This window comes from Clostridium estertheticum, from assembly GCF_018861295.1.
Classification (GTDB): Bacteria; Bacillota; Clostridia; order Clostridiales; family Clostridiaceae; genus Clostridium_AD; species Clostridium_AD estertheticum_D.
Genome location: NZ_JAHLDM010000012.1, coordinates 1 through 115,343 on the forward strand (window position 1 = coordinate 1; position 115,343 = coordinate 115,343).

Sequence of the window (115,343 nt, forward strand, 5' to 3'; positions counted from 1 at the left end):
CTGTTAAATTAGTATCTGACTTTTGCCTTGAGATATTTGCTGGGATTGGATACTTTGAGGACAATCCTTATGGACCACTTGAAAGAATGTATCGTGACTGTCGTGCTATGTGGTTAGAAGAAGGACCTAGAACAGTTCAAAGATTAACAATTTCTAGAAAACTTATTGCAAGCGGTGGTGTAATTTAGTGACATTGTTAACTCAATAATTAGTTAAGGGATTTTTGATCCCCTGGCGGATAGAGTTGTGAATTGAAAAGCTCAACTTGATGGGAGCCATTTGGGGTTGGATATTATTGATACCGACCACCGGAATGGCTTTTTATTTATAGAGGTGAAATAAAAAATAAGGGGGAAATGTTTAAATGAAACCATTAGAAGGTGTAAAAGTTGTAGATTTGACTACGTATTTAGCGGCGCCTACCACTGTTAGAGTGATGGGAGAGTGGGGAGCTAACTCAATTAAAGTTGAAGCTCCAAAGGGTGACCCAGCAAGAGAACAAGGATCAGTGTTTAATATGCCTTTTACTGATGATGAGAATTTAGCCTTTGATGTGTCAAATATGGATAAAAGATTTATTACCCTTAATCTAAAGACAGAACGTGGATTAGAGGTTATGTATAAGTTATTAAGTGAAGCAGATGTATTTGTTACTAATACAAGAACAAAATCATTAATTAAGCTTGGCTTGGATTATGATACCTTGAAAGAAAAATTTCCTAAACTTATTTTTGCTCAGTGTTTAGGTTATGGAGAAAAAGGACCTGCAAAGGATAAGCCGGGATTTGATGCTACTTGCTATATGGCAAGAGGAGGCGTTTTGGGTACAACCGTAGATAAAGGCGGTTCTCCAATGAATCCACCTAATGGATATGGGGATTTCCAGGTTTCATTGGCACTACTTGCGGGTATTTGCGGTGCTCTTTACAGAAGAGAAAAAATTGGAAAAGGTGATAAGGTAACGGTAAGTCTTCAACATGCTGCATCATTTATGTTAAGTGTTGCGATGATTTCTGCACAGTACGGAAATCAGTATCCAAAGAGCCGAAAAGAAGTTGTAAATCCATTTAACAACTGCTATCGTAGCAAGGATGGAAAATGGGTGGTAATATGTTGTCCAGAATACGACAGGGACTATGATAAGATTATGACTTTATTAAATATCAAAGATATGGTGGGAAACAGCAAATACACAAATTGTGCACAGTTAAATGCAGGCAAACTGAACCATGAAGTAATAGATAAGCTTGATGAAGCAATATCTAAAATAAACAGAGTTGATTTGGTGAAAATGCTCTCTGACAACGAGTTGCCATGTGAAGCAGCAAATGAGCCTTTGGATGTTTATGATGATGAACAAGTCTGGGCAAACAACATTTTAACCAAGGTGGATTATCCAACAGGTAAGAGAATGGTTCCTACTAATCCGATATTATTCGCTTCTAACCCAGAGCCTAGACTGGAAACCTGTAAATCTCAGGGGGCACATACAAAAGAAATTATGAAAGAAATTGGCTATAGTGATGAAGAGATTGAGGAATCCATTGATCAAGGAGCTGTATCTGGATTAAAATTATTAAAAAAATAAACTGTAAAGGTTTAAAATCATAAATTATACTTAAATTAAAATTTAAATATGGGGGAATTAATATGGCAAATATATTAACAGATGAACAAAAAGATCTAGTAGAAATGGTGAGAGATTTTGCTGCTAATGAAATAAAACCACATATTAAAGAACTTGATATCACTGGTGAATTTCCTTTGGAGCTTTTAAAAAAAGCTATCGATATGGGATTGCATACATTGGAGATACCAGAAAAAGATGGTGGTGCGGGGTTAGATTTTCAAACGACAGCGGCAGTGTTTGAGGAACTAGCTAAGGTCGATGCGGGTTATGCGATTACTCTTGTTACTAATTTTGTAGCATTAAGGGCAGTAAATGCTTCTGGAAATGAAATGCAAAAAAAATTATTCGCTGACATAATTATTCCAGGAGGATATGGATCATTTTGTTTGACAGAGCCAAGTGCAGGATCAGATGCAGGAGCACTTAAAACAACAGCTTCTAAAGATGGTGATGAGTATGTACTTAATGGAAGAAAATGTTTTGTTACTAATGGCGGGTTTTCTGACGTATTTGTAGTATTTGCTTCTACAAATAAGGATAAGCGTATAAAAGGAATATCAGCATTTATAGTTGAAAAAAGTCGCAAAGGAATTACTGTAGGTAAGCACGAAGATAAGATGGGACTGAGGTTATCAAATACATGTGATGTAGTATTCGATGATGTAAGGGTTCCAGCAGATCATTTAATTGGGAAAGAAGGAGAAGGTTTTAAAGTCGCTATGCATGCATTAAACGTTTCAAGAGCTTTTGTTGGTACTTTGGCTGTTGGTATTTGTCAAGCGGCTATTGATGAAAGTGTAAAATACGCTAAAGAGAGAATTCAATTTGGTAAACCTATTGCACAGTTTGAAGCAATTCAAATTATACTTGCTGATATGGAAATTCAAACTGAGGCAGCTCGTCAGTTAGTTCACCATTCAATGATTTTATTGGATGAAGGAAAAGATATACCGAGAGAAGGGGCAATTACCAAAACATTCTGTGGAGATACAGTAATGAAAGTAACAACTGATGCTGTTCAAATTTTTGGTGGATATGGCGTTTGTAAGGACTACCCAGTTGAAAAATTAATGAGAGATGCAAAGGTATTCCAAATTTTCGAAGGAACAAATCAAATTCAGAGGATAATAATTTCAAGAGAAATGATAAAATGATTTGTAAATATATACTTAATTTTAAATTAGATGGAGGGATTAGATTATGGACATTTTAGTTTGCATTAAACAAGTGCCAGATACTGCTGAGATAAAAATAGATCCAGTAACAAACACTCTTATCAGAGCGGGTGTTCCAAGTATTGTAAACCCATTTGATAAAAATGCTTTAGAAGCAGCAGTGCAACTTAAAGAAGCACACGGTGGTAGCGTTACGGTTATTAGCATGGGACCACCTCAAGCAAAGGTTGCTTTGAAGGAATGTTTATCAGTTGGAGCAGACAAAGCGGTATTAATAAGCGATAGATTATTTGGAGGATCAGATACGTTTGCAACAAGTTATATATTAGCATCAGCAATTAAGAAGCTTGGGAATTTTGATATGATATTATGTGGTAAGCAGGCTATTGATGGTGATACAGGACAAATAGGACCTGAAATAGCAGAACACCTTGGAATTACACAAGTAACTTTTGCTGCAAAGATAGAAGTTAAAGATGATACTGTAATTGTAAATAGAGAGCATGATGAGGGTTATGAAGTAATTGAAGCTAAGTTTCCAGTAGTATGCACGGTAGTAAAATCAATTAATGAACCAAGATATGCATCTATTAAAAGTAAAATGAAATCAAACAGAGCAGTAATAGATGAACTAACTGTTGCAGATTTGCCAGAACTTGATCAAACTAAAATAGGTCTTAAAGGCTCACCTACAAGGGTGAAAAAATCATTTACACCTCCAAGAAAAGAATCAGGTATAAGGATTCAAGAGGAAACTGGAAGAGAATCAGCTGTTAAGTTATATGAAATATTATTGGCAGCTAATCTTATTAAAAAGGTGGGCTAATGATGAATATTGAGGAATATAAAAATGTATGGGTATTTATTGAAACTGAACATGGTAAGGCGAAAAACGTGGGTTTAGAGCTTTTAAATCAAGGAAAGATTCTTGCAAAGGCTAATAATGAAAAAGTAATTGGAGTTGTTATTGGTAGGGATATGAATGATGTTGTTAAATCTGTAATTTCTTATGGGGCCGATGAGGTTATTGTGGTAGAAGGGGAAGAGTATAAAGACTATAGTACTGACGGATACACCAATGTAATGAATAAGTTAGTAAAAAAGTATAAACCTTCGGTAATTTTAATTGGAGCTACAATTAATGGAAGAGATTTAGGACCAAGACTTGCTTGTAGATTACAGACGGGATTAACAGCAGATTGTACAGGACTTGACATTGATGAAGCTTCTAGAGCTATAGCATGGACAAGACCAGCATTCGGTGGAAATCTTATGGCTACTATATTGTGTTCTGATACAAGACCTCAGATAGGAACTGTAAGACCAGGAGTTTTTAAAAAAATACAGCCAGATGAATCAAAATCAGTAAATGTAATAAAAGAAGAAATTCACACACCTGCAGATGAGATTAGAACAAAGCTTATAGACTTTATAAAAATTGCAGGTGAAGAAGGGGTTAAGCTTGAAGAAGCAGAAATAATTGTTTCAGGAGGAAGAGGCCTTGGAAAAGCTGAGAATTTTTCAATTGTTAAAGACCTTGCAGATGTATTAGGTGCTGCCGTGGGATCATCAAGAGCAGCAGTAGATGCAGGGTGGATATCTCCGCTTCAACAGGTAGGACAAACTGGAAAAACTGTTGGACCTAAGATTTATATTGCCTGTGGTATATCAGGGGCTGTTCAGCATTTAGCCGGCATGTCATCATCAGACATAATTATAGCAATAAATAAAGATCCCGATGCACCAATATTTAATATTGCTGATTATGCAATAGTAGGGGATTTATTTGAAGTTATTCCTGCACTTACTCAGCAAATAAGAGAATACCAGAACAGTTAGGTATAGATAGTGATTATTATAATTAAAAGGCCTAAATAAAAAATATTTTAGAAAACATAGTAAATTCGGAGCTGGTAAAGTATTTATAAAATTTAGAGGTTGGCAACTAAGTTGCTGGCTTCTTTTTTTAATTAAAATATGATCTCTTACCTTTAATCTAGAATGAATTTTGCTAATGCAAGAGGGATTTAAAGATTTAAAAACTGAGGCGATAGAATAGATGGAAAATTAATTCCAACTAGTGAGGTACTCTTAGATGGGTATAAGGATAAATTGAAACATATAACAATTATTTAATTTTCTTATTGATATAATAAACAACATCAAGCATAGTAACATTTTCTAGAACACATTACATTATCTAAATCTATTAAGAAAAATCTGACTATATTTCAAAATTATAAGAAAATGTGTAAACGTTTAGAGGTTTTCGCATATATTTATAGAATAGTATCATCAGCCTATTCTTTTAAATAACTTAATAAGGAGATAATGTAAATGGGAAATCATATAAAAGTAGACAAAACGATAAAGGATACATTAAAGAAATTAGAGTTAAGCGTAAGTGAATATGAGCATTATGATGGAAAAATAAATAAGGAACCTGTAGAAAATAAAACAGGGATTGCCGTATATGATTATAGAGATATATTAAAAACTATGGAAAATAATTTAAAACAATAATAAAAAAATGAAATATAAAATACATTAGTAACATAATTAATCATTGATGAATAGCATATAATAGTTGTTAATTTTACTATAAGTTAAAAAATATAATTGAAAGTAGGAGGGGTAGCAGGGATGAGTTTATTTGAGGACATAGGGAATAATGTTGTAGAAGATATTGAGTTTGTGGAAATCACAGACGAAGATAAAAATATTATAAGAAAAGCAAGGTTTATAATATTAGATACAGCAATTATATATAACGAGGAAGAGGACTTTTATTATACATTGGCTACATGCATTAATGAGAATAAAGAAATAGAAACTATAAGTATAGAGGGCTTTGGTATACAGGGAAATGTACTAGAGTTTAAGGGTGCATATATTGATTATGAGGAATATGAGCAAAATTCAAAAATAAATTACACTGGAAGAATATATTATTTGTAATCCACTATATTTTTTTGCCGTTTTTTAGGTATGATGCTTAAATAGGTACAATATTATACATTTGATAATATTGTTTTTTATGGTAAACTTTAAGTAAGTGAAAAATAGATACGAAATTTAACGATATACTTTTTTGCCACTTGCCACTTGCCACTTGTCATGTGGGTGGCACTTTTTTATAAGGAGATTAAATCATGAAAACCAAAGCAATTGTTTTAAAACAAATATCGCTGCTCCTCGTGGCGTTAATTGGAGCCATTTTTATAAATGGTTGCGATTTAACAACAAAGCAACAAGTGAAAAGCGTTATTAGCAATATTAAGGAATCTCCTGAAGTTATAGCTGTAAGAAAAACTCCTATTGAAAAGGGTGTAATACTAGGTGATCTTATTGATACTGGTATAAGGTCTACGGTTTGGGAAATATATGATCCGGCTGAAAATGGTAATAAATATGTTACTATTAGTGGAAATGTTTTCTATAACAAGAAACTTGTAGTCGTAAAAATTCAATATCAAATGTATGAAGATGGAGAAATTAAATTTAATGCCATGACTTATAATGATATTCCACAAGATGCTGCTAACACTGCTGCTATGTTTAGTTATCTTAAAAAAGAATATGAAGCCAAAGGCAAAATTGCAAAATAGTTTATAATAATGAAGATGCCACTTGCCATGTGGGTGGCACCTAAAGGTTTCTTTTTATTTAGTATAAATACTTTGTTCATTATTATTAAGTGCAGTATACCCCACAGTTATTGTGTTATTTGCATTCATTAAAATGTATATACTAGGAGTATCACTATTACCATACAAAATGGAGCCATAATTACCTTGTTCACCTGACATACTTGATGAATACCAATAAATTTTATTTTTAGCCTTATAAGTGATTTGTACGCCTGCAATATTTATAGTATTTTTATTATTGTTTTTGTCGATCCAAGTCCCACTTAAATTTGCTAAAACATTTGAATATGGACCATTGGTTTTCGAGAAGTTTAGAATATCTCCTTTTGATATATGATTTGGTCCATTTAGGTATTTAATAAGAGCTTTATCATCGTTAAGCCAAACTACTTCATATCCCTTATTTGAAAATGGCTTATACCCATTTGTTACCTTTATCTTATCATCTAACCTCATAAATATTTTATGTGCTGGTATATATATGATGCTAAACTCGGGATCAACTTTTGTCTCCCTTATTATGAATGAATTTTGGGCATGGCTAAAATTAGATTGAAATTGTATGTTACTTATACTTTTATAAATTCCAAAGGTGTTCATTATTATCAAAAGCAGTAAAACACCGAGATATGTCCATCTAACTTTTTCATTTTTAAAATATACTAATAGTGCTAATGCTAGTATAATGTAATTCAAGATATTGTACATATAATCATGCACTAGGTATAATCCCTTACTTTTAATTGCATACTCAAAAAATGCTCTTAGCAATATTAAAATAATTATAATAAATATTATTATAATTTGGTACTTTCTTAACTTTTTTAAAATACTTTTCATATTTTCATCTCTTTTCGTAAATTATATAACCATACTATAAAAAAACTATTTGTGATTATATGTTACATTATACACTTACCATAAATTTATACCAATGAAAAAAATTCAGATGCCACTTGCCATGTGGGTGGCACCTAAGATTGTCATCAATATCCTCAACTCCTTTTTATTTGTTAAGAAAATAAACTTGATCTAACATATTGCTATACACAAATAATAACAAAAAAATGTATTGTTTTTATCAAGTAATTATATTAGGTTTATGTGATTTATATTAAAAATTGTAATATGAGCAAAAATAGATTATAATGTACTAACATACAATTGATTATCATTATCATTACAAGTTTAAAGTTAATGGGTGCCACTTGCCACGTGGGTGGCACCAAAAGAAAATTAAGAAAGGTGGAACATTATGAGTGAAATTGCAAAAAGATTAAATCAATGTAGAAAGCCAACTGGTGAGATAGGTAAGGCAATAGCTGAAGACATGAATAGAGCACATTTTGAACTAACTAATTGGGGATTTGAGAAAATAAATATTAAAAAAAATGATGTTATATTAGATATAGGTTGCGGTGGTGGTAGAACAGTAAATAGAATGGCTTCAATAGCAACTGAGGGCAAAACATTTGGTATAGATTATTCAACCGATTGTGTAAAATGGTCTAAAGATTATAATGAAAAATTTATAAAAGATGGTAGCGTAGAAATTCTTCATGCAAGTGTAGAAAAAATTCCATTCGAAAATGATAAATTTGATGTTATATCCGCAGTAGAAACTATTTATTTCTGGCCTAATCTTGTTGAAAATTTTAAAGAGGTAAAAAGAGTTTTAAAACCATCAGGTAAACTTATTATAATATGTGAAATGTATTCTAGTGAAAGATTTAAAGAAAGAAATGATGAATTCGTTGCAATATCTGATATGGAAATACATACGCCTGAAGAATTAAAACTAATATTAGAAAAAGCAGGGTACAATAATATAAAAATAGATTTAATGGAAGATAAAAATTGGTTATGCTGTGTATGTGAAAAGTAGAGTCATTAATTAGGATATTAGAAAAGCGGGTGTGATAATTCACATCCGTTTTTCTATTGATTATAACTTAAAGGATAATGACAATTATACTTATAAATATGACAAATATTATTATAATAATGACAATTATAATTGACAAAACTTCAGATGTAGATTATAGTAGTAATATAAGTAAGGAGGATTTGTTATGGAATTAAGAAACAGAGTAAAAGAGCTAAGGGCAAGATATAACCTTAGCCAAGGAGAACTTGGAAAACTAGCAGATGCTTCAAGACAAACCATAAGTCTTATAGAAAGAGGAGATTATTCCCCATCTATATTTTTGGTTTTAAAAATAGCAAAAATATTAAAAGTTAGTGTTGAAGATATATTTTATTTAGAGGGGGTAGATGGAAATGAAGATAAAAAGGTATAAAAAGTTTATAATAGGAATGTTAATATCCGGGCTTATTGGTGGAATAATAGGTGGATTTTCTGAAAAAATATCAAAATTAAACTTATCTTTTGGTGGAAATATGAGCAACTTAATTTCCAAAGTTTTGTTTATAATAAGTATAAGTATTATAATATATTTAGTAATAAATATAATTTATATAAAATCAAACTATAGGAAAGTGGATTTAGACAATGTACCTAAAGTCATTAGTAGAAAGGTATCTAATGTTATTCTCCTTTGCACAGTACTATCAATAATAGGTTTAATAGGATATGCAGTAGTTATAAATAAGAGTTTTGATAAGGGTTCATTTTATTTAATTATAGTTCCTACAATTGTTCTAATTATAGCGGCGTTTGTACTAATAACCGCTATGAAATATTCTAATTATTTAAATCCAAATAGAAAAATGTATTTATATGAAAATGAAGCAGAAAAGAAACATTTTGATAAGTTAGATGATGGAGAAAAATGGGTGGTTTATAATTGTAGTTATACAACATTTAATAAAATGCAAAAGGTATATGCTACTATTCTTGTGCTAATTATGGTGTTATCGATGTTTATAAATGTACCAATTGTAGTATGTATAATGATTGGATTAATATGGATAATACAGAATTTAATATACTCGTTTGAAGCAAGGAAATATGAGTAGCTGAAAAATGGAAGTTTTATACAAAAACTGGACACCAACTTTTGAAAAACTAGAAATAAACTGTAGGTGGAGAGGTAATAATTAATTGATGCCACTTGCCGCGTGGGTGGCACCAATAAACTTGACATAAATTCAACTTCACTATATTATATGTATATACATATATAGTACTGGAGTTGAATTTATGTGTAGCCTAATTTCAGATGATAACAAATATTCGAAAAGTTGTACTTGTGGAAACTTAAGAAAAACCACACGTACAATAACTCAATTTTATGACAAAATGCTTCAACCAACTGGACTGCGGAGTACTCAATGTTTGTTACTTCTGGATATTTATTATAATCAAAATATTTCTGTTACGAATCTTAGCAATATTTTACTAATGGATCAAAGTACTGTAACAAGAAATGTTGAGTTACTTAGAAAGAGTGGTTATATTGATATTAAGAAAGAAGAGCAGGACTCTAGAAAAAAGTGCATAACAATAACTGATAAGGGATTAAAAACTCTTGATTTGTCTGTACCAATATTTGCGAGTGCACAAAGCACAATTGAAGATGGTATTGGTAAAGAAAGAATAAAAGAATTATTAAAAACATTAAAGGATATTGAAAAATTAGTGAAATGAATTTAGAGGGGATGAGCAAAATGGATCTTATAACTGTAAATGAAGAAAAATGTATTAAATGCGGACAATGTATTAAGGAATGCCCATCATTTGTTTTGAAAATGGGAGAAAAGGGCCCAGAAGAAGTAGCAAATACTAGTTGTATTGCTTGTGGGCATTGTGTTGCTGTATGCCCAACTGAAGCTATAGATAATAAAAAAACACCACTTGCAGAACAAATTGATGCAAAAGATTTTCCTAAATTAAATGCAGAGCAAGCTGAGCATTTTCTAAGGGCACGTCGTTCTATAAGAAGTTATAAGGACAAATCTGTATCAAGAGAAGAATTAACAAAATTAGTCAATATTGCAAGGCTCGCTCCTACTGGAAGCAATAGTCAAGGTATATCATTTGTTGTAGTTGAGGACAGGAAAATAGTTGAAAAAGCTGTTGAACTTACTATTCGAATGATTGAAAAATCTCCACTAAAAGATGGATTAAAAGGATTAATTAGATTATACAGGGAAGACGGAGTTGATGGAATTTTGCGTGGTGCTCCAAACTTAATTATGACTACTGCTGACAAAGGTTTTTCAAACGGTAGGGCTAATTCTATTTCTTCTTTGACTTATCTAGAATTATTCGCTCCTTCACTAGGACTTGGAACTTGCTGGGCAGGTTATTTTGAATACTGTGCAGGCATTAAGGGTTCACCAATGCTTAAATTATTTAATATACCAGAAGGAAAAACGATAACAGCTGCTGTTATGGTTGGATATCCTAAGTATACATATAAGAAGTTAGTGGATAGAAATCCACTAAAGGTAACTTATATCTAATATTATAAAAATCGAGTAGACAGTCTAATATAACTGTCTACTCGATTTTTTTATTTTCTTTAAAAAAGTTCCATTTGATCAATAACTACTGCTGATTCTTCTTCTAATTTAAATCTTGAAGCAACAATAGTTTCTATATATTCCTCGCCTTTGATATGCTCTGATTTTAAATACTTTAAACCACTTTTAAGTTTTGATGGTATTAAATCTAACACATATATATTGTCAAATCTATTTAAAACAGATTCACCACCTAGACCAGATAGACAAATAAGCTGCGTGTTGCTTTTTTTAGCTATGTCCATAAGTGGTTTTAATAAATGTTCTGCATTAGTTTGAGCAAAAGGGTTATCCATTATGATAACTTTTCCATCTTCATTTCTCGAAAATATATCTGTTTCATCTCGTCTCATGTAGGATAACAAGCTTGACAATATTACAAAAGCTGAAAGAAATCCTTCTCCACCTGAGTTTAGTGCAATCTCGTCCCAGCCTAACTGGATTTGTCTATCCTCTTCTATTTTGTATAGTTTAACCTCTATATTACTTATGGATACAACTTCATTGTAAAGATCACGGGTTGTAATACTCTTTGAAATTAAGTCTTCTATATTTTCATTGTTTTGAAGTCTTTCAAGGGCTTTTATTGTAAGAGTATCTAAAAAATCGTTAACTCTTAATCTATAAAGTTCAATGTTAGGTTCCCACTCGGGTAGCTTTATATTGAGCATCTTTACATATTTATCTCTTATTTTTATTGATGAGTTATTATCAATTTTCCCTATATTTGTATGTACATCAAGCACGTATTCATAAATGCTTTGAGCCACATTATCTTTTTCTCTTGTTATTAAATCAATATCTGCTTGAAGTTTTTCCATTAATGCACTATGAGCAGCCAGTGTTATGTTTAAATTTTCAATTACCATATCTGGCTTATCTATACTTGCTTCAATGATTTCTAAGGATTTTTTAAAGAAATCATCATTTGAAAATAGTGGTTTTCTTGATACTTTATTTATTTCAGTACTTAAATGGAGACTTTTTTTTGATTCTTCTTCAAGAGAATATCTATAATCACGTCTAAGTTCTCCGCTATACCTGTTAAGGTCTTGAACTTTAATATCTATTGTAAGCTCTTTAGTTATAATAAAATCTTTAAACTCCTCTAGATTAGATAAATTGCTTTTGAACTTTTCTATAGTATTTTCAGATAATGATTTTTCGTTTTTAGCTAATTCTAATTCGTGATTTTTCGTAAATGCCCTTTTACTAAAATCTATATCCAATATTTCTTCTTTTGGTTTGGGGGTTTCTTTATTAAAATCATCTTTTATCTTTAGCTTTAAAATTTCTATAGTTGTTTCAATTTTTGCAGAGGATACATTTAAAACATTTATGTTGTTGTTAATTTTATCTATGGTATCTTTAAGAATTTTTAATGATCCTTTTATTTCTTCTTCTTTAAATCGATCATAGACGACTTCTCTATACTCAATTTCATTTAAATCATATTCTTTTCCCTTAGCAATTAAATCGTCTTCTTTTGTTTTAAACCTTTCATTTGCACCCTGCAGGCTTTCTTCTAAAAGTTGAATATCTGTGGAAATTTCCTTAGTTAAGCTGTCATATCTAGCTTCTAAGTCTTCTATATCCTTTTGTAGAAGTACACCTTGATTATATTGATTGTACTTATTAAAATTCTCTTCAAGCTTTTTTAGTTTTCCAGATAGATCTCTAAATCCATCTAGAAAATTTGATAATGATTCTTCTAAAAGGGTTCTATTTTTTTCTTTATTTGTTTTATCAAGAGTAAGCTGATTTATATTTTCACAAAGGTCATCTAGTTTTTTCTTATCAGAAGTATATTTCGCATAACTTTTTATTAATGAATTAAAATCTTCTATTTCCCTTTTTAAATTTTGAATATCATTTTCTTCAAATCTTATTGTTTTGTCTGCTTTTCCTATAGTGTTATTTATATCAGTTATGGTATCGCAAATATTATTAAATGTGTTTTCCTTTGATATCAATAACTCTTCTTTTATAACTAAGTTTTTTTCTAAAAGCTCGTAGGTTTCTTTATCTAAAACAGAAAATTGAACTTCACTCTTATTTTTTTCATAAAACTCAATATCGCTTATTTTCTGAGTTAGAAGACTATTTAATGAAGTTATTTCACCTTGTTTTTTACTTAATAATTTTTTTAGTTCAACTTCATTTATAAGATTATTGTTAAAGGATACATAAAATGTTATATCATTTAAATTACATAAATTATTAACTTTTTCACTAGATTTATTGGTTAAGCTCTCCCTTTTTACTATAGGAATAGGATAAGAAGTAAATACACCTAGGTCCTGCTTTTGAAGTTTTATTAAATCCTCTGGCTCCATAATTAGGGAGTATGGCAGAAATGGATTATCTTCTATAAATTTTATGTTTTCTTTTTCACTATAATTATTCTTCTTAAGCCAATCCATACCGTATATTATGTTTATATCTCTTTTTCGAAGTTTTTCTTCCATGTCTTTTGGAATTTCTAGAGTTCTTCCTGCTCGTAGCTTTTTCTCTTCTTCTTGTAGCTTGTTTAATTTAATAATAAATCTATTTTCCTCTTCTTTTAGAAGTTTGATTTTAGAGTTAAACATATTTATTATATAATCTTTGTCAAAAAGTCTATTAGCATCTACATCTATGTATCTTATAATGTTTTTTCTGGTTTCGATTTCTTTAAGCAAGGTGCTTTTTTCTTTTTTCATATTGATTAGTTCAAAAGTTATAGTGCTTATCAATGTTGAAACATCATCTTTTTTTCTTTGTTTGGCATTAATTTCAATAGATTTAGCCTCATATATTTTCTTATTTTTAATAATGATTTCATTTTTTTCACTTAAACTTTCATTATATGATAAAGTTTCTTTAATTATAAAATCATTATTATAATACCCCATTAAGTTTCGTATAAAAGCTTTTTTATACCTATTATTGAAATTTTCTTCACTTACGGAATATGAATTTATGTTACTTTGGAAGCTGCCCATTGCTACACTTATTTGTTGAATAGATTTGTTAAGGTCGTCTATTTCTTTTTTAGCAGAAGATATATTTATTCTTGTAGCCTTTATATTTTTGTCACTTTCTTGTAAAACTTTTGAGGTTTCTTTTTGCCTTGTTTCATAATATTTCTTTAGAGTAAAACCTGTATTTTCTCTTTCAGGCTTCAGGTCCTTATTCTTTTCATTCGCAATATCAATTTGATTCTCATATCTTTGGACATCCTTTGATGCTTTAACATACTGCTCATATAACTTTGAGCACTCAAGCACTTGTTTCTTTTTTTTGAGAGTAGATATTTCCTCATTGGTATTTAAGGCTTCCTGTTTTGCTTTTTCACCATCTATAGTTACTTTTTTAGCTTTGCTTTCAAATTCATAAACCTGGGTGGATATTTTTTCATAGTTGATTTCTTTAATATAAAGTTCTATTTCTGAAATTTTAAACATGAGTTCCTGTTTGGTATTTTCCTCTAAACTTAAACTATCTTCTAAATATTTTATAAGATTAGCTATTTTATTTTTTAAACCTTCACTCTGAATTTTATGCTCAACGCATATTTCGGCTACATCGAGTATTCCTTTTGCACATAACCTAAACTCACCTATGGCATCTTTTTTCTGGATTTTAGCTTGATTATATCTATACTGATATATATACTTTTTAACTATTTCACTAAAATTCTTTATTTTGTCTTCATCTTTATTAATCTTATCTTCTACAACTTTAATAAACCATTTTTCCACAAGGCCCGAAACATTTTTTGATTCTTGAAAAAGTTCAGATAAACCTGATTCTCTCATGTTGATTTTTTTTATTATGCTTTCCCATTCTTTGTTATTTATCTTAAACTGTCTTAAATTATCAAAATAATTCTTAGTTTGCGCTGGGATAGTCATATCAAAGTAATTAAAATTTATGTCCTTATCTTTTTTTAGAGTTTCGAGTAAACCTTTAGTGTTACCAAAACTTTTAATTTTCTTAATGTTCTTTTCAATTTCAACTGCTGGAAAATTATTAATGTCATAATTGCTGCTGTTTCTATATTCATGTATAAATGTTATTATATCTAGGTCCTCTGTGGAGTCATCATCTGAGGATAAGGATCTTTTTCTAACCATCATACCAATAAGTACATAACCCACACCACCATCTAAAACCCACTCAGTTAAAATGTAGCTTGGAGAGCTTTTAGTAAAATAACTATTGAATTTTCTATCTTTTAGATCCCTATATCTTTTATTCACAAAAGGGGCCATCATAAGCTGGACCATTACAGACTTACCCCCACCGTTTCTTAAACTCAAAAGGGTACTCTCGCCACCGAGCTCAAATGTTTCATCATCTATTTTCATTGAATTGTTATTGTAACTAAAGTTTACAATTCTTAGTGCATTGATTTTACTCATTGATTTCACCTCCAAAAGCTGTAACTACTCGCTGGTAGTTATTTTTATTTAATATGTTCCAATCCATAAAATTATCTAGTTTTGAGGTTGTGGTTATCATGTCATCCACTGGCACATAATTTATAAGTCCTTGATTTTCTAAAAAATTTAGTATAGTATATATAAATCCTTCTTTAGTAGTTCTAGAAGTAGTTTGCCTATCCGAGCTTTTAAGCGCTTCAAAACGTTCTAGAATATTAGTATAGGCAATCCCTGTTTTAATTTGGGTTTCTTCTAAATCCTCTTTTTCTACGTTCTCTTTTAATCTATTACTTATTATGTTTAAAAGTTCTCCACCCTTTAAAAAATATTTGCATTTGCTTGTTTTACCTTGAGAACCATAAAACTCAACTAGTAGGGTAAGTATTACAAACTGTGATAGATAATAATCCTTATCATTACAATTAGATTTACAGAGTTCTTTTTTCAATTCACCCTTAGAGTAACCTAAAAAGTCATTATCTTCGCTAGGTATAAGATATATAACGCCACTGTACTTTTCAATCTTACAGTTACAGGTTTCTCCTTGCCTTTTCACTAAATTCATTATCTCTTCACTCTCGGAATACATTCTAAAAAGATCTTTTTCTTTTTCACCAGTTAGTTCTCCATTTTGAATCAAGTAATAAAATATTTTGTTGCTAGTATTAATATCTTCTATATTGTACATAATTATCTCTCACTACCTTTCCACTTTAAAAGAAACATTTGAGCATATAACAGTTTTAACTATGCCATTGTCACTAGGAAGCCCATAAAATTTAATTTTTTCTTCGCTTCGTAATACTTTAGAGATATAGATATTTTTAATATCACTAAGTTCTATAGTCTCCTCGACTAAGTTTAATATAGTCTCATTTAATTCGAATTCAAACTTTTCTTTTTCTGATATAGTTTCTTCTTTTTCTTTCTTAAGTTCTGATATATCAATATGGCTATACTTTAAAAGTTCAATTATTACTTCCCTAAATATTTCAACAGTAGGTATTAATAACTTTTTATTATTAGGATCCTCTTTAACCTTTTCTGATAGTTCTTTTAGAGATACTTCTCCTTTTTTGTTTGTTGATTGTAAAATTATTTTTAAGGAGCTTTTGTAGTTTAAAAGCTTTATTCTTGATTTTTCTCTTTTTTCCTTGATCCAGTGGCCTTCCTCAAAGGAGACTACTTCATCCTCTTCAAGTTCTTTTGCTTTTATAGGTTTTTGATACTGTAAACACTTATTAAGGTTATATATTTTATTAACAGGTGATCTATATAAAGGTCTAAAAATATAATCGATAGAATCTAATTTAGAACAATCATTACTAATCACATCATATATATCTGTCCCAATATTAAATCTCTTTATAAGAGACATTGAAGCCATTTCCTCTAGCTCCTTAGAATAAACGCTTTTAAAATCAAAATGAGTATTTAGTATCTTTTGTTGTTCTTCAATAGCCCGACCAAGATACTGACCGATTATTCCTAAAAAATTCAAATTTTCAAGTTCCTTGCCATTAAGTTTCTTAACATTTATGCCTTGCTCTTTGATTTCTTGTATTCTAAGATTAACCATAATTCTATATTCATTAAATTTCTTTCTTGTAGCAGTTAAAGAATCCATATTTCCTTCTAACAATTGCTTATATTCTTCTACAGAATAATTAAGTGCATTTTGCCTGATTTTCCTTACAGCATCATGCATTTTTTGAAGTTGTATTCGAAGAAGATTAAATATGTTTTTAACATCATCTACAGCCTTATCATAACTAGCTTTCTCTAGGTGAAGTTTAAAAATCATCTCATGTATGGTGAGCTTCATATTGCTTTCAATTTCTAAAGTAGATAAGAGGAGTGAATATCCATCATCTGTTAAATAATAAGAAGTCCTCTTTACCACATCATCAACATAAACTATCTTATTCGCAACAAAACTTATGTATATATCTGTGTATTCTCCTTCTTTAAAGTCAAAACCTTTAAAATACATTGCTTTACCTTCATCACACAATACTATATTTACTATGAATTCACCTAGGTCCTTACACTCCTCGTAACTTAGAGGTTTTTTGAAATACTTCATATTAACATCATCAATGAAACTACCTATATTATCCATAGTACAGAATTCATCTTTCAAAGACTCCTCCATTATGTAGAGCATAACAGCAAAAATTAAATTCATGTATTCATGGGTTTCCTCAAAACCATAATTTTTCCATGTGTTTTTAAACATACTATTTTTACAAAGCAGAACATATGAACCAACTTTCTTCATTCGTATATTAAAATCTTTAAGAAAATCTACCCGCATTTTTAGTTATCCTCCTATGTACTCTTTTATGAATACTTCTAGCCACTCTTTTAAAAATCGCTAATATTTAATATTTCCTGTGGAATATATTTATTTGACGTAAGTATACTCATTATTATAGCTCTATAAACATCATTGAATTCCATTGTAAATACATGTCCTATATTTCTATTTTGACCATCTTTTGTATTTGGTAAAATTATATTTCCATTAGAAAATTTATCTATCATAGACGCGTAACCTTTAATAAATGGTTTTATATTAAAAGCATCTTTGAAAATTTTATATAAACCCTCATAGATTATTATACCTTCATAATCCAAATCGCCAAGATATAAAATTTCATTCTTCTTATTTATAAGATAGGGCTCAGCACAAACGTCAAAATCTTCAAAGGTTCTATAAATATTTTTACCTCCACCATATATCAATGTAGATATTTCTTCACCAAAAATTACATTACTTCCTTTAATAAGATGTTTTCTCATGCTATAAAATGTATCTTTGTTTTCAAGTATTAATATTTTTTGTGGTGAGGTTTTGCTGTAAGAATAATAAGAAAGAGGCTCCGTAGTATCGTAAATGTTTAAAAATTCAATAGATAAGTTAAGATTTTTAAGTATCCTTTTTCCACCTTCGCGATTAAGAAACTTTTCTCTTTGCCAAATTTGAAAACTTCTTTCATTGGCTGATACTTGTGTATTAAGTAAATTTATTGACTCATTAAGGAATTTACTTAACGAAAGAATGAATTTCCTGTCCTCTTTATATCTAGCAATGTTTTTAATATAATAAGTTTTATCTAAGTGAATATTAATACCATATGATAATTCCTGGGTGTACTCAGATAGATCTTCTTTCTCATCTATTATTGAATATCTATTATATAAAGAGGGCTGCTTACCATTAAGCTTACTACTTTTAATAGGCATTATTACTTCATCACTTATTAAAGTTGTTACAACCTCTGTAAGCTTCATATAATCTATTATGTTAAGGTATTGTTGCAATTCATCAATATCTATTCTTTTCTTATTGAAATTCCTTAAATTCTTCATTATTTTCTCCTTATATAACCAAGTGTCGTTAATTTTAAGACTATATAAATTGGTTTATTTCTTAGTTTACATTTTACCATATTTATTATGTCTCCGAGAAAATTTTGCAATAAAGTCCACTAAAAATAATTAAATATTTGACAGAAATGTATAAAAAATATATGATTGTCTATAATTTATGCTAATAAAAAAATAGTTTTATAAAAAGATTGACAGAATAGTTATAATATAGTTATATTATAAGATAAAGATTTACAAAACTTTGAATTTTATGAATATTAACAAATAATTTAGTCTAGTATAAGATACTGCCATTATATATAAGGTGAGGTTAAATGTATATGAAAAAATTAAAAATAATAGTTGCAATAGATAAAAGTGAATTAATTAAAAGTAATAAAAGGATAATTGCTTGTGGTAAGAACTTCGGAAATATTTTGGGTTCATCTTTTGGTATTAAAAGCGTTGGCGTAAGAATAGGCAAATAATTAGCTTTGATATGACTTCTATAAAAAAATTTGATATAATAAGTCTACAATCCTTAAAATATTATTGTAAAGGAAGTGTAGACTTATTTTAGAGTTATTTTCCAATATATCTTCAATATATTCAATAAATGAAAAAGTTTTATTAATTTGTTGATAATCACAGTATATAGCTTTAAAAAGTAATATACTTGTACTAAACGAGGAGGTATTAAAATTGGAGATTGAAATCGGGAAACAAATTTTAACACCAGAAGTTTTAAAAAATCAATTAGATGTGATTAAAAGATCCCATGCGCGATCGGTAGAGTATGGGATTGAAAAAGGAACAATATTTCCTCAAAAAATACTAAAACTAGAAGGACTGAAAGATAACATTAATAAAAATAGAAAGCTTTTAAATGTAGCTTCTAGGTTTATGGTAACCTTATATGAATTTCTAAAGGGATCAGGTTTCTTTATAGTTTTACTTGATAATGAATGTTGCATTCTAAAAATAATAGGCGATGAAGATGTAGTAGAGGAAGCACTAGGTTTGAATATGGTAGTCGGTGCTTACATGTCAGAAAATAGCATAGGAACAACTGCAATGGGTATTGCTATAAAGGAACAAAATCCCATTCAAATTTCTGAAAAAGAACATTTTATTGCTGCATATCAAAGATGGACTTGTTCTGCAGCACCAATTCATGATGTAGATGGAACTATAATTGGATTACTTAATTTAACCGGTGGTAGAGAAAAAGTTCAAAAACATACATTGGGACTTATAGTTTCGGCTGTGAAATGCATTGAAAATCAAATAAATGTTGAATATATAAATAATAGACTGCTAGAAACCTATCAATATATGAATACAGTAGTAGATTCTATTTATTTGGGCATTTATGTTATAAATAAAGATGGAATTTTAAAAACCATTAATAAAGAAGCTTGTAGTATTTTACGCATTAAAGAAGAAGACATAATTGGTAAAAAAGTAGATACTATCCTGCCTGATTGGATAAATATATTTGAAAAGATTATAAAAGGAAATGTTTATAATAATATAGAGGTAACATTAAGCAATGAAACTACAAAAACTAGATACAATGTATCTGCAAATCCAATAGAAATTGATAACGAAGTTAAAGGCTTGGTTGTTGTGTTTACTGCAATAAAAAAGGTAATTAAATCTGCGAATAAATATAGTAGTGGTAGAGCAGTTTATAATTTTGAGGATATTGTTGGTGACAGCTATGAAATTAAAAAAGTAATAGAATATGCGAAGATAATAAGTTCTTCCCCATCTACTGTTCTTATTCAAGGTGAAAGCGGAACTGGGAAAGAACTTTTGGCTCAATCTATACATAATTACGGAGATAGAAGCAATAAAACATTTATAGCTATTAATTGCGGAGCTATTTCTAAAAATCTTATAGAAAGTGAACTGTTTGGTTATGAGGAGGGTTCTTTTACAGGAGCTAGAAGAGGAGGATGTGCAGGTAAGTTTGAACTTTCAAGTGGGGGCACACTTTTCTTAGATGAAATAGGTGAGATGCCGCTTGATATGCAAGTTAATCTTTTAAGAGTTCTGCAGGAAGGTTATATAACTAGAGTAGGAGGAGATAAAATAATTCCTGTGGATGTAAGAATTATAGCTGCAACATATAAAGATTTAAAAAAAGAAGTTGAAAAAGGAAGATTTAGAGAGGACTTATATTATAGGTTAAGTGTTATTCCAATAAAAATTCCATCACTTAGAGAAAGAAAAGGAGATTTACCGATTCTTATTGATCATCTTTTGAAGATAAAAGCTAATAAATTAAACAAGAAACTTACAATTATGAGCGCAGGTATATATGAAAAAATGCTAAATTATAATTGGCCAGGAAACATAAGAGAATTAGAAAATTGCATTGAAAATATAGTGAATTTGAATGGTGAAAGTACAACGGTCTTTGGCGATGATGAAAAAAATAAATCTATAAATAAGGACTATTCAAATAAAATATTAAGTGTAGAAAATGAAAAAATTTATACTTTAGCAGAACTTGAAAAGAATGAAATAATAAAAGCAATGGATCAAAATGAATGTAATATGACGAAAACAGCAAAAGATTTAGGAATAACTAGAGCAACTTTGTATTCTAAAATAAAAAAGTACAATATAACTAGGTAAAATTCAAATAAACATAACCATACGAAATAATGGACTGTATTAAAATTATACAATGTTTAAAATTCATACACTAAAATAAGGGGGATAGTATAAATAATATACAACACCACCTAAGTAAATTTGTTTATGCCAATGAAAACGTTATACACGTATAGTTGGCATGATTTTTGCTCTATATAAGTTTATAGTTGAGTAAAATATTTAAAGCAACTAAATTTTACGAATGAGGTGGTCTTATGAAAGTGGTAAATAATAAAGTACCGGAGAAGACAACTACCCAGAGGGTTACAAATGCGCAGGAATTAGATATAAGAATGGCTGAAGTTAGAGCAGCGCAAAAGGAGTATTCAACTTTCACACAAAAACAAGTAGATCAAATATTTAAAGCAGCATCTATAGCAGCAAATGACCAAAGAATTCCACTAGCCAAAATAGCTGTTGAAGAAACAGGAATGGGACTTGTAGAAGATAAAGTTATAAAAAATCATTTTGCTTCTGAATATATATATAATTGTTATAAAGATTCACAAACTGTAGGAGTTTTCGAAAATGATGAAGCCGGTGGTATATCTAAAATTTATGAACCAATTGGAGTACTAGCTGCAGTTGTACCAACTACAAATCCAACATCTACTGGAATATTCAAAGCTCTTATAGCTTTAAAAACCCGAAATGGAATCGTTTTCTCTCCACATCCAGGAGCTAAAAAATGTACCATTGCAGCAATTAAAGTAGTGAGAGATGCAGCAGTAGCAGCAGGTGCACCAAAAGATATAATTGCATGGGTAGATGAGCCTTCTATAGAACTTTCAGGGCTTGTTATGAAATCAGCAGATTTAATACTTGCAACAGGTGGTCCAGGAATGGTTCAAGCTGCTTATTCATCAGGAAAACCAGCTGTTGGCGTTGGTTCAGGAAATACACCAGCAATTATTGATGACACAGCTGATATTAAAATGGCTGTAAGTTCAATTTTACTTTCTAAGAATTTTGATTATGGAACAATATGCGCTTCTGAGCAGACTGTAATCGTTATGGAGAGTATTTATGATGAAGTTAGAAAAGAATTTATTAAAAGAGGAGCTTATTTCCTTACACCAGACGAAACAGAAAAAATAAGAAAAGTAATATTAGTTGATGGTAGATTAAATCCGAAGCAGGTAGGTAGATCAGCTTCAACAATAGCGGCCCTTGGAGGAATTAAACTTCCTGAAGAGACAAAAGTTCTTATAGGTGAAATTGAATCCGTAGAACTTGAAGAAGAATTTTCACATGAAAAATTATCTACAGTACTTGGTATGTATAAGGTTAAAACTTTTGAAGAAGCACTAGCTAAAGCGGAAAGACTTGTTGTACTTGGAGGATATGGTCACAGCAGCGTATTATGGACTCATAGAACTAAGTCTAAAGATAGAATAGCCAAGTTTAGTTCGCTTATGAGAACAGGAAGAATTATGATTAACATGCCATCCTCTCAAGGTGGAATAGGTGATATATTCAACTTTAAGACTACTCCTTCATTAACACTTGGTTGTGGATCATGGGGCGGGAATTCTGTTTCAGAAAACGTTGGAATTAAACAGCTATTGAATATTAAGAATTTAGCGCAGAGGAGAGAAAATATGCTTTGGTTTAAAGTTCCATCAAGAGTTTATTTTAAATATGGTTGCATTGAGAAAGCGATTCAAGAATTAAAGGTATTGGGTAAAAAGAAAGTATTTATAGTGACTGACCAGATTCTTGTTGATCTTGGAATTGTGCATAGAGCTACAAGAGTTTTAACAGAGCTTGGAATAGAGTTTAAGGTGTTCTCAGATGTGTTACCAGATCCAACCCTAGCTACAGCAAGAGCAGGTGTTGAACAATTAAACGGATTTAAACCAGATACAATTATGTCAATTGGTGGAGGATCACCAATTGATGCAGCTAAAATCATGTGGGTATTATATGAACACCCAGAAGTAAAATTCGAAGATTTAGCTATGAGATTTATGGACATTAGAAAAAGAGTTTATACATTCCCTGTCATGGGCTCAAAATGTTATATGGTTGCAGTGCCAACTACAGCAGGTACTGGTTCAGAAGTCACTCCATTTGCAGTAATTACTGATGAAAAAACAGGAGCTAAATATCCTTTAGCTGATTATGAATTACTTCCCAATATGGCTATAATAGATGCAGAGCTTATGACAAATATGCCAAGAGGATTAACTGCAGCTTCAGGTATAGATGCTTTAACTCATGGGTTAGAATCTTATGTATCAGTTATGGCTTCACCATTTACAGATGGATTAGCACTAGAAGCTATAAAAGAAATATTTAAGAATTTACCACTCGCATATAATGAAGGTCAAACAAACATAAAAGCAAGAGAAGGAATGGCTCATGCTTCAGCAATGGCTGGTATGGCATTTGGTAATGCATTCCTAGGAGTTTGTCATTCAATGGCACATAAATTAGGATCAAAACATCATGTGCCACACGGCGTTGCTAATGCATTATTAATTAATGAAGTTATAAAATATAATGCTGTAGATAACCCAAGAAAACAAGGTACTTTCCCACAATATGAATATCCGAATGCTAAGAGAAAATATGCAATGGTTTCAGAAGCACTAAACTTAGGTGGAAAAACAGATGACGAAAAGGTAGACTTACTAATTAAAGCTATCCAAGCATTAAAAGATCAAGTTAATATTCCGAAGTCAATAAGTGCAGCAGGGGTTAAAAAGGAAGACTTTTATGAAACACTCGATGAAATGTGTGAACTAGCATTTGATGATCAGTGTACAGGTGCTAATCCAAGATACCCATTAATCAAAGAAATTAAGGCAATGTATATTAAAGTATTTGAATAAAATATTAATCAATAAAAGAAAGGTTTAAAGTAGATATTTAAGAGTTATATCACATGAAAAGATAACAGTGTACCTGAGAGGATGGCGTATATGCATGAATGTTTATATAAAAAATATGTCAAATGAGCAAATGAAAGACAAATTCATGGAAGTCAAAATTGAAAACCTTATAAGGCTTGATGCTGAAAAACAACTTGAAAAACAACTTAAAAGGATTAAAACAAGGCCGAAAGTTGCAAAAGTTCCATTATAGGAGCTTATAATATATATAATACTGTATTACATTCATTTTTCTTTTAAAAATAATAGCAGCCAATTTATAGGAAAAACTATAAATTGGCTGCTTAATTTATAGTTTCTCTTAATGATTACTTTGTTATAATAGTCAGTGATTGTTACTTATGAATATTTTTACTGTTCTATTAATTGAAAATATTTTAAATTTATATATAGAAGTTACAGTAAAAATAGTATAATTATTTATATTAGCTAAGGAAGGATGAGTTTGAAATGAATTTAATTTTAAAAAAATACAGTGGTATATTATTTTTTATGTTTGTTTATGGGGTACTATGTTTTTTTATGGTAATTAATGATCATAGTTTTTTATATCTTATGTTGGTTTGGAATATCTTGCTTGCTACGTTGCCATTGTTTTTCATTGAGTTTTCACTATTTCAAAATAAAAAAAACAAGCGCATAGTAGCAATTATTTTTGGAATACTTTGGCTTATATTTTTCCCGAATTCGGTGTATATGATTACTGATTTTATCCATATATCCAGCGATAAGTTAGTGTGGTTTGAAGCATCTGCTCAGTATTCAATTAATAATGGAATCATGTATAGTAATGATATAATGCATTGGGTGAAACTATTTGTTATTGGAATAGGAGTTGTCTATGGACTACTAATTGGAATGGAATCACTTAATATATTTTATCGCTTTTTAAACCAAAAGAGAGCAAAACTAATAAGTTTTTTTATAGTTGCGGGAGTATCGTTAATCAGTGGAGTTGGAGTTTATATTGGTAGGTTTTTGAGGTTTAACAGCTGGGATTTACTTAGGCCATTGTCAGTAATAAGAGGATTATTCGCTAATATCAATAAATTTGCTATTGAGTTTATGGGAGCTTTTGCTGGATTTATTTTAATTATGTTTCTATTTTATGTCTTGTTTCGTAAGGTTATTGCAGGAAATTCTGAAGCAGAATAGGTTAAATTATAATTGAAAAATATCACAAAAATAACCATACTATCAAATTTAGATGGTTATTTTTTTGCGATTTTATAAGGAGTAGGAAAGAAACACTTTGATAGTGTATAATTAAGTAAATTCTCAGTAAGGTGGTATAAATGCCAAGAACTTTTTTTAGAAAGATTTTAAATTTGTCTAATAAATCTGAATATAATAATTATAAAAAGATTGCAGATGAAATAAACAGTGTAAAATTCGATTCACTAAGTAATGAGAAACTTTTATATAAATCAAATGAACTTAGAAAAAAGGTTTCACAAGGAGTTTCTGGTGATGAAACAATTATAGAAGCATTCGTACTTGTAAAAGAAGATTATTAGGGTATTTAAAAAAATTTAAAGGTAGAACATCTACTCTTAATCTCCGCTACAATAAAAACAATTAAAGGTATTATAACTTCAAAAGGGAAGGCATAATATTGCCATATATTATAAGTGAAAAATGCCATTTCCATGGTACTTTTGTAAATAAAAAAAGAGATGTTTAACATTAAAAGAGCTATAGGTGTTACAATAAATTTGTAATCATCAAACCCAAAAACTTTTGAAATTCCGTTGCAAACTGCAAAAGTACATATACTTACTTTAACAAATATACAAACTAAAAATACAATAATTACTGTAAGTTCAAGTCTTTGAAGAAAACCAAGGCTAATAAGACTTACTGCCATGCTAGAGCCGAAATATACACTAGAGCCGGATTCACTGCCTAGTACTAAAATGTTTCTTAAAACTGTTAAAATTATAAGTCCTCCTCCTACGAATAAGCCTACCATAAATGTTTTTTTGTAATTTTTGATTTTTGATATATTCGAAAATACCATTGTAAAAATTACAACTTCACCAAATGGAAAGGAAAAACTCGAGAAAGCACCATTTAGAAGTGGTGATAAACCATTATCTAGTATTGGCTTTAATCTGTTAATATCCATTTGTGGAATTGATAATACAGGCACAATTAAAACTATTAAAATTACAATAAAACTGAAGAATTCAGCCCAGCGGCCTAAGACTTCAATACCTGCATTTAGACTCGATATAAGTAATATAGTAAAAAAAATCATTGGTATTACTACAGGTGTATTAGCGAACACTAAAACATTAGTAAATTCTGATATAATTCTAATAATTAAGAGCCCAGTATGAAAGGCAAACCAAATCATTAGTATGTTCATTATTTTCCCTAGAAACTTTCCCATAACGATTGGGAGTATATCAAATAAATCTTTTCCTGGATATAAAGATAAAATTCTAGAAAAGATAAGAAATAGTATAATCGACCATAAAACAGCAATAATTATTGCAAGCCAGGCATCCTTGTTTGCAGGATTTCCAGAGCCCACTAAAAGAGAATTCCCAAGTAGAAAAAGTATTATCAATATAATGCCTTGTCTTTCTGAAATAGCTTCATTTTTCATTTATTCCTCCTAAAGTGTTTCCTTTAAATAAAAATATATATATATTAATTTTCCCAATAAATAAGTATTTAGTCATATCAATTAATCTATACATAATTACGAGATAAGAATAATAACAACTTCCGTTTATGAGCGAAAAACGACATTTAACACAAAACATGTTGTATTACTGGTTTTTATAGGGTAATGTGTAAATAAAGTACTCTGGAAGAAAAATTAGAAGTAAATAGTTAATATTAATCTCTGATATTTTAAAATTTAAGCAAAGGTGTCATTAAGCATTATAAGGAAAAACATTCAAATAAAAAATAGGAGGCACTCAAATATGGAAAATGATACGCCAGAAAGAATTCAACCAGATTACAAAGCGCAAGCAACGAGACAGTTAAGTGGTAATTGGGGAATAGCTATTGGATTCACTCTAATATATGCTTTTATACCAATTATACTAATCTCACTAATAACAGTAATCACAGTAATAAATTTAACAATTCATATTAACATACAGTCAGTATCATGTGTTGTTACTATACTAGTATCTCCATTAGCGCTAAGTTCAGTTATATTTTATAGCAGACTTAGCAAAAAAAAGAAAGTAAGTGTAGGAACTATATTTAGTGGATTTAAATATCTTATAGCATCGTCAGTAATATATTTAGTACTTAATGGACTTATGATAATTAATGGATTAGTTGCAATATATTCTTCAAGAGATGGAATCTTTCTTTCGTTGGTTATGGCAATAGTTACTTGTTTCATAACTTTATACTACAGGATGTCATACTACATTATAGCAGTGGAAGATAATATCAGTGTAACTAAAGCACTAGCTAAAAGTAAAAAAAACATGTATGGTCATAAAATGGAATTATTCCTTTTGGAGTTAAGCTATATAGGATGGGTGTTTATGTCATTAGTAACTTTAGGAATAGCTTTATTGTGGATAGTACCTTATATGGAATTAACATTAGCTAACTTCTTTTTAAATAATTATCAGCCCGAGGCTGAACAGTTGTATTAACTTTCACTGTAGTATTTATGTTAAGTTGATGTGCTAAAACCCATATACATAAATGAATGTGGCTCTTGAATATGTTATGTTCAAAAAGCAGTAAAGAATTAATAAGTCTAAATCCTTAAATAATATTTTTAAGTGATTTAGACTTATTATGTTGAAAAATTTATTCTACTTCTAACAATAATGATAAAAATGATTTTATGTTGGATTCCATTGCAGAAGGTTATAACTTAAATTGTGAGATTGCTGATTCTAAGACATCCACGAGAGTTTTCATATTTTCTGCAGTATTACTAAACTCATTCATGGTTGCTGTTATTTCTTCTGTTGTTGCGGAAACTTCCTCTGTACTTGCACAAGACTCTTCGCTTACCGCAGCAATACTTTGCATTTTATCAACTATGTCATCCTTTTGAATGTTAGTTTCTGCTATAGAAGAAGAAATTTCATCTGCTCCGACTTTAAGATTTCTTATAGACTCGGAAATCTTATTGAATATGGTTTTAGTCTCTATTACTGCATTTGTCTGCTTCTCTACTACATCTTTAGAATCTTCCATTGTTAAAACTGCTTGTACTGATTTTTCTTTAACCTTTAAAATCAATTCTTGAATTTGCTTTGTGGCAACCGCAGACTGCTCTGCTAGTTTCCTTATTTCATCTGCGACCACTGAGAAACCTTTGCCAGCCTCTCCTGCCCTAGCTGCTTCTATAGCAGCATTTAAAGCTAAAAGATTAGTTTGTGATGCAATACTATTTATAGTTTCAGTTATAGCTCCAATATTTTCACTTACTGTATTCATTTCTTCAATAACAACTGTAACCTTTTGCGCTGAGGCATTTGCTTCTTCGGTTTTCTCTATAAGCATATTCACCACATTTAAGCCATTTTCACTTAAATCGTCAGTCTTTTTAGATACCGTATCTATCTTAATAGTTAATGTTTTTATATTGTCAATACTATTACCTAGTTTTCGAACAGAGTCTGCGCCATTCGCAATATCTTGAGCTTGATCTGAGCTGCCATTTGCAACTTGATCGATAGTTAAGGATACTTCCTCTACTGCCACTGCAGTTTCACTAGACATCTTATTTATTTCTTCAGATGCTGTTGAAATAGTCTCAGCCGTATCTTTAACCTTCTTAATAAGATTACCTATATTATCAATCATAGTATTAAAATGGTTTCCTAATTCACCAAATTCATCTTTAGATTTTATATCTACGTGTACTGATAAATCACCATCAGAAGCCTTGCTAAATATATGCTCCAATTTATCTAGCTTTGCGGTTATGGACTTACTTAATATTATGGACACAAATATGGCTATTATACCTAATATTAAAATAATTAGAAGGGTAATATTTTTTAAAACATTTGTATCATTTAATAATTCAGTCGTAGGCATATAAGCTATAATTTTCCAGCCTGTTAATGCATTAGTTGTATAAACACAATAATTATTTACTCCTTTGTAAATAAAGTTTTCTACACCTTCTTTATTTACTTTAACATTATTCCAATAAGATAGAGTATTTACTTCATTCCCTCCGAGTAAACTTTTATCATGATTAGAAATCATTAAACCTTGCATGCTTGACACGGAAGTATATCCGTTATTACCTATTTTAATTGAAGACAAGCTATCTGATATAGTGGTTAAATTAATATCCGTGGAAATTACACCTACTATTATCCCATTATTCTCTACAGCTTTTGCAATTGAAAACATCATTAATCCACTATTAGCGTCTTTATAAGGTTCTGTAAAAATTACATTACCTTTATTTTCTACCGCCTTAGTATACCAAGGTCTAGCAGTTGGGTCATACCCTTTAGGCATTTTTTGAATAGGATAGATTAGAAAGTTTTTGTTAGAACTTGCAAAATACACATTAGTTAAGTCTTTTCTACTGTCCTTAACAGATTGCAATGCCCCTAAAGCATAAGGTTTAAATTCAGGGTGTTGTTGCAATGATTTTAAATCAATATTAGCGGCTAACATATCCACATATCCCTGTATTCCAACTAAATAGTTAGTAATTCCTCTGTTAACTTCAACCAATGTTTGCGCAGAAGTTAATTTAACCTTAGATTCTAAAATAGCATGAGATTTATTGTAAATAATTATTCCTAGTATGCTTATGGGCGCTAAACATAGTATGACTAAAACTACTAATAATCTAACCTTTAGGCTTCTTAAGTTAATTCGTTTTCTTTTAATATTTTTCATATGTATCCTCCTCTTTTATTATTCGACATATTTTCTTTTTAAAGTATATTTTACCACTAAAAGTTTCCAACATTCAAGATTTATTTGTTTTAATTTTGAAAAATATCCAGTAGTACCAAAATAGACAATGTTCTATAACACATTTATAATAAAATGATTTATAATTTACGCTTGTTCTCATTAATTATTGATAAAAAACGTGTCTTATAAAAATTTAGTGCTTTTGATTGTCCCATTTTTACTTGTGTATTTATAACTTCATAGTTGTCGAATAGCAATTCAACAATCCGCTTATCCAATAAATTTTCATTTGCTTGTTTTTTTATAACTGTATAAATTTCGTTTTTATCCATTCCTTTTCTATAAGGTCTATCTTCAGATATGGCTGTAAATATATCTGCAACAGCCATTATTCTAGAACCGGTACCAATTTCTTCACTAGTAAGATGAAATGGGTACCCACTCCCATCTAATTTTTCATGATGATAAGCTGCCCACTCAGCTATTCGTTGCAAACCACCAATTGAATTTAACGTCCTAAATGTATGATAAGTATGACACCTTATAATTGCAAATTCATCAACTGTTAATTTGCCTGGCTTTTCAAGAATACTGTTTGGTATTATTAATTTACCTATATCATGAAAATTCCCCGCTATCCTCATTGACTTTACATCTAATTCTGCAAGGCCAAACAATTCAGATAATTTTACTGCACATTCTGATACACCAGATGTGTGAGTAGCCGTAAATCTAGATTTAAAATCTATTAGATCACGATATAAATTTGATATTAATGATACATCTTCTAGTTCTATTTGCATGTTTTTAAACTGCCCGTTGATTAATAACAATGAATATAAATTAGGAGAAGTTAAATCTAACCAAAATTCCTCTCTTTTAGATAAATCAAGAAAATAAGTTACTATGTTCTTATGTATAACTGTACCTGATAATTTTTTTATTGTTGCTACTATATCGTTAACTTGGTGTAAGATATATTTATTCCTATTTATTAATCTCTCAACATAATCAGATAACAAGATGATTTGAGAAGAAAAAACTACTGGATTTTCTATACTATCATCCCAATCGTTCCAATTTCTATGATGGTTTCTTACTATCTTTGAAATTTTTCTTAACCATGGTATTTGTTCTAATAATAATTCCCCTCTTATAGTATGAATATTTTCATCTATTTCTTTAAAATTATGAATAGCTATTTTCTCTTCCACAGATACTGCGCCAATATCATGTAATAATGCAGCAGTAAAAATATCCACTGTAATTTCAGATCCTAAATTGGCTGTTTTTGATAATTCAAGTGCAATAAATGCTGTTCTATGTTGATGTTGTGCAACCAAGGGATTTGCTACATCTGCTACTTCTGATAAAGATAATAGCAAATTACCTAAGTTTACGGATAATTGACTCTTAATAAAATCATCTCCTTGATTTTGAAACTATTATAGTATCGTTGTCTCATTATTTATCATAAATTCATTAGTGTTCCAATTAATATTACAAGAAAAGCATAATTTGGTCAAATAGTTGTATCTTAAAATGCTGCAAGAGTTTAGTGATCCGTTGGAGGTAATAAGTGTATCTATCAAAGAAGTAGATTCTATTATTAAAATTTGATTAGTGTTTATATAGATAACACATGATATAATACTATTAATGTAAAATAAAATAATAATGCATTTATTAGATATTGATAAATTCAAATTAATGATATATAGGAGAATTAAGAGATGAAGGATACAAGAACTAGTGATAGAGTTTTTAATGTAATACAAGAAAAAATTATTAGTGGAGAATATAAACCAGGAATGAAAATTATGTCAGAACTTAAACTTGCTGAGGAATTACAAGTAAGCAGAGTTTCTGTTAGAGAAGCTATAGAAAAAATGTCTGCAGTTAATATTGTCAGCAAAAGGAGAGGGGGAGGTACTTTTGTTAATGATTTAAAGCCATCTGTTTATTTAAATAGTTTAATACCTATGATTACCCTAGGTCAAGATAACTATAATGACATATTGGAATTTAGATTAATCATAGAGTCAGAAGCATCAGGGCTTTGCGCTCAAAGATGTAGCGATGATTTAGTAAATGAAATCGAGGAATGTTATAACAATATGATTAAATATCAAGATGATTTTGAAAAATTTACTGAAGAAGATTTAAATTTTCATATGAAAATTGTGGAAGGAAGCAATAGTCCCTTGATTATAAAAGTAAACGAAATATTAAAGAATCTTTTAAGGGCCCATCAAAAGCTATTGTATAATAATTTAGGACCTTCTGGAGGACTTAGTGAACATAAACTCATATTAGAGGCTATAAAAAGTAGAGATTCAGAACTTGCAAAATTATTTGCAAAAAGACATATAGAACGAACAATAAGAGACATAAAAAAATAGATATTAATAAAAATCATTGTTAATATAATATTTGTCCTATAGAATAGACGATTAAAAATTGTCTATTCTATAGGGCATTTTTATTTTTAATAAACTGACAAATACATAAATATAATTATTTAATATAAAAAAGTCTTGACATAAAACCGTTTACTGATTAATATATAGACATAAGTTGTAGGACAACTACAAACGTATAAATCAAATAAAACGGTTAAATGAATTTTTTATATAGCAGTTAAAGGGTTACAACTAAATTTTGTGTCATACAACTACAAAATAAAATATGAGGTGATTATAAATGTTAAAGAGTCAAAAATTAAGAGAAATAGCACCAGAAATAGATTCATTAAGATTAGGTTCAGGTTGGTCCGTGGATGAACTTTCTAAACCGCAAATTATTGTAGAAAGTAGTTATGGTCAAAGTCATCCAGGAAGTGCGCATTTAGATATATTAGTTGAGGAAGTTTGTAGTGGAATTAATAACAAAGGTGGAAAACCGGCTAAATATTTTGTAACAGATATATGCGATGGAGAATCACAAGGACATGATGGAATAAATTATTCCCTTCCTTCTAGAGAAATTATGACAGATATGATAGAGATACATGTACAAGCAACACCTTTTGATGCAGGAGTATTTATTACAAGTTGTGATAAGGCAGTGCCAGCACATCTTATGGCTATTGCAAGACTCGATATGCCGGCAATTTTGGTACCAGGTGGAATCATGAATGCCGGTCCTGATATGCTTACTTTAGAACAAATAGGAACATATAGTGCGCAATATGAAAGAGGAGAAATAACAGAAGAAAAATTTACATATTACAAACATAATGCGTGTCCGAGTTGTGGTGCTTGTTCATTTATGGGTACTGCATCAACAATGCAAGTAATGTCAGAAGCATTAGGAATAGCAATGCCTGGAACTGCATTAGTGCCAGTTACATTAGAGCAATTAAAAATTAATGCAAAGGTCGCAGGAGAACATGTTCTTAAGCTAATAGACATGAACATAAAACCATCTCAAATAATGACTAAAAAAGCTTTTGAAAATGCTATCATGGTGCATGCAGCAATAGCAGGTTCAAGTAATGCTTTAATTCATATTCCAGCTATCGCACATGAACTTGGAATTGACATTGATCCTGAATTATTTGATGAAATTCATAAAAAAATTCCATTTATATTAAACATAAGACCAAGTGGATTTTATCCTGGATCATATTTTTGGTATGCAGGTGGCGTTCCAGCAATAATGGAAGAAATAAAGGAATTCCTACATTTAGATGTGATTACTGTAACTGGAAAAACTCTAGGTGAGAATTTAGATGACCTAAAGAAAAATGGTTATTATGAGAATTGTAATAAATACTTAGAGGCATTAGGTATAAGTAAAGAAGATATTATAAAAACTAAAGAAAATCCAATTCAAGCTCAGGGAGCAATTGCAATACTTAAAGGAAATCTAGCACCAGGTGGCGCAGTAGTAAAACATTCAGCTATATCTAAAAAGCTAATGAAGGTTACTTTAAAAGCTAGAGTTTTTAATTGTGAGGAAGATGCTATAAAAGCGGTATTAACAAAAGAGATTAAGCCTGGAGATGCAGTGTTTATAAGATATGAAGGTCCAAGAGGATCTGGAATGCCAGAAATGTTTTATACAACAGAAGCCATCGCATCTGATCCGCAGTTAGTTGAATCTATAGCTTTAATTACTGATGGTAGATTTTCAGGAGCAACTAGAGGACCAGCTATTGGTCATGTTTCACCTGAGGCAAGTGAAGGTGGACCTATCGCACTAGTCGAGGAAAATGATCTTATAAAAATTGATATAGTTGCCCGCGTGCTTAGCATTATAGGAGTAAAAGGACAAGAAAAAACTGAAAGTGAAATTCAAGAAATTTTAGAAATAAGGAAAAAAAGTTGGGTAAGACCAGCAAGAAAATATACAAAAGGAATACTCGGTATATATACTAAATGTGCAGTAGCTGCAATGAAGGGTGGATATATGGAATAGATTTATATTCATACCATATGTCATGAATATATAGGAGGCTTTATTATGGATGTAGTTACTTTTGGAGAGTCTATGGTTTTATTTGGCCCGGATTCCTCCGGCCCATTAAGATACGTTCAAAACTTTAATAAATCAATTGCAGGTGCAGAATCAAATGTTTCAATCGCACTTGCAAAATTAGGACATAAAGTTGGTTGGTTCTCGAAACTTGGAGATGACGAATTTGGAAGGTATATACAGTCTACAATTCGAGGTGAAGGTGTAGATGTATCAAGAGTGATTTTTGAACCTGGAAAAAATACAGGCATATTATTTAAAGAAAGGTTTATGCATTCTAATCCAAATGTTTATTACTATAGGAAAGGTTCAGCAGCTAGTAATTTGAAAGCAGAGGAATTAGATGAGTCGTATATTAAAGATGCAAAGATACTTCACATTACTGGAATTACACCTGCACTTTCTGAAAGCTGCAGAAAAACATTATTTAAAGCAATAGAAGTCGCAAAAGCAAATAAGGTACTAGTTTCTTTTGATCCTAATATTAGACTTAAATTATGGACAAAAGAAGAGGCAATACCAGTTATGCTTGAAATTGCTAAACAATCAGATATAATTTTTCCAGGTATAGATGAAGGAGAAATGCTCCTTGGATTTACAAAGCCTACTGATATTGCAGACAGTTTTATAAAGATGGGATGTAGCGTTGTAGCGGTTAAACTTGGAGAAGAGGGTTGTTACATAGCAGATAAAGATAGAGGTTTATATGTAAATGCATATAAACTGGAAAATCCTCAAGATACAGTAGGCGCAGGAGATGGGTTTGCTGCAGGGTTTCTTTCTGGAATGTTAAAGAAATTAGATCTTAAAGAATGTGGAGAATATGCAAATGGAGTTGGTGCTATGGCAGTCCTTGTAAAGGGTGATATGGAAGGGTATCCAAATTATGAACAACTAATGGCATTTATCGGGAAAAAGAAAACGATTGCGAGATAGGGATAAGTTTATAAGTTTTGGTTACTACAAAAATAAGAGGGGGATTTTATTATGCCGTTGTTAATTGTTGTTTTCGGAGTTGCGTTATTATTAGTTCTTATGATTGCTTTTAAATTAAATGGTTTCTTGTCATTAATTATTGTAGCATTATCAGTAGGTATTATGGAAGGTATGCCACTTCCAAGTGTTGTTCTTTCAATAACGAAGGGCGTTGGTGGTACACTCGGTTCTCTAGCACTAGTACTTGGTTTTGGTGCTATGCTTGGTAAGCTTATGGCAGATAGTGGTGGAGCTCAAAGAATAGCTCTTACACTAATTGATAAGTTTGGGAAAAAACATATACAATTAGCAGTTATATTAACTGGCTTTATTGTTGGTATTGCTTTATTTTATGAAATAGGGTTTGTACTTTTACTCCCACTTGTGTTTTCAATAGCGGCAGCTGCTGATATTCCACTTTTATACATAGGAGTTCCAATGGCCGCAGCATTATCAGCGACTCATGGATTTTTACCACCACATCCGGGACCTACAGCTATAGCTGCTATTTATAAAGCTGATTTAGGTAAAACTTTAATTTATGGTATTGTGTGTGCCGTGCCAGCAGTAATCTTTGCGGGTCCTGTACTTACAAAATTCTTAAAACATATGGAACATGATATACCAAAAGGTTTATATAATCCTAAGACGTTTACGGATAAAGAAATGCCTAGTTTTGGCATAAGTGTGTTTACAGCTTTAGTGCCAGTAATACTTATGGCAGTAAGAGCTATTGCTACTATTAATTTGCCAAAAACTTCACCTATTTTAAATTACACTAACTTTTTAGGGGATCCTGTAATAGCACTTCTTATATCAGTACTCTTAGCTATATTTACTTTTGGATTAAATAACGGTAAAAAGATGCCAGAAGTTATGAAAACTGTAACTGAATCAATAGCTGCAATATCTATGATTTTATTAATAATAGGTGGCGGTGGAGCATTTAAACAGGTCTTAGTAGATAGCGGAGTTGCAGATTATGTTGCTCAAATCATGAAAGGATCAACCATTTCACCATTAGTACTTGCATGGTCAATTGCAGCAATACTTAGAATAGCACTAGGATCTGCAACTGTAGCTGGACTTACAGCAGCAGGTATTGTTGGACCATTAGTTGTAGTAACAGGTGCTAGTCCTGAACTTATGGTACTCGCAACTGGAGCCGGAAGTTTAATATTCTCACATGTTAATGATCCTGGATTTTGGATGTTTAAAGAGTATTTCAATTTATCAATACCAGAAACGTTAAAATCTTGGTCAGTACTTGAAACCATAATATCTGTGGTCGGTTTAGTTATGGTTTTATTATTAAGTATGGTAGTGCATTAGAATTTAATAAGAATTTAATTAAGTAAATAACATAAATATCTAATAACTTGCTGAAAACACTGACTTGTAGGTAGTTAAATTTAAGTTAAAATGCTGTTAAATTTAATTAAATTTAACAATAAAATAAAATCTCTTAAATATACGATTTGAAATATTTGATAATATTGTTTTTTATGGTAAACTTTAATTTGGGTGTCACATTTTTAAAGTATTTAGATAATGGGAGGAGTAAAATTATGGCATATAAATTAAACAAAATAACAATAAGAACGAATAATTCCAAAGAAGGAATAAATAATATTGGCGATATTTGGAATGATATTACAAGTGGAAAACTACCTATTATTTTTGATAGTGAACATGTATTTCAACAGGGTATTTCTCCAGTTTCAAAATACAGTAATTATTCCAGTGATGAAAATGGAGATTATGATCTAACGATAATGGCTGTAACAGCGGATTTTTTTCAAAAGATGGAGGCAGAAGTAAGTAAAGGATTTTATAAAAAATACGATGAAAAAGATGAAAACGGAGAAATAAGTGTTTGTACGAGAAAGGCATGGGAAAAGGTATGGTCTGAGCAAAAATCGGGCGATATACATAGAACCTTTACAGCAGATTTTGAGAGCACTGTTCCAAGTGAATATACGAAAGATGGCAAAGTGCATTGCTATTTATATGTTGCAATTCAGTAAATGATCGCTTTATTATGGCAAAATTTAATAAGAATTTAATTAAGTAAATAAGATCAATATCTAATAATTTACTGAAATCACTGACTTGTAGGTAGTTAAATTTAAGTTAAAAATGATTTTAAATTTAATTAAATTTAACAATAAAATTTATTTATATAATCGGAGGTTTCAATAGACATGGATATAACATATAGCGCTCCATCAGCGATAGAATATATTTCTTTGAGATTAAAAACTGGAATGGGAACGAAAGATTTATCAAAAACAGAGATTGCATTGAAACATTCATTGTTTATTGTTTCTTTATGGGATAATGATAAGTTAATTGGTTTTGGAAGAATTGTGGGTGATCAAGGGATAACCTATGTTGTTTCTGATATTATGGTAGATCCTAATTATCAACGTAAAGGTCTAGGGAAAGTGATTATGAGAGAAATAGATTCCTATTTAAACAAAAACACAGATGAAAATGCATATGTATGTTTGATTGCTAATAAACCAGCAGATAAGCTATACTATCAATTTGATTTTGAGTATGTAGATCCGAAGTCCTGTGGCATGAAAAGAAAGTAGATTAAAGAGTAAGACGACTTTGTACATGAGCAAGATTAGCATCAACTATTTATCCAAAAAATAAAGTGAAAGTAACACAATATTAATTGAGTTACTTTCACTTTGTTGCTATACTAAGAATAATTTATAAAGCGTCAGTCATTGTATATGCTTCTATGTTTTGACTCTTTATTAAATCATAACTAATCCATCCATAACCATTAATTCCCCAATCTGTACCCCATGAATTTATTATTTTAACTGCTCTTTTAGTATCATCATAACCAATTACACATAATGCATGGCCACCTCTACTTGTACCATAAACTTTATTATAAATTGGATTGCTAGCATCCAATTTATCAAAATCTGGATATACTGATATACCGATAACTACAGGGTTACCATTTGCAAGTTGTGCCTTTATTGCACTATAATTACCATCTGGAAGCTCATTCCAGCTTTCTGCTTTATATTTAGCTGCATTAGCTTTTTGTTTAGCTGTAGGTGTAGTTTTCCATGCATATTCGTTTCCATCATAAGGCATATCAGCTAATGTAGTGCAGCCTTGTGTCTCTAAAATGTTAAATGCATCGGAAAAATTAGCCCCACCACCATCTGCTGAATTATCTGCATGTATTTGACTGTATATATATGATGGACTGAATATATTGGAAATTGTATTTAAAGACCATTTCCACTCTTGACCCTCTTGATAAGTCTTATCTGCATAACCTGTTGCCCATGTAACGCAGCTTCCTAAATTTCCTTGATTATCTACTTTAGGAAATTGACTTGTTAAGTCAACTTTCGCAGGTAATTGTATTTTACTATCTGAATCCTCTAACATTTTAATTCCTGGTATTTTTTCATGTAAGTGATTTAACCCTGTTGGATGCAAAATAGCCGCATATGAATTTTGAGTTTGAATTAAAGATCCTAAAACTACAAGTGAACATGCTAAGATTTTGATACTAATTTTGTTGAATTTCATTTTTATACCCCCAATTAATTGTTTTTTAGGACTTCCATATCAATCCTGATGATTAATCTCTATATTACTTAGACAATAGTAACTACTTCAAACTCCCACCCCCATTTCATATACAAAGTTTATATGCCTATTAGCTATTTAAACTTTTATATAATAAAAGTAATTATATACCATATTTTAACAGTCGTATATATAAATCTATAATTACTACGGTTTTTGAGCATTATGATTTAAACCTACTCATTTGTACATACATCAAGATTTTAAATACTCCTTATTCTCCATTGGAGCAACGCTAGTTGTTTTTAATGAGTTTTTTTGTTCTCTTAAGGAATGTAAAAGTACGTTTCATGCAATTTGTATTGTTTTTTTTTGCTAAAACCAGTACAATTTCAATAAATGGATAGGGGTGAAATAATGAATTATGCAGTTGCTTTGGGACTTATGGGCATAGGATTACTTATAGGCATAGAAGGTAATATTAGTCTGATACGAAGTGATATTAAACGTATAAATACAAATGTAAATAGGATTGTTGAACAAGTTGGAGTGCCTGATACAGTAACAGATGAATTAAAGAGTCTAATTTTAGAAGGCAAAAGGATTAAAGCAATCAAAAGATATAGAGAAGTTACTGGATTGGGATTAATTGAAGCTAAAGAATATGTCGATTTATTAAGTGAATTGAATTAAAATAGCTATATAAATATTACGGTGTATTAAGATAAAGCTTTCAAGGTATAAAAAAGTAAGGAGGTTTGTTCATGGAACAAATTATAATACTTGTTATATGTTCTATAGGCTTAGTTTTAGATGTTATTAATGATTTCCGTAATAAAAAAAATGATTAGTATATTTTCATGAGGTTAAGTCGTAACATTCGAAAACTGTGACGTAAAAAAAGCTGGCAAGGGTATAGTAAAAATAGTCTACACCATAATATTATTTATATTTTGTAAAGAAAGTGAGGTAAATAAAATGATACAATCTGTTGTACACATTGCGTTAGTAGTTAAAGACTATGACGAAGCTATTGAATTCTACACAAAGAAACTTCATTTTACATTAATAGAAGATACATACCAACAGGAACAAGATAAACGTTGGGTGGTAGTATCTCCGCCAAGTTCGTCAGGAACCACAATATTACTTGCAAGAGCTTCCAAACCAGAACAACTATCGTTTATTGGAAATCAGGCAGGCGGACGGGTTTTCCTATTCCTTGGAACAGATGATTTTTGGAGAGACTATAACGAAATGATAACAAAAGGTATAGAATTCGTTAGAGAACCTAAAGAACAATCATATGGTACAGTTGCAGTATTTAAAGATTTATACGGAAACTTATGGGATTTGGTTCAGTTTAAAGAAAACCATCCAATTGCTCAAAGAGTAAAATAAGTACAATTGAGTAGTAAAGCAAATGAGTGGGATGACTATTCAATTTAAGAGAGAGGATTGATATTATGATAAAACAATATTTCAATGTAAAAGAAATTATGGGTGGAGTATATCATATTAATGAACCAATTATTGGTTCTTCTACGGTTTGCTGTACGTTAATTGTTGGTAATGAGAAAGCACTATTAATTGATACAGGTTATGGTATAGGAAATTTAAAGCAAATAGTTGAATCTATCACTAATTTACCAATTATTTTTGTGAACAGTCATGGGCATATTGACCATGTAAATGGTAACTATCAGTTTGATAAAATTTATATTCATAAAGAAGATATTGCAGTAAAAAATAAATATGCAACAGCCGATGTAAAGAATTATCTTATTGAATATTTTAAACAACAGAATTTACAGTTTCCAGAAGGCTTTTCAAAAGAGGCATATGTAAATAGAAATGATAATTCAGTTATAATTCCAGTGGAAGAAGGACATGTGTTTGATTTGGGAGAGAGAGAACTTGAAGTAATGTATTTGCCAGGACATACCAATGGATCTATTGCACTTTTAGATAGAAAAAATAGAGTATTATTTAGTGGAGATACAATATCATCACATGTATTAATGCATCTTGAAGAGAGTACATCAATACATACTTATATTAAAAGTTTAGAAAAAGTGAATAAACTTGATTTTGATAATATTATTGCGTCCCATTTTACTAATCCCTATAACAAGGATATAATTAATAAATTAATTCACTGTGCTAGTCACATAGACATTTCTAAAAGCACAATTTACGCTAATCCAGCGAATCCAATGGAAGGTCTAATGTATGCTGAAGGTGGCGAACCTTTTGTGAGTCCTAATTTTGTTTCTATTGTGTACACAAAAGATAAGCTAATGGAGAGACTTTAATATTTATAAGTACTATTTTCCATTTCTTCAACAAACTCAATAAAGGGGGTATAGGTACAGCTCTTATAGAGCGGTTACAGGGGTGGGATTAATTGAAGCTAAAGAATATGTCACTTCATTATCTAAGGAGGATTTTATGAGCATAAAAATGATGCACCATGTCTGTATTCAAACAGAAAAATATGAAGAATCATTCCAATTTTACACTAAGGTTTTAGAATTTGAATTAGTTACAGAAACATCAGATTTCCATAAACGAGATTTTAATACGTGGTTAAGACTGGGAACATTTATGATTGAATTACAAACGGGTAAAAAGGGCGATAAATTAAAGAATTGGAGTTCATTAAATGAAGGAATAGTTCATATGTGTTTTTTAGTGGATAATGTTCAAGAAGAGTTTGATAGGATAAAAAATTTAGGCTATACAAATTTCAAGATTAAAAATGGAGACGAAATATATAAAATTGAGGATGGATATTTATTTAAAATTAAGGCACCGGAAGGTACTGAAATTGAAATAAGAGATACGCAGATATAAAAATCTATATTATTATGGGTAGGGTTTATTATGTCGTAACTTTCTTAGATTGCGTCATACTGGTAATTTACTGTTTAAAAGAGGAAGGCTAATTATTAAAAAAATTAATATTTATAATTGTTTTATCAACTTGAAGGAAGAAAGTATTATCAAAACAAAATTGAAGGACTAGCATATCCTAGACGATAAACTTTGAATAGATATTTTATACAACAATCGTATAAAAAAATGGACTAATATTAGGGGGCATTGATTTGATAAACAGGAGCGTTTTAATTAGAGTATGTATATATATTGCAATGACATTTATTATGATTTTTTTAGAACCAAAGGCTAGTAATGTTTTACTTGGTATTTTATATTTGTTATTTTATAGTGTAGCAACATTGGTATTAGTTAGTTGGAGAACATTTAATTGTATATGGGTATGTGATGAATGTAATGAAAGATTCAAAATTTCATTGTGGGATAGTATTAAAAGTTTTTCTATTTTTAGTATCAAAAACAAATTATATCATAGAAAAATATACTGCCATAAATGTAATAAAAAAACATGGTGTAGATGTATTTTTCAAGAGTAAATATTAAAATATATAATATTCTTTTGTTTCGTGGCAAGTAATCTCATATCTTTGATATGAGATTACTTGTTTTAAGTGTATATTGATATTCAGCAAGTAACACAATACATTTTTTTTATTTGTTTTCAAAATGATAATGAGAAACAATAAGCTTGTCCAATTCTTGACTGACTAAAATTGTTCTTTCATTCAAAGGTCCTTTTTCATTTATAAGTTTTATTAGTTCATCCCTTAATTCCTCCATAATTTACCTCTTTCTTAAAAATAAGTTTTTTTAAACGACATTTACCATGATATTACAACTTTTACACTTTAGCAATATAAAATATAAAAGTTGTAATATTGAGAATATTCAAAAAACAAAATAAAAGTAACACAATACCAATTGAGCTACTTTCACTTTGAGTTTATTTGATCTTTTTTTTAGGAGTTTTCTGGTTCTATATGAATCAATACATAGGACCCTCCAGGGAAAATGTCTTTTATTTCTTTTTCAACCGTATCAGATAGATTATGGGCATCAACTAGTGAGGTATTTTCCACAACATGCACGTTTACATTAATTTCTCGTGTAGGACCACTTTTCCTGGTTTTTAAACTATGATATTTAGTAATTTCTAGATGGGAGTCAAGTATGTTTAATATCTTTAAAATATCATCATCTGGAAGCTTAGAATCAACTAAATCATTTAAAGATTTTTTGATTAAGTCTATAGAGGTCTTAATTATTAGAATTGCAACAAATATAGCAGTAAGCGGGTCGATAATTGGTATATTTGTTATTTTTAATAATACAAGCCCAAGAAATACTCCAATAGAGGTGTATACATCTGTTAGAAGATGCATACCATCAGCCTCTAGGGCAATAGAATCCGTCTTTTTTGCTGTTTTTAATAAAATCATTGAAATAAAAAAGTTAACTACAGCGGCGAGTAGCATTACTAATATACCTGCACCTACATTATCCACAGTTCCGCCTATAAAAATTCTCTTTATAGCTTGATAGATAATGAGTGCAGCAGCAAGTAAAATTAATAAAGCCTCGACGAAACCAGATACATTTTCATATTTACCATGTCCAAAGGGATGACCATCGTCCTCAGCTTTTGATGCTACCTTAATGGAGAAAAAAGCAATAAGGCTTGCTAAAAGATCTATAGAAGAATGGATTGCTTCAGAAATAACACTGACGGAACCCATTAATATTCCAACTACTATTTTAAAAAATATTAACGCAGTATTAGAAAATATAGACAATGCTGCGGCTTTTTGTTTATCCATTTTTATTCAGTCCTTTCAAAATAATTTCAATGATAATGAAGAATGATATTATTCAATAGGAATATCTGTATCTATATCTTTTTCTTCTATTATAATGGGCAAAATTGGTGTTGAGCTTTCTAAGTAATCCGCATTTTCATTTTCGTGAATTTTATAAATATTATCTTCAGTATTAATTTCACTTTTTTTGTTTATAGATTGTGAATTGCTTTTAAAAGTTACTCGTTGAATAAAAAACATAAATTTTGAATTTTTATTTTTTGAATTGTTAATCAAACCTAAATTATTTGGTATTACTCTATTTTCATTCTTAATATTTATTGGGTTGCTTTTAGATGTTTTATTCATATTTTCATTAGAATATGGTTGTTGTAAAAGTTTTAAAATGACGAGAAATTTTGCCATAGTTAATTTATCGCAGATTGGAATTGCAGATTCTGTGCTCATATTATCCTTTAAACTCTTTTCTGTAGATAAGTTATTTAGGTATCTATTTTCTTGTTTGATATTTGCTGAGTTTTTTTTAGCTGTTTTATTAATATTAATAAAACAAGATGGTTGTTGTAACATGTTAAAAATAAAAAAATTCTTTATAAGCCTCAATTTGTCACGGTTATCGTCTGTTTTCATTCATAAATGCTCCTTTAATATAAAGTTTGGTATAAGAAATAAAATAGAGTAGCATAATTATTAGTTACTTTATTTCAGGTACTTAGACCTTATATATGATATGTTAAAAATAAAGGAGTGTTACATTATGCATACTTAATATATAAAGCAAGGTTTAATTTTTCCATAAAGATAGACCCCCTAATCATCATATTTTAATATTAACTACTTGAGTTAATATTATCCATGATGCTTAGGGGGCCTATTAGTCATTAACTTTTAATTATTTTAAATATCTTTTGGTTTTTTTAAAATTCCTAGTATTAAGCATGTTACTGTAGCTCCTATCAAAATCGATAGTAAATAAAGTAATGGACTTCCTTTAACTAAAGCAACTACAAATATACCGCCGTGTGGAACTGGCATTCCTATATTAAAAAACAATGAAAGTCCACCTGCCACGGCGGATCCTATTGCTGTTGCTGGAATTACTCTTGCTGGGTCTGCTGCTGCAAAAGGTATTGCTCCTTCTGTTACAAAACAAGCTCCCATTATATAACAACTAAGACCAGTTTCTCTTTCCTGCTTAGTAAATCTATTTTTAAAGAAAGAAGTAGCAAGTGCAATCCCTAGGGGTGCAGACATACCACCAGCCATTACAGCTGCATGTGGATAGTAATTTTTTGAAGCTATCATAGCAATTCCAAATGCAAACGCAGCCTTGTTTATTGGTCCGCCCATATCAATTGCCATCATTCCACCTAATATAACACCTAGTAGCACTTTGTTTCCTGTGCCCATTCCACCTAACCAATGTTGAAGTAAAAGGTTAATTTGAACAACTGGTCCATCTACACAAATGTACATTATAGCACCGGTAATAAAAATACCTAGAAGTGGATATATAAGCACTGGTTTTATGCTCTCAAGGGCTTCTGGCAATTTTGAAAAAGCTTTCTTAAGAAGTAGTACTACATAACCACCAAGAAATCCTGCAATAATTCCACCAAGAAATCCTGCATTACTTTGGTATGCTAAAAATCCACCTACCATTGCAGGAGCAAAACCTGGTCTGTCTGCAATGCTCATACCTATAAAACCAGCAAGTACTGGTACCATAAGTGCAAAAGCATTCTCGCTTCCAACTACTGAAAGCAGTTTAGATAAATATAACAAGTTTGGATTTGAACTCTTTTCGAATATAAATGATAAAGCTATTAATATTCCTCCACCAACAATGAAAGGAAGCATATTTGAAATACCACTCATAAGATGTTTATAAATCCCTGTTTTTTCGCTTCCAGTAGCAGATTTACTATCACCAGCATTATTATAAACAGGTGCTTCGCCATTTAGTGCTTGATTTATAAGTTCTTCTGGTTTTTTTATTCCTTGTACCACAGGAACTATAACTACTTTTTTGCCGTTAAACCTTGCCATTTCAACTTGTTTGTCAGCAGCTACTATTATACCCGTGGCCCTCTCTATTTCATCATCTGTTAATCTATTTTTAACTCCTGTAGCACCATTGGTTTCAACCTTTATGTCTACTCCCATTTCTTTAGCCTTATTCTTTAAAGCGTCTGCTGCCATATAAGTATGTGCTATACCTGTAGGACATGCGGTTACTGCTAAAACTAAACCTTTTGAACCTTTTACCTCTACTATTTCTTCTTCCTGGGCACTCTCTTCTTCTAATTTTTCCTCTTCTTGACTATCAATTAAACTTAAAACTTCTTCAGGTGTTTTAACAATGAGAAGTTTCTTTTTGAAATCTTCATTCATAAGAAGAGTAGATAACCTTGAAAGTGTTTCCAAATGTGTATTATTAGCACCCTCAGTTGCTGCAATCATGAAAAATATGTTTGCAGGAGCATCATCTAAGGAATCAAAATCAATTCCAGCTGTAGAACGTCCAAAAGCCAATGCTGGAGTTTTTACTGCCGCAACTTTTGCATGAGGTATAGCTATACCCTCACCAATTCCAGTTGAGAAGTCTGCTTCTCTTTTTAAAATTGCTTTCTTATATTCTTCCTTGTCATTTAACATTCCCGCACTATCAAGTTTATTTACTAATTCATCAATTACTTCGGCTTTACTATTAGACTTTAAATCTAGAATAATAGTATTTTTCTTTAAAAGTTCTGTTATTTTCATCTTTTTCCTCCTATAATAAATACAATCTTAGTTATGTTATATAAACAGGCAAATTAATGACTAGGTATTAGTCTAATTTATTTACAATTACCTGTGCCAAATAATGCTCAATATCTTCTTTTTTACATAAATCCTTTGAAAATGCTGTGGCACTTCCAGATGTAGCTCCCCATCTAAATGCTTCAATTAGATCTTTTGATTGAGAATACTTAGCTAAAAATCCTGCAATAACTGAATCTCCTGCACCAACTGAATTCTGTACTTTTCCTTTTGCTGGTGTTGCATGATAAACTCCACTTTCACAAATTAGAAGAGCTCCTCTTTCAGCCATAGATATAATTACATTCTGTGCTCCCATAACAATAAGTTTCTTTGCATATTTAATAATTTCATCTGTATCTGTAAGTTCTTTATTAAATATTTCACCTAGCTCATGATTATTAGGTTTTATTAAAAATGGCTTATTCTGAAGCGTTGCAACCAAAGCATCACCTGTAGTATCAACTACAACTTTTACGTTATTAGAAGCACACTTTTTTTGAAGTCTGGCATATATGTCCCTTGGAACAGACTTCTGAACATTTCCTGATAACACTAGATAGTCATTTGAAGTTAAACCTTCTACTATTTTAAATAGCTTATTTAAGTCCTCATCTTTTATAACTGGACCGGCTCCATTGATTTCCGTCTCTTCTTTCGAGTTGAGTTTAACGTTTATTCTTGTATCACCACTTATCTCAATAAAGTCAGTTTCAACACCTTGAGACTCCAATGAATCAATGATGAATTTTCCAGTAAAACCTCCAACAAAACCTAAAGCCTTAGTTTTTATTCCAAAATTATTTAAAACTCTTGATACATTTATCCCTTTTCCACCAGCAAATTTTTCTTCACTGTCAACTCTATTAATTGAGCCTGCTTTAAAATCATCTACGGTTATAACATAATCTATAGCCGGATTAAAAGTTACTGTGTATATCATATTTTAGTCACTACCTTTTATATTTATTTTTAACGTTCATATATACATGATAATATAAAATCAGTTCTTAAACAACACATATGTTCATATTCGCTCATGTTTTATTTACGTTTCATTAGAATTCGATCACATTCGGTCATGTTTTTTTGCTTTTTATTAGATTTCGACCATATTTTAACAAAAGGTGCAATTTACTTTTTCCATAACATCAGCAAGTTTTTATAGATCTATTATAAGTATAATTATTAATGCAATTCTAGAATGAATATGTAAAAAGAAAAAAACTGATAGAGAAAAGGTAAAGATTAATATTTTTAGAAAATATAATACATTAATATGATATAATTTACATATATAAAATTTGTTATAAATACTTTAAAGTTATATAATTAAGAAAGTCATTTTGTAAGAATTAGGAAGAGAAAATTACATGTAGGGGGAGAAAAATGAACAAGAAAATCGGGGTAGCCATAATGGCGCTTGTTGTAACTATGAGCGTTGGGTTTACTAGCGTATACGCAGATCCTGCGTCAGATAAGATAAAAATTCAGCAGATTCAAACTAAAAAAAATAATCTTGTAATTAAAGTAGAGATTACAGACAATCAAATTGAAGCAATTATATCTAAAATGAAAATTAATGAAAATAGTATAGCAAAAATACAAAAGGATATTAAACAAGACCAAATGAATATTTTAGATATAGAGGGTAATATCAAAGCAGAACAGATGCTTTTTAATAAAAGAATGCGAGCAATGTATATGGGTGGGTCATCAAGCCTTATAGAAGTTATCCTAGCTTCAAAGGGTATAGATGATTTTATATCCAGAGTAGAAAATATAAAAACGATAGCAAAATTTGATCAAAATGTTATTAGTGATTTAAAAACAAATGAGGCAGAAATTAATTTGAAAAAGGTAGCACTAGATACGAAAAGTACAAAGTTGCTATCTTTAAGAGTTGACAATAAAAAGAAATTAGCTACTTTAACAAAACAAAAAACAGATCAAATTTTATTGGTAACACAATTAAATGCTGAGGAAAATCAATATGGTTCACAAATGGTAACAGATCAAGCTGGTATAGCAAAAGAAGTAGCTCTAGAGAAAAAAACAAATGAGGCTATATTTTCTTCTAATCCAGTTTTAGCATACGCTTCAGATTTTCTTGGTATTCCTTATGTATGGGGGGGAACAAGTCCTAAAGGCTTCGACTGTTCAGGTTTTACACAATATGTATTTGGACATTTTGGAGTAAACTTGCCAAGGGTTTCAGAGGATCAACAAAATGTAGGAACACTTGTATCTAGAGCTGATCTTAGGCCAGGAGATTTGGTGTTTTTTGGAACTCCTGCTCATCATGTAGGAATATATATTGGGAATGGCAACATGATAAATGCACCTCATACAGGGGCTGTAATTAGAGTTCAAACACTTAATAGTGATTTTACTTATGGACGTAGAGTTACCCCGTAAAAGAGAGTGTTATGGTAAGTACTATAAGATCCGATATGCATAATTAAAGGATGGAATTAAACAGAATATTAATGGAGGGCAATCTTTATGATACGAGACTTAACAAAGGGCAGTCCAGCTAAAATTATTTTAGTTTTCACACTGCCGTTACTTATAGGTAATATTTTTCAGCAATTTTATAGCTTAGCAGATACTTTGATTGTGGGACGTACAATGGGAATTAATGCTCTAGCAACAGTAGGCTGTACAGGGAGCATTATGTTTCTTATACTTGGGTTTTCACAAGGATTAACTGCTGGATTTTCCATAATCACTGCTACGTGCTTTGGAGCTGGGGATAAACAGGGGGTAAGACATAGTTATGTGGCAAGTATTATACTAAGTTTATTGCTTACAATGGTGCTTACAATTGTAAGCGTAATATTTGCACGACCAATTTTAGAGATAATGCATACACCACCAGAAATAATAGAAGGTGCTTATAATTTTATAATTATAATTTTCTGGGGCATTATAGTGTCAATGTTATTTAACTTGTTTTCTAATGTTATGAGAGCTTTGGGAGACAGCCGAACACCCCTAATATTTTTAGTTATTGCTAGTGTTTTAAATATAATTTTAGATTTCGTATTTATTTTAAGCTTCAATATGGGAGTTGCAGGCGCTGCCTGGGCAACTACAATATCTCAAGGAATTTCTGCTATATTATGCTTTAGCTATATAATGAGAAAAATGCCTATTTTAAAACTACATAAAAGTGATTGGCATTTGACAAAAAAAATCATATGGGATCATTTGAAAATGGGAATGCCTATGGCATTCCAGAATTCTATTATAGCAATTGGTGCAATAACTATTCAACTTGCACTTAATAATTTAGGTGAAGTATCTGTAGCGGCATACACTGCAGCACAAAAAATTGATACACTAGCAATTCAACCTATGATGTCATTTGGTATTACAATGGCCACATTTGTAGCCCAAAATTATGGCGCAGGTAAAATAGACAGAATCCGTATTGGTATAAAGCAATGTAGTATCATATCAGTAGGTTTTAGTATTATTGTTGGTCTGTTCAATATTTTAGCTGGTCGTTTTATGATATTACTTTTTGTAGGGGATAATCAACCCAAAGTAGTATCTCTTGCACAAACCTATTTAAACATAAATGGATCAATGTACTTTGTGTTAGCGCTACTTTTTATTTACAGATATAGTCTTCAAGGATTAGGACAGAGTCTTGCTCCTACTTTAGCGGGAGTTATGGAACTAATTATGCGAATCTTTGCTGCTATTATTTTATCAAAATACTTAGGTTTTACAGGTGTCTCCATGGCAAGTCCTCTTGCATGGATTGGTTCTTGTATACCTTTAGGAATTGCTTACTATATAACTCATAAAAAATTGTATGGATTAAATAAGCCCATTTGTATAACCGAAGGATAATTTACATGTCTTTTTAATCCATAATTGTGAATATTAAAGGAGCAAAGAAAAATTTCTAAGTCCAAGATAACAATAGTATTATGGAGTCAGAAGTTAAAGTCAGGGTGATATTTCTACAGATTTTTTGCTACAAAACTTTCTGCTGAATTTTTGTCACCCTTGCCATCATAAATAGTCTGTACTGGATATGGGAACAATGGTCTAGTGATGCCTTGTAGCAATCCTTTTGCAGATCCGGAAGCGATAATTTTATCTGGTGCCTTTCCTTTCTCCACCCAATCGGTAATTGCTGTAAGCATATCAAATTGATCAGTGGAAGGACCACCATTAACATGAGCCATACTTGGAACTAAGAATAGTCTAGCAAATTCTTCAGTAGCTTTTAAGCCGCCGTTTTTATCTGTCAATTTGTCGTAATAACTTATAGTATCATATGCAGAAAATACAGGGTCAGCCATGCCATGATAAAGAATAATCTTACCATTATGTTTTTTGAATGTATCATAGTTTGTAGATAAAGAGTTCTGGTAAGATGCTGCTAACACAGTCTTTGATGGATCGGTATCAAAATTATAATCCAAAACCCATTTCAACTGATTAGCTGGATCATAATTAGCAGCTACAGGAGTAGTGAAAACACGGGCCATAGATTCTACACCTAAAGTAATATTACGAGGCAATACCTTGTCAGTGCCAAGAGTCCACTCTCTCCATGCAGCATCTGATATACCTGGATCCCAAGCCCAATTTGAATACAATGGTTTACCTTTACCATTTTTAGGCCCTTCAAACAGCTTCTTTAAAGCTTCAATTTGTTCGTCAGTTAACCCGTCTGAATTAGCAGTTTTTTTTGGAAGAGTTGACGGATCAAACTTTCTAGCAGCATTAATATCAAAAACTAAACCATCTACTACACCATCTGCATCATCAAACTGCTTAATAATAGTAGTAGACACCAATTTCATATCAGCATCTGTAAATGCAGTATTCAACATTGGGTTGCCATTTGAATCTTTTTTAGCAATTTCAGCAAATATTTGAATAGCCCACATTTCAGAAATAGCTGCATTTGTTAGATTTAACGCCGGTGCACCAACGACTATACCATCAAAATAATCGCCAAAACGCTGAGCAGCAACTAATCCCTGTCGTCCACCATTTGATCCACCAACAAAGTATGAATATTTTTCATGTCTTCCATAATATTCATTGATAATAAACTTGGCAGTAACGGTTACTTGATCAATGGCATTGTAAGCATAATCAAGTCTAGCCTGTTGATCATAACCAAATTCACAATTGATACCTTGATGACCAGCATCAGTGGCGACTGTTGCAAAGCCTCTAGCCAAAGCGGGCATAGTGCCTGTGTGCCTTAAGCCTACTGGAACTTTGATAACACCATCAGAGCCACCACCTCCCTCAAAAAAGAAACGTTCATTCCATTCTGTAGGAAGGCGTAATTCAAATCCAATATAATATTCTGCTGTGCCTGTAGAACCTTCACCAGTACGTTGGTTGATTTTTCCCTCTACTTTACAGTAATCTGGTAAGGATACTTCCACGCAATTAACGGTAACGTTGTCCCCACTTACTATTTTGGTACTAGTAATGATAGTATTCGTAGTAAATTTGAAACCCGCAACAGCTTTAGGTAAAACAACGGGACTAATCTTAACAGAATCACTGATTTCATACTTTTGATTTGCATATTCCATAATTAAGCTCCTTTCAAGCTATTATCAATATTCATCTTATTGTGTTAAGGTAAGCCAGTACATCTAATTAAGAAAGGGTGTGTTTTATTTATTATTGGTATTTATTATATGTTTTTTTGAGATGTTTTATCTGGGATTACTGTCCATCCAATGGAGTCCCAAAACTCTTCTAAGTCAAAAGTGCTACTTTCGGTAAATATAAAACCTGTATTAATTCCAACTTTTTTTAATTCGGATAATGAACGGGTTACCATCATTTTGCTTATTCGTCTGATTTCATATTCATTAGAAACAGTAATATTGTAGATAAAACCTCTTATTCCATCATGTCCACATAATAGAAAGCCGATTATCTTTCCTTCAAATGTGCACGCTACTGAACTAACTTTAGAATTTCTTTTTAAGTAGTTCATTAAAACTTCTTTTTTATAAAAATTTTTTGAAACTACAGAATTAGAATCTATGTTTCTTAATGAAAGGACGTGTTCTAAATCCGATTCTCCCATAGCTCTAATTATTATTTCAACTTCCATCTAACTCACCTCAGATTAGTCAATTTTATTTCTAATTGTGACTGTTGTCTTTTAAATTGTCTATATTTTCACCGATTTGTAAAAAGACCTCATTAAATATTTTTAGTTTCTCATAAGATATACCTTTAAGAATATCGTTAAATATGTCCTCTAAAAATGGAGTGACTTTTTTACAAGTACCTAACCCATCAGCTGTTATATGTATAGCAATGGAACGGCGGTCTTCTTTATTGGGATGCCTTTCAATAAAGTTTTTTCTTTCAAGTATATCAATTATTCTAGTTAAAGTAGACTGATCTTTACTCGAAACTTCAGCTAAATTTTTTTGGCTTATTTTGTTTTGTTTAGATAATTTAACTAATACTAACCACTGCTCAGTTGTGATATTAAACTTTTCAAGTTTGCTATTAAGATAATGTATTAGTTTCTTATTAATTTTGTTGGATAACATTCCAATATCTTGATCATAAGATTTAAACATATTTTATCATCTCCATGAAATATACTTGTTATATAAATAATTGGTACAACAAGTAATTATACACTTTGTAATTTTTTTTTCAATAAAAGAATATTTAACTTTTATATTCTCACTATACTTTAAATCAATTAGCTCCAAAATATTATCCTCATGGAATAGCTATAATGAACACACTTCAGACTTGATTTTACAAAATTGAAACTGTTTTACATAATAGTAAAAAACATATGGGTTAAGAATATAATTTAACACTCGATAGAATAAAGGAGAATGAAATTATATTACAACACAGTGCTATATAATCATGTAAAATTGAATATAAAAAAAGTTAGCAGGGGGAATTAAAAATGTTAAAGAAAATGAAAATATCGCAAAAACTATTTGCAACTAGTATAATAAGTGCTGTATTTCTACTTAGTGTTGGTGTCCTTGGTCTTAGGAGCATGAGCACTATTAATGACAATGGTAATTTTATTTACGAAAATAGTTTAATTAGGCTAGAGAAGATATATACGGTCCAAGGGAACAGCTACAAAGAAAAGATAGATTTAGAACATATGCTTAATGTTAAGTTTAAAAATGAAATGGGTCATATGAAAGATGACATGAGTAAAATGTTAATTGAAAATACTAAACTCTTTACTGAGTACGAGAAGATACCTTTTGCTAATGATAAGGAGAAGCAAAACTATAACAAATTGAAAGCTTCATTACCAGCATACTATGAGTCATTAAATAAGGTAGTAAGTTTAGCCGAAAGTGGTAACTATGCAGAAAGTACAAGAGTTTACAAAAATGAGTATGGTTTGCTTAGAACACCTGTAAAAGAGGGTTTATCAGCAATAATAAAAGAGAATACAACCTCAGCTGAAAATAAATGGAATATAAATAAGTCTGTATTTAGTAATTCTTTTAGATTGTTAAATGTGATAATGATAGTAGGGGTAATAATAAGTTTCGCATTAGGTATAATTTTGGCGATATGGCTCGTAAAGAGAATAAATGTTGTTGTGAAGTTTGCTGATAATCTAAAAGATGGAGATTTAACACAACAAATGAAGATTACTGGAGGTGATGAATTAGGAAAAATGTCTACTTCTTTAAATGAAGCTGGAGAAAATATAAAAATGTTAATTACACAAATAATGACGGATGCCTCGAGTATCAGTGCTACTAGTGAGGAACTATCTGCAACTACAGAAGAGATATCATCGAAGATGGAAATTGTTAAGGAATCTATAATGCTTATTTCAAGTGGGTCACAGCAACTAAGTGCTACTACAGAAGAAGTAAATGCGACAGCAGAAAATATTTCGGAAAATGCACTACAAGTAGCAAAAAAGGCAAGCGATGGGACTAAGTCGGCAAAGGAAATAGAGAAAAGAGCTACTGAAATTAAAGTAAGTGCAAATGAAAGTTATAAAATAGCTAATGAGGTATATGATATTAAGCAACAAAACATAATCAAAGCAATAGAGGAAGGTAATGTTGTCCAAGAAGTAAAGATAATGGCAGAGGCAATAGGAGATATTGCGGCTCAAACTAATCTTCTTGCCTTAAATGCAGCTATAGAAGCGGCTAGGGCTGGGGAACAAGGTAAAGGATTTGCAGTTGTAGCTGACGAAGTTAGAACGCTTGCAGAGCAATCAACCGAAACTGTTAAAAACATCCAAGAAGTAACAGAGCGGGTAGAAAAGGCTTTTCAAAATCTTTCGGGCAATGCAAATGAGGTACTTGAATATATTGAAACTCAAGTTAAACCAGATTATGAAATGTTAATAAATGTTGGTAAGCAGTATGGAGAAGATGCTTCTTTCTATAATGGGTTATCTACAGATATTATGACTTCAATGGATGATGTAACAGAAACCATTTCAGAAGTTAAAAATGCAATTGAAAACGTATCCTCAATTGCGGAAGAATCGTCAGCTAGTTCACAGGAAATACTAGGGAGTATAAGTGAAACTAATTCAGCAATTCACGAGGTTGCACAGGCTGCTCAGAGCCAAGCAGAACTTGCTGAAAAACTTAATGAAATGATTCAAAAATTTAAAATATAATCTAGATTGATATGTTTTTTCAGCCACTGTCTGAAAAATTGTAGTTGTTCTTTGGTGTGGAAATAGTGTTCGCCTTGCTCCATTACTTGTAACTCAAAATTGAAGCGTTTTGCAAATGCGGCTACCACATCAAATTCACATAAGTTATCTTCCGAGCCATAGAGAATTGAGGTTGGATTATTCCAAGCAACAATAGGATGTTCTTTCACGTAGCAGTAGTAATCCCAATAGAGTGTTTGTCCAATAGGTGTCGAAACTTCTTTTTCTGTTTTTAGTCTATTCTCACTTATGCTAAACCATGTCATCATATTATTTATGATACGTTCCATATTTACCACAGGAGAGAGAAACAAGCATTGTTTCAACTGCTCCTGTCTGTATGCTAATAGGCTAAAATATGCTCCCATACTACAAGCAAATAGACTTATATTATTTGATAATGATTTTGCATAATGCATAATGGTATTAAGGTCTCGAACACAGTTTTGGACCTTGCAAGAATAGTTTTCAGCCCTGCGCTCACCATGTTCAGGCAAATCGAAACTAAGCACTTGATAACCTAGTACTGTTACCTCTTCTGCAAATACAACAATCGCATCGTCCGCCTTATTTGACATATTACCATGCACCACTATGAATATTTTATCTGACTTGTCGCCCCATAAAATTGCAGGGATATTTTTTATTTTCAAATTTTGTTTTATCATTGTAATTTCTCCTCTATAAAATATATAAATAATTATATTATAATTAGCATAAATTAAGTAAATTTGCAATTTTTTAGAAATGAGTAATAGCATCAATATGAAAGTAACACAATTATTATTGTATTACTTTCAGAATATCAATACATTAAAACCCACAGTGAATTATGTAGGTTTACTTGTGCCGAAATAAAAGAAAATTATGACTTAACTCTATTGTTTGTCTTTATGATAACGCAGAGCTTTATGAACATCTGATTATATAAATAAAGGTAAATAATTCCCACTCCTATTATTAGGTATTCATGAGGAAATTTAGATTTTTCCACTGTATGGTTAATTTCAAGTCTAAAAGCATACGAACTGGCTTTTCGTAAATGCCAAGGTGAGGATACAATAACTGCTGTTCTCAAGCCTCTATCTTTCATAATTTTCTTTGAGTTTACTAAATTTTCATATGTACCCTTTGCAAGTTTTTCACGAATTATACTGCAATTAGGCACTCCTAATTCAATTAAGGTTTGTGCTATGACATCTGCCTCAATATAGTTATTAGCGACTGCCGCACCAGTGCAAATAATCACTTCAGCAATTCCTTCATGATATAGTTTTGCTGCTTTATTTATTCGCTCTCGCAGAATTGGTGACACGCTTCCATCTTTTTTTGCGGGATAACCAAGAACAATAATCACATCTTTTTTTTGCCCATTATTATAGGGTGCTTTCTTTAAACTGTTACAAAGAACAGCATACTCAATCATAAAGCATATTAATACTGCACATAGAATACATAATATTATCATTTATCATATCTCCTCTTATATGTGTCTATTACTATCATCTACCAGTATATAACCTATTCTTCGCATTTTTTAACAAATTCGTTATAATATATATATTTAACTATAACATAATTACTGCAAATTGAATATATTTACAATTATTTTAAATGAGTAATAGACCCAATCTGAAAGTAACTCAATTGGTATTGTGTTATTTTCATTAGTTGTGGAGATACTCATTCTCAATATATGTTTAGAGCAGATATTAATTATAATTATAATTTTAATGTTAATATAGAGGATATAGAAGAAGACACCTTAAAATATAAAGAAGACCATTTATACGAGTATTAGAGTAAAAATGTAGCCTATAGATTTCCTTACTGTCCACAGCCTCCAACTTTATTTGATGATGAAACTTACGAAGAATACAAAACCTCATTACATGTATTTGAAAGAAGGAAGAAATACATTGAAGGTGCACATCTCGCAAGTTTAATGCTTACTGAACAATTGAATACGCATAGTTTCTATGATTATATTAAAAGTAATAATAAACAGTATCCTGTATGTGCAAAAAATTCCATTCATCACCCATTGCCTCATGTTGACGCAGGAGTAAGGATGGTAGATTGTACTACAAATTTAACAAACTATGATAATAAACATATTTCAAAATTTGAAATTAATGTTATAATATAGCATAAAATAAATATGCAATAACTACTGAATATTAATAGGAGAGTGAAATTATGGATAAAAACGGTGAACAAGATAGAGAAGATAAACGCAAAATAGAAGAATATAAAAAAAATCCAATGTCTAATGTAGCGGATTCAATGAACCGTAAAATGGTTGGTGATTTAAGTCAGTTAACGAAAGGAGGTTGTCTTACAAGGATTATCACATCAGTTATAATTATTATAATAGTATATTTTCTCTCTCTCTATATAAATCATAATTAAGTAAATTATGTTGAATATCAACTAAAAAAGGTATAAAATACAATTAAAGAAAACCTTTTCTATAATATTGAATGCTAAAATTAATATAGTTGATTATGATATAAAAAAATTTATATTTATAGAAAACGTTTAAATATAACTTGAAAATGATAAAGTAATATAAAACTAGGGGGGAATATTAATGCCAATGCTAAATAATACAATTGAAATACTTAATTTTAAGTCTACTAAGATCCTGTTTGGAGATTTGTATGGACAAGAGGAAGAAATTATAGTTAAAGAGATGCTTAGGTATACTAGTTTAGTTAAAGGGGTTTTAGAAGGCGTAAAAAAATATGGGGCTGTAAACATAAACAGTTTATTAGCATGAGTGAGTTCATAATTGGGGTTGATTTAGGTGGAACTAACATTAAGGTTGCATTATTTAATTTGGATTTAAAATTGATCGTTGAAGTACGTAAGTCAACAGAAGCGCAAAATGGACCTGCATATGTTTTAAACAAAATCATACACATAGTTGAAGATATGATTGGAGATCTTAATATTACGGAGAAGTCAATCTATTGTATGGGAATGGGTATTCCAGGACTATTGGATCCATACGAGGGTAAATCATTTTTTTCACCAAACTTTCCAGGGTGGGAAAATATACATGTTGTTAACGAGATGAAAAAGAAATTCCACTTTCCTGTATTTATCGATAATGATGTTCGTGTAAATCTATATGGAGAGTGGCTATATGGTGCTGGATTGAATTCAAAGAATCTAATCCTTATTACATTAGGTACTGGTTTAGGATCAGGAATAGTTATGGATGGTAAAGTTATGTATGGAGAAACAGCTAGTGCAGGAGAAATCGGGCATATGAATATGTATAGAGAAGGACGTCCTTGCAAGTGTGGAAGTTCTGGGTGTTTAGGAAGATATGTTTCAGCAGTTGGAATGGTTAATACCTTTATTGAAAAATTAAATAAAGGAAGAAATAGTATAATAGAAGAGTGGGTTAATTATGATAATAGCAATATTGAGGCGCATATGATATCTAAGGCATATGATCTGCACGATAATTTGGCAATTGAAGTAATTCATGAAACTGGACGGATACTTGGTTTTGGCCTGGCAAATGTTATTAATTTATTTAATCCAGAGATTATTATTGTGGGTGGAGGTATGTCTTTAGCCGGGGATAGATTATTAAATACGGTACGTGAAACAATTAATGACCACGCATTAAAGATATCCAGCAATGCGTGCAGAGTTGTACAAGCTAAATTGGGTGATTGTGCTGGTATGATTGGAGCAGCTGCTTATGCTAGAGATAAGGTTAATAATAAAGAGTTAATTGTATAGCTTTAATTTCCTTTTCAAAAGTTGATACTACAGTATCTCTTAATGCTCTACAATGAGGACAAATTTCATTAGCCATTTTAACAACCTCAATTAATTTTATCAATATTATTTATTTAAAGAGTTCTTTATTTTCGGCAACAAATTTTTTACTTTAGATGACAAAAGGATATTTCAAACTAGACCTATTTACAACCGTCTATTTTTTTATAAAAACTCGTAATAATTGAATATCCAAGTATTAACGGGAAGACCCATATAAAGCTTTGATTACTAGTTATTAAAATACCAATTGGATATGATATATTTCGTACTAACTGATTACTACTATAGTATATGAAAACAGCAAGTGAAAAATACAATGAGGGAAGCCCCATTAATAAGAATTTAGGGACATTCATTATCCATGTTCCTTCTTTTTTTATTTCATGGATTAAATGTTCTAAACCAAGTAACAAACCTATTCCTCCATAAAAAATAATCATTAAAATATTTTGAAGATAAGGATGAGTATTATAGGTTTCTTGTGCATTTTTATTAATACCATCAAGAATGTGCTGTCCACTAAATACAATAAAAAGTATTATTAGGATTATAAAAAAATATTTTAACCAAGATTTCTCTTTCATAACATCCCTCCATATTTTAAAGTTGAATATTCCTATCTTTTGAGGATGATATGAATATTTACTTGATTATACTAATAATACCATAAATTTCAAAATAAAGTATAAAAACTTAATGTTAAAAGCTTACTTAAGGCTTACAGTTTCAGTTGATATAACCTTTATATCCGTAATAAAGGGTACAAGTTTTACCATGTCTTTTAATCCTTTTGTATTAACGATTATTACTCCAGTAATAGCAATTGCTTTATTGGGTTTTATCTCTTTATTTACAGTAATCACCATTTCCTTGCTTAAAATCCTATTTTTTAATTTTTCATTAACTAATGGTTGAACGGATTGTACAAAAATATTCTTATCGCTTTTATTAGTTAGGTTAATTGAATAATCAAGCTTATCTCCTCCTAATCCAATAGACGAATAGACGCTTACGAGTCTACTCTTTGTCTGGTTTTGAAGCGCCTTTGTCTGATTTTGAACCGTTATGATGTTAATAACTCCTACAAAGAGTACCAAAACACATAAGATAGAAGTTACTATTGTTAATTTTTTTGACATATCGAATCCCCCAAAAAGTTAAAATATTTTCTGCAAGTAAATCACAAGCTCCGTTCTGTTATTTACTTGCAGTTTTTCTAGTATTTTAGACACATAATTTTTCACAGTGCCTTCAGTAACAAATAAAGCTTCACTTATAGATTTGTTGCTTTTCCCATCAATTATATGTTTTGCCACGTCGAACTCACGGGGAGTTAATGTTTGTAGCAATTTCTCTTTTTCATCATTTTTCTTTTGGGCAGAATTTTCAATGGGTCTAGAGTTTAAAGCTTTAACAACTTTTTCAGTGACTTTAGGATTTAAAAAGATACTTCCTTCTAAAGCAGCTTTAATAGAATTTATTATTTCCTTTGAACCAGAATCTTTAAGAATGTACCCGTCAGCGCCATATTTTAGTCCCTGAAAAATATAATCGTCTTCGTCGAATGTAGTTAATATAATAACCTTTATGTTTGGGTGATTTTCTTTAACAAATTTTGTTGCCTCTATGCCATCCATAATGGGCATCCTTATGTCCATTAATATTACTTGGGGAGAAAGTTTTTTTAGTAGTTCAATTAATTGTTTGCCATTATAAGCTTCACCTATACAATTTATTTCTTCGTTCAAACTTAAAATTCTTTTTAAGCCTTCACGTACAATTTCTTGATCATCTACAATAACTAAATCAATCATCAATTTCACTTCCTATCTATAATTTAAAATACTTTTTATATCTACAATATATTTTCAGGGATTTTGCCTTCTATTGTAAAGCCAACTAGACCCTCAGACTTAAAGATGATTTCACCATTAAGCAAATGCACTCTTTCTTCCATACCCATAATACCATTAGAACGTATTATTTTTTTGCAACCTACACCATTATTTTCTATTTTGAAAATAATACTATTTGATGATTTACGAATATGAATACTAAAGGATGTAGCATTGCCATGTTTTATCCCGTTAGTAATTGCTTCTCTTAAGGTTTTATAAATACAAGTTTTAATTCCACTACTTACATTCTCTACGTTTTCATCAAAATCTAAATTAAACTCATATTTATCTGTTTGTTTAAATTTAAGGAAAATCTGATTAATATCCTTTCTTAGGCTAAGGGTACTATTTTCTTTAAGTACACTAACTGCTCCCCTTAAATTTTTCATGCAATCTTTAGAAAGAGAATAACAGTCTTGCATAGCTATTTTAGCCTTTTCTGGGTTTATAGTAGCAATATTTTCTGCATATTCTAAATTCATACTTAAGGCTACAAGTGAATGACCCATGGAATCGTGAAGCTCTTGGGCAATTCTAGTCCTTTCTTTTGTAATAGTGAGGTCCTCTATTTTTTTTGAATATTGTATTAATGTTAAATTAGTTTTCTCCAGCTCCTCATTAAGCTTTTCTTTTTTTACTTTTTCTATAATTATATTTTTAATTAAAAAACAAACTATAAGGTTTATAGCATAATTCCGCAATATGATTTCAAAATTATAAAACAAGATGTTTGAATATAATATTGCACTTAAAAAAACAAAGCTAACAAAATTAATAATAAATAAGCTTTTATAAATTTTTTTGATAGGTATAATCAGTTCTACAGTCAAAAGAGAACTGTATGTTACAGTATCAATTTTAGTTTTATAGGCAAGGTAACATATTATTAGATTGCTTAAAATATAAGAAATATATTTTACAAACTCATTAGAATTTATTCTAATATAATCATTTATAGCTAAAAAAACAATTAAGAATATAGTAATTATTTGAAAGTGACTTTGTAGTGTACTGTTAAAAATCGTTATGATAACAATAATTTGTAAAATTTTCAAGGCTAGAAATCTATTTTTTCCAGATAAAAGAAAATCCATAAGGCATACCTTCAATCATATTTTTCTTTATTATATCATAGTTCCGTATATCCATAGATAAACTCATGACTAAAGTACTATACCATATGATTACTTTAGTATATATTCAAAAGATCTTATAAAAAGTACAATATGAGCATAGTAAGAAATAGGGGGCAAAGAAATGCTTGAATTAATAAATTTAACAAAAAAATATGGTGAATTTACAGCAAATGATAATATTTCTTTTAAAGTAGAACAAGGTGAAATATTTGGGCTTTTGGGACCAAATGGAGCAGGAAAATCTACTATTGTTTCTATGATAAGTACAGTTAATCCACCTACAAGAGGTGACATAAGAGTTGATAACAAATCATTAAGAGAAAAACCTATGGAAATAAAAAAGATAATGGGAATAGTACCTCAGGATATAGCATTATACGAAGCCTTGAGTGCAAAAGATAATCTAGAGTTCTTTGGATGTTTATATGGTTTAAAAGGAAAAAAACTAAAAGACAGAACGTCTGAGGTGCTAGATATTATAGAACTAAAAGATAAAAAAGACCAAGCAGTTTCGGAATTTTCAGGAGGAATGAAGAGAAGAGTTAATATTGGTATTGCATTAATGAACAACCCAAAGCTTTTAATATTAGATGAACCAACAGTTGGAATAGATCCACAGTCTAGAAATCATATTCTTGAAACAATAAAAAGATTAAATGAAGAGAGAGGCATGACAGTAATTTATACTAGTCATTATATGGAAGAGGTTGAGTATCTTTGCAAAAGAGTTGCTATTGTAGATCATGGAAAGCTAATAGCGCTAGGAACTAAAGAGGAGTTAAAGGAAAAGCTTAAAGTTAAAGATACGTTAACAGTTACTTACAGCAAAGCGGATAAGGATTCTTTAGAAAAAGTTAAAAATATTGCTGGAACAGAAGAAGTTAGAATTAACAAAAATGAAATAGCTATGTTAGTAAATCAAAATGAAAAAAATATTATAGATATTGTTGAGGATATAAGAAATCTCGGAATAAAATTAACTGGTTTCAAATACGGCGAAGTAAACTTAGAAAGTATTTTTCTTAAGGCAACAGGAAAATCTTTAAGAGAATAATAAGGAAGGTGACAAATCTATGAATAAACTAGTCTGTTTGTTTTTACTAGACACTAAGCTGTTATTAAAATCTAAGGTATTTTATTTTAAATTGGTATTATTTCCAATTGTACTTGTGTTAATAATTGGATCGCTTAATAGTAGTCAAGTTACACTAAAAACATTTAATGTAGGATATTACAGCGATGATTCATCATTTCAAAGTTTAAACCTTTCCAATACTTTAAGGGATGATGTATTTAAAAGCAAGGATGTAAAGGAAGTAATAAATTTAAAATCGGTGAAAAGTTATGCGGAAGGTAAAAAATTAGTAAGTAATGGAACTTATGTAGCTTTAGTTTATGTGCCAAAAAATTTTACTAAAAACTATATAAATAATTCTAAGATAAACATTTCTGTTATAGGAGATAACAACAAATTAGATGATGTTTCAATAGTGAAAACCATTTTAAATAGTTTTGATAAAAATATTTCTATAAAGAGAGTTGAGCAAAATGAAGTTATAGAGGATATGGCTTTAAATAAATCAAATGTAAGGTCAGTAGATGTAAATAAGTTGATTAGTAATATACAAAATACAAGTGGTAATTCTTCTGAAATCTCAAAGATAGCTACAAGAAAGAATGCAAAACCTATAGATGTGATGCAATATATGATTATTGGAATGGTAGTAATGTTCTCTATTCTAACAGCCTTTGAATTAGCACATAGTATAGTTAATGATAAGTTAAATAACACCATGAATAGGATAAAATCCACACCTACAGCAAATTTCCAATATGTGTTTGGTAAAGTAATTGGAGTTGTATTTGCAATAATGGTTCAGATGATCACAGTAATTACAATAGGTGGAATTGTTTTTAGAGAGAGCTTCGGAAATATATTTTACATTTTATTAGTAACAGCAGTTTATGCTTTAACTATTGGACTGATTGTATTTTGTGCTGGGATAACAGCAAAAAATCATATGGAAATTTCAACTTTTGCTACACCCATTTTGTGGGGATTCAGTTTCCTTGGTGGAAGCCTTATAAGTAAAAGTAATTTTCCGAATAGCCTCCAAATGATCCAGAAAATAATACCAAATGGAAAAGCAATAAACTGTTATTTAGCAATTTGTGAAGGTAAGGGAATAGGAGATATTTATATGGATCTTGTAGAGCTTTTAGCAATAGCTGCAGTGTTTTTGATAATAGCTTTAATACTACTTAATAAAGGGAAAAACAACCTTTTAGTAAAAGATAATACGTCTAAAGGATAATTTTGAAGGGAGAGTAAACTATGCAGATACTAATTATGATAAAAAACCAACTAAAACTTCTTTTTAATAATAGAATGTCAATTTTCATCATGATTGCAGCACCATTATTACTTACTTGGTTATTTTCAATTTCAACTAGCAGTAGTAAAACAAATGTATATTTAGCGGATAATGATAAAAGTAAAGCCTCTAAGCAGTTAATAGCTATGATAGAAAAGCACGAAGATTTAAGTGTAACTATACTATCGGAAAAGGATATAAAAAATAAAATTGATAATGATGATATTAATAATGGCGCAGTAATAGACGCGGGATTTGAAAGAAGCTTAAAAAATGGCAAAGCATTAAACGATGTTAAACTTATTGAAAATTATGATAATCCTGATGGTCAAAATCTTTCTATCACTATTTTATCTGAAGAAAATGCTTTACAAAAAATTACTGCAGATTCAAAAAATGTTTCGAATGTTCTTAAGGTTAATAATGATGAAACATCAAAAAAACTTATTAACAAAGTAAACAGTGATAATAGTATATCAAGCTCTTATAAAGAGATAAACACAAGTCAAAAAACAGAAGATAAGACTACTGAAAGATTGATTGGGTTTTTAGTAATGTTTATATGGTTTGTTGTAGTTCAAGGTTTTAGAACTTTAATAGAAGAAAGAGAAAATAACACTTTTAATAGAATAAAAGGGATGCCAACAAGCTACTTGAAATATTTGACAAGCAAAATTATAGCTACTTATATATTAGGGCTTACAGTTATAACAGTAATACTTTTAGTAGGAAAATATGCTTTAAAGGCAAGTATAGTTAATAATATTTTTCCAGAGGCATCTATATTTGCAATATACCTGTTTGCTGTGGTTGGAATAGTAATGATATTTGTTCCTTTTGTAAAAAAACATCAGACATTTACTATATTGGGGTCAGTACTAATGGTAATAACCGGTATGCTTGGAGGAAGTTTTTTTTCTATGGATGAACTAACAGCCCCAAAAACACTTCAAATTATATCAAGATGCATGCCTGAAAATTGGGGGATAAAGGCACTAAAAGATGTGATTTTTAACAATTCACCTCTAAGTTTAGAAATAAACAGTATAGTAATATTACTTTCTATTGGCATATTAGGGCTATTAGTATCAACAATATTAACAAATATTAATATGAAAGCTGAAAAAAGCTTTTTAAAATAACAAAAATAGGAGTGATTAATATGAGTCTAAATTCGATAATGTGGGTAGCAGAAATGATTTTAGGAATAATATTAAATGTATTTATAGGAAAAATAGCAGTGTTTATATTTAAAAAGGATGGTACTGGGCCAAGAATAATTATAAGAGTTGCTGGAATAGTGTTATTCATTAATGGTTTATCAGCAATACTTAGTATACATTTATTGTAGAATAGCAAACACAAATATATTCAACAATAGATATTAAAGACTGCATTTTAGAATGTTTATGTAACTCAATTGGAATTTTATTATATTCAGAATATCAATACACACTTAATAAAGTAAACCCATATCTAATAATATGGGTTTACTTGTAATGACATATTCGAAGGTGGCGAATTAATCAATCGTCCCTACACTCATTTTGTTTATCAATATTATTGACCATATACTTTTGCGTCCAGGGACAATTCACTAAACATTTTAAGCAACCAGCACAGTGGTAAACATCAACTATAAAATCTCTATTCATATCTGGTTCCCATGTAGAACCATGGATAGCACTTGTAGGACATATATCCTTACATACAGTACATTCTCCACATTTAGGCATTATTATTGAACGATTTTCAATAGGTAACGGTGCGTTTGTCAAAATGGTACACATACACAACGCACTTCCGTATTCTTTGGTAACTAACAAGTTACTTTTTCCAATCCAGCCTAATCCAGCCAATATGGCAATCTTTTTATGTGGAAGTGGAGTGGTTTTAGTAGTTTCATCATAAAATCCATGTATTAGATTTTTTTCTGATTGTGCAAAGGCTTTGTATCCTTTTGTAATAATAAAATCAGCCGTCCATTCTGCAAGTTCATTAACAAGGTGTTCCTTTTCTCCGAACTCGGAATGATCTGCTATGTTTCTTTTTGATAGGCGAAAAATATAACCTTCGCTTAGAACTATTCCTATCAAAATAGCAACGCTGTAACCTCTATTTTCTTTTAGCGAGAGCATTGAGATATCAACTGTCTTGATAAATTTAACACCACGATGATTTAATGCAGAAATTAACTCATTCATTATATGCTCCTTCTAAATATAATGTTGTTTTAGGATTGAGCAAAGGCTATATTAACCATTAATTGTTATGCGATAGCCTTTGATATGCATAAAACTACAATGATAATCCAATTATTTACAAATTATCAATAATCAATATAGCATCTGCTTGCAATCTGCATTTCTTTAAATCAAGTCCGCTAGTGATTCGAATTGGTCCGCTGATTATCATCTGTTCAAAAGCAGTTTGAGATAAATTCATTTTTTCCCGCAGCAAAGAAGATACTTTAAGTCGAGATGGATAAGAGCTTTTTATATGCAATTCTATAGGAGTGTTGAAGTTAATATTGGCCCCTAGTATTTTATACTTTGGGAATCCAACTTCAGCTCCATTATTGCGTATTAACTCTGTATCCATAGCATATCTTTTGGCAAGTTCTCCATTGTTGCTATAGAACCCCTCTAACATTTCAGGGGCAATACTTTTAGGATTGATGCGAGAGTAGATAGTCATATTCCAAGTAGAATCGCAATCTGAACATTTATAGATTAACCATATATCTAAATACTTGCGTTGTGCATTTATTCGAAACAACCCGGAGCAAAGGTGCGCTGTCTTTTTGCCACACTTCTTACAATATTTAATTGCAGGTGGTGATGATAGATATTGTATATCCCAGGTTAACTTTTGCATGAAATTCCTCCTTCCTATTAGAAACTAATAGGAAAGATAACAGGTGGATTGTTACAAACTTTTTTCATCATAAGTCCTCCTAATTTAGTATATTTTCTACTAAAATTGTACCATTCGAGGATATAAAGCTAAACCTTAAAGACAGTTAATAAAAAAAAATGAGCCAATACAATAAGAAAACGGATAGAGGTCCCCGCTCCCCATTCCTTTTTATTGCTTAGTTAATTAGTAGTTTATAGGCTGAAAACATATTTGTCGAGAAAATGCGAATAATTATTCGATTTACTATTGACATTATGTACAGCGATCTTTATAATATGAAATGCGAATGATCATTCACAATTTATATTAAAAGGGAAATGATAATAATGATGAATTTAGTTTCCCAAAATTATCAATTTAAATTTCAATTATTAAGATTGTTGGGAGAAGCAACTCCAGAAGCAACTACTATTTTATTATTAAACATTTCCACTTTAAAAATTATCGTAAAGTGGAAATGTCAAATTATTAATGGGGGGGAATTTATATTATGAAAAATACTATCTTTTATTTCACTGGAACAGGAAATTCATTAAAAGTAGCTCAAGACTTAGCTATAAAATTAGGTGATTCAACTATTGTTTCGATTACTAGTTTTTTGAAAAAAAATGGAGAAATTCTAATTTCATCTGAGAGAATTGGAATTGTTTATCCAGTATATATGTGGGGGACTCCTAAAATAGTATCTAAATTTATAAAGGTAATTTCACATAAGAATAAAGATAAGTTCTTTTTTGCAGTAGCAACTAATGGAGGAAAAGTAGCTGGTTCCTTATTAGTATTGTCTAATAAACTATCATCAAGGGGATTTAAGCTTTCGTTAGGTTTTTCACTGAAACTGCCTTCAAATTTTACACCTAAACATAGTGCAGATTCTATTGAAGATCAGAAGTCTTTATTTATAGTTGCAGAAAAAAAATTAAGTGAAATTGCTTTATTAATAAAAAATAATGAGATTGCTAAAATAGAACGAGGTACATTTAAGGAGTGTCTTCTAAAGACAAGTATTTTTTATAGAATTATCTCACCATTTATTCCTAAACTGGATAAGATTTTTGTGGTTGATAAAAATTGTATTTCATGTGGGCTATGTGAAAAAATATGCCCAGTTCAAAATGTTATATTGAAAAATGGCAAACCTATCTGGGCACATAATTGTGAAATGTGCTTTAGGTGTTTAAGCTATTGTCCAAAAGATGCGATACAATTTGGCAAAGGTACTATAGGAAAAAAACGATATAAAAACCCTTTTATTAAGGTTAATGACTTATAAGAAAAGGCTACTAAGTGGATTCTATATCCATTATTTAGCCTTTCCTTAATTTGTAGTTAAGGAAATTAACCTAGCTTGTAGAATGACTAATTATCTTAGATGTTTTTAAGAATTGTTTCAATCCAACTAAAAATACGCTCATTTCCAATCAGTTTAGCTCCAACCTGGCAGTGAAATTCAGCTCCTTCTTCAGAGGTAAACATCATATAGTCTTTTTTACATAGAAGTTTTTCATACAAAGGTTTTGCTTGTCCTCCAAGTAATCCATCATTTTCGGCATCGAGAACCAGCGTAGGGCACTTGATTTTTTCTGCTATTCCTTTTAGATAGAATTTATCACCCTTTAATACCAATTCAGCTGGATTATCAGCTCCAAATACATACATTCCATGTGAAATAGCCCATCTCGATTTTGAATTAGTCTTCATTTCATCATACAAAGATTTATTAAGTTTATCAGGATTAGAATGTGCAAAGGTTACAAGTTCTTCTCTTGTGGTATCTGTACCATGTACATAACCTCCTAAAAAATCATATACTCCTCCATTTGCAATACAGGCTGCAATACGGTGTTCAAAAGCAGCAGCTCTTGGAGCAAGATAACCACCTAGGCTTTCTCCCCATAAAACAATCTTATCTGGGTCTGTTTCTGACCTTGAAATCAAATAGTCTACAACGGGGATAACTACTTTCTCATAATCGTGTCTGAAAAATAAGTTCTGTTTTCTAGCAACCTCACCCTGCCCTGGTCCCTCAATAGTTAAACAATTCATTCCATGTTCCAGTGCTGTCATGGCTAATCCATAGAATTCTTCCTTTGTACCATCAAAACCTGTCATAGCAATTAATACAGGTTTTGGCTCATTTGAATTTTCTAATCTGTAATAGTGACCTGGAAGTGTTGTACCCTCATATTGAATTTCTACTCTTTCAATAAATGGAGTATTAAGCTTCATAACATACGAAAAACATTCAAGACTTAACTCATATAGTTCACTCATTTTAGAATCGTTTGGATTTTCGTGCATATAGAATTCAGCTGTTCTGTAATAGTTAGAGGCTCTAAGATAGGCTTTTTTAGCGCTAACCATATGTCCTTCTAAGTAGCAGTCATCAGCAATTTTATGAAGCCTTTGTGCTGTATTGCTCCATTCATCACACCAGCTTTTATAATCTCCTTCTTTTATTCTTTCAGCAGTAGAAATAACTTCTCCGATGTCAGAAGCTCCAAAAGTTGATTCTCCAAGTAATCTTATTAACTGAAATGCAAATTGGTCGTCATTAAAAATTAAATTTTTCATTTTCTTTCTCCTTTATAGTCAAAAGTCGAATAAATATTCGCTTTACTGATTATAGTCTTGCGTCAGATCATTGTCAATAGAAAATGAACAATTATTCACTTTCTATTGACAAAAAAAATTTATACTATAAAATGATAACTATACTAAACTAATTATTTGATTAATACTTGTTATGGAAAAGGAATCGCTAATTAATAATTCAATAACTTAACACAATAAACAGTACTAGTACGAAAGGAATGAAAATATTTGTGGAAAACAGGAGAAATTCTAGAAATTTGAAACAAACCAGAGCTTTTAATACAAAAGAAAAAATATCAGAGACCGCTTATAAGCTCTTCTGCGAAAAGGGGTATTACAAAACTACTTCTATTCAAATCGCAAAAACTGCTGGTGTTTCAATAGGTTGTTTTTATTCTTATTTTAAGAATAAGGATGTAGTATTTTTGGAAATATTAGATTTATATAATAGGGACTTTTTACAAGTAACTAATGAAATATCAGACATGTTAGAGCAATATAAAAAAGATAAAAAAGGGTGGCTATTATCTATCATAAATAAGTTGATAGATATTCACGAAGCCTCAAAAGATCTTAATAAAGAACTTAGTACGCTCTACAATTCAAATTCCACAGTAGCTTCTGTACTTGATGAGCAACATAATAAAATAAAACGATTTATTATTGATTTTTTGAAAAAGTACAAAAGCGATGTTAAAGTAGATGACATAGATGCAGCGGCTATTATTGCATATGATATTATTGATTCGATTGTAAATAGAATTGTTTTTGATAAAAAAGATATAGAGCCTGATAGAATATTGCAAGCTGGAATCGAAGCATTAAATAAGTATTTATTTGAATAATAGCATGAATTAATTTAGCATATTTTCTACTAAAATTGTACCATTCGAGAATATAAAGCTAAACCTTAAAGACAGTTAATAAAAAAAATGAGTCAATACAGTAAGAAAACTGCATTGGCTCATTTGAATAGTTACTCAATATTTTTTTGCTGCCTTATTATCCTTTGTATACTTTTCAAGGATAAAAAATATTTTCTAGATAAATCCTGTGAACTATGACCCGCAAAATAGTCTTCATAAATCTGTGTATTGCGTGTATATAATTCTTGGCGGATAGATGTCCCCGCTCCCCATTCCTTTTTATTGCTTGATTTTCTTGGAATATAAATAAACTCACCATCTACATATTCCTGCACCTTTTCAATCAAATCATTAGGTAGTATATAAATTACTTTGTTATAGCTCATTTTTGCCCTCCTAAAGGTTTTGTTTCTATTAGGAAAAGCAAAGGCTATGTGTTTTAATTGCTCGTTGCAATAGCCTTTGCTATGCAACAATAACGATTGGATTAAGCATAAACTTTCAAACCTCCTTTTACATGATCTTGCAAATTATAATATCATACTTATATTACCACAAATTCCAACACTAGCTATTCCATAAATAAAAAATTACAGTAAGTTTAACTTTGAATCTTTTTCTGTAATTAATCTTATTGCTCTGCACGGATTTCCATATGTAAAAGGCATTATAATCTTTTTATGCTAAAAAATTGATGTTTTATGCCACATTTATTGTAATTAATTCAAATTTAATGTAAGCTAGGATTATAAGAACAAAGTACTTAATTATAGGTTTGTTGTTAATTAATTATTTTGTAAATAAAAAGTATAGTGAGGAAGAATGAAATGGGAAAAAAGAAGGAATTTAATAGGTATAATATTCTTTATATAATTATGCTAGCTATATTTATAGCACTAGGTGCAAAGTTATATTATTTACAAGTTTTCAAAGGAGATTATTACAAAGCGGAGGCTGAAACTGTTAATTCTGCAAAGCTTGTAACAGTAGCGGCACCAAGAGGACTCATAACAGATAAAAACGGAATAAAACTTGCGACTGAAGTACCGGGTTATAACCTTACATATACAAGTACAACTGATAAAAGTAAGGATAACAAACAACTATTTACAACATTACAAAAAGTATTTAAAATTTTAGATGATAATAAAGAAGTTCAGACAGACAGTTTTGAATTAAAGATTAATCCATACAGATTTGAATTTACTTCAAGTGACTCTAAGGTAAAACAAGCCATGTTGTTAATATTTTTAAAAAATAGGAACTTCCAAGATAATATATTAAAAGTAAAATTTAAAAACAGAAAAGAAGGAGAATTAAGCACCTCTGAGAAAACTATGCTTAATAATGAACTTTTAAAATTAACCCCAGAACAAATATATAATAAACTTCTTGTTGATTATAAGGTAAAAGATGGAATTGCAAGTTTGAATATAAAAGCAACTCCAGATGTAATAAGAAGATATTTAATTGTAAAAGATAGCATCAAAATGAACTTTTATTCTGCTAATAAATCAATTAATGTAGCAACTAATATAAAGAAAGATACTTCACTTATATTTGAGCAAAGCCTCTCAGAAATGCAAGGTTTTAAAGTAGAAAATCAACCTATGAGGGAATACTCTTATGGCCAACTTGCTTCATCAGTTCTAGGATACATTAGTAAAATAAACTCTGCTGATAAAGCAAAGTACGCAACAAAAGGGTATGACACAAGTGTAGATTACGTTGGAACTGCTGGAATTGAAGCCGTAATGGAGAGTAGTCTTAAAGGGACTAACGGAGAAAAAGATATAAATGATGATTCTGTGGCAATAATTAAAAATACTGCTCATACTAAGAAGGCGGTTCCCGGAAAAAATGTTCAACTTACATTAGATGCAAATTTACAATATGCCACAGAAACCACTTTAAATAGTGAAATGAAGAGAATACAAAGCGAGGGAACGGTTAATGGTTTAGATGTATCAAATGCTACAAGAGGTGCAGCTGTTGCCATAGATATCAATACTGGTGGAGTACTATCACTTGTAAGTCTACCAGGTTATAATCCAAATGATTTTTCTACAACGCAAGGTTTAACTGAGGCTCAATCACAAAAATATTTTAATCCAGATTATGAAAAGATGGCAAAAGCTGATGGGATATCAGATTTAACTGATTATATGTTTCCAATAGACAAAAGTATAAAGGGAAATACAACCATTAGAAAGGATAAGTTCGATTATTATCCGAAATATTTGTACAATTATGCAACTATGTCACTTATTCCTTCAGGTTCCACATTTAAGCCAATGACAGCAATTGCAGGGCTTGAATCTGGAGTTATAGATGCTAATTCAACTTACAATGACCAAGGTGGTTATGATATGGGTGGAGGACATTGGAATCCTTTCGAATCAGATGGTGCACTCGGTGTTGTAGATGTAGTTAGTGCAATAAGCAGATCCAGTAACCCATTTTTTATGAATGTAGGTCAGAATTTAAGAGAAAAATTTGGTGATGATAGTTTAGCTAAATATGCCTGGATGTTTGGCCTAGGAGCTGATCCTAAGGCAGTTAATCCAAGTACAGGAATAGAAATAAGTGAAAATTTTGGGCAAGTATATAATACAGTGTCGCAAAAAAACTTATCAGCGTCACAATATCTTTTGAGTATTGAGCAAGATTTAACTAATGGAGTTTCATCAGCAGATGGGTCAAAATTCTCACCAATAGATTTATACGATAGAGATGATGATACTAGTATTGTTTCTGATGGTAAAAAACTTTCAGAAATAAAAACACAAATTAAAAATTATATAAGGGATTCTGTAAAAAATGGAACTTTCTCTAAAAGTAATTATGTGGGTTTATTTAAGCAATTAATTGCTGCTGATCCAGCCTACAAAAATCAAAAATTTACTGCTGCTAACATAAATGCAATCGTAACTGATGTATACTATCAAGCAGTGCAAACAGGTCATGGTTCATTAGGTTTACCATACAATATGTTTATTGCATCAATTGGTCAAGGCATGGACAGTTTCACACCTCTTCAGATGGCAAATTATATAGCAACCCTTGCCAATGGTGGGACAAGATATAAAGTTCATTTAGTTGATAACATAAAAGATTCTAATGGGAAATTAATATCTAAAACGAAACCTGTTGTAATAGATAAAGCTGCTATGAGTACTACAACTAGATCCCTAGTTATGCAAGGCATGAATGGAGTTACTACAGGCGCAGGTGGTGGTGCTGATGGTACTGCGTATGCAGCACTTGGTGATTTTCCTATCCCTACTGGTGGTAAAACAGGTACAGCTCAATTTACAAAAGCTGAAGTACAAAGTAAAATTGGTAGAGGCGATTATGCATGGTATGTAGGTTATGCACCTGCTGAAAACCCTAAAATCGCAATATCTATAGTTATATTTGATGGTGGTTACGGTGCTGATGCTGCAAAGGTCGCTAGAGGTATGTATGAGAGTTATTTTAAAAATGATCCTCGAATGAAACAGTATCAAAATCATTATGACATAAAATTAAAAAAGATTAATTAAATATAGTACCCCCACATCATTAGATATGGGGGCTACTTGCGATGAAATATATGAAAAGCGCTAAGTATTCGTGAGTATGCCGTACTTTTTTACAGAGAAAAGAATAAAAGAGTTTTTGAGGCATATAAATAGTTTGAGGTGATAATCATGGGGGATTTATACGTTGAAGCATTCGATCCTAAAAGAAAAAAGTATTATTTTAATAACTGTTATGAAAATTTCTGTTATAAAACTAGGCATGGTATCTGTTCATTAGATTTAACAGAAAGTGAAATAAAGTCGATTCCAATTGAAGTACATCCAATGAAAGATAATGTTAATTATTGTAGAGATATTTACAAGTCTATAATAAAAAATAGACAACAATATCCTGTATATATTAGTAGTAATAAGTGTGACCACTATACAGTTAAGGATGGTCAGTATAGGACATGCATTGCAAGTAAAAAAGGACTAAAATTAAGGGCACAGGTATCTCAAAATGATAAGATTTGCAGTGTGTGTTATAGGGAGAATAGCATTAAAAACTCAATAAATGATATAGAAAATAGGGTAAAGAAAAGTACTTTTAGAAAGACTATATTTCATAAAATATTAAAAAAAGAGCTTCAAAGTAATTTTAAGTATAGCCTGGATAAATGGAAAAAGGATTTGAGTGATTATGAATCAGAGAAAGAAAGAGACTTTAGAGAATTCTAAGAATAATAATTATAAGGAACTCTTTATATGAAAAATATAATAGTAAAAGGGTTTTCAGGTACAATTAAAAACCACCTGAAGTTCAGATGGTTTTTAATTGTTATTTATTAAACTTTATATTTATCTAAAAACTGTTTAAGTTTATCAGAAGATTTTGTAAGATTACTAATAGATAGAGCTATTTCTTCAATAGAAGAAACTTGATCTTCTGTTGAAGCTGCGACTTCTTCACTTGCAGCAGCATTTTGTTCGATTACATTAGAGATGTTATTTATTGCTTTTTCAAGAGAAATTGAATTCTTATCAATAATTTGAGTTTTATTTGAAACTTCTATAATTTTATTACTTACCTTGGAAGTTGAGTCTTTTATTTTCCAAAAAATATTTTCTGTGTTTTTTATAGATTCAGTTTGTTCCTCCATAGATAAATGAAATTTTTCCATTTTTGAAACAGTTTCATTTATTCCATTTTGAATTGCTTTAATTAATTCTTGGATTTTACTAGTTGAGCTGCTAGATGACTCAGCTAATTTTTTTATTTCATCAGCCACAACAGCAAAACCTTTACCTGATTCGCCAGCTCTTGCAGCTTCTATGGAAGCATTTAAGGCTAACAAATTTGTCTGAGAAGAAATACCATTAATAATTTCAACAAATTCTACTATTTTAGCTGATTCTAATGAAAGATTTAATATTGATGATGCAACTTCTTGCGTTGTTGTTTTACTATCTACCATTTTACTATTTTGAAATTTAATACTTGAAATACCTTGTGTAACTACTTTATCTGTTTCTATAGCTAAGTCTTTCATATAAGTAGTAGCTTCAGTTACCTTATTTAAATCGCTTGTTACATTAACTACCATATCGTTACTTTGTTGAGCTAATGCAGACTGTTTAGTTGCACCATTCGCAACGTCCAAAATTGTTTCTGATATTTGTTGTGAAGTTTTAGCTGTTTCATCGGAATTTTTAAGAATATCATTTGATGAAGAAGCAACTAAGTAGCTCATATTTTTTGTTTCTAAAATTAAAGTTTTAATATTAATTATAAACTTGTTAAATCGGACAGTTAGAATTCCTAATTCATCATTAGAAAAAACAGTTCCCTGGATGGTAAGATCTCCATCTTCTGCTTTCTGCATAAGAACTTGAAATTGTTTTATAAACTTCTCTATGTTTTTATAAGTCCGTAATGTCATTAGTGTGAGTAAAATAATTAGACAAATGCTAATAATACTAATTATAAATAAATATAATACTAATTGTTTACTATTGTTTTTAGATACCAAATTGATAGTCGCTATCTGAGTAGTTGATTTATCCATTATCGTTTTAACTAAAGTATCCATATCATTAGTTGGAGGTTTATCCATTCCATTAACTAATGTATCAACAATTTTGTAGCTTTCTTTATTTGTTTTGTCATAGCTTTTCAATGCTGTAGTATAGTTAATTTGAAGTTGGTCAAGTTCGGTTGAAACCTTATCAACTAGGGCCGCATCTATTCCTAGTGAACCCATTGATGTCTTTAATCTCGCTAATCCTAATAATACCTCACTGTTATAGCTCGTAAATTGAGCAAGGTACGTATTATATTTAGATTGATAGGAACCTCTTAATAATAAATCCTTCCATGCTTGTATTTGTTTTTTATATGTTACTTGAATATTTCTAGAGTTATCAACTAAAGCAATATATTTATTTACTGTAGCTACATCATTTCTACCCTGACTGGCTGTACTATTTAATGAATTAAAAGTAAAAGCTCCCATCCCGATTATAAATATTAACATAAAAATTATTAAAAGTAATAAATTACCTTTAATGCCGCTGTTCTTCATAACTTCACCCCTATTATTATACTTTTTCTTTTGTTGTTAATATCTTTTTATTACGATCCATTATTGCATATAATAATCCTCCTTAGTTTTCTTTTTTTAATTCACCAATCCGTTTAAAAAAGGGTATGCCTTACTTATTTACAATTTCATTATAAAATATATATTTTATCATACCATAATTGCCATAAATTGAGTATAATTATATCTAAGTAACCTTTAACGTTATATAGGTTAACTGATAAAAATTTATTCCGGGAATATCAAAAAATTCAAAAAAAGTTCACACATTTTTTTATATTTTTTGATATTATATAATAATTAACTATATTTTTGAATAATACTAAAGAGAGCTACACAAAGTCTAATTTACCTTACAATAATTTATCATTTAGGAGGCTGAGAATGAAAAAAAATCAAAAGAGAGTCAGTGTATTTAAACTAGTCCATACTTGTATTAAAGAAAATGAGGAGTTATATATTAAATCAGAATTACCAGAAAAAGATTTAGTGAAGTTAATAAAAGTATTGCAAACTAAAGCTGTCAGTATTGAAAAGACTTTTGATTTATGCCCAAATGAAATGATGAATATATTACTTCAGTATGATGGTATTAGAGCATTTCCAAACGATAAAGATTTACAAGAATTGTATAACAAGAATGAGGAATATTTTAACTTTATAAAAATAGATTTATATAGTGTATGGAAAAATGGTATTGTTATAGATGATAAAGATTTGGTTGATATCAAATATATCAATCCAAATGCATTACAAATGATAAATAATTATATTAAAGATGAACCTAAAGTTCTTAGCAAACAAACAAGTTAGTTTATATTATTAAAAAGAGTTTAATAAGGGTAGTTATGAGGTTTACTATTAAATTGGTGCTTCATAACTACTTTTTTGATGGTTTTAATAGATAATAAAGGAGAAACTATATGATTAAATTTGATAATGTATCAAAGATTTATCCTAGTGGCAATATAGCAGTTAATTCTCTAAATCTTGAAATTAAAAAAGGTGAATTTTTTGTAATTATAGGACCAAGTGGATGTGGAAAAACTACAACACTTAAAATGATAAATCGGTTGATAAATTTAAGTGATGGTACAATTTATATAAATGAAAAGAAGATAAGTGAATATAATATCCATGAATTACGATGGGGCATAGGGTATGTGCTTCAACAAATTGGACTCTTTCCTCACATGACAATTGAAGAAAATATAGCTATTGTACCAGAACTTAAAAAGTGGGATAAACGTAAGATTAAGGATAGAATCACAACACTTTTGGAAAGTGTTGGTCTTAAGCCTGATAAATATCGTCATAGAAAGCCAAGTGAACTTTCTGGTGGAGAGCAGCAAAGAATAGGCGTAATTAGGGCACTAGCAGCTGATCCAGCTATCCTTTTGATGGATGAACCTTTTAGTGCACTAGATCCAATTAGTCGTAAAAAATTGCAACAAGATATGGTTAACCTACAAAAGAAGATTAAAAAAACTATTGTTTTTGTAACTCATGATATGCAAGAAGCATTAGCTCTTGGCGATAGGATTTGTGTAATGAGGGATGGGGAGATTGTTCAGTGTGATACACCAACAAATATTTTGAAAAGCCCCAAAAATGATTTTGTTAAGAACTTTTTTAAGTCGGGTAATGTTTATAACACTTCTATATTTAGTAAGCCTTATCAAGTAAGGGATATGTTAGATGCTGGATTTTGTGACTCTTACAAACCAGGCGATGGTAATTTGAGCATTAGTGATACTGAATCTATAGAGAACTTACTTAAGCGATTGGAAAATGAGAAAGACGTTCCAGTAAATCATTTGGGAGAAATTATTGGAACTATAAATCATGAGCACTTAATTAAATTTATTTCGCTTAAACTTGAAAAGGGTGGTGAAATCTCATGAATACACTAATTTCAACACTAATGCAGCGTAGGCAGCAATTAGGTACGGCACTTCTTGAACATATGCAGATTTCGTTTATAGCTATATTTATCGCTGTAATTATTGCAGTCCCACTGGGTATATATATAACAAGACATAAGCACCTCGCAGGACCGTTACTACAGATAGCGTCTATTTTTCAGACAATACCTTCTCTTGCTATTCTTGGGATACTTATTCCACTTGTAGGAATTGGACAGGTACCAGCTGTTATAGCCCTAGTTATATATGCTATTTTGCCTATACTTAGAAATACATATACCGGAATAAAAGAGATTGATCCTATATTAATTGAGGCAGCTGAAGGTATGGGGATGAATAGACGTAAGCAACTTTTTAAGGTCCAATTACCACTTGCAATGCCTGTTATTATGGCGGGGGTAAGGACGTCGATGGTACTCGTTATTGGAACGGCAACACTTGCGGCTTTAATTGGCGCTGGTGGACTTGGAGAGCTGATTCTTCTTGGAATTGATCGTAATGACAATAACTTGATCCTAGTTGGAGCAATTGCAGCAGCACTTCTTGCAATTATTTTTGATGTTTTACTGAGCTTTTTAGAAAAAGTTTCTTTGAAAAAATCAATGATAGCTATAGCTTTAGGTAGTATTATTATTGCATCCATTGTTATTGCTCCATATTTTTTTGCACAAAAGAAAGAAATTACTATTGCAGGTAAACTTGGTTCAGAGCCTGAAATACTAATTAATATGTACAAACTAATGATTGAAGATGAAACTAACCTTACTGTAAAGTTAAAACCTGGAATGGGTAAAACTAGCTTCCTTTTTAATGCTCTTAAATCAGGAGATATTGATATATATCCAGAATTTACAGGTACAGCACTTGAAACATTTGTAAAAGAGAAAGCAAAAAGTCATATTCCAAATCAGGTATACGCGCAGGCACGTATTGGCATGGATAAAAATTTTAGTATGGAACTTCTAGAACCTATGAAGTACAATAATACTTATGCTATTGCAGTACCAGCTAGCTTTGCAAAAGAACACAACCTTAATAATATATCAGATTTAAAAAATGTGCAGGATAAAATTAAAGCAGGATTTACACTTGAGTTTACTGATCGTGAAGATGGTTATAAAGGTCTTCAAAAGATTTATGGAGTGAATTTTGATAATATAAAGACTATGGAACCTAAATTGCGTTATACTGCCATAAAAGCTGGTGATATTAACTTGGTGGATGCTTATTCTACAGATAGTGAACTTTCACAATATAATATGAAAGTATTAAAAGATGATAAACAATTTTTCCCGCCATATCAAGGTGCACCACTTATGCTTAAGAAGACACTCCAGATTTATCCGGAGCTTAGTAAGCCATTGAATAAATTAGCGGGCAAGATTACAGATGCTGAAATGAGTAATATGAATTTCAAGGTTAATGTAAAAGGTGAATCAGCCTTAGAAGTTGCAAAAGAGTACCTTAAAAAGGAGGGGCTACTCAAATAGTGGATTTATATGTTCAACATTAAGTTTGCTTACAACTAATCTATAATTTTCACACATAGTATCCATTACTATATGATTAGCTGTATCTTCTATAAATATAATCATATAGGTGTAGATAGTGCAGTGACACCCTTATTTTCAATAAAGTCTGCACTATTTTTCCTTATCTACATGACATTTATCTTATCTAATAAAATTGAATATTATTTATCTTAAAATATTAATTAAATCGTAAAAATAATATTTTCTATTTCTAGGTTTTTCATCAGAATAAATTATTTTTGCTTCCACTAATTTCTTTAAATAACCATCTAAAGTAGTTACTGGAATTGTCATTCTACTCTTTATTTTATTTTTCGTGAAAATAGGAAATTCAAATATAACATCTATGACTTGTCTCATTTTATTACTATTTATTATTTTTGTACTTTTGTCCATAGCTACATTATAGAGTTCGTTTATTTTTTCTATTTTATCAATCAATTTATTTGATTCATTTATACATGCGGATAAAAAGAAGTCTATCCAATCAGAATAAATTTTTCTTACTGCAACAATATCTTTTTCATATTGATTTTCATCGTCTTCTTTATCTGTTACATTAAATCTAGTTGCATTTAAAAGATCATAATATTTATATTTATCTTTTTCTAAACTTTCACTAACAAATAAGTTAGCACTACTTATAAACCCTTTATTGTATAAATATAAAGGAATTAGTATTCTACCTATTCTACCATTACCATCTAAAAAAGGATGGATTGTCTCAAACTGTGCATGGATTAATGCTATTTTAATTAAATCATTAATATCATCATTTTCATTCATAAATTCATCTAAGTTACTCATAAAACTATCTACAAGCTGTGGTTCAGGTGGAATATATGAAGCATTTTCTATCTTGCTACCTTGTGTTCCTATGTAATTTTGAACAGATCTAAATTCTCCTGGAGTTTTACTTCCACCCCTTACCCCACCACCAAGTAATGTTTTATGTAAATTTTTTATTAATCTACTGCTTAAAGGCAATATTTTCAGCCCATACACCCCTTCTTGCAAAGCAATATAGTAGTTTGTGACTTCTTTAATATCATCCGTAACATTTTTTTCATCTGATCTATATTCTAACATTTCATCAAAAGAAGCTTTGGTACCTTCAATTTTAGAAGATTCCAAAGCTTCTTTTAATGAGAATAAATCCATTAAAAGATCAGGTCTTACTTTTGAACTTTTTAATTTTTCATTATATATAGCAATTTCTTTATTTGCTTGTATTACTTTATTAAACAATCTTTCCTTGTCAATTAATTTATCATTGGGCAATTTAAATGGTAAATATGGTTTTTTTATTTGAAAACCTCCTTATTTAAAACATTTTAACTAGTATTATCGTTACTATTAGTAATAAGTATACCATTTAAAACTAATAAGTATACTTTTTAGTTTTATTTAATTTTAAAAACATATTAATTCATAAAATTCATTTTGTGCTTTATAACAAGGTGTTATAGTGTATATACTCTAACAAATAGAAAACTTTATTTAAATATAAACCATATTATACATTATTTTTTTTTGATAGCTAACGTATAATATAATAAAGATAGTTGTAAAAACAAATATCTAGGAAATAAGCAAGTTAATGGAGGGTAATTATGTTAAATACATTAATAATTTATGAAGGTAGGTATGGTACTTCAAAAAAGACAGCAGAGATTGTAGCTTATATACTTGGTAATACTAAATTATGTACTGTAGAAAAAGCTCCAAAAAACTTAGAATATTATCAAAACATTATTTTTGTTTTTGGATTTTATGCTTATGATACTGCAAAAATGATTAAATCTTATGTGGATGTACTTAAAGAGCAGATTAGTATTAAAAAAATAGGTATTATAGGTGTAGGAATATCTAATTTTGATTTTCCAAAACAATTAATGGATTTTGCAACATTATTAAAACGAACTGAAGATATTTCTGAGTTTGTAGAAGGGGAATTACGCATTAACAAGCTCTCACAAGAAGATTATAATTCAATTAAAATGTTTAGTGAAAAATTAGGTATGCCATTTAAAGATTGTGGAAATTTTAAAACAGAAAATGTAATAGCAGTGGCTGAAAAATTCATAAAAATTATGAAAACACCTAATTTAAAAATGCCTAATAATTTACTTGCGAAAGAAATGGAAAAGTTTATAATAAATCATAATACTTGTGCATTAGCAACAGGAATAGGCACATTCGTAAGATGTACACCAATAGAGTATCAATATTATAAGGGCAACTTCTATATAATTACAGAGGGTGGAATGAAATTCAAAGGAATTCTTCAAAATAAAACTGTATCTATGAGTATAGCTGATAACTATAAAAGCATGAAAGATTTAAAAGGGTTACAGATATCAGGGTTAGCTATAATAGTACCCTCATTTAGTGAAGAATATTTTGAAGTATTTAAATCAAAGGAGATTGAATTAGGTGCATTAGAAAAATTACCTATAGAGTTATATCTAATTAAGGTTATACCACAAAAATTTGAGTTTCTAAATGCCGACTTTAAGAAAAATAACTTTAATTCTAAACAAGTGCTTACATGTTAAAGTATGCTACCTTTTGATGTAATAACACGTAAAATGCAACCTTTAGAAAAAAAGGATATGTGATACAAAAAAATAATACTTAAGTTAATTTCATTGATATTTAAGGGGGTTAAAAATTGATGAAATCTAATAAAAAGGTTGAACTTAGAATTCTAAAGGCTATTCTCTGGATATATATAATCTTATGTATTTTAATAGCTGGATTAAATTATGGATATGCAAGTAGAGCCACACCCAAAGTAGCATCATTTATAACGTGGCTTTGGCAATTTTATGAAAACTGGGTAAAGACTTTATTCATAATTATTGGCAGTTTCCTTACAATTAGAATTGTTGGAACTTCTAAAAGGTCAGTAATGAGAAAAAGAAACCTAATTGGATTTATAGTTTCTGCACTAATCGTACATATTACTGCTCCTATACTCCTTAATAACAAAGAATTATATTTCTTTGCTATGCCATTGCCGTGGACAACGATACCCTTACAGCTGCTATTTCCGAAATCATCTTTTTATCTTAGTAGCTATCCAATTTGGGGAGAAGCTGGGATATCAGCTGCTCTTATATTTTATGTCTGTGTCAGCTTTGTTGTTTTAGTGGGAACCTTATTATTTGGTAGGCGATTGCAATGTTCAACCCTATGTTTGTTTAATGGGTTTGCTTCAGAAGTATTTGATCCAGTAATTCCTCTAATTGGGAAAAATAAAAAAATGGAGCCAATAGTAATTAAAATTTTTTCAGTTTTAAGATGGGTGTTTCTATTGATTTCAGTTTTTTTTACTGTTTGGTGGATTTCATTATTATTAGGAACACCAATAACAGGAAATTTCCAGATGATTAGTAAAATTGAAAATTATAAGTATCTCACTACGGAACTGATGATAGCGATGTTTTTTTGGGTGGCTTTTATTGGTAGAGGTTATTGTTATTATTGTCCATTAGGAACAGTCTTATCTTTCCTTGGGAAAATAGCTGGTCAACGAATTATTACCAATAAGTCAAAATGTATACAATGTGGCCAATGTAATTTAGCATGTCCAATGTCGATTGATATTAAGAGCAAGGCTCAAAGCGGTGATGATGTAATGAATATTCGTTGTGTTGGCTGTGGTCACTGTGTAGATGCTTGCCCAGTTAAAACACTGGGTTATTCAACCAGATTTTCAAATTGGATATTAAATAAGATAAAATAAGAAATTTCTTATTTTATACTGTCAAAATTTAAAAAGAGTAATACATAAATAGTATTACTCTCTTGGTACATTTTATTCGTTTGTCTACTTTAAGGGATATAGGTCCACCTTAAGCAGTATCTTTATTTACTAATTTGTATATTCTCCAAGTTTGTTTGAATTTTTTGCTGTATTGTATCAGCCTGCACTTGAGTAATTACTTTACTTTTAACTAATGAGTTTAATCCATTAATTACATTAGTGTTATTTGTTGTCTCAGTTTGGTTTGTTGAATTTGTTGTGCCTGTTCCTGTTGTATCTCTTGTACCTGGTGTTCTTGTTGATTCTGTTGTACCTGTGGATCCTGTTGCTCCTGGTGTTCCCGTTGTTCCTGCATTAGGTGTTGCTACATTACTATTATTTGTCACTGAACCTTGTGACATATTCTTTGTTATTGCTGAAAGTACCTTTTTCGATTGGGTATTTGTTATTGTTTTTGCAGTAACTAGTTCTTTAAGAGCATTAGAATAAAGTGTTTTCATTGATGCTGTTGATATAGATTTATTAGTTTGGGTAGTGTTATTCATTGGCGTTTTAGTAGAACTTCGCATATTACAGCCAGTAAATACTAAAATGGTCATACTAACACCAATTAATATTAAAGAAATTTTTGTGTTTTTCATTTTTAGCCATCCTTCATGTATATTTTTTATCCTTTTGTTATTTAATTATGATTAGGATAAATGTATGAAAATATACTTGAAATGAAAAAATAAAGCTCAAAGGCATCCCTCAGAGCTTCTAATTATTCACCCAAACATGGGTGATTTAACCAAATACTTACTATACAGTTTACTAAGCAATGCTATTGTGTCACTTTCGCTAGCTTAGCTTTTAATGAAATTTATATTGTTTTATATGACCGATGTGAGGTAAAAATGATATAATTAAATAAATCTATTTTGTGTATGCCGTTGATTATATCATTTTTTAAATTAAGAAGATAAAGGGGTTAATAATTATGGACAACGAGGCAATCAAAAAATACATAGGAAAGTGTTGCAATATATTTGCAACAGGGGGACTTGGTTTAAATGTTGAAATAGGGAAAATAATTGATGTAAATGGAGATTGGGTTGAAGTCCAAACTAAAAAAGGTATGGAACTTATTAATGTCCAATTTATACAATGTATTAAATTAGATCCAAATAGATAATAGTTATTATCTTGAATGTTTTTTGTTTTTTTGCAAATAGAGTATATTTATAATAGTAAAGAGTGACCAATAGACTCAAAATGAATGTAACTCAATTATGTTACATTCAGAATGGTAATATAACATAAATGTAGCAACCCAATATCTAATTGATATGGGGATTTTATCATTAAATTGAAATCCTCCCACATAGTATAGAAATTAATTAGGTAATATTTTAAACAAATAATACAAAAATAGAACTGCTACTGTAACTTATATTTTTTCTCAATGGAAATGGAATTCGTATCATCCATAAAAATTTAAATATTTTTCAATATTTGATTACATATATTCAGCACTATGATTACTTGGGAATACATGATTTTGAGAATTTATGCCTTTTTCATTTAGGATTAAATTTGTACAATTTTACGAATATGACATAGACTATTTAATTATACTAATAATACCATAATTAAAAAAACAAAGTATATTTACAAAGATTAAAGCATGGCATATAGTCTTAAAGTGAAAGTAACTCAATTACCATTGTGTTACTTTCAGAATATCAATATACACTTAAAATAAGTAACCTCTCATCATAGATAGGGGTTACTTGCGATGAAATAGAAGAAAATTAAGAATTAATTGTTACTGCATTGAAGAAATATCATATCGAATCATTGTAACCTCGTTTTTATAATTAAAAAATTCAAGAGTTACCTTACTCTTCTTGTCTACATACCCAATTACTGATACACCAGTATCATCCATCCTCTTATAATAATTTGTACCATAAGCCTTAATGACATCATCAACTGAACTTTTTAAAGTAATACCTTTGCTTGTTTTTATACTTTTATCAGATTCATCATCTATTATTATTCTAATAATTTGTCTGTTTTTATTTGTAGCAATAACCAAACCATCATTTAACTTGTAGTAGTCAAAAACAGTATTGTCAATTTTTTGAGAATTCGTTCCATACTTCTTTATAAACTCTTTACTATTAATACTCTTATATAATTGGAGGCCCCCTATATTCTCTTCATTGAAATTAGTTGTTTTAGTAAATATAAAACTACTTGACCTTAGTGAATATTGATAAGCACCAAAAGTGATACAGCTTATTGAAAGTAAAGTAATAATGATAATTCTAAATATCCTCTTAAAACGAAATCTTCTTTTAACAAATACCCATATAACCAATATTATTGTTACTAAAGTAATCATCAACAAGATACTCGTAATACCCATAATTTTTGCCCCCTTTATATTGAACAATATTCTACTATTATGACGCAGTTTTATACAGTTGCGACACAAATATATGAAGATAACGAATTAACTGTAAATAAAAACTACACTCATTTCTTTAATATAAATTCGACTGCTTCTGAATAATTCTCTACTTTTTTCACAACAAAATAATTCTTAAATTCTTTCGTCCACATATCCAGTTCTTCTTCTATTTCTTTAACTTCATTCATTATAAATACAATATATTTACAATCCGTTTTTGCCATTTCTGGAAGCAAAAAAGAAAATCCCCATTCAACATCTGCTTTAGCATCTTCAAATCCATTTCTTGCATCAAACACAAAATTGCTATTAAGATATTGTCTCATTAACCCTAACGCAAATGTTGTTGGTTTTCTATAATCATCTAAACAACAAAATTTCTTCCAAGTTAGAAATACTATATTATCCTTCTCAATGTATTTTACATTACAAAATTCTGAATCAAATTCGATTTTACTATTATTCATTATTAACCTCCGAATTATATAAATAGTTTTGCCTTTTTTTACAAGTTCGCCATAAAATATATATTCATAATGTATAGAAACGCTTTGATTATAGAGCTGGTATATCTTTGGAGTTTACATGAAATTTGATACAATTACGATTATATCCTGCTTTAGTAACGATAGCTGCCTCATTATTAATATCCTTTAATCGTATCTCAACTGTATCCGTTTGCTCCCTAAAGCCTCCCAAAGAGTATAGGAATTAATTAGGTAATCTTTTAAATAAATAATGCAAAAATAGAACTGCTACTGCTAACTTATATTTTTTCTCAATGGAAATGGAATTTGTATCATCCATAAAATTTTGAACATCCTCTAATTCAAGTTTCGCATATATCGCTAAAGTTTCGTATTTAATTTCAAACTCACTTATTAATACATCGATTACTCCTTTAATTCTGTCGTCTTCATTTATCATCAATATGCCATCAGATAGCATATAAATCATGTTTGATAAATATGCAGGCTCCTGAATATTTGAATTATTTTTACCATCCATAAAATCTTTTAACCATACATAATCTATCCCAATTATTTTACTCAAAGATTTCAATTCGATTTTAGAATTTTTAATCAGATTTTGTATATCTCCCCTAATAATACAATCAATCTGATTTATATTTTTACTTACACTTTGTCTTATAATATCTATATCCATACCCATATATATTCACCTTAACTTCCGTAATATTTTAAATATTTTTAAATATTTGTTTGTATATATTCAGCACTAAAGTATATTTATAACTAAAATGTTTAATTTTTTTAATTCTTCATATTCGTCATCTTCTAAATTCATATATGCAAAATGTTCATGAGCACAAATTGCTAATATTGTTCTTTCTTCTTTATAAAAGGTTAAGTCATCAAATTACGTACCTTCAATTTGATGGGGATATACAAATAACTTACTCATATTTGACATTAAGTTTCTAAATATATCACCTAGTATAAAATAACACATTTCAAATGCAGGTCCTCTAGACACAGGTGTCACTCGTGTAACCTTAGTGTATAAAAAATCTGCTGTCCTTGCATTAAAATTCTCATATTTTTCATCTTGGAATTCCTCACCTTCTAATTGGAACGCTTCATATCCTAATGAAGTAAAATACGCTAGTTCTTCTTCAAAATGATGATTTAAATATTCTTCCGCATCCATTTTTGTGTCACAGTAATCATCTATTAGGTCTCTATACCCATTAATGTTTTCATTATAGTCGAGCCGGCTTTGTTTATGCTCTGCAAGAATTAATGATTTATCTTCCAACTGCATTTGATTAAATTCTTCTTGTGAAAGTTTGCCCAAATGGCTCCTTGATAAAGACAGTTTATTACTTTTCCTACCAACAAATAATAATAACTCATTGAGTTCATTGCCATTTAAGTTTTCATTTATAAAAACCTTTTTCATACGTTCCCTCTATTCATCATTTATAGTATTTCTTTGCTTCATACTTTTTTACAAGTTGGCCATAAAATATATATTCATAATGTATAGAAACGCTTTGATTATAGAGCTGGTATATCTTTGGAGGTTACATCAAATTTAATACAATTACGATTATATCCTGCTTTAGTAACGATATTAAGGATAGCTGCCTCATTATTAATATCCTTTAATCGTATATCAACTGTATCTGTTTGCTCCATAATAGCAATCGCAGTCATTTTATATTCTGTCATATAATCCTCTAATAATTTTTGTATCTTATAAAGAGAGTTAAGTGAATTGTCTTGACTTTATTGCATATTTTTTTGTTTTAGCTCTGATAATCATGCCAATTATCAGTCCAATTAATGCAGGAAAAAAAGCAAAGAATAAACTTAGTATTTCAAATGTGCTAAATACTACAAACGGAATTATTATGCCGAGTAGACCAACAAATACAGGATAACACCAAAATAAATAACCTTTTTTAATACTAATGATAAGGGAAACAATTAGAGTTGTTAAAGGTATTACAATGTAAAAATTAAGCAAACAATAGCCCATTTCGGAACCCGCAGACAGAAATACTCCCAAAATATAAATTGCCAAAAAAATTAAGGTAGAAACTCCATAACATATTATTGAGATTTTTTTCGATGAATTAATATTTTTCATGGTTACACCTCCCCAAAATAAAATATAATCTTTGCATCAACATTAAATACAATTTTGGTATAACAATATATATTGGATTATACCATAATTACCATAAATTTAGCACACTTACAATTTCTTTATAATAGATTGTTGAGATTTTAAAGCATCTTAAAATGCCGTGAAATCAAATTTCATAGACACCCTGATTGATAAATTATTAGGAAAAGAATTGAATTGATTTGAGAATTATGAAGGTTTTTTTTACTAAGTGTAGAATAGTTCTATATAAGATAGAATTTTAAGGGGGAACTTGTCGTGGCATGTCCTTATTGTGGGAGTGAAAATATTCAAGTAGTATCTGAATCAAAGGGTTTTGGGGCAGGGAAAGGATGCTGCGGATTTATAATCTTTGGGTGGGTAGGTTTATTATGCGGACTTTGCGGTATGGGTAAAAGCAAAATAAAAAGAGTTTGTGCTAATTGTGGACATGTATTGAATTGATGAAATTTATTGATTATCCAAATTATATTAAAAAGACATGGTTATTTTTTTATAAGCTAGGAGCTGCAGGTGGATGTCACCAGATGCCCGAAAGAAGTTTCCGCTTTTTTGATATTCAATTTCCAGTATGCGCAAGGTGTACAGGTATTTATTTGGGCCAAATTATTGCAATACCATTTTTTTTAACAAATACAGTTTTAAAAGTATATATTTGTTTTTTATTTTTGGTTATTATGTTATGTGATTGGTTATTTCAATTTTTAAACATTAAAGAATCTACAAATTTCAGAAGATTTATTACTGGTAATATTGCTGGTATAGGACTTATGGGCTTATATTTTAATATATTTAAATTTTTATTGGCATTGATACGTTTATAGGATTTTTGCTTTGGTTCGCCAGGGCTTTGAAAATAGATGATTTTGACAAACAAATAGAAATGTATATAAATTAATTGACGCCACTTTGTAGGGTATTTTTGTTATACTTAATACATCAAGTTAGGGGCACTGACATTATTGTTAGTGCTATATTGTTATGTCTTAAAATAGATGGGCATAATATGAATAGTTATACAATACTAAAAAATACAAATAAGTCGCATGTTAGTAATATCCATATGCGGCTTATTTGTATTTTATTTAGAATAAAATTAATTATTACTTAGCAAGTAATTTATTTGTTATCCAAGTTATAGCGGCATTATTTACATCTTCACCTTGACTTCCATGAGGTGCTTTAGAGTTAGACATAAAAATATTTTCAACTCCAGCCTTGATAAGAGCATCTTTAAGTCTTAAACTTTGCTGAATTGGTACTAAACTATCATGTCCGCCATGTGCTATAAACATTGGTGGATCGTCTGAAGTTACATTATTTATAGGGCTAGCAAGTTCAGCTAACTTTACTTTAGCCCAATAAGGGGAATTAGTTTCATTTTTATCTCTAATGTCTCTAAGAACACCTACACCTTGTCCTTCCTTACTAAATCCAAGTAATATAGATTCATTTGATTTTGGAGAATCATGTGTTTCTACTGCCTCTTTGTGAGGTTGGAGAGATAGGTCCATCTCATTTGCCATTGTCAACAAATCGGTTGGACCATAAAAATCAACACAAGCCATTACTTTACTTGAATAATCAAGATTACCTCCAACGTTGCCCTCAAGTTCTTTTATACCACCAGTAGTAGCAAGCTCGGTAGCTAAATGTCCACCGGCAGAATTTCCACATACTGCTATTTTATCTGGATCAATACCATATTCTTTAGCATGAGCACGTAGATTTCTAATAGCGCCTTTAATATCATAGCTTTGTGCTGGAAAGGCAGCTTCTGAATTTAAACGGTAATCTATAGATACAAAAGTAATCCCGCTATTTAAAACTCTTTTAAAAACTTTATATGCTGAATCGCCAGCTATTTGATCAGTGGCTTTACCTGTTGGTTTTGCTGCAGGTTGAGTTTTTGCAGGGGAAGTAGTTGAAGGATTTTTAGGAGCATCATCAACTTGATAGTCACCCATAGCCCATCCACCTCCGTGTATATACACAAGAACAGGAGTGGCTTTAGTTGCACCTTGTGGTTTAAAAATGTTCATTTTTAAATCTCTTTTAGCTCCATTATCATTAGTTACATTAGCAAAAACTACATCTTTATATGTTGCTGCCATGCTAGTTTGATCTGTAGTTGCGGTAGCAGTTGGTACTGATGTTTTAGCTTTTTTTGAACATCCAACTAAAGGTAATACAAAGGTTGATATTAATAAAAGTGATATGGTTATAATTTTAATTTTTCTATTCATAATTTCCCTCCTCATGATTATATGTGATTACAAAAAAATAATTATTTTTAATTTAAGCATAGCGTTGAAACTTATTTTTTTTTATTTTGAAATTCTATTAAATTATCAAGAGTTCTTTTTAAGAAACTTTCATATAATACTACTTCATCATCACTAAAGCCATTATAAAAAATATCTCCAGCTTCATCTATAATTTTTTTATTTAAAGCCACTAGGATATCATTTCTATTTATTACCTTAACTAGGGTTTTACGCTTATCAGATTCACATGGTATAAGAGTAATATGGCCAGCTTTTTCTAGTTTGGCTAATGTACTGCTTAAGGTTGACTTTTGAAGATGAGTAATTCTAGAGACTTCTTTTATAGATATTTCATCTCTTCCCCAAAGTAAGAATAAGAGACGTGATTGTGCTGCTGTTAAAGTATCGATACCTGATTCTCTATGCTTTCTTGATAGAATTCTATCTAATAATGTATCAATTGATGCTGATAATAAAATAGCAGCTCCTTTTATAATATTCATTTTAACCTCCGGATTCAAAAAAAGTTTTATATAGTACTATTTTTAGATTATAGTACTATATAAAACCTTTTGCAACTATTTTTTTAAATAAAATTAGGGTTACAGGTTTCATATTAGATTTCTGTTAGAAAAACAAACTGTGGTTACAATTTTTTTAATAACCATCCAATTAAATTTAGATGGTTATTTTTTAGTGTGCCAGGCATGCAATTAACTAGGTGGTGCAAGTCAACTGTGAGGGTCTGTAGATAGTACTGGTCGCTTAAACATTCCTGAAGGTACTATATGTACACCAGATAGAGTATATTTATAATAGTAAAGAATGACCAATAGAATCAAAGTGAATGTAAGTAATTGGTATTGTTCTAAATTCAGAATATCAATACTCGATTAATAAAGTAAACCCATATCAATTTAGATATGGGTTTACTTGTGTCGGCATATTTTACTAGTTCGCCATAAAATATATATTCATAATATATAGAAACGCTTTGATTATAGAGCTGGTATATCTTTGGCGTTTACATCAAATTTAATACAATTACGATTATATCCTGCTTTAGTAACGATATTAAAGATAGCTGCCTCATTATTAATATCTTTTCTAGAACTTAATCTAATTTCTATTATTTGCTTAATGAACTTATTAATGTATCTAAATCAGAACTTAATTTTTGTAATAATGGTGTTTTACTTGTTTGTAGTGAAGCTATATTATTAAGGTCGCTTACTAAAGCTGCATAATTTTTGTTGGTTACATCAGTTTTAGCTATTTTTTTATCAGCAACTAATTTTACATCAATACCTTTTAATGCAGTTTTGTCAGCTTTTATAACAGCTTGTTGAGTTTTTAAAGCGTCTTTTTTAGTTTTTAAAGTTTTGTTAGTCTTATCTTGTGCTATTAATGTTTTAACTTGAACAAGCTTCCCTTTTATAGCAGCTTTAATTGTCTGATTAGTTTTATTGTTAGTCTTAATAGTTTGTTTTTCTAATTTTATTTGACTTGCATAAGGGACTCTAGCAGGATCTTTTTGAGTTGTAGCTGCCTTAGTATCTGATTTAGTTGTTAATGTTTGAGCACTTACACCAAGTGGTATTAACATTGATAGTGCTAATGCGCCTAATATGTGTTTTTTTATCATAATATTCATTCCTCCAATATTTAATATATTTGTTTATAAGATTAATTATATACTCAAAATATGGTATAACAGTTAAATGATTATGTGGAATTGTGTGAATCATACACATATTATACGTGTTTAGTATTTAAAAGGTTTTATTTGGTATACTTGTAGAAGGTAATTGATTAAAAGGAGATGTTTATAAAGCTATGAGTTATAAAATATATCTGGTAGAGGACGAAGAAAACTTAAACGATATATTGAAATCTTATCTTCAAAATGAAGGATTACAGGTTACCACTTTTCTAAATGGTCAATCCGCAAGAAATGCCATAGATAACGACGTTGACTTATGGGTGCTAGATATTACGCTTCCTGATATAGATGGATTTCAGTTGCTAAAAGAAATAAAGGAAAAAAATAAAGATGTTCCTGTTATATTTATATCCGCAAGAGATCAAGATATTGATAGAATTATTGGCCTTGAAATGGGCAGTGATGATTATCTCGCAAAGCCATTTATGCCAAGAGAACTTGTTATAAGAGTACAAAAATTGTTAAATCGAGTTTATAACAGTGATAAGGTTAAGCAAGTCATAATTATTGAAGGTTATACTATTGATATAGATAGGAGATTAGTAAAGTTTGATGATGAAGTAGTATCTATGACCTCAGGGGAATTCGATCTGTTACTACTTTTAATAAATAAGAAAGGTGGAGCAGTTACAAGGGCGCAGATAATTAACGACCTATGGGGAGATAACTATTTTGGAAGTGACAGAGTAGTTGATGATTTGGTCAGGAGACTTAGAAAGAAAATTCCTAAATTAAAGGTAGAGACCATATATGGACATGGATACAGGCTATCCTGTTAGAAAGGACTTATTATGAAGAAACTAAAGAATCGCCCCTTGGCTACACAAATATGGATTATATTCACATTAGTAATTATAATTGTGTTTGTTTTGTTATCAGTATATTTTTCTTTAACAATAAGATCCTTCTTTACCAATGAGATATATAAAACTATTGAAACGGCTCAAGAGAGCTTAATCCAAAAGAGTACAGGTGGAAATGAACTTAATGAAGAGGAGAATACGGCTATAGTCAGTAATGACATCCGTGCTGTAAAACACATGAGATTAAATTATAATAAATCTGAAGCAAATATAGTGAAAATACAAAAAATCATACCAGATAATATTGCAGCAGAGTCTTTCCTTAATAAATTAAAAAGACAAGTAAAAAGTCAAACTAATACCACTCAAAGATATGTTGAAAGTACAAGTTCTGGCAGAATACTATATGTAGTGAGGACAACCGGGATCAATAAAAAAGGGAATTTCGAAATATCTTATATGTGGGATACTTACAGAAATTCTTTGTATACGAGTTTAATAGGTAGGCTATTCTCTGTAATGATTATTGCATTAATCATATGTCTTATGGGTGCAAAATATACGGCTCAAAAGCTTGTGTTACCTCTAAGGGAATTGCAAGGTAAGGTGAAAAAAATAGGTATAAGACAGTGGCATGAAAGTATTGACATAGACAGAAATGATGAAATTGGGGAACTCTCGAAATCCATTGAGGAGATGAGAAAAGAACTCGTTAAGCAGGATGAATATGAACAGACGATGCTACAGAAGACATCCCACGATTTAAAGACACCTTTAATGGTAATAAGAAGCTATGCGCATGCCGTAGAAGACGGAATTTACCCAAAGGGAGATCTGAAAAGTACCATGAAAGTTATTGATTATGAAACCCAAAAAATGCAAAAGAGGGTAAATGGTCTACTTTATTTAACTAAAATCAAGTATATGTCTAAGTATAAGAATGAATTTAAAAAAACAAACATCAAGGATTTAGCCGAAGGAATTATTGAAAGCCTTTTTTATAACAAGAAAGGTATTAAGTTTGAGATTGAAATTGAAAATATTAAGGTAATTGGCGATGAAGAGCAATGGACTGTGGTTTTTGAAAATATAATAGAAAATGGATTAAGATATGCAAAAAACCTAATTAGGATAAATATATATGAAGACGATAAACAGCAGTACATTTCTATATATAATGATGGTGAAAAAATTCCTGATGATAGGCTTGAAAATATATTTTGGGCTTTTAACAAGGGCAATGAAGGCAATTTTGGTTTGGGTCTGGATATTGTAAAAAGAATAGTAAGTATGTACAATGGCAGTATAAAGGCTCAGAATGAAGATAGTGGTGTGTCTTTTATAGTGATCATTACGAAATAAAAACATGAGAATATTAAGCATAGGAATTATACTATGCTTATGCATTTCTACTTGTTCATATTTTTATGATACCATTTATCTGCAATCTTTATAGCGATATTGCCTAATACAAGTGAAAAGACTGCTAAAATAGCAAGGCATAATGCAGTATCTAATGAAAGGAATTTCTTGCTGTAAATTCCTAAATAAGAGCTTATTCCCCACCAGATTATTATGGAAATCATGCCTGCTGTATATTCAAGCCTTTTCCTAATTACTTTGTATTTTTCTAACATATCCACAAAATTCATCTCCTTATCACCCATGAGAATAATATCTCATGGATTACTTACTATCTTACTACTTTGTGCTTTTATGTAATTTTAAATTTAAATTTTTCCAGATATATTTTCCATCATTTGAGCTGTTGAATTTAATTCCTCAAGGGATGCGGCTATTTCTTGAAGTGTTGCTACTTGACCCTCAAATATACCAGTAGATTTACTTATTTTTTCATTTATGTTTTTTATAGAAGCACCAATGCTCTTCAATACATCATCTACCTTTTTAACTGATTCACTTGTTGATGTTGACAATTTTCTAATCTCTGTTGCGACCACTTTAAATCCTCTTCCGGCCTCCCCAGCTCTTGCAGCTTCAATTGCAGCATTTAACCCTAACATATTTGTTTTAGATGATATTGTTTGAATAAATTTAAGAATTTCATCTGTATTCTTTGAGTTATCATTAGCCTCTTGGACTTTTGAAGATATATCATCATTCATGGTAACTACATTCTGTACTCCTGTTGAAAGATTATTAATAGCAATTGATATTTGACTAAGTGTTGAGGATAAAGTTTGAGAAATATTTATTAATTCATTTGTTTTTATTAAACTTTTACCCATAACAACGCATCCATCAACTTTATGCTGTTCATTATGAATAGGAATTGCATATGATCTAAATGGAATACCATATACCTCTTTTGGCACATTTTTAATAAGTATTTTATCAGTTTTCATAGCCAGAAGAATTGCTCCCCCTTCAGGTACTTTATCACCTTCCTCTGATCTCAAATTCAAGTTTGAATTATTCTGTACTTTTAAAAATGTTTCTGTATCTGTTATGGCAAAAGATACATCATCGTCAAAAAAACATGGCAAATAAGTTAACACATTAATAAACGAATTTAATATTTCATTATCACAAATCATTTTTTGCATTTGCATTTCGCTCCTTTAATTTAGCATAGATTTTATTCGGTCAATAGTTAATTATACTATAATTACCATGATTTTCATATAAAAAGTAAAATATGATCAATTTTTTATCACAGAATATAGCATTTTAATGATTTGTATGATATGATCTAATTGTAAAAATTAAACATCAATATATCAAGAATTAGGGTAGAGATTTAGCTCTATGACCCTATACCAACCTGCATTTATATGTAAGGTGGTTCAGCTAAAACACGATAAGGAGGTGAAGAAAAATATAGATGTTCATCGTTCTTCTTATCTTAGGATAAGAAGATTTTTTTGTTTTGAAACAAATTTGAGGGAGTGATTATTAATGAATACAACAGGAATGATAATAGGATATATCAAATTTTTGCCTGAAATAATATATATTATAATTTAGGTACTTGACATAACAACATAGTTGCAATACAATATAGCCACTAGGTTACATTACAAGGTAGGTGATACAAAATGGCAAATTCTTCTCAATTATTAAAAGGAATTTTAGAAGGTTGCATATTAAAAATAATTTTAAAAAAAGAAACCTACGGATATGAATTATATAGTTCACTAAAAATAAATGGTTTTGATGACTTATCTGAAGGAACTTTATATCCTTTGCTAATTAGGTTGGAGAAAAATGGTTTATTGTCCTCGATAAGCAGGGACTCACCTCTAGGACCAAAACGAAAATATTATTCGCTTACTAAATTAGGGGAACATGAATTTTTAGATTTTTGTAGCTCCTGGGGTAAAATTTCAAAATCAGTTAATAAGATATTGGGGGATGATCTAAGTGATTAAAACAAAATCATTAATAATGCAATTAAATAAAGCATCTGAAAACTTATCTTTAGAAAACAAAGGTGTATTTGATGACATTGTAGTCTATGTAAGAACATCAAATATAAAAACAAGAGATGCTGAAGAATTTCTTCAACAGATACTAGACAGTTTTTTAAATGCAGAGCAACAAGGTGTAAGCATTGAAACTGTACTAGGGACAACAGATATTAAGCATTACTGTGAAGAAATAGTAGATACCTTCAAATCAAGCTATAATTACTCATCACTATGTAGCGAATATGTTATGTACACAGGTATGATCATAACAATGTTATCAATTATTAATTATATTACACAAAGTTTAAGTATAATTTCAAAGTATGGTGTTAATAATCTCACTTTCTATCTAAACTTTAATTTAGGAATAATCTCTCAAGTTTTTATTATAGGGATTACTATTATTGCTATTATGACTTATATCAAAAAAAGCTGTTTTAAGGAACTAGTCAAGGTTAGTAAACTAAAAGAGTTTTTTAAACTTTGGGTAATAGGATGTCTATGGTTTGGTATATTTATTGCTTGCTTGATGTTTTTAGGGGGAATATTAGTATTTAGAGTAAATATAATTTTAGTCATTATTGTTGGAATCGCTTTATATTTTATAGGTAATTATGTATCAGAAAAATAAAGACTTTAAAAATTGAAATATAAGGGATAGTAACCGCAAAACGAGGAAAGGGGGTCACTACACATGATATACAAACTTAGATATTTAATTATAGCAATTGTATTTCTTATTTTAACAAAATTAATTGTGCCAATATTCCAATTTATGAATTGGAATATAGCAAAAGAAAGTCAAGATTTAGTAGTAATTATTTTTGGTTCATTAGCTATTATTTTTTCATTAGTAGCAGCAGTTTTTAGTATTAAAAAAAATCACCATTAATAATCAAAACATCATATAATGGGTATTTTTACTCATCCACCTGAAAAGGTGGGATAGGATAGTAGCCTCAATCTGAATGTAACACAATTATGTTACATTCACTTCAGAATATCAATATAAGCAAAGTATGTAATAAATACTACATATAGTCTCATATTAATTTTTCATATAGTTTAAACCAATCCAATCCGTAGTTTCCAAGTCCCAAATCAACAGTATCAATATATTTAAAACTACATTTTTCATACAACTTTATGGCAGGTATATTCCCTTCATATACATCTAGCCTAATTGATTTAACTTGTGACTTAATGCTGCATTCATCAGCAAATTCCATTAGTGCTTTGCCTACACCACATTTCATAAATCTCGGATGAACAACAAATGTATGTATAACAAAAACGTCTGAATAGTCAGACTCAAATCCCCATTTAGCATTATAATATTCCGGTTCAGGTTCATTACTTAAAATAATAGAACCAATGATTTTCCCATTATGCTTTGCCACATAGAGATTGTCGTTTTTGACTCCATCAATTGCATTTTGTCTTATAGGATATATACCCTTTATCCATCCAGGATAATTTACTCCTTTTGCCAAATAGTCATTTAAATCATTGTAAAGTTGTTCTAATTCATCAATATCATTTGTTTGTCCAAATCCAATAGTAATATCCATGTGTATACCCTCCAAATAAATGTAAAATATAAAATTTGTTTCATTATAATATTTTACAATTTCGACTAATAATATATATTCAATAATACCATAATTATTGTAAATTAAGCATATTTACAATTTAAAAAAATTACATATAGCCTCAATGTGAAAGTAACTCAATTGGTATTGTGTTACATTCACAATATCAATACGAGCTTAAAAAAACTTGTACCAATATATAAGAATAAAACGAACTTTGGCTATATAAGAACTCTATGACGACAAATATCAATATTATCCTTCAACTTCATTTTCTGCAAAAAACAAAAATCTCTTTCCATGGGAATAGGAAAAAATAACCATATTAGTTTTAATACTTAGCGTATAATTTCCAGCTATCTTTTTAAAATTTTATTTTTATAATATAATAACTTACCAAAATCTATTGTGCTTATACCATAAGCACCTAAACATACTGCCATGTTTATAATAATAGTTTCCCAATGCCATTTTATATAATAACATTTTTGTGCAACAATATATGTGGTTATAGAAGAAAATAAATAAGCTATAAGTGTTGTAATTGCTTCTTTCGCAAACATAGTTAGTCCTAAACCTAATGAAAGTATTGCTTTGTTTATTGCGCCAACTAAGAAATCATTCAATATATACAGCCACTTACGCCTAATATGATAATTGATAAAGAAATTATTAAATTGTTGTATAGTGTATATTGAAGCAGGAGAATTATAATGGTAAGATAAAGGTGTTGAAAATTGCAATACAAATGGAGGCGAAAATGATGATAAAGCTACTTGCGATAGTCCCATATGAAGGTTTAAGAGAATTACTTAAAGATATATGTAGTAAATATGAAAATATTGTTATGGATATAGAAATTGCAGATTTGGATGGATCAATACCAATTGCTAGAGAAGCTGATAAAAGAGGTTATGATATTATCCTCAGCCGTGGGGGTACTGCAAATATAATACGTGAATACGCTGAAATACCAGTTATTGAAATCCCTGTGTCAGGTTATGATATTCTTCATGTTCTAACACTAATTAAAAATTCAAGTACAAAGATGGCAGCTATAGGATTTAATAATATATGCAAAGGAACTGAGATTGTTAGAGAGCTACTTAATATAGATTTACCAATATATTCACTTAACAAAGAAACTGAAGTAACACAGGTGTTGCAAAATGCATTTAATGATGGTATACAAATTGTGCTAGGAGATGTTGTTACAGTCAGGGCTGCTAAAGAAATGGGTTACCATGGGATACTTATTACTTCAGGTTATGAATCAGTAAATGAAGCATTTAAAGAAGTGCAGAGGATATATGATATTTTACTTAAAGGAAAAGCTAAGGTAAACCTTTTGGAGAAGTTACTTGAATCAAGTAGTTTAGGGGTAATAGCAGTTGACGGTCAAAATGTTATTAGATATACAAACAGTGCAGCGGCAACGATCTTAGGGGAAGAAACGGTTAAACTTATAGGAGATGTTCTTGCCTATCATGTACCTATTATAGTAAATTTAATTAAAAACATCGTAAATGAGGGTAAGAAAGATGTTAAACAATATATTTATATAAAGAAAAAGCAAGTATACATTAACATAGTATCTTGCCCTGATGAAATTGAGGCACGGTACATAATATTTCTAGTAACTGATGAGTCAAAAATAAAAAATTCGTTAGTACAAATGCCGTCTGGTATTTCAACTTTTGCTCAAATAGTTGGTTCAAGTGTTGCTATAAAAAAATGTATTCAAAAGGCGAAAAAACTTGCGGGTTTAGATGGAAATGTCTGGATTTATGGCGAAAGTGGAAGTGGAAAATGTATGTTTGCCCAGGCGATCCATTCAGAAAGTTCATTTAGAAAAAACTCGTTTTATATTTTGGACTGTAATCAACTATCTGATTTAGAACTAGAAAGTGAATTATTTGGAAATGAAAATATTGTAGGTCTAATACAAAAGGGAGAAAAGGGGACACTTTATCTTAAGGATATTGATGGTATGAAACTTAGTATTCAAGAAAGGCTAGTTCTTGAGGTTAACAAAGGTACTTCAATGAGGATAATTGCATCATCTAGTATTCCGTTTGAAAAATCTACAATTAGAGAAGAATTTTCTAAAAAACTTTTTTCTATAATTGGAGAACTATATTTGAAAATACCGTCTATAAAGGAACGTTTAGAAGATATTGAAGAAATTGTTAGAATTAAAATAGCGGATTATAATTCACAGTATGGCAAGCAGATTGTTGGGATGAGAGCTGAGGTAATTAACAAATTGATGAACGAGAATTGGCCTGGTAATGTGAAAGAACTAATTAATATTATTACAGAAATGCCTGCTGCGTCAGATGGGCCGTATATTGAATTAAATGATGTAGATGAAATTCTAAGGAGGCATGAGGAATCTCATAAAAAATTATCGCAAAATACGATGATGGTAGATATAAGTGGTTCTTGGGAAGAAATCGAAAAAAAGATTTTGTGGCATATTTTGCAAGAGGAAGATATGAATCAATCTAGTACTGCGGAAAGGTTAGGAATCAATAGGACAACTATTTGGAGAAAATTAAAGGAATATGATACAACAATTTTGCAAAAATAAACAGTTTTTGCAAAATGAAATAAGAAACCTAAAAGGTGATATTCACTTTTTAGGTTTCTTTATTTGAACCTAAATATTAGATTGGGAATCAATAGAAAAACTATTTGGAGAAAAACAAAGGAAAATAATAAGACTGTTGCAAAAACAAACAATATTTGTGATTGGAGTTGTTTATAATACTGAAAAGTTATATACTACAAATAAGCAGAACAGATATTAAAACAATATGTTGCAAAAATAGACAATTAAGTAGCTCGTATAGTAATAAAATTTTCATTACTATTAATAATAGATATTAAAGGGAGGTTTTATAAGAGCTTATTTTAATTCATTTTGGAGGGGTTTTATTATGTTTAAAATTGCAATAATAGCTGATGACTTAACAGGAGCTTCAGATTCAGGTGTTCAGTTTGCTAGAAAAGGTATTGAAACACATGTAATTTTTGATATGAACCTTTTTAGTGATGCATCAAATGAAAACGTTGTTATTGTAGTAGACACAGACAGCCGTGCTATTAAAACAGAGGATGCTTATGGGAGAGTTAAAGAGACTGTAAGTAAACTTCATAATTATGGATTTGATTTTATTTATAAGAAAATAGATTCAACTCTCAGAGGAAATTTGGGATATGAAATTGATGCAATACTAGACTCGACATCTTTTGATTATTCAATAGTAGTTCCAGCTTTTCCAAAACTCGGCAGAACAACGGTTGAGGGTGTTCAATATTTAAATCATGTACCAGTAAGTGAAACTGAAGTTGGCAGGGATCCACGTACACCTGTAAAAGAATCAAATGTAGTTAAACTACTCTCACTTCAAACCAATAGGAAATGTACATTAATAAAACTAGACATTGTTCGCGGCGGAAGCGACAATATAATTAAAAAAATTAGTGAGGAAAGAGCACATGGAAATGAAATTTTTATTTTTGATGCTGAAACTGAAGAAGATTTAGAAATTATAGCAGCATCTCAATCACATTATGATCCATCTAGAATACTTTGGGTAGGTTCTGCTGGACTTGCAGAGTTCATTCCAAAATACTTTGGGTTTCCTGATGTATTGCCTGAAGTAATGAATATTTCGCCAACTAAAAATCCGGTTATACTTGTTTCAGGAAGTTTATCACAATTAACAAGTAACCAAGTAAATCGGTTTAATAAATTACCACAAGTTGCACAAGTTGAGCTTAATGTTCTGGACATTATTCAATCTGATAAAAAGAAGGCAGACGAAATCAAGAGGTGTTTTGATGAAGTGTCAATAGCAACAAAAGAGGGAAAGGACATCAGTCTTTATACATGCTCATTACCTGAATATATTGTTGCTACAAAGTTAAGTGGAAAAGAATTAGGTCTTGATGGAATGGAAGTATCCAATCAAATCTCTAATGCATTAGGAGAAATTATGTCAAAGATATTAAAAGAAATACCTCTTGCAGGAATGATTCTTACCGGAGGTGACACGGCAAAAGCGGTATGTAAATGGAGCGAAATTTGTGGTATTAGTTTAATAAATGAAATTGAACCGGGTATACCACTCGGAAAACCTATTAATAAATTTGATATGTATGTAGTCACTAAAGCAGGAGCATTTGGGAAATATGATTCATTAATTAATGCATTAAAGATGTTAAAAGGAGGGGTTTCAATTTGAATAAACCTATTATTGGAATAACTATGGGAGATGCTGCAGGCGTAGGTCCAGAGATCATTATGAAAACACTTAAGTATGAGGAAATTTATGAAAATTGTAGGCCTATTGTTATAGGTGATGCAAATATGTTAATAAGAGCAAATGAAATTGTTAAATCTAGTATTGAAGTTAATATAATTACAGATATTAATGATGCCTTGTTTAAGTATGGGAAAGTTGATTGTATAGACCTTAATTTATTGCCTAGTGACCTACCTTTTGGGGAGGTATCTGCATCTGCTGGCAATGCTGCTTTTCAATATTTAAAAAAAGCAATAGAACTTGCAAATGAGGGCAAAATAGATGCAATCTGTACTGCACCTCTAAATAAGGAGGCACTTCATAAAGGTGGACATAACTACCCTGGGCATACCGAAATTCTTGCGGAGCTTACAGGAACAAAGGAATTTGCAATGATGTTATCTTCTCCAAAACTTAAAGTAATACACGTTACTACGCATATGGGAATGATTGATGCTGTAAAATCTATTAATAAGGAACGGGTATATAAAGTAATATGTATGGCTGCAGATGTTCTTAAGAAGGCAGGAAATCCAAACCCACGTATAGCTGTTTGTGGTGTAAATCCTCATGCTGGTGAAAATGGACTATTTGGTTATGGAGAAGAAGAAAGAGAAATATTGCCTGCAGTTAAGAGAGCAGAACTTGAAGGGATTATTGTAAATGGACCAATACCTGCAGACACAGTATTCTACAGAACCCTTAAGGGAGAATTTGATATAGTTGTTGTTATGTATCATGATCAAGGACATATTCCAGTTAAGGTTTTGGGATTTGCAAATGGCGTTAATATAACCGTTGGACTACCCAAAATACGTACAAGTGTAGATCATGGAACAGCTTTTGATATTGCAGGTAAAGGAATTGCAGATGAGCAAAGCATGATTGAAGCAATGAGGCAAGCAATTGAATTAGCACCAAAAAATAAATAAACTATGAGTTTATTCTGATTTGAAAGGAGAAATAAAATGTTAAAATTAAACGGTATAATAGCAGCAATGGCTACACCTTTAACAATGGAGGAAAAAGTTAATGAACAAGAATTGAGGAATCAGGTTAATAGATTTATTAAGGCTGGTATTCATTCACTATTTTGTTTAGGAACTAATGGAGAATTTTATGCCCTAAGCTTTGAGGAAAAGTTAAAAGTAATTAGTATTGTTGTGGATGAGACAAAAGGTCGGGTTCCTGTTTTAGCAGGTACAGGTTGCATTACTACAAAAGAGACTATTGAACTTACTAAAAAAGCAAAAGAGCTTGGGGTAGATGCAGTTTCAGTTATATCTCCATACTTTGCAGGGTGTTCGCAAGAAGTATTATATAATCATTTTAGTACTCTTGCAGATTCAGTAGATATTCCAATTATATTATATAATATACCAGCAAGAACTGGTGTAAATATTGATTATACTACTGTCGCACAATTGGCAAAAATTAAAAATATTGTTGGAATAAAAGATAGTAGTGGAAACTTTGATAATGTACTTCGTTATATTGAAGAAACACCAGAGGATTTCATAGTATTGTCTGGAAATGACTCATTAATTCTATGGACCCTAATGGCAGGAGGAAATGGTGGTATTTCTGGAATATCAAATATATTACCTGAAATTATGGTAAGCATTTATGAAGAATGGAAAAAAGGTGATTTTAAGAAATCTAAGAGAGCACAAGATAGCATTCGTGCAATACGCGATACCTTAAAATTCGGAAATCCAAATTCAATTGTAAAATTTGCAACTAACTTAGTTGGAAACCCAGTTGGACCAGCGAAGGCTCCATTTAATGTGGATAGCAAAGAGATTGAAGTTAAATTATTAAAAGTATTAGAACTTTATAAATAAAAATTTATTCTAATTTCATAGGGAGGCAAAAGATAATGAGTGAAGTTTATTCGATAGGTATGCCAAGAAAAGTTTTTTCAGGGCTTGATAGCATTTTGAAAATAGAAGAAATTATTAAGATGTGTGGAGCAAAAAAAGTAGTTTTAATTACAGATAAGGGTGTTTTTAATGCAGGAATTTTAGAAAAACCATTAGAGGTGCTTAGAGGTTTAAATGTTGAAATCAATATAATTAGTGATGTACCAACAGAACCTGAAAAAAAGCAAGTTATGCAGATTTTTAAAGAGGCAAATGAGTTTAAAGCAGATTTGATTATTGCAATCGGTGGCGGTAGCGTTATGGATACCACAAAGCTAGTTGCAGTTTTAATGAAAAATGAAGGTTATAGAGAAAATATATTAGATACTTCATTAATAATAGAAAATGGTATCAAAACTGTAATGGTACCTACATCTTCTGGAACAGGAGCAGAAGTAACACCAAATGCCATAGTGATTATTCCAGAAGAAGAACTAAAGGTAGGTATTGTTACAGATAAATTTATTGGTGATTATGTAATTCTTGATCCGCAAATGACTAAAAGTTTACCACCACATATTACTGCTTCTACAGGAATAGATGCATTTTGCCATTGTATTGAATGTTTTATTTCTAAAAAATCAAATCCTATTAGTGATATATTTGCTCTAAAGGGAATTAATCTGATAAGTAAGTATATAAGACGAGCATACATTAACGGTAATGATATGGAGGCAAGAGAAAATATGCTTTTAGCTGCTTTCTATGGAGGATTAAGCATATCATCTGCAAGCACTGTAGCTGTACATGCATTATCTTATCCTTTAGGTGGAAAATATAGAATTGCTCATGGGGTATCCAATGCTATGCTTTTGCCATATGTGATGGAGTTCAATGCAAATTCAATTTTGGATAAACTTATAATTGTAGCAAATGAAATGGATATAGATGTAGCTGGATTATCAAAAGAAGATATAGGGAAAAAAGTAATTTCTGAAATATATCTATTGGTAAAGGATTTAAAGATCCCATCGGATCTAACAAAGTTTGGGATCACAAAAGAAGACATAGAAACATTAGTTGATGCAGCGGCTAAGGTAACAAGGTTACTTAATAATAATCCAAAAGAAATGACAAGAGATGATATGAAAAATATTTATATGAAATTGTTGTAATTTGAATAAATTAAAAAGGGGTGTCAAAAAATGATTTTTGAAAGTATGAAAAATATGAAAGATTATACTAGCATTAATAGTAATTTTAAAGCTGCCTTTAATTTTTTAAAAAATACTGATTTAAATTCACTTAAAGTGGGTAGACATGAAGTTGACGGAGAAAATGTATACGTTTTAGTACAGGAATATACAACACAAAATGCTGATGAAAGACGTTTTGAAGCGCATGTAAAATATATAGATATACAGTATGTTGTTTCTGGAACAGAGATTATTGGATTTATGCCCACTGAATCCCTAGAGATTATGGAAGATAAATTACAAGAAAGGGATGCCGCCTTTTATAAAAACGTTTCAGATTATACTAAACTACAATTTAAAACGGGTGATTATGGAATATTTTTTCCAGAGGATGGTCATAAACCATGTTGCGCTTTTTTAGAGCCATCACATGTAAAAAAAATCGTTGTTAAAGTTTGTATTAATTAATAAATTTTAATGCAAAAGGAAAGAAGGAGATACAAATGACAACTTTAATGGCTTTTATCATAGGAGTCCTACAAATTACTATACTTGATTTAACATTATCTGGTGACAACATTGGTGTTATAGCATTAGCAACAAAAGACCTATCGCCTAAATTTGCGAAGAAAGCTAGTTTTATAGGAATATCAGGAGCTATAGGATTAAGAGTGTTATTTGCATGTATTATTACTCAAATAATGGCTATACAGTGGTTACCGATTAAGTTAGTTGGTGGACTTGTTTTAGTAAAAATAACATGGGACTTTATTAAGCCACAGTCTAAAGAAGCAGAGTGTGATGTAAAAAAAACAGATAAATTTTGGGGAGCTGTAGCTGTAATCGTTATAGCTGATATTAGTATGAGTCTTGATAATGTAATTGCAATAGCAAGTACAGCAGATGGCAATGTTTTATTAATTGTTATCGGTATTTTGATAAACATACCTATAATTTTTTATGGAAGTCAATTTGTTGCAAACTTAATGAAAGATCACCCTATTGTTATATTCATAGGTGGTGCAATACTTGCTCATACATCATTTAAAATGATACTTGAGGATAATATAACTATAAAATATTTAAGCCTTCCAAATATAGTTTCAGTGATAATTCCATGGGTTTTTGCCATTGGTATATTGTTGTATGGATACTTAGTAATAAAAAAATTAAAAAAAGGGAAAATACCCTATGGAGTAGAGTTTTAATAAATGATTAAAAATTTATAAGTTAGGAGGATAACATTATGCAATATGCAAAGTTACATGAACTGACTTGGGATGGTACTATTTACCACAATGGTGACATGGGAATGTTGGAGGCACTGCTACCAACCGGAGGATACCAAACCGCACATTCACCGGCAATGGTGGAACTGCCTAATGGCGACCTGCTATGCTGCTGGTTCGCAGGCACCTACGAGGGCAGTGCAGATATCCACATCATCTGTTCTATCCTGCCTAAGGATGCACCGGCCTGGTTGTCACCAGTCGATATCTCTAGCGACTCCACCCGCAGTGAGCAGAATCCTTCATTGTTTTACGGCCCTGATAATGCAGTTTGGGCCATGTATACCGCTCAGCTAGACCGTCAGGAGGGAAAGGACAACATGCAGTACACATCCGTGGTTCGTTGCCAAAAGAGCACCGACGGTGGCAAGACATGGGGATCATATGAGACAATTTTCCCAGAGGAGGGCACCTTCTGTCGCCAGCCGATCCAGATCCTGTCCAACGGACGTTGGATTTTTTCAAACTGGTTGTGCACCGATTCGGTGGACGGGTTGTCCGGTGATCCAACCGCATTCCGTATCTCGGACGACGAGGGAAAGACCTGGCGAATGGTCATGATGCAAAAGAGTAATGGTCATGTTCATGCTAATGTGGTAGAGCTTGAAAATGGACATCTGGTTGCTTTTATGCGTAACCGTGAGGCTTACCGCATTCACCGTAGTGAGTCCTTTGACTGGGGCGAAACCTGGAGCAAGCCAGTACTGACCCCACTTCCAAACAACAATTCCAGCATCAGCGCACTAAGGTTGCAGAGCGGTCGTATCGCCATTGCGTACAACCCAACCTGTACGCCTGATCCTCATCCTGGCAAGGCTGCTTGGCCTGGTCTGCGTTGCCCGGTGGCGGTGGCTCTTTCTGAGGACGGCGGCCTGACTTTCCCTATTATTCGCTGGATGGAGAGAGGCGAGGGATTCATGGGTGATGAGAACAAGACCAACAATCGTCAGTACGAGTACCCATATCTTATGCAATCCGCTGACGGAGAACTACATCTTACTTACGCGTCCCACACCCGCCTTGGAGTGAAATATGTTCGATTTACCGAGCAGGACGTGTTGGGTAAAAAACGTGAGGGAGTGGGACTCTATAACCCCACAGCTGCTCAGAGTCACTAAGAGAACAAGGAAGATTCAGAGTGTGGCCATGTTTACCGACAATGGAATCGATGGTTGCGGCCTGTTCTCCCTTCCAAAGGATGCAAGAAATCTTACTTAGAAATCCTATAAATTATTATTCAAATAGAAAAGGAGAGAGTTATTATGAAGAATGTTGAATTAAAAGGTATTATCACACCAATTCTAACCCCTATGAATCCCGATGAATCGATCAATTTGAAGGAGCTGCGTAACCAGATTGAACGCATGTTGGAAGGCGGAGTCCATGGTCTGTTTCCATTCGGAACCAACGGCGAAGGTTACATCCTAAGCGAAAATGAAAAAATTCAGGTTCTTGAGACTACTATCGACCAAGTGAAAGGTCGTGTTCCAGTGTACGCAGGTACTGGCTGCATTTCCACGGCTGATACCATTCGTATTAGCAAGAAGGCACAGGAGATTGGTGCCGACGTGCTATCCATTATTACTCCTAGCTTTGCTCTTGCTTCACAAAAAGAGCTTTACGACCACTACGTTGAAATTGCTAAGCATGTAGATATTCCAATCGTGCTGTACAACATCCCTGCACGCACAGGCAACAAATTGCTTCCTGAAACCGTTGCAAAGTTGGCTAAAGATGTAGACATCATCATGGGTGCCAAAGACTCCAGTGGTGACTGGGATAACCTACTTGCCTACATAAACCTTACAAAGGACATAGACAAAGACTTCCGTGTTTTGTCCGGAAACGATGCACTAATTCTACCTTGCCTAGAGGCAGGCGGTGCAGGCGGCATCGCAGGATGTTCCAACGTATATCCTCATGTTATGGCATCTATTTATGAACTGTTCAAGGCTGGTAAGCTCGAAGAGGCTAAAGTCGCTCAGGACTCCATCGCCTCCTTCCGTGCCGTATTCAAATATGGCAACCCTAACACTGTTGTTAAAAAGGCTGTTTCTCTGCTTGGTTATCCTGTAGGCGACTGCCGCCGTCCATTCAACTACCTATGTGACGAAGGTATTGACGCACTAAAACAAGTTTTGAAGGAAAACGTTGACAAAGGGATGCGTTAATATGAGTATGCTTGAATTGATATAAGGTCCCCAACTGCAAAAAATAATTATGTATAAAAGAGAGGAGATCATACAAATGACTATTCCAATGATTATTGCCCTAGTTATCACTGTAGGCATGGTTATTTTAATCATGATAGACAAACTTCCATTCGGTGCACCTCCAATTCTTGCATGTTTACTAATGGTTATTTTTGGCGTAACCAATATCAAGACTGCCTTCGGAGGTTTTTCTAACGCTACTATTATTATGCTTGCTTCTTTCATGGCAATCGTGGCTGCTCTAGAAAAAACTAACCTTATTGGTGCATTCAGAAGAATGGTTTTGAATATGGCTAATAAAGGTGGATTTAAGGCATATATAATGTTATTTATTATAGTTATGTTAGCTAGCAGTATATTCGGCACAGGCTCAACTGCATTTTATATTCTTACTTTAGGTATATTATCTACTATACAGTATACTGACAAGTTACCACGTGGTAAAGTTATTGCTGCTGCCGGTTTCGCATGTAACCATCCACTAATTCCTATAAATGTTACATTACAATATGGTATTGTTATTGCTGTTTTAGAAGCTGCTGGTTCAACTGTTATTAAAGTTAACTTAGTAAAATTCTCTATTGTAAACTTAATACTTTCATTAGCTTATATAGCATGGGCTTTAATTGGTTATAAAGTTCTACCTAATAAAAACGTTGATGATACAGAAAATGGAGATGGTAAGGCGGCGCAAGAAATAGTCTACGATTTACCAAAATGGAAAGAATATACAACATATGCAGCCTTTTTAGCGGCTGTTGTTGGTATGATTCTTCAAAGTAAAATTGGCGATGCAGCATATATGATTCCAGGTTTATCTGCAGCTCTAGTTTTAGTTATCAATGTTTTGAATTTCGATGAAATTCGTAACAACATCGGTGCTCCAATTATTTTGATGTCTGCTGGTGTTATCGGTGTTGCAGATGCTCTTGGAAGTACAGGCTTAACTGCTTTAGTTGGTAAAACTGTAGCTAGTATGCTTGGTACTAACGTTAATGCTTTCGTACTAATCTTTGTTTTCTGTATGCTAACAAGTCTACTTGCAACCCTTACAGGATCCACTATAGGTACTGTATATGTATTTGCACCTATGGCTATTTCTACTTGCATGAGCTTGGGTCTAAATCCGACTGCTGCAGCTGCTGCAATCGTACTTTCAGGTTGGAACGGCCATTTCTTACCAATTGATGGTTTGCCAGCTATGGTAATGGGAATTGGTAAGTATAAGCTAACAGAATTTTGGAAATACACAATTCCAATGTACTTCATCCGTTTGATTGCTTTGACTGTAGCATCTGTATTGATTTTCCCACTGTAAGCTCCAAAATTACTTATTCTAGATAGCTTAAATGAATGGTAATCTTTTTGATCCACTTAATCCCTTATTGCATAAGAAGGATCTATGATAGAGGCGTATAAAAAAGAATTCACTATATAATTTGATGTGTTTATTAAAACATTAAGGAGGCTCATATGTTAAAACACAAAACAGCAATTATAACTGGATCCAGCAGAGGAATTGGCAGACAAATTGCTTTGGAGTTGTCAAGACAGGGAGCGGATGTGATCATTAATGGTAATAATCTGGAATTATTGGAAAAGCTAAAGGTTGAGATTATAGCGCAGGGAACAAAATGCACAATTGTACAGGGGGATATCGCACTGTATGAAACATCTGAAAAGTTAACCCAGACTTGTATTGATATGTATGGTAAAATCGATATCCTGGTTAATAACGCCGGTATAAACAGTCGTGTCCCATTTCTGGAATTATCTATAAAAGAATGGAACCGAATGCTAGAGGTAAACCTTAGCGGGACCTTCTATGCATGTAAATGTGTACTGCCATATATGATTGCTCAGAAAAGTGGCAATATTATCAATATATCTTCTACAGCAAGTAAGACTGCCCATCCGAATGCGTCCATCTGCTATGGAGCGTCCAAGGCAGCAGTTAATTCTTTGACACAGAAGTTAGCTTATGATATGGCACAATATAACATCAGGGTCAATGGAGTATGTCCCGGTGCCATATTGACGGATATGTCAATGCAGTGGACGAAGGAGTATTGTGAAAAGGTGGAAGATAAAATCCCGCTTGGTCATCTTGGCGAAACGAAAAATGTAGCAGATACAGTGATATTTTTGGCGTCAGGTATGTCAGCATTTATAACAGGAGAAACCATTAATGTAAATGGTGGAAGTTATATGAATTAGTTGTTTATATTAAGTTAAAGTGGACCCTGCGTCAAGGAAATTTTAAAAAAGTGGCTTAAATAAAATACCCTCATGTCATAAATATGATATGAGGGTATTTTTTATACTTTTATTAACATTTTTTCTTATAGTAATATAACAAAAATGTAATGTTAATGAAATATACTTCGATGGTCGTTGCAAATATTATTGTATATAATAAGTACATCAGATGGAGTTAAAACAATTAATTTAAAATAAAGGGAGGGTTATAAATGAAAAATATATTAAGCGTAGAAAAAATTGAAAAGTATTATGGAAATAAAGATAATGTCACAAAGGCTATAGACAGTATCAGTTTTAAGGTAGATGAAGGCGAGTTTGTTGGGATAATGGGACCTTCAGGAAGTGGTAAAACGACATTGCTTAATTGTATTTCAACTATTGATAATGTCACTACAGGGAAAATAATAATAAATAATAGTGATATTACTAGGTTGAAATCAAAAGCATTAGATAAGTTTAGACAAAATGAGTTAGGTTTTATATTTCAAGATTTTAACCTACTAGATACTCTTACTTCTTATGAAAATATAGCTTTAGCATTGACAATAAAAGGTGAGAAAAGTTCAGAAATAGATGGGAAAATAAAATCAGTAGCAAAATATTTAGACATTGAACCAGAACTAAATAAATATCCTTATCAAATGTCAGGTGGGCAAAAGCAAAGAGTTGCTTCTGCAAGAGCAATAGTAACAGAGCCATCCTTAGTACTTGCTGATGAACCAACAGGGGCGCTTGATTCTAAAACAGCTAGATTATTACTTGAAAAATTAGAAAGTCTAAACAAAGATTTAAAGACCACGATACTTATGGTTACCCATGATGCTTTTACAGCAAGCTATGCTCATAGAATCCTTTTTATTAAAGATGGAAAAACCTTTAGTGAGGTAGTAAGAGGTAAGGATACTAGAAAAGAATTCTTTAATAAAATTATAGAGGTTATAACTCTACTTGGAGGTGATGATAATGTATTCCAAAATAGCTGTAGGTAATGTAAAGAAGAGTTTTAAGGACTATGCTATATATTTTTTAACACTAACTTTAGCAGTTTGTATATTTTATAGTTTCAACTCAATTGGGTCACAAAAGGCACTTATACAAATGAAATCTGTATCTAAATTAATGAAAGTTATGTCTTATGTGTCAGTATTTATATCTATAATATTAGGTAGTTTAATATTATATGCAAATAATTTCTTGATAAAAAAACGTAAAAAAGAATTAGGAATATACATGACACTCGGTATGGGAAAAAGAAAAATATCTTTAATATTAGTAATGGAGACTTTTCTAGTTGGAGTTATATCTTTAATTAGTGGACTTATACTAGGAATTGGAGCATCACAAGGATTAGCCACCTTTGCATTAAAGTTATTTGATGTGCCGATTAATGAATATAATTTTACAGTTTCAACAGGTTCAATAGGTAAAACTGTATTATACTTTGGAATAATGTTTTTACTTGTTATGATATTTAATGTATTTGTTATATCTAAATACAAAATAATCGATTTATTAACAGCAGGTAAAAAAAATCAAGATGTTAAATTCAAAAATTCTATTATATATTTAATAGCATTTATTTTATGCGTAATATCACTTGGGTTTGCATATAAATCAATACTAAAAGTAGGTTTCAATGTACTAAACCCTATGGTCTTAATATCAATAGCTTTTGGAATATTAGGTACAGTGTTATTTTTCTTTAGCTTATCTGGACTTATATTATATGTGGTAAAGAAAAATAAAAAGGTTTATTTTAAAGGGTTAAATATATTTGTAGTAAAACAGATAAATAGTAAAGTTAATACAAACTTCATATCAATGTCTTTAATTTGCTTAATGCTATTCTTCACAATAGTAAGTTTATCTATGGGAATAGGCTTTAAAACAGTTATGGATGCAGGAATTAAAAATGCAACGCCCTTTGATGCCAGCATATCAGTAACAAAAATGGATGGAGACTACAATATAGAAGATGTTCTAAATAAAATTAATTTGAAAATAAGTAAAAATGAAAAATCCGTAGTTCATAATGAATATCTTATAGGTATGAACGCTAGTGAGTTTTTAACAACAGGAGATTTTAAAACAGACAAAGTAATTTTTGTTAAACTATCTGATTATAATAAAATTTTAAAATTTAAGAATGAAAAAGAAGTGAATTTAACTAAGGATGAAGTTTTAATTTTATCAAATACTGATAAGTTTATGAAACCAATAAATGAAAAAATAAAAAAGAGTAATAAAATTAACATTAAAGGTAAAGAATACCTAATAAAAAACCCTAAAGTTATAGAAGAAAATCTTCAAACTGCTTATTTTACGAGTAGTTTTTTTACAATAGTAATAAATGATGAGTTTTTATCAGGTTACAAAATTAGTAACTCAGTACTTAATGTAAATTATTTAGATAAAAATAGAGAAAAATATAATAAAAAATATCAAATACGCGAGGACTATGGTAAAGGGTGTAATATACTCGGTATCTCAAAGGATGGGGCTCATTCAGAAAAAATGGTAACAACAAATGTATTAATATTTATCGTAATATATTTAGGTATTGTATTTTTAATAACTAGCATGGCAGTACTCGCTCTTCAACAATTATCAGAAGCTAGTGACAGTGTAGAAAGATATAAAGCTTTAAGGAGACTTGGTGCAAACGAAAAAATGATAGATAAAACAATTTTTGTTCAAACATTGATATATTTTAGTCTTCCAGTTAGTCTTGCACTAATTCATTCAGTGGTTGGAATTAAGGTAACTAGCAATTTAATAAATAGCTTACAAGAAACAAATATTAGCTCTTCAGCATTAGTAGCAGCTTTAATATTTATTGTAATTTATGCAGGATACTTCTATACAACATATGTAGGATATAAAAATATTGTTAGGAATAAATTATAAAGAG

At 30.6% G+C, this 115,343-nt stretch carries 114 protein-coding genes; 71 read left to right on the forward strand and 43 right to left on the reverse strand.

From position 1 onward, the window contains the following. The 8 genes from KPL54_RS12855 to KPL54_RS12890 all read left to right on the forward strand — a co-directional run. Positions 1-188, forward strand: a 188-nt coding sequence (locus KPL54_RS12855) for an acyl-CoA dehydrogenase family protein (protein WP_216106934.1), incomplete at its 5' end; no start/stop codon positions are given. A 176-nt stretch (positions 189-364) separates the two neighbouring features. Then, on the forward strand, positions 365-1,588 hold the full coding sequence (locus tag KPL54_RS12860; protein ID WP_216106935.1) for a CaiB/BaiF CoA transferase family protein: 1,224 nt from the start codon (positions 365-367) through the stop codon (positions 1,586-1,588). Positions 1,589-1,650: 62 nt separating this feature from the next. Next, complete coding sequence (locus KPL54_RS12865; RefSeq protein ID WP_216106936.1) at positions 1,651-2,784, forward strand: acyl-CoA dehydrogenase family protein; 1,134 nt, start codon at positions 1,651-1,653, stop codon at positions 2,782-2,784. Positions 2,785-2,830: 46 nt separating this feature from the next. After that, entirely contained in the window at positions 2,831-3,631 is an 801-nt protein-coding gene (locus KPL54_RS12870) for an electron transfer flavoprotein subunit beta/FixA family protein (RefSeq protein ID WP_216106937.1), read from the forward strand. Next, positions 3,631-4,644, forward strand: a complete 1,014-nt coding sequence (locus tag KPL54_RS12875; protein WP_375372990.1) for an electron transfer flavoprotein subunit alpha/FixB family protein — start codon at positions 3,631-3,633, stop codon at positions 4,642-4,644. The genes KPL54_RS12870 and KPL54_RS12875 overlap by 1 nt, the downstream gene beginning before the upstream one ends. 498 nt (positions 4,645-5,142) lie before the next feature. Further along, positions 5,143-5,328 (forward strand): hypothetical protein, encoded by a 186-nt coding sequence (locus KPL54_RS12880; protein ID WP_216106938.1) that lies wholly within the window; start codon positions 5,143-5,145, stop codon positions 5,326-5,328. Positions 5,329-5,448: 120 nt separating this feature from the next. After that, a complete protein-coding gene (locus tag KPL54_RS12885) occupies positions 5,449-5,763 on the forward strand; it encodes a hypothetical protein (RefSeq protein ID WP_216106939.1) in 315 nt (104 codons plus the stop codon). A 194-nt stretch (positions 5,764-5,957) separates the two neighbouring features. After that, positions 5,958-6,413, forward strand: coding sequence for a hypothetical protein (locus KPL54_RS12890; RefSeq protein WP_216106940.1), 456 nt, complete (start codon positions 5,958-5,960; stop codon positions 6,411-6,413). 54 nt (positions 6,414-6,467) lie between these two features. Here KPL54_RS12890 and KPL54_RS12895 read toward each other — a convergent pair whose 3' ends face one another. Beyond that, a complete protein-coding gene (locus tag KPL54_RS12895) occupies positions 6,468-7,295 on the reverse strand; it encodes a hypothetical protein (protein WP_216106941.1) in 828 nt (275 codons plus the stop codon). A 415-nt stretch (positions 7,296-7,710) separates the two neighbouring features. Here KPL54_RS12895 and KPL54_RS12900 point away from each other — a divergent pair, with 415 nt between their 5' ends. The 5 genes from KPL54_RS12900 to KPL54_RS12920 all read left to right on the forward strand — a co-directional run bounded on the left by KPL54_RS12900 (position 7,711) and on the right by KPL54_RS12920 (position 10,883). Then, entirely contained in the window at positions 7,711-8,340 is a 630-nt protein-coding gene (locus KPL54_RS12900; protein ID WP_216106942.1) for a class I SAM-dependent methyltransferase, read from the forward strand. 187 nt (positions 8,341-8,527) lie between these two features. Further along, entirely contained in the window at positions 8,528-8,755 is a 228-nt protein-coding gene (locus KPL54_RS12905; protein WP_216106943.1) for a helix-turn-helix transcriptional regulator, read from the forward strand. After that, positions 8,736-9,434 (forward strand): DUF3169 family protein, encoded by a 699-nt coding sequence (locus KPL54_RS12910; protein ID WP_216106944.1) that lies wholly within the window; start codon positions 8,736-8,738, stop codon positions 9,432-9,434. The genes KPL54_RS12905 and KPL54_RS12910 overlap by 20 nt, the downstream gene beginning before the upstream one ends. 184 nt (positions 9,435-9,618) lie before the next feature. Continuing rightward, a complete protein-coding gene (locus KPL54_RS12915; protein ID WP_216106945.1) occupies positions 9,619-10,065 on the forward strand; it encodes a MarR family winged helix-turn-helix transcriptional regulator in 447 nt (148 codons plus the stop codon). Positions 10,066-10,085: 20 nt separating this feature from the next. Continuing rightward, on the forward strand, positions 10,086-10,883 hold the full coding sequence (locus tag KPL54_RS12920) for a nitroreductase family protein (RefSeq protein ID WP_216106946.1): 798 nt from the start codon (positions 10,086-10,088) through the stop codon (positions 10,881-10,883). A gap of 59 nt (positions 10,884-10,942) precedes the next feature. On the opposite strand, the gene KPL54_RS12925 is transcribed toward KPL54_RS12920, so the two are convergent. From KPL54_RS12925 to KPL54_RS12940, 4 genes are read right to left on the reverse strand one after another with little or no spacing between them, the layout of a single operon-like run. Next, positions 10,943-15,349, reverse strand: coding sequence for a hypothetical protein (locus KPL54_RS12925; protein ID WP_216106947.1), 4,407 nt, complete (start codon positions 15,347-15,349; stop codon positions 10,943-10,945). Beyond that, entirely contained in the window at positions 15,342-16,058 is a 717-nt protein-coding gene (locus KPL54_RS12930) for a DUF6063 family protein (protein ID WP_253203461.1), read from the reverse strand. Before KPL54_RS12930 ends, KPL54_RS12925 begins: the two co-directional genes overlap by 8 nt. A 12-nt stretch (positions 16,059-16,070) precedes the next feature. After that, entirely contained in the window at positions 16,071-17,687 is a 1,617-nt protein-coding gene (locus KPL54_RS12935; protein ID WP_216106948.1) for a hypothetical protein, read from the reverse strand. Positions 17,688-17,737: 50 nt separating this feature from the next. Then, a complete protein-coding gene (locus KPL54_RS12940; RefSeq protein ID WP_216106949.1) occupies positions 17,738-18,745 on the reverse strand; it encodes a Wadjet anti-phage system protein JetD domain-containing protein in 1,008 nt (335 codons plus the stop codon). Positions 18,746-19,080: 335 nt separating this feature from the next. Here KPL54_RS12940 and KPL54_RS12945 point away from each other — a divergent pair, with 335 nt between their 5' ends. From KPL54_RS12945 to KPL54_RS12970, 6 genes are all read left to right on the forward strand, one after another. Continuing rightward, positions 19,081-19,233 carry a hypothetical protein gene (locus KPL54_RS12945; RefSeq protein ID WP_216106950.1) on the forward strand — a complete coding sequence of 51 codons (153 nt, stop codon included), beginning with the start codon at positions 19,081-19,083 and terminating at the stop codon, positions 19,231-19,233. 214 nt (positions 19,234-19,447) lie between these two features. After that, positions 19,448-21,391 (forward strand): sigma-54-dependent Fis family transcriptional regulator, encoded by a 1,944-nt coding sequence (locus tag KPL54_RS12950; protein ID WP_253203462.1) that lies wholly within the window; start codon positions 19,448-19,450, stop codon positions 21,389-21,391. Positions 21,392-21,627: 236 nt separating this feature from the next. Further along, positions 21,628-24,249 (forward strand): bifunctional acetaldehyde-CoA/alcohol dehydrogenase, encoded by a 2,622-nt coding sequence (adhE, locus tag KPL54_RS12955; protein WP_216106951.1) that lies wholly within the window; start codon positions 21,628-21,630, stop codon positions 24,247-24,249. A 94-nt stretch (positions 24,250-24,343) separates the two neighbouring features. Further along, positions 24,344-24,502: a hypothetical protein gene (locus tag KPL54_RS12960; RefSeq protein ID WP_216106952.1), complete on the forward strand. Its 159-nt coding sequence runs from the start codon at positions 24,344-24,346 to the stop codon at positions 24,500-24,502. Between the two features lie 257 nt (positions 24,503-24,759). Further along, positions 24,760-25,464: a DUF1361 domain-containing protein gene (locus tag KPL54_RS12965; RefSeq protein WP_216106953.1), complete on the forward strand. Its 705-nt coding sequence runs from the start codon at positions 24,760-24,762 to the stop codon at positions 25,462-25,464. A gap of 140 nt (positions 25,465-25,604) precedes the next feature. Further along, positions 25,605-25,826, forward strand: a complete 222-nt coding sequence (locus tag KPL54_RS12970; protein WP_216106954.1) for a hypothetical protein — start codon at positions 25,605-25,607, stop codon at positions 25,824-25,826. Between the two features lie 5 nt (positions 25,827-25,831). Here the strand turns inward: KPL54_RS12970 and KPL54_RS12975 are convergent, their stop codons facing one another. Continuing rightward, complete coding sequence (locus tag KPL54_RS12975; protein WP_216106955.1) at positions 25,832-26,923, reverse strand: GerAB/ArcD/ProY family transporter; 1,092 nt, start codon at positions 26,921-26,923, stop codon at positions 25,832-25,834. Positions 26,924-27,248: 325 nt separating this feature from the next. Here KPL54_RS12975 and KPL54_RS12980 point away from each other — a divergent pair, with 325 nt between their 5' ends. After that, positions 27,249-27,944 (forward strand): DUF975 family protein, encoded by a 696-nt coding sequence (locus KPL54_RS12980; protein ID WP_216106956.1) that lies wholly within the window; start codon positions 27,249-27,251, stop codon positions 27,942-27,944. A 220-nt stretch (positions 27,945-28,164) separates the two neighbouring features. On the opposite strand, the gene KPL54_RS12985 is transcribed toward KPL54_RS12980, so the two are convergent. Together KPL54_RS12985 and KPL54_RS12990 are read right to left on the reverse strand one after the other, a co-directional pair. Then, positions 28,165-30,174: a methyl-accepting chemotaxis protein gene (locus tag KPL54_RS12985; protein ID WP_216106957.1), complete on the reverse strand. Its 2,010-nt coding sequence runs from the start codon at positions 30,172-30,174 to the stop codon at positions 28,165-28,167. A gap of 158 nt (positions 30,175-30,332) precedes the next feature. Further along, positions 30,333-31,580: an HD-GYP domain-containing protein gene (locus KPL54_RS12990; RefSeq protein WP_253203463.1), complete on the reverse strand. Its 1,248-nt coding sequence runs from the start codon at positions 31,578-31,580 to the stop codon at positions 30,333-30,335. A 348-nt stretch (positions 31,581-31,928) separates the two neighbouring features. Here KPL54_RS12990 and KPL54_RS12995 point away from each other — a divergent pair, with 348 nt between their 5' ends. The 6 genes from KPL54_RS12995 to KPL54_RS13020 all read left to right on the forward strand — a co-directional run bounded on the left by KPL54_RS12995 (position 31,929) and on the right by KPL54_RS13020 (position 38,249). Next, the gene (locus KPL54_RS12995) at positions 31,929-32,597 is read left to right on the forward strand and encodes a FadR/GntR family transcriptional regulator (RefSeq protein ID WP_216106958.1); all 669 of its coding nucleotides are present in this window, start codon (positions 31,929-31,931) and stop codon (positions 32,595-32,597) included. 301 nt (positions 32,598-32,898) lie between these two features. Beyond that, positions 32,899-34,617: a dihydroxy-acid dehydratase gene (ilvD, locus tag KPL54_RS13000; RefSeq protein ID WP_216106959.1), complete on the forward strand. Its 1,719-nt coding sequence runs from the start codon at positions 32,899-32,901 to the stop codon at positions 34,615-34,617. A gap of 45 nt (positions 34,618-34,662) precedes the next feature. Beyond that, positions 34,663-35,610 carry a sugar kinase gene (locus KPL54_RS13005; protein ID WP_216106960.1) on the forward strand — a complete coding sequence of 316 codons (948 nt, stop codon included), beginning with the start codon at positions 34,663-34,665 and terminating at the stop codon, positions 35,608-35,610. A 51-nt stretch (positions 35,611-35,661) separates the two neighbouring features. Then, on the forward strand, positions 35,662-36,981 hold the full coding sequence (gene gntT, locus KPL54_RS13010) for a gluconate transporter (RefSeq protein ID WP_216106961.1): 1,320 nt from the start codon (positions 35,662-35,664) through the stop codon (positions 36,979-36,981). Between the two features lie 236 nt (positions 36,982-37,217). Then, positions 37,218-37,676 carry an AraC family transcriptional regulator gene (locus tag KPL54_RS13015; RefSeq protein ID WP_216106962.1) on the forward strand — a complete coding sequence of 153 codons (459 nt, stop codon included), beginning with the start codon at positions 37,218-37,220 and terminating at the stop codon, positions 37,674-37,676. A gap of 177 nt (positions 37,677-37,853) precedes the next feature. Then, on the forward strand, positions 37,854-38,249 hold the full coding sequence (locus KPL54_RS13020) for a GNAT family N-acetyltransferase (protein WP_216106963.1): 396 nt from the start codon (positions 37,854-37,856) through the stop codon (positions 38,247-38,249). 124 nt (positions 38,250-38,373) lie between these two features. Here KPL54_RS13020 and KPL54_RS13025 read toward each other — a convergent pair whose 3' ends face one another. Beyond that, entirely contained in the window at positions 38,374-39,222 is an 849-nt protein-coding gene (locus KPL54_RS13025; RefSeq protein ID WP_216106964.1) for a C1 family peptidase, read from the reverse strand. Positions 39,223-39,639: 417 nt separating this feature from the next. Between KPL54_RS13025 and KPL54_RS13030 the strand changes: the two genes are divergently transcribed. The 5 genes from KPL54_RS13030 (at position 39,640) to KPL54_RS13050 (ending at position 42,659) form a co-directional block, all read left to right on the forward strand. Next, complete coding sequence (locus KPL54_RS13030; RefSeq protein ID WP_216106965.1) at positions 39,640-39,915, forward strand: ribosomal protein L7/L12; 276 nt, start codon at positions 39,640-39,642, stop codon at positions 39,913-39,915. 285 nt (positions 39,916-40,200) lie between these two features. Continuing rightward, entirely contained in the window at positions 40,201-40,623 is a 423-nt protein-coding gene (locus KPL54_RS13035) for a VOC family protein (protein ID WP_216106966.1), read from the forward strand. A gap of 65 nt (positions 40,624-40,688) precedes the next feature. After that, positions 40,689-41,537, forward strand: coding sequence for an MBL fold metallo-hydrolase (locus KPL54_RS13040; RefSeq protein ID WP_216106967.1), 849 nt, complete (start codon positions 40,689-40,691; stop codon positions 41,535-41,537). 136 nt (positions 41,538-41,673) lie between these two features. Next, positions 41,674-42,078, forward strand: coding sequence for a VOC family protein (locus tag KPL54_RS13045; RefSeq protein WP_216106968.1), 405 nt, complete (start codon positions 41,674-41,676; stop codon positions 42,076-42,078). 254 nt (positions 42,079-42,332) lie between these two features. Further along, positions 42,333-42,659 carry a hypothetical protein gene (locus tag KPL54_RS13050; protein ID WP_216106969.1) on the forward strand — a complete coding sequence of 109 codons (327 nt, stop codon included), beginning with the start codon at positions 42,333-42,335 and terminating at the stop codon, positions 42,657-42,659. A 115-nt stretch (positions 42,660-42,774) separates the two neighbouring features. Here KPL54_RS13050 and KPL54_RS13055 read toward each other — a convergent pair whose 3' ends face one another. From KPL54_RS13055 to pfkB, 5 genes are all read right to left on the reverse strand, one after another. Next, complete coding sequence (locus KPL54_RS13055; RefSeq protein ID WP_216106970.1) at positions 42,775-42,903, reverse strand: aspartyl-phosphate phosphatase Spo0E family protein; 129 nt, start codon at positions 42,901-42,903, stop codon at positions 42,775-42,777. A gap of 179 nt (positions 42,904-43,082) precedes the next feature. Next, positions 43,083-43,940, reverse strand: coding sequence for a cation diffusion facilitator family transporter (locus tag KPL54_RS13060; RefSeq protein ID WP_216106971.1), 858 nt, complete (start codon positions 43,938-43,940; stop codon positions 43,083-43,085). 48 nt (positions 43,941-43,988) lie between these two features. Beyond that, positions 43,989-44,570 carry a hypothetical protein gene (locus KPL54_RS13065; protein ID WP_216106972.1) on the reverse strand — a complete coding sequence of 194 codons (582 nt, stop codon included), beginning with the start codon at positions 44,568-44,570 and terminating at the stop codon, positions 43,989-43,991. 267 nt (positions 44,571-44,837) lie between these two features. Then, positions 44,838-46,706 carry a PTS fructose transporter subunit IIABC gene (locus KPL54_RS13070; protein ID WP_216106973.1) on the reverse strand — a complete coding sequence of 623 codons (1,869 nt, stop codon included), beginning with the start codon at positions 46,704-46,706 and terminating at the stop codon, positions 44,838-44,840. A gap of 67 nt (positions 46,707-46,773) precedes the next feature. Further along, positions 46,774-47,688, reverse strand: coding sequence for a 1-phosphofructokinase (gene pfkB / locus KPL54_RS13075; protein ID WP_216106974.1), 915 nt, complete (start codon positions 47,686-47,688; stop codon positions 46,774-46,776). A gap of 446 nt (positions 47,689-48,134) precedes the next feature. Here pfkB and KPL54_RS13080 point away from each other — a divergent pair, with 446 nt between their 5' ends. Both KPL54_RS13080 and KPL54_RS13085 read left to right on the forward strand, forming a co-directional pair. After that, complete coding sequence (locus KPL54_RS13080) at positions 48,135-49,163, forward strand: C40 family peptidase (RefSeq protein WP_216106975.1); 1,029 nt, start codon at positions 48,135-48,137, stop codon at positions 49,161-49,163. Positions 49,164-49,250: 87 nt separating this feature from the next. Continuing rightward, a complete protein-coding gene (locus tag KPL54_RS13085; RefSeq protein ID WP_216106976.1) occupies positions 49,251-50,609 on the forward strand; it encodes an MATE family efflux transporter in 1,359 nt (452 codons plus the stop codon). Between the two features lie 113 nt (positions 50,610-50,722). Here KPL54_RS13085 and KPL54_RS13090 read toward each other — a convergent pair whose 3' ends face one another. From KPL54_RS13090 to KPL54_RS13100, 3 genes are all read right to left on the reverse strand, one after another. Then, a complete protein-coding gene (locus tag KPL54_RS13090; protein WP_216106977.1) occupies positions 50,723-52,327 on the reverse strand; it encodes a tannase/feruloyl esterase family alpha/beta hydrolase in 1,605 nt (534 codons plus the stop codon). A gap of 104 nt (positions 52,328-52,431) precedes the next feature. After that, positions 52,432-52,860, reverse strand: a complete 429-nt coding sequence (locus KPL54_RS13095) for a GNAT family N-acetyltransferase (RefSeq protein ID WP_216106978.1) — start codon at positions 52,858-52,860, stop codon at positions 52,432-52,434. A gap of 31 nt (positions 52,861-52,891) precedes the next feature. Continuing rightward, positions 52,892-53,341: a MarR family winged helix-turn-helix transcriptional regulator gene (locus KPL54_RS13100; RefSeq protein WP_216106979.1), complete on the reverse strand. Its 450-nt coding sequence runs from the start codon at positions 53,339-53,341 to the stop codon at positions 52,892-52,894. 347 nt (positions 53,342-53,688) lie between these two features. Between KPL54_RS13100 and KPL54_RS13105 the strand changes: the two genes are divergently transcribed. Next, a complete protein-coding gene (locus KPL54_RS13105; protein WP_216106980.1) occupies positions 53,689-55,401 on the forward strand; it encodes a methyl-accepting chemotaxis protein in 1,713 nt (570 codons plus the stop codon). Here the strand turns inward: KPL54_RS13105 and KPL54_RS13110 are convergent. Beyond that, the gene (locus tag KPL54_RS13110) at positions 55,383-56,108 is read right to left on the reverse strand and encodes an alpha/beta hydrolase (protein ID WP_216106981.1); all 726 of its coding nucleotides are present in this window, start codon (positions 56,106-56,108) and stop codon (positions 55,383-55,385) included. The two genes, KPL54_RS13105 and KPL54_RS13110, sit on opposite strands and share 19 nt — an antisense overlap. Positions 56,109-56,305: 197 nt before the next feature. Continuing rightward, positions 56,306-56,908, reverse strand: coding sequence for a YdcF family protein (locus KPL54_RS13115; protein WP_216106982.1), 603 nt, complete (start codon positions 56,906-56,908; stop codon positions 56,306-56,308). 731 nt (positions 56,909-57,639) lie between these two features. On the opposite strand from KPL54_RS13115, the gene KPL54_RS13120 reads away from it, so the two are divergent. From KPL54_RS13120 to KPL54_RS13130, 3 genes are all read left to right on the forward strand, one after another. Beyond that, positions 57,640-57,852 carry a DUF6366 family protein gene (locus KPL54_RS13120; RefSeq protein ID WP_216106983.1) on the forward strand — a complete coding sequence of 71 codons (213 nt, stop codon included), beginning with the start codon at positions 57,640-57,642 and terminating at the stop codon, positions 57,850-57,852. A 181-nt stretch (positions 57,853-58,033) separates the two neighbouring features. Next, entirely contained in the window at positions 58,034-58,222 is a 189-nt protein-coding gene (locus KPL54_RS13125) for a hypothetical protein (protein WP_216106984.1), read from the forward strand. Further along, positions 58,219-59,202, forward strand: a complete 984-nt coding sequence (locus KPL54_RS13130) for an ROK family protein (protein ID WP_216106985.1) — start codon at positions 58,219-58,221, stop codon at positions 59,200-59,202. Before KPL54_RS13125 ends, KPL54_RS13130 begins: the two co-directional genes overlap by 4 nt. Positions 59,203-59,384: 182 nt before the next feature. Here KPL54_RS13130 and KPL54_RS13135 read toward each other — a convergent pair whose 3' ends face one another. The 4 genes from KPL54_RS13135 to KPL54_RS13150 form a co-directional block, all read right to left on the reverse strand. Beyond that, positions 59,385-59,828, reverse strand: a complete 444-nt coding sequence (locus tag KPL54_RS13135; protein ID WP_216106986.1) for a hypothetical protein — start codon at positions 59,826-59,828, stop codon at positions 59,385-59,387. A 123-nt stretch (positions 59,829-59,951) separates the two neighbouring features. After that, positions 59,952-60,383 carry a hypothetical protein gene (locus tag KPL54_RS13140; RefSeq protein WP_216106987.1) on the reverse strand — a complete coding sequence of 144 codons (432 nt, stop codon included), beginning with the start codon at positions 60,381-60,383 and terminating at the stop codon, positions 59,952-59,954. An 18-nt stretch (positions 60,384-60,401) separates the two neighbouring features. Then, positions 60,402-61,058 carry a response regulator transcription factor gene (locus KPL54_RS13145; RefSeq protein WP_216106988.1) on the reverse strand — a complete coding sequence of 219 codons (657 nt, stop codon included), beginning with the start codon at positions 61,056-61,058 and terminating at the stop codon, positions 60,402-60,404. A gap of 41 nt (positions 61,059-61,099) precedes the next feature. Next, positions 61,100-62,236, reverse strand: coding sequence for a sensor histidine kinase (locus tag KPL54_RS13150; protein ID WP_216106989.1), 1,137 nt, complete (start codon positions 62,234-62,236; stop codon positions 61,100-61,102). A 163-nt stretch (positions 62,237-62,399) separates the two neighbouring features. Between KPL54_RS13150 and KPL54_RS13155 the strand changes: the two genes are divergently transcribed. Genes KPL54_RS13155 through KPL54_RS13170 form a run of 4 tightly spaced genes read left to right on the forward strand, consistent with a single transcriptional unit; the run spans position 62,400 to position 66,004 of the window. After that, positions 62,400-63,332: an ABC transporter ATP-binding protein gene (locus KPL54_RS13155; protein WP_216106990.1), complete on the forward strand. Its 933-nt coding sequence runs from the start codon at positions 62,400-62,402 to the stop codon at positions 63,330-63,332. Positions 63,333-63,351: 19 nt separating this feature from the next. Next, positions 63,352-64,593, forward strand: a complete 1,242-nt coding sequence (locus tag KPL54_RS13160) for an ABC transporter permease (RefSeq protein WP_216106991.1) — start codon at positions 63,352-63,354, stop codon at positions 64,591-64,593. A gap of 20 nt (positions 64,594-64,613) precedes the next feature. Further along, positions 64,614-65,795, forward strand: coding sequence for an ABC transporter permease (locus tag KPL54_RS13165; RefSeq protein ID WP_216106992.1), 1,182 nt, complete (start codon positions 64,614-64,616; stop codon positions 65,793-65,795). Positions 65,796-65,815: 20 nt separating this feature from the next. Then, positions 65,816-66,004: a hypothetical protein gene (locus KPL54_RS13170; RefSeq protein ID WP_216106993.1), complete on the forward strand. Its 189-nt coding sequence runs from the start codon at positions 65,816-65,818 to the stop codon at positions 66,002-66,004. Between the two features lie 175 nt (positions 66,005-66,179). Here KPL54_RS13170 and KPL54_RS13175 read toward each other — a convergent pair whose 3' ends face one another. Together KPL54_RS13175 and KPL54_RS13180 are read right to left on the reverse strand one after the other, a co-directional pair. Beyond that, complete coding sequence (locus KPL54_RS13175; protein WP_216106994.1) at positions 66,180-66,857, reverse strand: epoxyqueuosine reductase; 678 nt, start codon at positions 66,855-66,857, stop codon at positions 66,180-66,182. A 115-nt stretch (positions 66,858-66,972) separates the two neighbouring features. Next, positions 66,973-67,530 carry a DUF1062 domain-containing protein gene (locus KPL54_RS13180; RefSeq protein WP_216106995.1) on the reverse strand — a complete coding sequence of 186 codons (558 nt, stop codon included), beginning with the start codon at positions 67,528-67,530 and terminating at the stop codon, positions 66,973-66,975. A 532-nt stretch (positions 67,531-68,062) separates the two neighbouring features. Between KPL54_RS13180 and KPL54_RS13185 the strand changes: the two genes are divergently transcribed. Beyond that, positions 68,063-68,845 carry an EFR1 family ferrodoxin gene (locus tag KPL54_RS13185; RefSeq protein ID WP_216106996.1) on the forward strand — a complete coding sequence of 261 codons (783 nt, stop codon included), beginning with the start codon at positions 68,063-68,065 and terminating at the stop codon, positions 68,843-68,845. 95 nt (positions 68,846-68,940) lie between these two features. Here KPL54_RS13185 and KPL54_RS13190 read toward each other — a convergent pair whose 3' ends face one another. After that, on the reverse strand, positions 68,941-70,146 hold the full coding sequence (locus KPL54_RS13190; protein ID WP_216106997.1) for an alpha/beta hydrolase family protein: 1,206 nt from the start codon (positions 70,144-70,146) through the stop codon (positions 68,941-68,943). Between the two features lie 278 nt (positions 70,147-70,424). Here KPL54_RS13190 and KPL54_RS13195 point away from each other — a divergent pair, with 278 nt between their 5' ends. Then, positions 70,425-71,012: a TetR/AcrR family transcriptional regulator gene (locus KPL54_RS13195; RefSeq protein WP_253198999.1), complete on the forward strand. Its 588-nt coding sequence runs from the start codon at positions 70,425-70,427 to the stop codon at positions 71,010-71,012. Positions 71,013-71,143: 131 nt separating this feature from the next. Here the strand turns inward: KPL54_RS13195 and KPL54_RS13200 are convergent, their stop codons facing one another. Beyond that, complete coding sequence (locus tag KPL54_RS13200; RefSeq protein ID WP_216106999.1) at positions 71,144-71,419, reverse strand: CD3324 family protein; 276 nt, start codon at positions 71,417-71,419, stop codon at positions 71,144-71,146. A 441-nt stretch (positions 71,420-71,860) separates the two neighbouring features. On the opposite strand from KPL54_RS13200, the gene KPL54_RS13205 reads away from it, so the two are divergent. Both KPL54_RS13205 and KPL54_RS13210 read left to right on the forward strand, forming a co-directional pair. Next, on the forward strand, positions 71,861-74,578 hold the full coding sequence (locus KPL54_RS13205; protein WP_216107000.1) for a peptidoglycan D,D-transpeptidase FtsI family protein: 2,718 nt from the start codon (positions 71,861-71,863) through the stop codon (positions 74,576-74,578). 147 nt (positions 74,579-74,725) lie between these two features. Further along, positions 74,726-75,277 (forward strand): hypothetical protein, encoded by a 552-nt coding sequence (locus KPL54_RS13210; RefSeq protein ID WP_216107001.1) that lies wholly within the window; start codon positions 74,726-74,728, stop codon positions 75,275-75,277. Between the two features lie 107 nt (positions 75,278-75,384). Here KPL54_RS13210 and KPL54_RS13215 read toward each other — a convergent pair whose 3' ends face one another. Continuing rightward, positions 75,385-77,121, reverse strand: a complete 1,737-nt coding sequence (locus tag KPL54_RS13215; RefSeq protein ID WP_216107002.1) for a methyl-accepting chemotaxis protein — start codon at positions 77,119-77,121, stop codon at positions 75,385-75,387. A gap of 402 nt (positions 77,122-77,523) precedes the next feature. Between KPL54_RS13215 and KPL54_RS13220 the strand changes: the two genes are divergently transcribed. From KPL54_RS13220 to KPL54_RS13230, 3 genes are all read left to right on the forward strand, one after another. Beyond that, on the forward strand, positions 77,524-77,952 hold the full coding sequence (locus KPL54_RS13220) for a hypothetical protein (RefSeq protein ID WP_216107003.1): 429 nt from the start codon (positions 77,524-77,526) through the stop codon (positions 77,950-77,952). 110 nt (positions 77,953-78,062) lie between these two features. Continuing rightward, positions 78,063-79,043 carry an ABC transporter ATP-binding protein gene (locus KPL54_RS13225; RefSeq protein WP_216107004.1) on the forward strand — a complete coding sequence of 327 codons (981 nt, stop codon included), beginning with the start codon at positions 78,063-78,065 and terminating at the stop codon, positions 79,041-79,043. Then, entirely contained in the window at positions 79,040-80,554 is a 1,515-nt protein-coding gene (locus tag KPL54_RS13230) for an ABC transporter permease/substrate-binding protein (RefSeq protein ID WP_216107005.1), read from the forward strand. Before KPL54_RS13225 ends, KPL54_RS13230 begins: the two co-directional genes overlap by 4 nt. A 207-nt stretch (positions 80,555-80,761) precedes the next feature. Here the strand turns inward: KPL54_RS13230 and KPL54_RS13235 are convergent, their stop codons facing one another. After that, positions 80,762-81,844, reverse strand: a complete 1,083-nt coding sequence (locus KPL54_RS13235; RefSeq protein WP_253203464.1) for a Fic family protein — start codon at positions 81,842-81,844, stop codon at positions 80,762-80,764. Between the two features lie 365 nt (positions 81,845-82,209). On the opposite strand from KPL54_RS13235, the gene KPL54_RS13240 reads away from it, so the two are divergent. Further along, positions 82,210-83,154, forward strand: a complete 945-nt coding sequence (locus KPL54_RS13240; RefSeq protein ID WP_216107006.1) for a pyridoxamine 5'-phosphate oxidase family protein — start codon at positions 82,210-82,212, stop codon at positions 83,152-83,154. A gap of 119 nt (positions 83,155-83,273) precedes the next feature. Beyond that, a complete protein-coding gene (locus tag KPL54_RS13245; RefSeq protein WP_216107052.1) occupies positions 83,274-84,347 on the forward strand; it encodes a 4Fe-4S binding protein in 1,074 nt (357 codons plus the stop codon). A gap of 122 nt (positions 84,348-84,469) precedes the next feature. Here the strand turns inward: KPL54_RS13245 and KPL54_RS13250 are convergent, their stop codons facing one another. After that, positions 84,470-85,009 carry a hypothetical protein gene (locus tag KPL54_RS13250; protein WP_216107007.1) on the reverse strand — a complete coding sequence of 180 codons (540 nt, stop codon included), beginning with the start codon at positions 85,007-85,009 and terminating at the stop codon, positions 84,470-84,472. 338 nt (positions 85,010-85,347) lie between these two features. On the opposite strand from KPL54_RS13250, the gene KPL54_RS13255 reads away from it, so the two are divergent. Then, positions 85,348-85,542 (forward strand): hypothetical protein, encoded by a 195-nt coding sequence (locus tag KPL54_RS13255; RefSeq protein WP_216107008.1) that lies wholly within the window; start codon positions 85,348-85,350, stop codon positions 85,540-85,542. 633 nt (positions 85,543-86,175) lie between these two features. On the opposite strand, the gene KPL54_RS13260 is transcribed toward KPL54_RS13255, so the two are convergent. The 6 genes from KPL54_RS13260 to KPL54_RS13285 all read right to left on the reverse strand — a co-directional run bounded on the left by KPL54_RS13260 (position 86,176) and on the right by KPL54_RS13285 (position 89,442). After that, positions 86,176-86,781 carry a hypothetical protein gene (locus tag KPL54_RS13260; protein ID WP_216107009.1) on the reverse strand — a complete coding sequence of 202 codons (606 nt, stop codon included), beginning with the start codon at positions 86,779-86,781 and terminating at the stop codon, positions 86,176-86,178. 110 nt (positions 86,782-86,891) lie between these two features. Beyond that, on the reverse strand, positions 86,892-87,293 hold the full coding sequence (locus KPL54_RS13265) for a hypothetical protein (RefSeq protein ID WP_216107010.1): 402 nt from the start codon (positions 87,291-87,293) through the stop codon (positions 86,892-86,894). Between the two features lie 244 nt (positions 87,294-87,537). Continuing rightward, the gene (locus tag KPL54_RS13270; RefSeq protein ID WP_216107053.1) at positions 87,538-87,993 is read right to left on the reverse strand and encodes an HTH domain-containing protein; all 456 of its coding nucleotides are present in this window, start codon (positions 87,991-87,993) and stop codon (positions 87,538-87,540) included. 213 nt (positions 87,994-88,206) lie between these two features. Then, on the reverse strand, positions 88,207-88,749 hold the full coding sequence (locus tag KPL54_RS13275) for a hypothetical protein (protein WP_216107011.1): 543 nt from the start codon (positions 88,747-88,749) through the stop codon (positions 88,207-88,209). Positions 88,750-88,847: 98 nt separating this feature from the next. After that, complete coding sequence (locus tag KPL54_RS13280) at positions 88,848-89,021, reverse strand: hypothetical protein (protein WP_216107012.1); 174 nt, start codon at positions 89,019-89,021, stop codon at positions 88,848-88,850. A gap of 37 nt (positions 89,022-89,058) precedes the next feature. Next, complete coding sequence (locus KPL54_RS13285; protein WP_216107013.1) at positions 89,059-89,442, reverse strand: hypothetical protein; 384 nt, start codon at positions 89,440-89,442, stop codon at positions 89,059-89,061. Positions 89,443-89,739: 297 nt separating this feature from the next. On the opposite strand from KPL54_RS13285, the gene KPL54_RS13290 reads away from it, so the two are divergent. Together KPL54_RS13290 and KPL54_RS13295 are read left to right on the forward strand one after the other, a co-directional pair. Further along, positions 89,740-89,925, forward strand: a complete 186-nt coding sequence (locus KPL54_RS13290; RefSeq protein WP_216107014.1) for an LITAF-like zinc ribbon domain-containing protein — start codon at positions 89,740-89,742, stop codon at positions 89,923-89,925. Further along, positions 89,925-90,305: a DUF2085 domain-containing protein gene (locus KPL54_RS13295; RefSeq protein ID WP_216107054.1), complete on the forward strand. Its 381-nt coding sequence runs from the start codon at positions 89,925-89,927 to the stop codon at positions 90,303-90,305. The genes KPL54_RS13290 and KPL54_RS13295 overlap by 1 nt, the downstream gene beginning before the upstream one ends. Positions 90,306-90,584: 279 nt before the next feature. Here the strand turns inward: KPL54_RS13295 and KPL54_RS13300 are convergent, their stop codons facing one another. The 3 genes from KPL54_RS13300 to KPL54_RS13310 form a co-directional block, all read right to left on the reverse strand. After that, positions 90,585-91,727 carry an alpha/beta hydrolase gene (locus KPL54_RS13300; RefSeq protein ID WP_216107015.1) on the reverse strand — a complete coding sequence of 381 codons (1,143 nt, stop codon included), beginning with the start codon at positions 91,725-91,727 and terminating at the stop codon, positions 90,585-90,587. A gap of 71 nt (positions 91,728-91,798) precedes the next feature. Beyond that, positions 91,799-92,251: a MarR family winged helix-turn-helix transcriptional regulator gene (locus tag KPL54_RS13305; RefSeq protein ID WP_216107016.1), complete on the reverse strand. Its 453-nt coding sequence runs from the start codon at positions 92,249-92,251 to the stop codon at positions 91,799-91,801. Positions 92,252-92,877: 626 nt separating this feature from the next. Beyond that, positions 92,878-93,393 carry a hypothetical protein gene (locus KPL54_RS13310; protein ID WP_216107017.1) on the reverse strand — a complete coding sequence of 172 codons (516 nt, stop codon included), beginning with the start codon at positions 93,391-93,393 and terminating at the stop codon, positions 92,878-92,880. A gap of 191 nt (positions 93,394-93,584) precedes the next feature. Here KPL54_RS13310 and KPL54_RS13315 point away from each other — a divergent pair, with 191 nt between their 5' ends. Further along, the gene (locus KPL54_RS13315; RefSeq protein ID WP_216107018.1) at positions 93,585-94,250 is read left to right on the forward strand and encodes a response regulator transcription factor; all 666 of its coding nucleotides are present in this window, start codon (positions 93,585-93,587) and stop codon (positions 94,248-94,250) included. 12 nt (positions 94,251-94,262) lie between these two features. Further along, entirely contained in the window at positions 94,263-95,636 is a 1,374-nt protein-coding gene (locus tag KPL54_RS13320) for a sensor histidine kinase (protein WP_216107019.1), read from the forward strand. Between the two features lie 47 nt (positions 95,637-95,683). Here the strand turns inward: KPL54_RS13320 and KPL54_RS13325 are convergent, their stop codons facing one another. After that, positions 95,684-95,917 carry a hypothetical protein gene (locus KPL54_RS13325; protein ID WP_216107020.1) on the reverse strand — a complete coding sequence of 78 codons (234 nt, stop codon included), beginning with the start codon at positions 95,915-95,917 and terminating at the stop codon, positions 95,684-95,686. 87 nt (positions 95,918-96,004) lie between these two features. Then, positions 96,005-96,841 carry a methyl-accepting chemotaxis protein gene (locus tag KPL54_RS13330; RefSeq protein ID WP_216107021.1) on the reverse strand — a complete coding sequence of 279 codons (837 nt, stop codon included), beginning with the start codon at positions 96,839-96,841 and terminating at the stop codon, positions 96,005-96,007. Positions 96,842-97,333: 492 nt separating this feature from the next. Here KPL54_RS13330 and KPL54_RS13335 point away from each other — a divergent pair, with 492 nt between their 5' ends. The 3 genes from KPL54_RS13335 to KPL54_RS13345 all read left to right on the forward strand — a co-directional run bounded on the left by KPL54_RS13335 (position 97,334) and on the right by KPL54_RS13345 (position 98,597). Then, a complete protein-coding gene (locus KPL54_RS13335; protein WP_216107022.1) occupies positions 97,334-97,666 on the forward strand; it encodes a PadR family transcriptional regulator in 333 nt (110 codons plus the stop codon). Beyond that, positions 97,659-98,336, forward strand: coding sequence for a hypothetical protein (locus KPL54_RS13340; protein ID WP_216107023.1), 678 nt, complete (start codon positions 97,659-97,661; stop codon positions 98,334-98,336). The genes KPL54_RS13335 and KPL54_RS13340 overlap by 8 nt, the downstream gene beginning before the upstream one ends. Positions 98,337-98,399: 63 nt before the next feature. Continuing rightward, a complete protein-coding gene (locus KPL54_RS13345; RefSeq protein WP_216107024.1) occupies positions 98,400-98,597 on the forward strand; it encodes a hypothetical protein in 198 nt (65 codons plus the stop codon). A gap of 151 nt (positions 98,598-98,748) precedes the next feature. Here KPL54_RS13345 and KPL54_RS13350 read toward each other — a convergent pair whose 3' ends face one another. Both KPL54_RS13350 and KPL54_RS13355 read right to left on the reverse strand, forming a co-directional pair. Further along, on the reverse strand, positions 98,749-99,276 hold the full coding sequence (locus KPL54_RS13350) for a GNAT family N-acetyltransferase (RefSeq protein WP_216107025.1): 528 nt from the start codon (positions 99,274-99,276) through the stop codon (positions 98,749-98,751). Between the two features lie 377 nt (positions 99,277-99,653). Next, complete coding sequence (locus tag KPL54_RS13355; RefSeq protein ID WP_216107026.1) at positions 99,654-99,923, reverse strand: hypothetical protein; 270 nt, start codon at positions 99,921-99,923, stop codon at positions 99,654-99,656. A gap of 134 nt (positions 99,924-100,057) precedes the next feature. Here KPL54_RS13355 and KPL54_RS13360 point away from each other — a divergent pair, with 134 nt between their 5' ends. The 13 genes from KPL54_RS13360 (at position 100,058) to KPL54_RS13420 (ending at position 115,339) form a co-directional block, all read left to right on the forward strand. Beyond that, a complete protein-coding gene (locus tag KPL54_RS13360) occupies positions 100,058-101,890 on the forward strand; it encodes a sigma-54-dependent Fis family transcriptional regulator (RefSeq protein WP_216107027.1) in 1,833 nt (610 codons plus the stop codon). Between the two features lie 349 nt (positions 101,891-102,239). Beyond that, positions 102,240-103,550, forward strand: coding sequence for a four-carbon acid sugar kinase family protein (locus KPL54_RS13365; RefSeq protein ID WP_216107028.1), 1,311 nt, complete (start codon positions 102,240-102,242; stop codon positions 103,548-103,550). A gap of 23 nt (positions 103,551-103,573) precedes the next feature. Further along, positions 103,574-104,542 (forward strand): 4-hydroxythreonine-4-phosphate dehydrogenase PdxA, encoded by a 969-nt coding sequence (gene pdxA / locus KPL54_RS13370; RefSeq protein ID WP_216107055.1) that lies wholly within the window; start codon positions 103,574-103,576, stop codon positions 104,540-104,542. Between the two features lie 36 nt (positions 104,543-104,578). Next, entirely contained in the window at positions 104,579-105,454 is an 876-nt protein-coding gene (gene dapA / locus KPL54_RS13375) for a 4-hydroxy-tetrahydrodipicolinate synthase (protein WP_216107029.1), read from the forward strand. Positions 105,455-105,489: 35 nt separating this feature from the next. Then, positions 105,490-106,647: an iron-containing alcohol dehydrogenase gene (locus KPL54_RS13380; protein ID WP_216107030.1), complete on the forward strand. Its 1,158-nt coding sequence runs from the start codon at positions 105,490-105,492 to the stop codon at positions 106,645-106,647. Positions 106,648-106,677: 30 nt separating this feature from the next. Continuing rightward, complete coding sequence (locus tag KPL54_RS13385) at positions 106,678-107,136, forward strand: YhcH/YjgK/YiaL family protein (RefSeq protein ID WP_216107031.1); 459 nt, start codon at positions 106,678-106,680, stop codon at positions 107,134-107,136. A gap of 35 nt (positions 107,137-107,171) precedes the next feature. Then, on the forward strand, positions 107,172-107,876 hold the full coding sequence (locus tag KPL54_RS13390) for a YjbE family putative metal transport protein (protein ID WP_216107032.1): 705 nt from the start codon (positions 107,172-107,174) through the stop codon (positions 107,874-107,876). Positions 107,877-107,914: 38 nt separating this feature from the next. Then, positions 107,915-109,075 (forward strand): sialidase family protein, encoded by a 1,161-nt coding sequence (locus KPL54_RS13395; protein WP_216107033.1) that lies wholly within the window; start codon positions 107,915-107,917, stop codon positions 109,073-109,075. A 144-nt stretch (positions 109,076-109,219) separates the two neighbouring features. After that, positions 109,220-110,128, forward strand: coding sequence for a 4-hydroxy-tetrahydrodipicolinate synthase (gene dapA, locus KPL54_RS13400; protein WP_216107034.1), 909 nt, complete (start codon positions 109,220-109,222; stop codon positions 110,126-110,128). A gap of 76 nt (positions 110,129-110,204) precedes the next feature. After that, entirely contained in the window at positions 110,205-111,488 is a 1,284-nt protein-coding gene (locus tag KPL54_RS13405; RefSeq protein ID WP_216107035.1) for an SLC13 family permease, read from the forward strand. 155 nt (positions 111,489-111,643) lie between these two features. After that, entirely contained in the window at positions 111,644-112,387 is a 744-nt protein-coding gene (locus KPL54_RS13410; protein WP_216107036.1) for an SDR family NAD(P)-dependent oxidoreductase, read from the forward strand. Between the two features lie 254 nt (positions 112,388-112,641). Beyond that, entirely contained in the window at positions 112,642-113,421 is a 780-nt protein-coding gene (locus tag KPL54_RS13415; RefSeq protein ID WP_216107037.1) for an ABC transporter ATP-binding protein, read from the forward strand. Beyond that, positions 113,396-115,339, forward strand: a complete 1,944-nt coding sequence (locus tag KPL54_RS13420; protein ID WP_216107038.1) for an FtsX-like permease family protein — start codon at positions 113,396-113,398, stop codon at positions 115,337-115,339. Before KPL54_RS13415 ends, KPL54_RS13420 begins: the two co-directional genes overlap by 26 nt. Positions 115,340-115,343: the final 4 nt, after the last annotated feature.

Excerpts from the sequence above, each read along its gene's own strand:
- KPL54_RS12870 (WP_216106937.1), top strand. The coding sequence starts at position 2,831 with ATGGACATTTTAGTTTGCATTAAACAAGTGCCAGATACTGCTGAGATA.
- KPL54_RS13385 (WP_216107031.1), top strand. The coding sequence starts at position 106,678 with ATGATTTTTGAAAGTATGAAAAATATGAAAGATTATACTAGCATTAAT.
- KPL54_RS13205 (WP_216107000.1), top strand. The coding sequence starts at position 71,861 with ATGGGAAAAAAGAAGGAATTTAATAGGTATAATATTCTTTATATAATT.
- pfkB (WP_216106974.1), bottom strand. The coding sequence starts at position 47,688 with ATGATATACACAGTAACTTTTAATCCGGCTATAGATTATGTTATAACC.
- KPL54_RS12930 (WP_253203461.1), bottom strand. The coding sequence starts at position 16,058 with ATGTACAATATAGAAGATATTAATACTAGCAACAAAATATTTTATTAC.
- KPL54_RS13305 (WP_216107016.1), bottom strand. The coding sequence starts at position 92,251 with ATGAATATTATAAAAGGAGCTGCTATTTTATTATCAGCATCAATTGAT.
- KPL54_RS12995 (WP_216106958.1), top strand. The coding sequence starts at position 31,929 with ATGAAGGATACAAGAACTAGTGATAGAGTTTTTAATGTAATACAAGAA.
- KPL54_RS13025 (WP_216106964.1), bottom strand. The coding sequence starts at position 39,222 with ATGAAATTCAACAAAATTAGTATCAAAATCTTAGCATGTTCACTTGTA.
- ilvD (WP_216106959.1), top strand. The coding sequence starts at position 32,899 with ATGTTAAAGAGTCAAAAATTAAGAGAAATAGCACCAGAAATAGATTCA.
- KPL54_RS12940 (WP_216106949.1), bottom strand. The coding sequence starts at position 18,745 with ATGAAGAATTTAAGGAATTTCAATAAGAAAAGAATAGATATTGATGAA.
- KPL54_RS13165 (WP_216106992.1), top strand. The coding sequence starts at position 64,614 with ATGCAGATACTAATTATGATAAAAAACCAACTAAAACTTCTTTTTAAT.
- KPL54_RS13350 (WP_216107025.1), bottom strand. The coding sequence starts at position 99,276 with ATGGATATTACTATTGGATTTGGACAAACAAATGATATTGATGAATTA.
- KPL54_RS13060 (WP_216106971.1), bottom strand. The coding sequence starts at position 43,940 with ATGGATAAACAAAAAGCCGCAGCATTGTCTATATTTTCTAATACTGCG.
- pdxA (WP_216107055.1), top strand. The coding sequence starts at position 103,574 with ATGGGAGATGCTGCAGGCGTAGGTCCAGAGATCATTATGAAAACACTT.
- KPL54_RS13215 (WP_216107002.1), bottom strand. The coding sequence starts at position 77,121 with ATGAAGAACAGCGGCATTAAAGGTAATTTATTACTTTTAATAATTTTT.
- KPL54_RS12900 (WP_216106942.1), top strand. The coding sequence starts at position 7,711 with ATGAGTGAAATTGCAAAAAGATTAAATCAATGTAGAAAGCCAACTGGT.
- KPL54_RS12970 (WP_216106954.1), top strand. The coding sequence starts at position 25,605 with ATGCCAAGAACTTTTTTTAGAAAGATTTTAAATTTGTCTAATAAATCT.
- KPL54_RS13125 (WP_216106984.1), top strand. The coding sequence starts at position 58,034 with ATGCCAATGCTAAATAATACAATTGAAATACTTAATTTTAAGTCTACT.
- KPL54_RS12945 (WP_216106950.1), top strand. The coding sequence starts at position 19,081 with ATGTATATGAAAAAATTAAAAATAATAGTTGCAATAGATAAAAGTGAA.
- KPL54_RS13265 (WP_216107010.1), bottom strand. The coding sequence starts at position 87,293 with ATGAATAATAGTAAAATCGAATTTGATTCAGAATTTTGTAATGTAAAA.
- dapA (WP_216107029.1), top strand. The coding sequence starts at position 104,579 with ATGTTAAAATTAAACGGTATAATAGCAGCAATGGCTACACCTTTAACA.
- KPL54_RS13330 (WP_216107021.1), bottom strand. The coding sequence starts at position 96,841 with ATGCAAAAAATGATTTGTGATAATGAAATATTAAATTCGTTTATTAAT.
- KPL54_RS13210 (WP_216107001.1), top strand. The coding sequence starts at position 74,726 with ATGGGGGATTTATACGTTGAAGCATTCGATCCTAAAAGAAAAAAGTAT.
- KPL54_RS13380 (WP_216107030.1), top strand. The coding sequence starts at position 105,490 with ATGAGTGAAGTTTATTCGATAGGTATGCCAAGAAAAGTTTTTTCAGGG.
- KPL54_RS13130 (WP_216106985.1), top strand. The coding sequence starts at position 58,219 with ATGAGTGAGTTCATAATTGGGGTTGATTTAGGTGGAACTAACATTAAG.
- KPL54_RS13180 (WP_216106995.1), bottom strand. The coding sequence starts at position 67,530 with ATGCAAAAGTTAACCTGGGATATACAATATCTATCATCACCACCTGCA.
- KPL54_RS13395 (WP_216107033.1), top strand. The coding sequence starts at position 107,915 with ATGCAATATGCAAAGTTACATGAACTGACTTGGGATGGTACTATTTAC.
- KPL54_RS13175 (WP_216106994.1), bottom strand. The coding sequence starts at position 66,857 with ATGAATGAGTTAATTTCTGCATTAAATCATCGTGGTGTTAAATTTATC.
- KPL54_RS12935 (WP_216106948.1), bottom strand. The coding sequence starts at position 17,687 with ATGCGGGTAGATTTTCTTAAAGATTTTAATATACGAATGAAGAAAGTT.
- KPL54_RS13065 (WP_216106972.1), bottom strand. The coding sequence starts at position 44,570 with ATGAAAACAGACGATAACCGTGACAAATTGAGGCTTATAAAGAATTTT.
- KPL54_RS13255 (WP_216107008.1), top strand. The coding sequence starts at position 85,348 with ATGGACAACGAGGCAATCAAAAAATACATAGGAAAGTGTTGCAATATA.
- KPL54_RS13315 (WP_216107018.1), top strand. The coding sequence starts at position 93,585 with ATGAGTTATAAAATATATCTGGTAGAGGACGAAGAAAACTTAAACGAT.
- KPL54_RS13035 (WP_216106966.1), top strand. The coding sequence starts at position 40,201 with ATGATACAATCTGTTGTACACATTGCGTTAGTAGTTAAAGACTATGAC.
- KPL54_RS13415 (WP_216107037.1), top strand. The coding sequence starts at position 112,642 with ATGAAAAATATATTAAGCGTAGAAAAAATTGAAAAGTATTATGGAAAT.
- KPL54_RS12975 (WP_216106955.1), bottom strand. The coding sequence starts at position 26,923 with ATGAAAAATGAAGCTATTTCAGAAAGACAAGGCATTATATTGATAATA.
- KPL54_RS13045 (WP_216106968.1), top strand. The coding sequence starts at position 41,674 with ATGAGCATAAAAATGATGCACCATGTCTGTATTCAAACAGAAAAATAT.
- KPL54_RS13295 (WP_216107054.1), top strand. The coding sequence starts at position 89,925 with ATGAAATTTATTGATTATCCAAATTATATTAAAAAGACATGGTTATTT.
- KPL54_RS12985 (WP_216106957.1), bottom strand. The coding sequence starts at position 30,174 with ATGAAAAATATTAAAAGAAAACGAATTAACTTAAGAAGCCTAAAGGTT.
- KPL54_RS12880 (WP_216106938.1), top strand. The coding sequence starts at position 5,143 with ATGGGAAATCATATAAAAGTAGACAAAACGATAAAGGATACATTAAAG.
- KPL54_RS13160 (WP_216106991.1), top strand. The coding sequence starts at position 63,352 with ATGAATAAACTAGTCTGTTTGTTTTTACTAGACACTAAGCTGTTATTA.
- KPL54_RS13095 (WP_216106978.1), bottom strand. The coding sequence starts at position 52,860 with ATGGAAGTTGAAATAATAATTAGAGCTATGGGAGAATCGGATTTAGAA.
- KPL54_RS12890 (WP_216106940.1), top strand. The coding sequence starts at position 5,958 with ATGAAAACCAAAGCAATTGTTTTAAAACAAATATCGCTGCTCCTCGTG.
- KPL54_RS13170 (WP_216106993.1), top strand. The coding sequence starts at position 65,816 with ATGAGTCTAAATTCGATAATGTGGGTAGCAGAAATGATTTTAGGAATA.
- KPL54_RS13405 (WP_216107035.1), top strand. The coding sequence starts at position 110,205 with ATGACTATTCCAATGATTATTGCCCTAGTTATCACTGTAGGCATGGTT.
- KPL54_RS13260 (WP_216107009.1), bottom strand. The coding sequence starts at position 86,781 with ATGGGTATTACGAGTATCTTGTTGATGATTACTTTAGTAACAATAATA.
- KPL54_RS13135 (WP_216106986.1), bottom strand. The coding sequence starts at position 59,828 with ATGAAAGAGAAATCTTGGTTAAAATATTTTTTTATAATCCTAATAATA.
- KPL54_RS13110 (WP_216106981.1), bottom strand. The coding sequence starts at position 56,108 with ATGATAAAACAAAATTTGAAAATAAAAAATATCCCTGCAATTTTATGG.
- KPL54_RS13115 (WP_216106982.1), bottom strand. The coding sequence starts at position 56,908 with ATGATAATATTATGTATTCTATGTGCAGTATTAATATGCTTTATGATT.
- KPL54_RS13310 (WP_216107017.1), bottom strand. The coding sequence starts at position 93,393 with ATGATAAAAAAACACATATTAGGCGCATTAGCACTATCAATGTTAATA.
- KPL54_RS12860 (WP_216106935.1), top strand. The coding sequence starts at position 365 with ATGAAACCATTAGAAGGTGTAAAAGTTGTAGATTTGACTACGTATTTA.
- KPL54_RS12965 (WP_216106953.1), top strand. The coding sequence starts at position 24,760 with ATGAATTTAATTTTAAAAAAATACAGTGGTATATTATTTTTTATGTTT.
- KPL54_RS13335 (WP_216107022.1), top strand. The coding sequence starts at position 97,334 with ATGGCAAATTCTTCTCAATTATTAAAAGGAATTTTAGAAGGTTGCATA.
- adhE (WP_216106951.1), top strand. The coding sequence starts at position 21,628 with ATGAAAGTGGTAAATAATAAAGTACCGGAGAAGACAACTACCCAGAGG.
- KPL54_RS12980 (WP_216106956.1), top strand. The coding sequence starts at position 27,249 with ATGGAAAATGATACGCCAGAAAGAATTCAACCAGATTACAAAGCGCAA.
- KPL54_RS13250 (WP_216107007.1), bottom strand. The coding sequence starts at position 85,009 with ATGAAAAACACAAAAATTTCTTTAATATTAATTGGTGTTAGTATGACC.
- KPL54_RS13420 (WP_216107038.1), top strand. The coding sequence starts at position 113,396 with ATGTATTCCAAAATAGCTGTAGGTAATGTAAAGAAGAGTTTTAAGGAC.
- KPL54_RS12910 (WP_216106944.1), top strand. The coding sequence starts at position 8,736 with ATGAAGATAAAAAGGTATAAAAAGTTTATAATAGGAATGTTAATATCC.
- gntT (WP_216106961.1), top strand. The coding sequence starts at position 35,662 with ATGCCGTTGTTAATTGTTGTTTTCGGAGTTGCGTTATTATTAGTTCTT.
- KPL54_RS13220 (WP_216107003.1), top strand. The coding sequence starts at position 77,524 with ATGAAAAAAAATCAAAAGAGAGTCAGTGTATTTAAACTAGTCCATACT.
- KPL54_RS13245 (WP_216107052.1), top strand. The coding sequence starts at position 83,274 with ATGAAATCTAATAAAAAGGTTGAACTTAGAATTCTAAAGGCTATTCTC.
- KPL54_RS13085 (WP_216106976.1), top strand. The coding sequence starts at position 49,251 with ATGATACGAGACTTAACAAAGGGCAGTCCAGCTAAAATTATTTTAGTT.
- KPL54_RS13040 (WP_216106967.1), top strand. The coding sequence starts at position 40,689 with ATGATAAAACAATATTTCAATGTAAAAGAAATTATGGGTGGAGTATAT.
- KPL54_RS12920 (WP_216106946.1), top strand. The coding sequence starts at position 10,086 with ATGGATCTTATAACTGTAAATGAAGAAAAATGTATTAAATGCGGACAA.
- KPL54_RS13345 (WP_216107024.1), top strand. The coding sequence starts at position 98,400 with ATGATATACAAACTTAGATATTTAATTATAGCAATTGTATTTCTTATT.
- KPL54_RS13155 (WP_216106990.1), top strand. The coding sequence starts at position 62,400 with ATGCTTGAATTAATAAATTTAACAAAAAAATATGGTGAATTTACAGCA.
- KPL54_RS13005 (WP_216106960.1), top strand. The coding sequence starts at position 34,663 with ATGGATGTAGTTACTTTTGGAGAGTCTATGGTTTTATTTGGCCCGGAT.
- KPL54_RS12925 (WP_216106947.1), bottom strand. The coding sequence starts at position 15,349 with ATGAGTAAAATCAATGCACTAAGAATTGTAAACTTTAGTTACAATAAC.
- KPL54_RS13285 (WP_216107013.1), bottom strand. The coding sequence starts at position 89,442 with ATGAAAAATATTAATTCATCGAAAAAAATCTCAATAATATGTTATGGA.
- KPL54_RS13100 (WP_216106979.1), bottom strand. The coding sequence starts at position 53,341 with ATGTTTAAATCTTATGATCAAGATATTGGAATGTTATCCAACAAAATT.
- KPL54_RS12960 (WP_216106952.1), top strand. The coding sequence starts at position 24,344 with ATGAATGTTTATATAAAAAATATGTCAAATGAGCAAATGAAAGACAAA.
- KPL54_RS13280 (WP_216107012.1), bottom strand. The coding sequence starts at position 89,021 with ATGACAGAATATAAAATGACTGCGATTGCTATTATGGAGCAAACAGAT.
- KPL54_RS12895 (WP_216106941.1), bottom strand. The coding sequence starts at position 7,295 with ATGAAAAGTATTTTAAAAAAGTTAAGAAAGTACCAAATTATAATAATA.
- KPL54_RS13120 (WP_216106983.1), top strand. The coding sequence starts at position 57,640 with ATGGATAAAAACGGTGAACAAGATAGAGAAGATAAACGCAAAATAGAA.
- KPL54_RS13230 (WP_216107005.1), top strand. The coding sequence starts at position 79,040 with ATGAATACACTAATTTCAACACTAATGCAGCGTAGGCAGCAATTAGGT.
- KPL54_RS13365 (WP_216107028.1), top strand. The coding sequence starts at position 102,240 with ATGTTTAAAATTGCAATAATAGCTGATGACTTAACAGGAGCTTCAGAT.
- KPL54_RS13190 (WP_216106997.1), bottom strand. The coding sequence starts at position 70,146 with ATGAAAAATTTAATTTTTAATGACGACCAATTTGCATTTCAGTTAATA.
- KPL54_RS13055 (WP_216106970.1), bottom strand. The coding sequence starts at position 42,903 with ATGGAGGAATTAAGGGATGAACTAATAAAACTTATAAATGAAAAAGGA.
- KPL54_RS13145 (WP_216106988.1), bottom strand. The coding sequence starts at position 61,058 with ATGATTGATTTAGTTATTGTAGATGATCAAGAAATTGTACGTGAAGGC.
- KPL54_RS13105 (WP_216106980.1), top strand. The coding sequence starts at position 53,689 with ATGTTAAAGAAAATGAAAATATCGCAAAAACTATTTGCAACTAGTATA.
- KPL54_RS13300 (WP_216107015.1), bottom strand. The coding sequence starts at position 91,727 with ATGAATAGAAAAATTAAAATTATAACCATATCACTTTTATTAATATCA.
- KPL54_RS13240 (WP_216107006.1), top strand. The coding sequence starts at position 82,210 with ATGTTAAATACATTAATAATTTATGAAGGTAGGTATGGTACTTCAAAA.
- KPL54_RS13150 (WP_216106989.1), bottom strand. The coding sequence starts at position 62,236 with ATGGATTTTCTTTTATCTGGAAAAAATAGATTTCTAGCCTTGAAAATT.
- KPL54_RS13320 (WP_216107019.1), top strand. The coding sequence starts at position 94,263 with ATGAAGAAACTAAAGAATCGCCCCTTGGCTACACAAATATGGATTATA.
- KPL54_RS13020 (WP_216106963.1), top strand. The coding sequence starts at position 37,854 with ATGGATATAACATATAGCGCTCCATCAGCGATAGAATATATTTCTTTG.
- KPL54_RS12915 (WP_216106945.1), top strand. The coding sequence starts at position 9,619 with ATGTGTAGCCTAATTTCAGATGATAACAAATATTCGAAAAGTTGTACT.
- KPL54_RS13270 (WP_216107053.1), bottom strand. The coding sequence starts at position 87,993 with ATGGATATAGATATTATAAGACAAAGTGTAAGTAAAAATATAAATCAG.
- KPL54_RS13200 (WP_216106999.1), bottom strand. The coding sequence starts at position 71,419 with ATGAGCTATAACAAAGTAATTTATATACTACCTAATGATTTGATTGAA.
- KPL54_RS13185 (WP_216106996.1), top strand. The coding sequence starts at position 68,063 with ATGAAAAATACTATCTTTTATTTCACTGGAACAGGAAATTCATTAAAA.
- KPL54_RS13090 (WP_216106977.1), bottom strand. The coding sequence starts at position 52,327 with ATGGAATATGCAAATCAAAAGTATGAAATCAGTGATTCTGTTAAGATT.
- KPL54_RS13015 (WP_216106962.1), top strand. The coding sequence starts at position 37,218 with ATGGCATATAAATTAAACAAAATAACAATAAGAACGAATAATTCCAAA.
- KPL54_RS13140 (WP_216106987.1), bottom strand. The coding sequence starts at position 60,383 with ATGTCAAAAAAATTAACAATAGTAACTTCTATCTTATGTGTTTTGGTA.
- KPL54_RS13410 (WP_216107036.1), top strand. The coding sequence starts at position 111,644 with ATGTTAAAACACAAAACAGCAATTATAACTGGATCCAGCAGAGGAATT.
- KPL54_RS12885 (WP_216106939.1), top strand. The coding sequence starts at position 5,449 with ATGAGTTTATTTGAGGACATAGGGAATAATGTTGTAGAAGATATTGAG.
- KPL54_RS12905 (WP_216106943.1), top strand. The coding sequence starts at position 8,528 with ATGGAATTAAGAAACAGAGTAAAAGAGCTAAGGGCAAGATATAACCTT.
- KPL54_RS12865 (WP_216106936.1), top strand. The coding sequence starts at position 1,651 with ATGGCAAATATATTAACAGATGAACAAAAAGATCTAGTAGAAATGGTG.
- KPL54_RS13070 (WP_216106973.1), bottom strand. The coding sequence starts at position 46,706 with ATGAAAATAACAGAACTTTTAAAGAAAAATACTATTATTCTAGATTTA.
- KPL54_RS13030 (WP_216106965.1), top strand. The coding sequence starts at position 39,640 with ATGAATTATGCAGTTGCTTTGGGACTTATGGGCATAGGATTACTTATA.
- KPL54_RS13275 (WP_216107011.1), bottom strand. The coding sequence starts at position 88,749 with ATGAAAAAGGTTTTTATAAATGAAAACTTAAATGGCAATGAACTCAAT.
- KPL54_RS12875 (WP_375372990.1), top strand. The coding sequence starts at position 3,631 with ATGATGAATATTGAGGAATATAAAAATGTATGGGTATTTATTGAAACT.
- KPL54_RS13225 (WP_216107004.1), top strand. The coding sequence starts at position 78,063 with ATGATTAAATTTGATAATGTATCAAAGATTTATCCTAGTGGCAATATA.
- KPL54_RS13080 (WP_216106975.1), top strand. The coding sequence starts at position 48,135 with ATGAACAAGAAAATCGGGGTAGCCATAATGGCGCTTGTTGTAACTATG.
- KPL54_RS13390 (WP_216107032.1), top strand. The coding sequence starts at position 107,172 with ATGACAACTTTAATGGCTTTTATCATAGGAGTCCTACAAATTACTATA.
- dapA (WP_216107034.1), top strand. The coding sequence starts at position 109,220 with ATGAAGAATGTTGAATTAAAAGGTATTATCACACCAATTCTAACCCCT.
- KPL54_RS13360 (WP_216107027.1), top strand. The coding sequence starts at position 100,058 with ATGATGATAAAGCTACTTGCGATAGTCCCATATGAAGGTTTAAGAGAA.